General features: G+C 66.3%; 121 protein-coding genes (2 of these 121 only partly in view). 66 read left to right on the top strand and 55 right to left on the bottom strand.

Going from position 1 to position 107,881, the window contains the following annotated elements; translation table 11 throughout:
• From msrP to J2Y55_RS05055, 5 genes are all read right to left on the bottom strand, one after another.
• Positions 1-531, bottom strand: the 5' portion of a protein-coding gene (gene msrP, locus J2Y55_RS05075) for a protein-methionine-sulfoxide reductase catalytic subunit MsrP (RefSeq protein WP_310148453.1). The gene continues 426 nt to the left of window position 1, outside the view; the window shows 531 of its 957 coding nt (coding positions 1-531); the start codon lies at positions 529-531; its stop codon lies off the left edge, out of view.
• Between the two features lie 137 nt (positions 532-668).
• Positions 669-1,778 carry a 3-isopropylmalate dehydrogenase gene (gene leuB, locus J2Y55_RS05070; protein WP_310148450.1) on the bottom strand — a complete coding sequence of 370 codons (1,110 nt, stop codon included), beginning with the start codon at positions 1,776-1,778 and terminating at the stop codon, positions 669-671.
• A gap of 222 nt (positions 1,779-2,000) precedes the next feature.
• The gene (locus J2Y55_RS05065; protein WP_310148447.1) at positions 2,001-3,590 is read right to left on the bottom strand and encodes an ABC transporter substrate-binding protein; all 1,590 of its coding nucleotides are present in this window, start codon (positions 3,588-3,590) and stop codon (positions 2,001-2,003) included.
• A gap of 121 nt (positions 3,591-3,711) precedes the next feature.
• Positions 3,712-4,098 (bottom strand): RidA family protein, encoded by a 387-nt coding sequence (locus J2Y55_RS05060; RefSeq protein ID WP_310148446.1) that lies wholly within the window; start codon positions 4,096-4,098, stop codon positions 3,712-3,714.
• Positions 4,099-4,197: 99 nt separating this feature from the next.
• Positions 4,198-5,376, bottom strand: a complete 1,179-nt coding sequence (locus J2Y55_RS05055) for a lytic murein transglycosylase (RefSeq protein WP_310148443.1) — start codon at positions 5,374-5,376, stop codon at positions 4,198-4,200.
• A 188-nt stretch (positions 5,377-5,564) separates the two neighbouring features.
• On the opposite strand from J2Y55_RS05055, the gene J2Y55_RS05050 reads away from it, so the two are divergent.
• The 4 genes from J2Y55_RS05050 to J2Y55_RS05035 all read left to right on the top strand — a co-directional run bounded on the left by J2Y55_RS05050 (position 5,565) and on the right by J2Y55_RS05035 (position 6,819).
• A complete protein-coding gene (locus tag J2Y55_RS05050) occupies positions 5,565-5,750 on the top strand; it encodes a hypothetical protein (protein WP_310148440.1) in 186 nt (61 codons plus the stop codon).
• A gap of 10 nt (positions 5,751-5,760) precedes the next feature.
• Positions 5,761-5,994 (top strand): hypothetical protein, encoded by a 234-nt coding sequence (locus tag J2Y55_RS05045; RefSeq protein ID WP_069692689.1) that lies wholly within the window; start codon positions 5,761-5,763, stop codon positions 5,992-5,994.
• A 502-nt stretch (positions 5,995-6,496) separates the two neighbouring features.
• On the top strand, positions 6,497-6,628 hold the full coding sequence (locus J2Y55_RS05040; RefSeq protein ID WP_280141730.1) for a hypothetical protein: 132 nt from the start codon (positions 6,497-6,499) through the stop codon (positions 6,626-6,628).
• Positions 6,625-6,819: a hypothetical protein gene (locus J2Y55_RS05035; RefSeq protein WP_310148430.1), complete on the top strand. Its 195-nt coding sequence runs from the start codon at positions 6,625-6,627 to the stop codon at positions 6,817-6,819. Before J2Y55_RS05040 ends, J2Y55_RS05035 begins: the two co-directional genes overlap by 4 nt.
• 15 nt (positions 6,820-6,834) lie before the next feature.
• Here J2Y55_RS05035 and J2Y55_RS05030 read toward each other — a convergent pair whose 3' ends face one another.
• Positions 6,835-7,650: a transglutaminase-like domain-containing protein gene (locus J2Y55_RS05030; protein ID WP_310148428.1), complete on the bottom strand. Its 816-nt coding sequence runs from the start codon at positions 7,648-7,650 to the stop codon at positions 6,835-6,837.
• 236 nt (positions 7,651-7,886) lie between these two features.
• Between J2Y55_RS05030 and J2Y55_RS05025 the strand changes: the two genes are divergently transcribed.
• Both J2Y55_RS05025 and J2Y55_RS05020 read left to right on the top strand, forming a co-directional pair.
• A complete protein-coding gene (locus J2Y55_RS05025) occupies positions 7,887-9,089 on the top strand; it encodes a pyridoxal phosphate-dependent aminotransferase (RefSeq protein WP_310148425.1) in 1,203 nt (400 codons plus the stop codon).
• A gap of 5 nt (positions 9,090-9,094) precedes the next feature.
• On the top strand, positions 9,095-9,541 hold the full coding sequence (locus tag J2Y55_RS05020; RefSeq protein ID WP_310148422.1) for a rhodanese-like domain-containing protein: 447 nt from the start codon (positions 9,095-9,097) through the stop codon (positions 9,539-9,541).
• A gap of 22 nt (positions 9,542-9,563) precedes the next feature.
• On the opposite strand, the gene J2Y55_RS05015 is transcribed toward J2Y55_RS05020, so the two are convergent.
• Both J2Y55_RS05015 and J2Y55_RS05010 read right to left on the bottom strand, forming a co-directional pair.
• The gene (locus tag J2Y55_RS05015; protein ID WP_310148417.1) at positions 9,564-10,325 is read right to left on the bottom strand and encodes a class I SAM-dependent methyltransferase; all 762 of its coding nucleotides are present in this window, start codon (positions 10,323-10,325) and stop codon (positions 9,564-9,566) included.
• Entirely contained in the window at positions 10,322-10,681 is a 360-nt protein-coding gene (locus J2Y55_RS05010; RefSeq protein WP_310148415.1) for a DMT family protein, read from the bottom strand. The genes J2Y55_RS05015 and J2Y55_RS05010 overlap by 4 nt, the downstream gene beginning before the upstream one ends.
• 160 nt (positions 10,682-10,841) lie before the next feature.
• Here J2Y55_RS05010 and J2Y55_RS05005 point away from each other — a divergent pair, with 160 nt between their 5' ends.
• Entirely contained in the window at positions 10,842-11,321 is a 480-nt protein-coding gene (locus J2Y55_RS05005) for a YaiI/YqxD family protein (RefSeq protein ID WP_310148412.1), read from the top strand.
• A 105-nt stretch (positions 11,322-11,426) separates the two neighbouring features.
• Here the strand turns inward: J2Y55_RS05005 and J2Y55_RS05000 are convergent, their stop codons facing one another.
• Positions 11,427-12,239, bottom strand: coding sequence for a crotonase/enoyl-CoA hydratase family protein (locus J2Y55_RS05000; protein WP_310148409.1), 813 nt, complete (start codon positions 12,237-12,239; stop codon positions 11,427-11,429).
• Between the two features lie 161 nt (positions 12,240-12,400).
• Between J2Y55_RS05000 and J2Y55_RS04995 the strand changes: the two genes are divergently transcribed.
• Together J2Y55_RS04995 and J2Y55_RS04990 are read left to right on the top strand one after the other, a co-directional pair.
• The gene (locus J2Y55_RS04995) at positions 12,401-13,390 is read left to right on the top strand and encodes a Bug family tripartite tricarboxylate transporter substrate binding protein (protein ID WP_310148407.1); all 990 of its coding nucleotides are present in this window, start codon (positions 12,401-12,403) and stop codon (positions 13,388-13,390) included.
• Between the two features lie 98 nt (positions 13,391-13,488).
• Positions 13,489-14,610 carry a PQQ-dependent sugar dehydrogenase gene (locus tag J2Y55_RS04990; protein WP_310148405.1) on the top strand — a complete coding sequence of 374 codons (1,122 nt, stop codon included), beginning with the start codon at positions 13,489-13,491 and terminating at the stop codon, positions 14,608-14,610.
• A gap of 44 nt (positions 14,611-14,654) precedes the next feature.
• Here the strand turns inward: J2Y55_RS04990 and J2Y55_RS04985 are convergent, their stop codons facing one another.
• Both J2Y55_RS04985 and J2Y55_RS04980 read right to left on the bottom strand, forming a co-directional pair.
• A complete protein-coding gene (locus tag J2Y55_RS04985) occupies positions 14,655-15,845 on the bottom strand; it encodes a hypothetical protein (RefSeq protein WP_310148402.1) in 1,191 nt (396 codons plus the stop codon).
• A complete protein-coding gene (locus tag J2Y55_RS04980; RefSeq protein ID WP_310148399.1) occupies positions 15,842-16,681 on the bottom strand; it encodes a DUF6502 family protein in 840 nt (279 codons plus the stop codon). Before J2Y55_RS04980 ends, J2Y55_RS04985 begins: the two co-directional genes overlap by 4 nt.
• A gap of 129 nt (positions 16,682-16,810) precedes the next feature.
• On the opposite strand from J2Y55_RS04980, the gene J2Y55_RS04975 reads away from it, so the two are divergent.
• Together J2Y55_RS04975 and J2Y55_RS04970 are read left to right on the top strand one after the other, a co-directional pair.
• The gene (locus tag J2Y55_RS04975; RefSeq protein ID WP_310148396.1) at positions 16,811-16,975 is read left to right on the top strand and encodes a hypothetical protein; all 165 of its coding nucleotides are present in this window, start codon (positions 16,811-16,813) and stop codon (positions 16,973-16,975) included.
• Positions 16,976-17,006: 31 nt separating this feature from the next.
• A complete protein-coding gene (locus J2Y55_RS04970) occupies positions 17,007-17,183 on the top strand; it encodes a hypothetical protein (RefSeq protein WP_310148393.1) in 177 nt (58 codons plus the stop codon).
• A 64-nt stretch (positions 17,184-17,247) separates the two neighbouring features.
• On the opposite strand, the gene trmD is transcribed toward J2Y55_RS04970, so the two are convergent.
• The 6 genes from trmD to ffh all read right to left on the bottom strand — a co-directional run bounded on the left by trmD (position 17,248) and on the right by ffh (position 21,504).
• Entirely contained in the window at positions 17,248-17,949 is a 702-nt protein-coding gene (gene trmD, locus J2Y55_RS04965) for a tRNA (guanosine(37)-N1)-methyltransferase TrmD (protein WP_310148389.1), read from the bottom strand.
• Positions 17,950-17,952: 3 nt separating this feature from the next.
• Positions 17,953-18,624: an HAD family hydrolase gene (locus J2Y55_RS04960; RefSeq protein ID WP_310148386.1), complete on the bottom strand. Its 672-nt coding sequence runs from the start codon at positions 18,622-18,624 to the stop codon at positions 17,953-17,955.
• Positions 18,614-19,141, bottom strand: a complete 528-nt coding sequence (gene rimM, locus J2Y55_RS04955; protein WP_310148383.1) for a ribosome maturation factor RimM — start codon at positions 19,139-19,141, stop codon at positions 18,614-18,616. The genes J2Y55_RS04960 and rimM overlap by 11 nt, the downstream gene beginning before the upstream one ends.
• 99 nt (positions 19,142-19,240) lie before the next feature.
• On the bottom strand, positions 19,241-19,600 hold the full coding sequence (rpsP, locus tag J2Y55_RS04950; protein ID WP_310148378.1) for a 30S ribosomal protein S16: 360 nt from the start codon (positions 19,598-19,600) through the stop codon (positions 19,241-19,243).
• Positions 19,601-19,642: 42 nt separating this feature from the next.
• Positions 19,643-19,906, bottom strand: a complete 264-nt coding sequence (locus tag J2Y55_RS04945) for a hypothetical protein (protein ID WP_069692704.1) — start codon at positions 19,904-19,906, stop codon at positions 19,643-19,645.
• Positions 19,903-21,504, bottom strand: a complete 1,602-nt coding sequence (ffh, locus tag J2Y55_RS04940) for a signal recognition particle protein (protein ID WP_310148371.1) — start codon at positions 21,502-21,504, stop codon at positions 19,903-19,905. The genes J2Y55_RS04945 and ffh overlap by 4 nt, the downstream gene beginning before the upstream one ends.
• A 308-nt stretch (positions 21,505-21,812) precedes the next feature.
• On the opposite strand from ffh, the gene J2Y55_RS04935 reads away from it, so the two are divergent.
• The 5 genes from J2Y55_RS04935 (at position 21,813) to J2Y55_RS04915 (ending at position 25,406) form a co-directional block, all read left to right on the top strand.
• A complete protein-coding gene (locus J2Y55_RS04935; RefSeq protein WP_310148367.1) occupies positions 21,813-22,244 on the top strand; it encodes a hypothetical protein in 432 nt (143 codons plus the stop codon).
• Positions 22,245-22,313: 69 nt separating this feature from the next.
• A complete protein-coding gene (locus J2Y55_RS04930; RefSeq protein WP_310148364.1) occupies positions 22,314-22,823 on the top strand; it encodes a CAP domain-containing protein in 510 nt (169 codons plus the stop codon).
• A gap of 135 nt (positions 22,824-22,958) precedes the next feature.
• A complete protein-coding gene (locus tag J2Y55_RS04925) occupies positions 22,959-23,585 on the top strand; it encodes a LysE family translocator (RefSeq protein WP_310148361.1) in 627 nt (208 codons plus the stop codon).
• 39 nt (positions 23,586-23,624) lie between these two features.
• Positions 23,625-24,257, top strand: a complete 633-nt coding sequence (locus tag J2Y55_RS04920; protein ID WP_310148358.1) for a class I SAM-dependent methyltransferase — start codon at positions 23,625-23,627, stop codon at positions 24,255-24,257.
• A 90-nt stretch (positions 24,258-24,347) separates the two neighbouring features.
• Positions 24,348-25,406 carry an MBL fold metallo-hydrolase gene (locus tag J2Y55_RS04915; protein ID WP_310148355.1) on the top strand — a complete coding sequence of 353 codons (1,059 nt, stop codon included), beginning with the start codon at positions 24,348-24,350 and terminating at the stop codon, positions 25,404-25,406.
• 192 nt (positions 25,407-25,598) lie between these two features.
• Here the strand turns inward: J2Y55_RS04915 and J2Y55_RS04910 are convergent, their stop codons facing one another.
• Positions 25,599-26,459, bottom strand: coding sequence for a GyrI-like domain-containing protein (locus J2Y55_RS04910; RefSeq protein WP_310148352.1), 861 nt, complete (start codon positions 26,457-26,459; stop codon positions 25,599-25,601).
• Positions 26,460-26,600: 141 nt separating this feature from the next.
• Here J2Y55_RS04910 and dapF point away from each other — a divergent pair, with 141 nt between their 5' ends.
• The gene (gene dapF / locus J2Y55_RS04905) at positions 26,601-27,485 is read left to right on the top strand and encodes a diaminopimelate epimerase (protein ID WP_310148349.1); all 885 of its coding nucleotides are present in this window, start codon (positions 26,601-26,603) and stop codon (positions 27,483-27,485) included.
• The gene (gene mtaB / locus J2Y55_RS04900; protein ID WP_310148346.1) at positions 27,485-28,759 is read left to right on the top strand and encodes a tRNA (N(6)-L-threonylcarbamoyladenosine(37)-C(2))-methylthiotransferase MtaB; all 1,275 of its coding nucleotides are present in this window, start codon (positions 27,485-27,487) and stop codon (positions 28,757-28,759) included. The genes dapF and mtaB overlap by 1 nt, the downstream gene beginning before the upstream one ends.
• Here the strand turns inward: mtaB and J2Y55_RS04895 are convergent.
• The 4 genes from J2Y55_RS04895 to J2Y55_RS04880 form a co-directional block, all read right to left on the bottom strand.
• Positions 28,756-29,874 (bottom strand): sulfite oxidase, encoded by a 1,119-nt coding sequence (locus tag J2Y55_RS04895; protein WP_310148343.1) that lies wholly within the window; start codon positions 29,872-29,874, stop codon positions 28,756-28,758. The genes mtaB and J2Y55_RS04895 overlap by 4 nt on opposite strands.
• 110 nt (positions 29,875-29,984) lie before the next feature.
• On the bottom strand, positions 29,985-31,700 hold the full coding sequence (locus tag J2Y55_RS04890) for an AMP-binding protein (protein ID WP_404978813.1): 1,716 nt from the start codon (positions 31,698-31,700) through the stop codon (positions 29,985-29,987).
• A gap of 158 nt (positions 31,701-31,858) precedes the next feature.
• Complete coding sequence (locus J2Y55_RS04885; RefSeq protein WP_310148334.1) at positions 31,859-33,937, bottom strand: elongation factor G; 2,079 nt, start codon at positions 33,935-33,937, stop codon at positions 31,859-31,861.
• Positions 33,938-34,225: 288 nt separating this feature from the next.
• A complete protein-coding gene (locus J2Y55_RS04880; protein WP_310148331.1) occupies positions 34,226-34,945 on the bottom strand; it encodes an SDR family oxidoreductase in 720 nt (239 codons plus the stop codon).
• A 95-nt stretch (positions 34,946-35,040) separates the two neighbouring features.
• Here J2Y55_RS04880 and J2Y55_RS04875 point away from each other — a divergent pair, with 95 nt between their 5' ends.
• Positions 35,041-35,943 carry a LysR family transcriptional regulator gene (locus J2Y55_RS04875; RefSeq protein WP_310148328.1) on the top strand — a complete coding sequence of 301 codons (903 nt, stop codon included), beginning with the start codon at positions 35,041-35,043 and terminating at the stop codon, positions 35,941-35,943.
• 71 nt (positions 35,944-36,014) lie between these two features.
• On the opposite strand, the gene J2Y55_RS04870 is transcribed toward J2Y55_RS04875, so the two are convergent.
• Positions 36,015-36,803: an SDR family NAD(P)-dependent oxidoreductase gene (locus tag J2Y55_RS04870; protein WP_310148325.1), complete on the bottom strand. Its 789-nt coding sequence runs from the start codon at positions 36,801-36,803 to the stop codon at positions 36,015-36,017.
• Positions 36,804-37,014: 211 nt separating this feature from the next.
• On the opposite strand from J2Y55_RS04870, the gene rplS reads away from it, so the two are divergent.
• Positions 37,015-37,410 carry a 50S ribosomal protein L19 gene (gene rplS / locus J2Y55_RS04865; RefSeq protein WP_310148323.1) on the top strand — a complete coding sequence of 132 codons (396 nt, stop codon included), beginning with the start codon at positions 37,015-37,017 and terminating at the stop codon, positions 37,408-37,410.
• 141 nt (positions 37,411-37,551) lie between these two features.
• On the top strand, positions 37,552-38,025 hold the full coding sequence (locus J2Y55_RS04860; RefSeq protein ID WP_310148321.1) for a GNAT family N-acetyltransferase: 474 nt from the start codon (positions 37,552-37,554) through the stop codon (positions 38,023-38,025).
• Positions 38,026-38,474: 449 nt separating this feature from the next.
• Here J2Y55_RS04860 and J2Y55_RS04855 read toward each other — a convergent pair whose 3' ends face one another.
• Positions 38,475-38,873, bottom strand: coding sequence for a hypothetical protein (locus J2Y55_RS04855; protein WP_310148319.1), 399 nt, complete (start codon positions 38,871-38,873; stop codon positions 38,475-38,477).
• A gap of 173 nt (positions 38,874-39,046) precedes the next feature.
• Here J2Y55_RS04855 and J2Y55_RS04850 point away from each other — a divergent pair, with 173 nt between their 5' ends.
• The 6 genes from J2Y55_RS04850 to leuD all read left to right on the top strand — a co-directional run bounded on the left by J2Y55_RS04850 (position 39,047) and on the right by leuD (position 42,784).
• Positions 39,047-39,223: a hypothetical protein gene (locus J2Y55_RS04850; protein ID WP_158516284.1), complete on the top strand. Its 177-nt coding sequence runs from the start codon at positions 39,047-39,049 to the stop codon at positions 39,221-39,223.
• A 120-nt stretch (positions 39,224-39,343) separates the two neighbouring features.
• On the top strand, positions 39,344-40,762 hold the full coding sequence (leuC, locus tag J2Y55_RS04845) for a 3-isopropylmalate dehydratase large subunit (protein WP_310148314.1): 1,419 nt from the start codon (positions 39,344-39,346) through the stop codon (positions 40,760-40,762).
• 25 nt (positions 40,763-40,787) lie between these two features.
• A complete protein-coding gene (locus tag J2Y55_RS04840; RefSeq protein ID WP_310148310.1) occupies positions 40,788-41,033 on the top strand; it encodes a hypothetical protein in 246 nt (81 codons plus the stop codon).
• A gap of 8 nt (positions 41,034-41,041) precedes the next feature.
• On the top strand, positions 41,042-41,512 hold the full coding sequence (locus J2Y55_RS04835; protein ID WP_404978812.1) for a metallopeptidase family protein: 471 nt from the start codon (positions 41,042-41,044) through the stop codon (positions 41,510-41,512).
• Positions 41,513-41,515: 3 nt separating this feature from the next.
• Entirely contained in the window at positions 41,516-42,148 is a 633-nt protein-coding gene (locus J2Y55_RS04830) for a LysE family translocator (protein ID WP_310148307.1), read from the top strand.
• Positions 42,149-42,181: 33 nt separating this feature from the next.
• Entirely contained in the window at positions 42,182-42,784 is a 603-nt protein-coding gene (leuD, locus tag J2Y55_RS04825) for a 3-isopropylmalate dehydratase small subunit (protein ID WP_103716335.1), read from the top strand.
• Positions 42,785-43,004: 220 nt separating this feature from the next.
• Here the strand turns inward: leuD and J2Y55_RS04820 are convergent, their stop codons facing one another.
• From J2Y55_RS04820 to J2Y55_RS04810, 3 genes are all read right to left on the bottom strand, one after another.
• Entirely contained in the window at positions 43,005-44,267 is a 1,263-nt protein-coding gene (locus J2Y55_RS04820; RefSeq protein WP_310148297.1) for a DUF1501 domain-containing protein, read from the bottom strand.
• Between the two features lie 5 nt (positions 44,268-44,272).
• A complete protein-coding gene (locus J2Y55_RS04815) occupies positions 44,273-45,769 on the bottom strand; it encodes a DUF1800 domain-containing protein (protein WP_310148293.1) in 1,497 nt (498 codons plus the stop codon).
• A 207-nt stretch (positions 45,770-45,976) separates the two neighbouring features.
• Positions 45,977-46,771 (bottom strand): DUF4394 domain-containing protein, encoded by a 795-nt coding sequence (locus tag J2Y55_RS04810; RefSeq protein ID WP_310148291.1) that lies wholly within the window; start codon positions 46,769-46,771, stop codon positions 45,977-45,979.
• A 196-nt stretch (positions 46,772-46,967) separates the two neighbouring features.
• On the opposite strand from J2Y55_RS04810, the gene J2Y55_RS04805 reads away from it, so the two are divergent.
• The 3 genes from J2Y55_RS04805 to J2Y55_RS04795 all read left to right on the top strand — a co-directional run bounded on the left by J2Y55_RS04805 (position 46,968) and on the right by J2Y55_RS04795 (position 48,691).
• Positions 46,968-47,531: a sigma-70 family RNA polymerase sigma factor gene (locus tag J2Y55_RS04805; protein ID WP_310148288.1), complete on the top strand. Its 564-nt coding sequence runs from the start codon at positions 46,968-46,970 to the stop codon at positions 47,529-47,531.
• Positions 47,528-48,298, top strand: a complete 771-nt coding sequence (locus tag J2Y55_RS04800; protein WP_310148285.1) for an anti-sigma factor — start codon at positions 47,528-47,530, stop codon at positions 48,296-48,298. Before J2Y55_RS04805 ends, J2Y55_RS04800 begins: the two co-directional genes overlap by 4 nt.
• 105 nt (positions 48,299-48,403) lie before the next feature.
• Positions 48,404-48,691, top strand: a complete 288-nt coding sequence (locus J2Y55_RS04795; protein WP_310148282.1) for a hypothetical protein — start codon at positions 48,404-48,406, stop codon at positions 48,689-48,691.
• 46 nt (positions 48,692-48,737) lie between these two features.
• Here the strand turns inward: J2Y55_RS04795 and J2Y55_RS04790 are convergent, their stop codons facing one another.
• The 3 genes from J2Y55_RS04790 to dapB all read right to left on the bottom strand — a co-directional run bounded on the left by J2Y55_RS04790 (position 48,738) and on the right by dapB (position 52,528).
• A complete protein-coding gene (locus tag J2Y55_RS04790; protein ID WP_092167206.1) occupies positions 48,738-49,829 on the bottom strand; it encodes an ATP-dependent DNA helicase in 1,092 nt (363 codons plus the stop codon).
• A 72-nt stretch (positions 49,830-49,901) separates the two neighbouring features.
• Positions 49,902-51,563 (bottom strand): methyl-accepting chemotaxis protein, encoded by a 1,662-nt coding sequence (locus tag J2Y55_RS04785; protein WP_310148279.1) that lies wholly within the window; start codon positions 51,561-51,563, stop codon positions 49,902-49,904.
• Positions 51,564-51,724: 161 nt separating this feature from the next.
• Positions 51,725-52,528 (bottom strand): 4-hydroxy-tetrahydrodipicolinate reductase, encoded by an 804-nt coding sequence (dapB, locus tag J2Y55_RS04780; RefSeq protein WP_310148276.1) that lies wholly within the window; start codon positions 52,526-52,528, stop codon positions 51,725-51,727.
• Between the two features lie 112 nt (positions 52,529-52,640).
• On the opposite strand from dapB, the gene J2Y55_RS04775 reads away from it, so the two are divergent.
• On the top strand, positions 52,641-53,498 hold the full coding sequence (locus J2Y55_RS04775) for an alpha/beta fold hydrolase (protein ID WP_310148273.1): 858 nt from the start codon (positions 52,641-52,643) through the stop codon (positions 53,496-53,498).
• Between the two features lie 7 nt (positions 53,499-53,505).
• Here the strand turns inward: J2Y55_RS04775 and J2Y55_RS04770 are convergent, their stop codons facing one another.
• Positions 53,506-54,090: a GNAT family N-acetyltransferase gene (locus J2Y55_RS04770; protein WP_310148270.1), complete on the bottom strand. Its 585-nt coding sequence runs from the start codon at positions 54,088-54,090 to the stop codon at positions 53,506-53,508.
• A 91-nt stretch (positions 54,091-54,181) separates the two neighbouring features.
• Here J2Y55_RS04770 and J2Y55_RS04765 point away from each other — a divergent pair, with 91 nt between their 5' ends.
• On the top strand, positions 54,182-54,799 hold the full coding sequence (locus J2Y55_RS04765) for a LysE family translocator (protein WP_310148266.1): 618 nt from the start codon (positions 54,182-54,184) through the stop codon (positions 54,797-54,799).
• Between the two features lie 18 nt (positions 54,800-54,817).
• Here J2Y55_RS04765 and J2Y55_RS04760 read toward each other — a convergent pair whose 3' ends face one another.
• Positions 54,818-55,513 carry an SDR family oxidoreductase gene (locus J2Y55_RS04760; RefSeq protein WP_310148263.1) on the bottom strand — a complete coding sequence of 232 codons (696 nt, stop codon included), beginning with the start codon at positions 55,511-55,513 and terminating at the stop codon, positions 54,818-54,820.
• Positions 55,514-55,624: 111 nt separating this feature from the next.
• Here J2Y55_RS04760 and J2Y55_RS04755 point away from each other — a divergent pair, with 111 nt between their 5' ends.
• A complete protein-coding gene (locus tag J2Y55_RS04755) occupies positions 55,625-56,419 on the top strand; it encodes a class I SAM-dependent methyltransferase (protein ID WP_310148260.1) in 795 nt (264 codons plus the stop codon).
• 13 nt (positions 56,420-56,432) lie between these two features.
• On the opposite strand, the gene J2Y55_RS04750 is transcribed toward J2Y55_RS04755, so the two are convergent.
• Positions 56,433-60,032: a hydantoinase B/oxoprolinase family protein gene (locus J2Y55_RS04750; RefSeq protein ID WP_310148257.1), complete on the bottom strand. Its 3,600-nt coding sequence runs from the start codon at positions 60,030-60,032 to the stop codon at positions 56,433-56,435.
• A 244-nt stretch (positions 60,033-60,276) separates the two neighbouring features.
• Here J2Y55_RS04750 and J2Y55_RS04745 point away from each other — a divergent pair, with 244 nt between their 5' ends.
• From J2Y55_RS04745 to J2Y55_RS04730, 4 genes are all read left to right on the top strand, one after another.
• Positions 60,277-60,825, top strand: coding sequence for a TRAP transporter small permease (locus tag J2Y55_RS04745; protein WP_310148254.1), 549 nt, complete (start codon positions 60,277-60,279; stop codon positions 60,823-60,825).
• 4 nt (positions 60,826-60,829) lie between these two features.
• Positions 60,830-62,140 carry a TRAP transporter large permease gene (locus tag J2Y55_RS04740; RefSeq protein ID WP_310148252.1) on the top strand — a complete coding sequence of 437 codons (1,311 nt, stop codon included), beginning with the start codon at positions 60,830-60,832 and terminating at the stop codon, positions 62,138-62,140.
• Positions 62,141-62,175: 35 nt separating this feature from the next.
• Positions 62,176-63,171 carry a TRAP transporter substrate-binding protein gene (locus J2Y55_RS04735; RefSeq protein ID WP_310148249.1) on the top strand — a complete coding sequence of 332 codons (996 nt, stop codon included), beginning with the start codon at positions 62,176-62,178 and terminating at the stop codon, positions 63,169-63,171.
• 262 nt (positions 63,172-63,433) lie between these two features.
• Positions 63,434-63,958, top strand: a complete 525-nt coding sequence (locus J2Y55_RS04730) for a winged helix DNA-binding protein (RefSeq protein ID WP_310148246.1) — start codon at positions 63,434-63,436, stop codon at positions 63,956-63,958.
• Positions 63,959-64,127: 169 nt separating this feature from the next.
• Here J2Y55_RS04730 and J2Y55_RS04725 read toward each other — a convergent pair whose 3' ends face one another.
• Positions 64,128-64,784, bottom strand: coding sequence for a glutathione S-transferase (locus tag J2Y55_RS04725; protein ID WP_310148729.1), 657 nt, complete (start codon positions 64,782-64,784; stop codon positions 64,128-64,130).
• Positions 64,785-64,903: 119 nt separating this feature from the next.
• Here J2Y55_RS04725 and J2Y55_RS04720 point away from each other — a divergent pair, with 119 nt between their 5' ends.
• Complete coding sequence (locus tag J2Y55_RS04720; protein WP_310148244.1) at positions 64,904-65,467, top strand: TetR/AcrR family transcriptional regulator; 564 nt, start codon at positions 64,904-64,906, stop codon at positions 65,465-65,467.
• Between the two features lie 240 nt (positions 65,468-65,707).
• Here J2Y55_RS04720 and J2Y55_RS04715 read toward each other — a convergent pair whose 3' ends face one another.
• Entirely contained in the window at positions 65,708-66,262 is a 555-nt protein-coding gene (locus tag J2Y55_RS04715; RefSeq protein WP_310148241.1) for an SRPBCC family protein, read from the bottom strand.
• Positions 66,243-66,581 (bottom strand): ArsR/SmtB family transcription factor, encoded by a 339-nt coding sequence (locus tag J2Y55_RS04710; RefSeq protein WP_310148237.1) that lies wholly within the window; start codon positions 66,579-66,581, stop codon positions 66,243-66,245. Before J2Y55_RS04710 ends, J2Y55_RS04715 begins: the two co-directional genes overlap by 20 nt.
• Positions 66,582-66,727: 146 nt before the next feature.
• Here J2Y55_RS04710 and J2Y55_RS04705 point away from each other — a divergent pair, with 146 nt between their 5' ends.
• Together J2Y55_RS04705 and J2Y55_RS04700 are read left to right on the top strand one after the other, a co-directional pair.
• Positions 66,728-67,615, top strand: coding sequence for a DMT family transporter (locus J2Y55_RS04705; protein WP_310148234.1), 888 nt, complete (start codon positions 66,728-66,730; stop codon positions 67,613-67,615).
• 40 nt (positions 67,616-67,655) lie between these two features.
• The gene (locus J2Y55_RS04700) at positions 67,656-68,786 is read left to right on the top strand and encodes an iron-containing alcohol dehydrogenase (RefSeq protein ID WP_310148232.1); all 1,131 of its coding nucleotides are present in this window, start codon (positions 67,656-67,658) and stop codon (positions 68,784-68,786) included.
• Positions 68,787-68,800: 14 nt separating this feature from the next.
• Here the strand turns inward: J2Y55_RS04700 and J2Y55_RS04695 are convergent, their stop codons facing one another.
• Entirely contained in the window at positions 68,801-69,436 is a 636-nt protein-coding gene (locus J2Y55_RS04695) for a pyridoxamine 5'-phosphate oxidase family protein (RefSeq protein WP_310148229.1), read from the bottom strand.
• Between the two features lie 178 nt (positions 69,437-69,614).
• On the opposite strand from J2Y55_RS04695, the gene J2Y55_RS04690 reads away from it, so the two are divergent.
• Genes J2Y55_RS04690 through J2Y55_RS04675 form a run of 4 tightly spaced genes read left to right on the top strand, consistent with a single transcriptional unit; the run spans position 69,615 to position 72,298 of the window.
• On the top strand, positions 69,615-70,076 hold the full coding sequence (locus J2Y55_RS04690) for a hypothetical protein (protein ID WP_310148226.1): 462 nt from the start codon (positions 69,615-69,617) through the stop codon (positions 70,074-70,076).
• 17 nt (positions 70,077-70,093) lie between these two features.
• Positions 70,094-70,765, top strand: coding sequence for a ribonuclease T2 family protein (locus tag J2Y55_RS04685; RefSeq protein WP_310148224.1), 672 nt, complete (start codon positions 70,094-70,096; stop codon positions 70,763-70,765).
• Between the two features lie 31 nt (positions 70,766-70,796).
• Positions 70,797-71,648, top strand: a complete 852-nt coding sequence (locus J2Y55_RS04680) for a 23S rRNA (adenine(2030)-N(6))-methyltransferase RlmJ (protein ID WP_310148221.1) — start codon at positions 70,797-70,799, stop codon at positions 71,646-71,648.
• A 44-nt stretch (positions 71,649-71,692) separates the two neighbouring features.
• Complete coding sequence (locus J2Y55_RS04675) at positions 71,693-72,298, top strand: glutathione S-transferase family protein (RefSeq protein ID WP_310148218.1); 606 nt, start codon at positions 71,693-71,695, stop codon at positions 72,296-72,298.
• Positions 72,299-72,506: 208 nt separating this feature from the next.
• Here J2Y55_RS04675 and J2Y55_RS04670 read toward each other — a convergent pair whose 3' ends face one another.
• Entirely contained in the window at positions 72,507-73,181 is a 675-nt protein-coding gene (locus tag J2Y55_RS04670) for an outer membrane protein (protein ID WP_310148215.1), read from the bottom strand.
• A 375-nt stretch (positions 73,182-73,556) separates the two neighbouring features.
• Between J2Y55_RS04670 and J2Y55_RS04665 the strand changes: the two genes are divergently transcribed.
• The gene (locus tag J2Y55_RS04665) at positions 73,557-74,354 is read left to right on the top strand and encodes a glycosyltransferase family 2 protein (RefSeq protein ID WP_310148212.1); all 798 of its coding nucleotides are present in this window, start codon (positions 73,557-73,559) and stop codon (positions 74,352-74,354) included.
• On the top strand, positions 74,347-75,093 hold the full coding sequence (locus tag J2Y55_RS04660; RefSeq protein ID WP_310148209.1) for an SDR family oxidoreductase: 747 nt from the start codon (positions 74,347-74,349) through the stop codon (positions 75,091-75,093). Before J2Y55_RS04665 ends, J2Y55_RS04660 begins: the two co-directional genes overlap by 8 nt.
• A gap of 31 nt (positions 75,094-75,124) precedes the next feature.
• Here J2Y55_RS04660 and J2Y55_RS04655 read toward each other — a convergent pair whose 3' ends face one another.
• From J2Y55_RS04655 to J2Y55_RS04630, 6 genes are all read right to left on the bottom strand, one after another.
• Positions 75,125-75,754, bottom strand: coding sequence for a 2-hydroxychromene-2-carboxylate isomerase (locus J2Y55_RS04655; RefSeq protein ID WP_310148206.1), 630 nt, complete (start codon positions 75,752-75,754; stop codon positions 75,125-75,127).
• A 302-nt stretch (positions 75,755-76,056) separates the two neighbouring features.
• Positions 76,057-76,326 (bottom strand): hypothetical protein, encoded by a 270-nt coding sequence (locus J2Y55_RS04650; protein ID WP_310148202.1) that lies wholly within the window; start codon positions 76,324-76,326, stop codon positions 76,057-76,059.
• A 117-nt stretch (positions 76,327-76,443) separates the two neighbouring features.
• A complete protein-coding gene (gene pgeF / locus J2Y55_RS04645) occupies positions 76,444-77,208 on the bottom strand; it encodes a peptidoglycan editing factor PgeF (RefSeq protein WP_310148199.1) in 765 nt (254 codons plus the stop codon).
• 30 nt (positions 77,209-77,238) lie between these two features.
• Positions 77,239-78,330, bottom strand: coding sequence for a class I SAM-dependent methyltransferase (locus J2Y55_RS04640; protein WP_310148196.1), 1,092 nt, complete (start codon positions 78,328-78,330; stop codon positions 77,239-77,241).
• Entirely contained in the window at positions 78,327-79,187 is an 861-nt protein-coding gene (gene lgt, locus J2Y55_RS04635; RefSeq protein ID WP_404978811.1) for a prolipoprotein diacylglyceryl transferase, read from the bottom strand. The genes J2Y55_RS04640 and lgt overlap by 4 nt, the downstream gene beginning before the upstream one ends.
• Before the next feature lie 96 nt (positions 79,188-79,283).
• The gene (locus J2Y55_RS04630) at positions 79,284-80,300 is read right to left on the bottom strand and encodes an NADP-dependent oxidoreductase (RefSeq protein ID WP_310148190.1); all 1,017 of its coding nucleotides are present in this window, start codon (positions 80,298-80,300) and stop codon (positions 79,284-79,286) included.
• A 144-nt stretch (positions 80,301-80,444) separates the two neighbouring features.
• Here J2Y55_RS04630 and J2Y55_RS04625 point away from each other — a divergent pair, with 144 nt between their 5' ends.
• Complete coding sequence (locus J2Y55_RS04625; protein ID WP_310148186.1) at positions 80,445-80,837, top strand: RidA family protein; 393 nt, start codon at positions 80,445-80,447, stop codon at positions 80,835-80,837.
• Between the two features lie 104 nt (positions 80,838-80,941).
• Here J2Y55_RS04625 and J2Y55_RS04620 read toward each other — a convergent pair whose 3' ends face one another.
• Positions 80,942-81,271, bottom strand: coding sequence for a hypothetical protein (locus J2Y55_RS04620; protein ID WP_310148181.1), 330 nt, complete (start codon positions 81,269-81,271; stop codon positions 80,942-80,944).
• 228 nt (positions 81,272-81,499) lie between these two features.
• Here J2Y55_RS04620 and uvrC point away from each other — a divergent pair, with 228 nt between their 5' ends.
• The 5 genes from uvrC (at position 81,500) to J2Y55_RS04595 (ending at position 86,210) form a co-directional block, all read left to right on the top strand.
• Positions 81,500-83,548, top strand: coding sequence for an excinuclease ABC subunit UvrC (gene uvrC / locus J2Y55_RS04615; RefSeq protein ID WP_404978810.1), 2,049 nt, complete (start codon positions 81,500-81,502; stop codon positions 83,546-83,548).
• A 60-nt stretch (positions 83,549-83,608) separates the two neighbouring features.
• Positions 83,609-84,226, top strand: a complete 618-nt coding sequence (gene pgsA / locus J2Y55_RS04610; RefSeq protein ID WP_069692765.1) for a CDP-diacylglycerol--glycerol-3-phosphate 3-phosphatidyltransferase — start codon at positions 83,609-83,611, stop codon at positions 84,224-84,226.
• Positions 84,227-84,252: 26 nt separating this feature from the next.
• Positions 84,253-84,504, top strand: a complete 252-nt coding sequence (gene moaD / locus J2Y55_RS04605; protein ID WP_310148726.1) for a molybdopterin converting factor subunit 1 — start codon at positions 84,253-84,255, stop codon at positions 84,502-84,504.
• Positions 84,505-84,679: 175 nt separating this feature from the next.
• Complete coding sequence (locus J2Y55_RS04600) at positions 84,680-85,135, top strand: molybdenum cofactor biosynthesis protein MoaE (RefSeq protein WP_310148174.1); 456 nt, start codon at positions 84,680-84,682, stop codon at positions 85,133-85,135.
• Positions 85,136-85,139: 4 nt separating this feature from the next.
• A complete protein-coding gene (locus J2Y55_RS04595) occupies positions 85,140-86,210 on the top strand; it encodes a DUF1176 domain-containing protein (protein WP_310148171.1) in 1,071 nt (356 codons plus the stop codon).
• Positions 86,211-86,455: 245 nt separating this feature from the next.
• Here J2Y55_RS04595 and J2Y55_RS04590 read toward each other — a convergent pair whose 3' ends face one another.
• On the bottom strand, positions 86,456-87,343 hold the full coding sequence (locus J2Y55_RS04590) for a branched-chain amino acid aminotransferase (RefSeq protein ID WP_310148169.1): 888 nt from the start codon (positions 87,341-87,343) through the stop codon (positions 86,456-86,458).
• A gap of 190 nt (positions 87,344-87,533) precedes the next feature.
• Here J2Y55_RS04590 and J2Y55_RS04585 point away from each other — a divergent pair, with 190 nt between their 5' ends.
• The 3 genes from J2Y55_RS04585 (at position 87,534) to J2Y55_RS04575 (ending at position 90,341) form a co-directional block, all read left to right on the top strand.
• On the top strand, positions 87,534-88,052 hold the full coding sequence (locus J2Y55_RS04585) for a MarR family winged helix-turn-helix transcriptional regulator (protein WP_404978809.1): 519 nt from the start codon (positions 87,534-87,536) through the stop codon (positions 88,050-88,052).
• Positions 88,053-88,158: 106 nt separating this feature from the next.
• The gene (locus J2Y55_RS04580; RefSeq protein ID WP_069692771.1) at positions 88,159-88,887 is read left to right on the top strand and encodes a response regulator; all 729 of its coding nucleotides are present in this window, start codon (positions 88,159-88,161) and stop codon (positions 88,885-88,887) included.
• Between the two features lie 119 nt (positions 88,888-89,006).
• The gene (locus J2Y55_RS04575; protein ID WP_310148720.1) at positions 89,007-90,341 is read left to right on the top strand and encodes an ATP-binding protein; all 1,335 of its coding nucleotides are present in this window, start codon (positions 89,007-89,009) and stop codon (positions 90,339-90,341) included.
• Positions 90,342-90,464: 123 nt separating this feature from the next.
• Here J2Y55_RS04575 and J2Y55_RS04570 read toward each other — a convergent pair whose 3' ends face one another.
• Positions 90,465-90,689: a DUF1127 domain-containing protein gene (locus tag J2Y55_RS04570; RefSeq protein ID WP_310148165.1), complete on the bottom strand. Its 225-nt coding sequence runs from the start codon at positions 90,687-90,689 to the stop codon at positions 90,465-90,467.
• A gap of 104 nt (positions 90,690-90,793) precedes the next feature.
• Here J2Y55_RS04570 and J2Y55_RS04565 point away from each other — a divergent pair, with 104 nt between their 5' ends.
• Complete coding sequence (locus J2Y55_RS04565; RefSeq protein WP_310148162.1) at positions 90,794-91,717, top strand: transcriptional regulator GcvA; 924 nt, start codon at positions 90,794-90,796, stop codon at positions 91,715-91,717.
• A gap of 138 nt (positions 91,718-91,855) precedes the next feature.
• Positions 91,856-92,536 carry an alpha/beta hydrolase gene (locus tag J2Y55_RS04560; RefSeq protein ID WP_310148159.1) on the top strand — a complete coding sequence of 227 codons (681 nt, stop codon included), beginning with the start codon at positions 91,856-91,858 and terminating at the stop codon, positions 92,534-92,536.
• 20 nt (positions 92,537-92,556) lie between these two features.
• Here J2Y55_RS04560 and J2Y55_RS04555 read toward each other — a convergent pair whose 3' ends face one another.
• Positions 92,557-93,465, bottom strand: a complete 909-nt coding sequence (locus J2Y55_RS04555; RefSeq protein ID WP_310148156.1) for a LysR family transcriptional regulator — start codon at positions 93,463-93,465, stop codon at positions 92,557-92,559.
• 117 nt (positions 93,466-93,582) lie between these two features.
• Between J2Y55_RS04555 and J2Y55_RS04550 the strand changes: the two genes are divergently transcribed.
• A complete protein-coding gene (locus tag J2Y55_RS04550) occupies positions 93,583-94,206 on the top strand; it encodes a glutathione S-transferase (protein ID WP_310148153.1) in 624 nt (207 codons plus the stop codon).
• A gap of 5 nt (positions 94,207-94,211) precedes the next feature.
• On the top strand, positions 94,212-95,123 hold the full coding sequence (locus J2Y55_RS04545) for a pyridoxamine 5'-phosphate oxidase family protein (RefSeq protein WP_310148150.1): 912 nt from the start codon (positions 94,212-94,214) through the stop codon (positions 95,121-95,123).
• A 115-nt stretch (positions 95,124-95,238) separates the two neighbouring features.
• Here J2Y55_RS04545 and J2Y55_RS04540 read toward each other — a convergent pair whose 3' ends face one another.
• The 7 genes from J2Y55_RS04540 to J2Y55_RS04510 all read right to left on the bottom strand — a co-directional run bounded on the left by J2Y55_RS04540 (position 95,239) and on the right by J2Y55_RS04510 (position 101,147).
• Complete coding sequence (locus tag J2Y55_RS04540; protein ID WP_310148146.1) at positions 95,239-95,772, bottom strand: GNAT family N-acetyltransferase; 534 nt, start codon at positions 95,770-95,772, stop codon at positions 95,239-95,241.
• A 30-nt stretch (positions 95,773-95,802) separates the two neighbouring features.
• Positions 95,803-96,156, bottom strand: coding sequence for a tRNA-binding protein (locus J2Y55_RS04535; protein ID WP_310148717.1), 354 nt, complete (start codon positions 96,154-96,156; stop codon positions 95,803-95,805).
• A 2-nt stretch (positions 96,157-96,158) separates the two neighbouring features.
• Positions 96,159-98,108 carry a methyl-accepting chemotaxis protein gene (locus J2Y55_RS04530; RefSeq protein WP_310148143.1) on the bottom strand — a complete coding sequence of 650 codons (1,950 nt, stop codon included), beginning with the start codon at positions 98,106-98,108 and terminating at the stop codon, positions 96,159-96,161.
• 119 nt (positions 98,109-98,227) lie between these two features.
• Positions 98,228-98,971 (bottom strand): TetR/AcrR family transcriptional regulator, encoded by a 744-nt coding sequence (locus tag J2Y55_RS04525; RefSeq protein ID WP_310148141.1) that lies wholly within the window; start codon positions 98,969-98,971, stop codon positions 98,228-98,230.
• Between the two features lie 66 nt (positions 98,972-99,037).
• Positions 99,038-99,859 (bottom strand): pyrroline-5-carboxylate reductase, encoded by an 822-nt coding sequence (gene proC, locus J2Y55_RS04520; RefSeq protein WP_310148138.1) that lies wholly within the window; start codon positions 99,857-99,859, stop codon positions 99,038-99,040.
• A 139-nt stretch (positions 99,860-99,998) separates the two neighbouring features.
• The gene (locus J2Y55_RS04515; protein WP_310148135.1) at positions 99,999-100,505 is read right to left on the bottom strand and encodes a type III secretion system chaperone family protein; all 507 of its coding nucleotides are present in this window, start codon (positions 100,503-100,505) and stop codon (positions 99,999-100,001) included.
• Between the two features lie 372 nt (positions 100,506-100,877).
• Positions 100,878-101,147: an accessory factor UbiK family protein gene (locus J2Y55_RS04510; protein ID WP_069692782.1), complete on the bottom strand. Its 270-nt coding sequence runs from the start codon at positions 101,145-101,147 to the stop codon at positions 100,878-100,880.
• 338 nt (positions 101,148-101,485) lie between these two features.
• Between J2Y55_RS04510 and J2Y55_RS04505 the strand changes: the two genes are divergently transcribed.
• From J2Y55_RS04505 to pth, 7 genes are all read left to right on the top strand, one after another.
• Complete coding sequence (locus J2Y55_RS04505; RefSeq protein ID WP_310148130.1) at positions 101,486-102,046, top strand: hypothetical protein; 561 nt, start codon at positions 101,486-101,488, stop codon at positions 102,044-102,046.
• Between the two features lie 278 nt (positions 102,047-102,324).
• Positions 102,325-103,269: a ribose-phosphate pyrophosphokinase gene (locus J2Y55_RS04500; RefSeq protein WP_310148126.1), complete on the top strand. Its 945-nt coding sequence runs from the start codon at positions 102,325-102,327 to the stop codon at positions 103,267-103,269.
• A 17-nt stretch (positions 103,270-103,286) separates the two neighbouring features.
• Positions 103,287-104,033: a 7-cyano-7-deazaguanine synthase QueC gene (queC, locus tag J2Y55_RS04495; RefSeq protein ID WP_310148123.1), complete on the top strand. Its 747-nt coding sequence runs from the start codon at positions 103,287-103,289 to the stop codon at positions 104,031-104,033.
• Positions 104,023-104,586, top strand: coding sequence for a VUT family protein (locus J2Y55_RS04490; RefSeq protein ID WP_310148120.1), 564 nt, complete (start codon positions 104,023-104,025; stop codon positions 104,584-104,586). Before queC ends, J2Y55_RS04490 begins: the two co-directional genes overlap by 11 nt.
• A 106-nt stretch (positions 104,587-104,692) precedes the next feature.
• A complete protein-coding gene (locus J2Y55_RS04485; RefSeq protein ID WP_310148116.1) occupies positions 104,693-106,549 on the top strand; it encodes a putative bifunctional diguanylate cyclase/phosphodiesterase in 1,857 nt (618 codons plus the stop codon).
• Positions 106,550-106,699: 150 nt separating this feature from the next.
• Positions 106,700-107,320 (top strand): 50S ribosomal protein L25/general stress protein Ctc, encoded by a 621-nt coding sequence (locus J2Y55_RS04480; protein ID WP_310148113.1) that lies wholly within the window; start codon positions 106,700-106,702, stop codon positions 107,318-107,320.
• A gap of 120 nt (positions 107,321-107,440) precedes the next feature.
• Positions 107,441-107,881, top strand: partial view of an aminoacyl-tRNA hydrolase gene (pth, locus tag J2Y55_RS04475; RefSeq protein WP_310148110.1) — the 5' portion only. The gene runs 174 nt beyond the window's last position; the window shows 441 of its 615 coding nt (coding positions 1-441); it begins with the start codon at positions 107,441-107,443; its stop codon lies beyond the right edge, outside the window.

Genomic DNA, 107,881 nt, shown 5'->3' with positions numbered 1-107,881 from the left:
CGGGTTCATGAAGGTCTCGAACTTCACATATTTCGCTGATGAGAGCGGCTTGGCGAATTCGACCAGCGACTTCACCGTGAAGCCGGTCCAGGGCACCGCCATCGACCAGGTCTCGACGCAGCGGAAGCGATAGAGCCGCTCTTCCAGCGTCATTTTGCGGACCAGATCGTCGATGCCGATCTCCATCGGCTTCTCGACCATGCCGTCGATCGCAATCAGCCAGGGCCGCGTCACCAGCCGCTTGGAGGCGCTGGCGACATCCTTGGACGTGCCGAACTCGTAGAAATTATTGTAGTTCGCCGCCAGATCCTCCTCCGTCACCGGCCGGTCGAGCGTGTAGGCAGCGTTCTTCTTCGCTGGGTAGAGATCGAGCGTCGGGTCGCCGCCTTGCGCGGCGGCGAGCTTCGGCAGGGCCGCGCTCGCGATCAGCCCCGCGCCCGCACTGAGCAGGCCGCGGCGGTTCATGAACACGGCCTCGGGCGTGGCCTGGCTTTCGGGCATCTCCCAGCCGGCGCGGCGTTTGATCAACATCGGACGGACATGCTCCGTTTCAGATGCGATCAGTCTAGCGCACGTTGCAGCGTCGCGCGCAATTCACGAGGGGGAGAGGTGGCAGTCGGCAGTCGGCAGTCGGATCGTTCCTACTGCCTCCTGCCCACGCAACAGCCTCAGCCCCTCGCCTCCAGCGCCTTGACGATCGCAGCCCCCATTTCGCTGGTCGAGACGGCGTTCGTGCCGGGCGCGGCGATGTCCTTGGTGCGCGTGCCGGAGCCGAGCACGTCGGCGATCGCGCCCTCCAACCGGTCGGCGGCCTCGATCGCCCCGAAGGAATAACGCAGCGCCATGGCAAAGGAGCCGATCATCGCGATCGGATTGGCCAGGCCCTTGCCGGCGATGTCCGGGGCCGAGCCGTGGACGGGCTCGTAAAGCGCCTTGCGCTTGCCGGTGACGGCATCTTCCGCCCCAAGCGAGGCCGAGGGCAGCATGCCGAGCGAGCCGGTCAGCATCGCCGCCACATCCGACAGGATATCGCCGAAGAGGTTGTCGGTGACGATGACGTCGTACTGCTTGGGCCAGCGTACAAGCTGCATGGCGCAGTTGTCGGCGAGCACATGCTCGAGCTCGACGTCCGAATAGTCCTTGGCATGCAGGGCCGTGACCGTCTGCTTCCAGAGCACGCCGGTCTTCATGACATTGTTCTTCTCGGCCGAGGAGACCTTGTTGCGGCGCGTGCGCGCCAGCTCGAAGGCGACGCGGCAGATCCGGTCGATCTCGGGGGTGGTGTAGACCTGCGTGTCGACACCGCGCTTGGAGCCGTCCTCCAGCGTGACGATCTCCTTGGGTTCGCCGAAATAGACGCCGCCGGTAAGCTCGCGCACGATCAGGATGTCGAGGCCTTCGACGACCTCGGGCTTGAGCGAGGAGGCCGAGGCCAGCGCCGGATAGCAGATGGCAGGGCGCAGATTGGCGAAGAGCCCGAGATCCTTGCGCAGGCGCAGCAGGCCGGCCTCGGGGCGGTGCTGATAGGGCACATCGGCCCATTTCGGCCCGCCGACCGCGCCGAACAGCACGGCATCCGCATCCTGGGCGAGCTTCATGTCGCCTTCGGAGATCGCCTGCTTATGCGCGTCATAGGCGCAGCCGCCGACGAGCCCCTTCTCGATCGCGAAGCCGGCAAGGCCCCGCTTCTCGAACCAGGAGACCACGGTCTCGACCTGGGCCATCACCTCGGGGCCAATGCCGTCGCCGGGCAGGAGCAGGAGCTTATGGGTCGCCATGGGTCGCCTCGCGCGTGGTTCTTCGTCTCGCTCCGGCCTGAAGGCCCAGCGGGGCGTGATTACGAGCGGAAGCGTGCGGAGGCAAGCGCATCACGTTGCGGGCAGCCTCGCGGCGCACGCAGACCCGTCACGGCGAGGAGCGCCGCGACGAAGCAATCCAGGGGCGTGGGCAAAACCTCCTGGACTGCTTCGCTGCGCTCGCAAGGGCGACGAGAAGCCCCCTCAGACCTTCTTCTCCATGTTCCAGAAGAACTGCGCCGGCGAGAGCACCATGCCGGTCAGGCTCTTGCGGAAGGCCATGGGCTGTTGCACCAGCCCGGCTGGCACATAGGGCACGAACTCGAAGGCGCGCCGCTCCAGCGAAGCCGCGATCTCCTTCTGCTTTCCGGCATCCGGCTCGGCGATCCACTGATCGCGCAGGCCTTCCATCGTCGGGTCGTCCGGCCAGCCGAACCAGGCGGCGCCCCCATTGGCGCGCATCAGCGGATGCAGCGCGGGGTTGAGCGTATCGGCGCAGGACCAGAGCGTGTGGAAAGCCGACCAGCCGCCCTGCTCGGGCGCGCCGCGATTGGCGCGCCGGCCGATGAAGCTTGCCCAGTCGGTGGCGACGAGCTCCGCATTGATGCCGAGCTTCTTGAACAGATCCTCGGTCACCAGGCATTGCTGGTAGGCGATCGGCTGGTCGGCCGGCGCGAGCAGCACGACCTTCTCACCCTTGTAACCGGCCTCCTTGAGCATGATCTTGGCCTTCTCGAGATTGGCCTGCATCGCTTCCGTGCCGCCCGCCCCGGTCGACATCGGAGATCCCGGCGTGAGGAAGGTCTTGGCTTCCTTGTAGTAGTCGGGATTGCCGACGACGGCCTCCATGTAGTCGGTCTGGTTGACCGCCATCATCACGGCGCGGCGGATGCCGGGATTGTTGAAGGGCGGCTGCATCTGGTTGAAGCGCATCAGCAGGAACAGGCCGAGCGGCACGTTCTCGATCGCGATGTCCTTGTTGCCCTTCAGCACGGGCAGCAGATCCACCGGCGGCTGCTCATACCAGTCGACCTCGCCCTGCATCAGCGCGCCGACCGCCGCGGAGGCTTCCGTCAGCGCCACCCACTCGATGCGGTCGATCCTGGCGACCTTGCCGCCAGCGGCCCAGGAGGGCGCCTCCTCGCGCGGCTTGTACTTGCTGAAGCGCTCATAGATCGCGTTCTGGCCGGGCACCCATTGCTTGTCCATGAAGCGCCAGGGGCCGGAGCCGACGGCCTCGGTGATGTTCTTCATGTGGTCGGTCGTCGCGACCCGCTCGGGCATGATGAACGGCACGTTCGACGACAGCTTGCCGAGCGCCGCCGGCAGCATCGGGAACGGCTTCTTCAGCCGGATCGCGAAGGTCCGCTGGTCGACGACGTCATAACCTTCAACGAAAGTCGCGAAGGTCTGGCCGAAAGCGTCGCGCTTCGACCAGCGCGCGATAGAGGCGATGCAATCCTGCGCGCGCACGGGCTCGTCGTCGTGAAAGGTCAGGCCGTCGCGCAGACGGAAGCTCCACTTCAGACCGTCGGAACTCGTCTCCCAGGCCTCGACCATCTGCGGTTTGATGCCGAACTGGGCGTCCGTCGCAAACAGGGTATCATATATCAGGTAGCCATGATTGCGGATGACATAGCTGGTGGCCGTGATCGGATCGAGCGACGGCAGCGGCGTCGATGGGATAAAGCGCAGGACATTGGCGCGGCTTTGCGAAAAAGCCCGGTTCGGCATGAAACCGGAAGCGGCGAGCGCAGCCGCTCCCTTCAAGGCATTGCGGCGGTCAATCGACATGGCATCTCCTCCTGCTGTCCGGGTCAGCGCGATGATCTGCCCAACTCAAGCAAGAGATATACCAGACGTCAATCACTCATCGGCCATCGCCTTACGGTCTCTGCCGCAGCGGCAGGCGAGATCACGGCACGAGCCGCGCGGTGACCTCGATCTCGACCTTCATCTCGGGCTTGAGCAGCCCGGCGACGACATAGATGCCGGCAGCCGGGCGGATCTGCCCGAAGATCTCGCCGCAGACGCCCAGCACCGGTTCGCAATAGGCACGATCCGTGACGAAATACTGCGCCCGCACCACTTGGCCGAGCGACGATCCAGCCTCCGCCAGCACGGTCTCGATGGTGCGGAAAATGTTGCGCGCCTGTTCGGCTGCATCCTCCGGCAGAGTCATGCTGGCATAGTCATAGCCGGTCGTGCCGGAGACGAAGACGAGATCGCCGTCGATCACGGCGCGGGAGTAGCCGAATGCGGTCTCGAAAGGTGAACCGGTGGAGATGAGGCGGCGGGTCATGCGATAGGCTCCGATGAGGTCACCCGCGCTGTCTGAAACCGGGCGGCGCGTCATGCCACCCGATTTCTGCGCGCGGTGAAAAGCGCTGGAGCCGACCCCTCACACCCGCCCGCTCTTCAGCGCCCGCAGCACCTTCTCGCCCGGCCGACCGGTCTGCGCCATGCCGATCTTGGCCTCGATTTGCTTGATCGCCGCCCGCGTCAGCGCGCCGACGGCGCCATCCGGCTCGCCGACATCATAGCCGCGCGAGATCAGCAGGCGCTGGAGTTCGCGGCGCTGCTCGCGCGAGAGCGGCAGATCGTCGGTCGGCCACTGTCCCTGCACGCCGGGCCGGCCGCGAATACGGTCGGACAGGAGGGAGATGGCCAGGGCATAGGAGTCCGCGCCGTTGTAGCTGTAGGCCGCATCATAGTTCTTGAAGACAAGGAAGGCCGGCCCCTCGCGCCCCGCCGGCATCAAAAGTCCGGCATTGCCGGAGCCTGTCAGCGCCGAGCCGTCGAATTTGACGATGCCGCGCGCCGCCCAGGACGAAACCGGCTGCTTGGGGTTGCGCCCGGTCGAACCGGAATAGCCTGATGGCACCTTGACCTCATAGCCCCAGGGCGCGCCGGTGACCCAACCCGCCTTGGCCATGAAGTTGGCGGTCGAATGCAGCGCGTCGGGAATCGAATCGACCAGATCGCGCCGGCCATCGCCATCGCCATCGACAGCCAGGCGCAGATAGGTCGAGGGGATGAACTGGGTATGGCCGAACGCGCCCGCCCAGGACCCGAACAGCCGATCCGCCGAAACGTCGCCGCGCTGGATGATCTGCAGCGTCGCGATCAGCTCGCCCTTGAAGAAGGCGTTGCGACGCGGCGCGAGACAGGCCCCCGTCGAGAGCGCCTGGACGAGCGGCATCTTGCCCCGCGCCTTGCCGAAATCGCTCTCGACGCCCCAGACCGCGACGATGGTGTGGCGATCGACGCCGAAGCGGCTTTCGGCAGCAGCAAGCGTCGCGGCATGCTGGCGCAGCATGGCGCGGCCTTCCGCGACCTTCTCGTCATCGACCAGCGTGCCGAGATAGTCCCAGATCGGCGTCTTGAACTCCGGCTGGTTGTTCATCGCCTCGATCACCTTCATGTCGGGCTGAACGCCCGCCATGGCTCGGTCGAAGGTGGTGCCGGAGACGCCCTTGGAAGCTGCCTCCGAACGCAGCCCCGCAAGGCAGGACTGGAAATCCGCCTGCGCTGCCGAGGCGGCGAGGATCAAAGGCAGGGCCAAGGTCAATGCGCGCATCATCTCACCGAAAACTGGGTCCACCGAATCACAAGCGTGACGTGAAACTAGAGCCCGCCGGTTAACGGGGGTTAACCCTGGCGGAAGCCGGTCGTTCCGTCTTTATGTCCGCTTTATGCGCGGCCGCGTCTTCCACATCGCAAGCTTACCGGCATGGACCTACATCTCCGGCATCGATGGAGATCGAGATGACCACGCATTCGCACTACCCCCACACCAACCAGCAGCGCCGCGCGAAAGCCGTCTACGGCACGTTGCGCAGCAAGCGGCCGATGGTCGGCCTGTTTGCCGCCGAGCTCTGCATGCTGGGCTTGATCACCCTTGCCGCCGCCGGCTTCATCGGCTTGCGCGCCTGGCTCACCGTGGCAAATTGAGAGCATCACGATGGGCCAAGCCAAGCCGTTCCAACCCGAACTCGACACCACCAGCCATCTCTTCCTGGTCGGCCGCTCGACAGCCGGTTTCTGGGTCGCACGCGATCTCGAAGGCCGCTCGGAAGGGATTTTCCGCGACAAGAAGGACGCAGTCCGCTTCGCCTTGTTCGAGGGCGGTCACGCCAATGCCGTGATGCTCTCGCCCAACGCGGTCGAGCCCAGCTTCGGCATGGGTGTCCGCTGACCGACGCCGAACGGGCGGCCAGGCAGGCGCGCCGCCTGGACCGCGACCTCGCCGCCATCCTGCTCCGCGCAGCCGGGGAGATCATCGACCAGCTCGTCGCGGTCGGCATCACCGACCCGGCCGATATCGCCCGCCGGCTCAACCGGCGCGGCTTCCCCTGCCATGGCCGCGCCCGCTGGACCGCGGGTGCGGTGAAGTCCGTGCTGCGGCGCAGGCTGCGCTGCGATGAGGCTGCGTGAAGACAAGCGACCTGAAGAAACAGCGTGCGCTGTCGGCGCCGCTGTCCTAGACTCATCATCTGCTTCGACATGACGAGGCTTGGCGTTCCGCCAGGCTCGGCCGCGGCAGGCGAAAGCCGGCCAGCCATGATGTGGCGATCCCAGGATATAGCGATCCCCCCTCGCCGCCCGGCGCGCCGGCCGAGTCGTCTCGACTCGGTTGCGCCTTGGCGCGCGCATCCCAAGGTTCGCAGCCCGCGAACCTTCAGCCCAGGAGCCTGACGATGTCCAAAGAACAGCGCGGCAACCGCGAAGCCAAAAAGCCCAAGCAGGACAAGCCCAAGGTCGCGGCCGCAGCGCCATCGACCTTCGCGGCCGTCGTCGCCAAAGCGGCAGGCGGACCGAAGAAGAAATGATCCGCTTCAAGACGATCGAGCCCGAGAAGGCCGAAAAGCCAGCGGAGAAGCCTGTCGCACCGGCGCCAGCGGTCATAGCGCCGGAGCCGGCAACCGACGACGAAGAGCCGGCGGCCAAGCCCAAGGGCATGACCCGCAAGACGCCGCTACGGGCAAAGAAGCCGGAAGCGGCGCCGCTTTTCGACAAATAGCGGCGGCGGCGGGCCTTACGCCGCCTCCACCACCTCATCGGTCCAGACCTTGAAGCTCGTCAGCACATTGGGGCCGAAGGTGGTTGCGATGGCAACGTCGGCGGCGTCGCGGCCGCGCGCGATCAGCACCCGGCCGATGCGCGCGACATTGTTGCGCGGATCGAACATCTGCCAGCCGCCCTCGAGATAAGCCTCGAAGGACGCCGCGAAATCGCCCGGCGGCCAGGGCGGCGGCGTGCCGACATCACCGAGATAGCAGGTGCAATAGCGCGCCGGTATGTTCATCGCCCGGCAGAAGGCGATGGCGAGATGGGCATAGTCGCGGCAGACTCCACGCCCCTCGCGATAGGCGTCCGACGCGGTGCGAGTGACGCTGGCGTCGTTGTAGTTGAAGGCGATGCGCTGGTTGACGAAATCGCAGATCGCCTGAACGCGTGGCGCGCCGGGCTGGGTGTGGCCGAAGAGCTGCCAGGCGAGATCGAGCAAGCGGTCGGAGTCGCAAAACCGGCTCGCGATCAGGAAGGTGATACATTCCTCCGGCAATTGCTCGACCGGAACCTGTCCCGCATTGCGATTGAAGGATTCGGGCAAGCCCGTATCGGAGATCACGGCATCGGCCGTGATCCGCATATGGCCCTGCGGAGCGAGCAGTCGGCTGCACCAATTGCCGAACACGTCGCGATAGGCGCTGACGGGGACGGAGGGACTGATCCGCATATGGTCGGGCGCGGCGAGATCCGAAACCCGGCTGAAATGCACATGCAGCATCAGGATGACCGGAGTCGGTTGGGGAAAGTCGTAGTCGAGCTCGTAGCCGATCCTGAGTTTCACGCGATGCCTTCCGCGCGACAGTGCGCGCTGGTGATGAGTGGCCCCTCAGCCGGTCCAGCCACCATGCACGTTTCCGGCCAACGCGATATGGCCGCCACCAGCCAAGACACTCGGCGAATTCATATTGCTTCTGGCAATGATCAAGCACTCTTGCTTGCGGTGCCGGCGCTTGAGTCCTAAACCACGCGCGCGCCAGCATCGGCGCTACCTTGTCCGCCCCTCCGGAGATCAGTCCCATGGCCTTTCTTGCCGACGCCCTGAAGCGCGTGAAGCCGTCTGCGACCATCACCATCACGCAGAAGGCCCGCGACCTGAAAGCGCAGGGCAAGGACGTGATCTCGCTTTCCGTCGGCGAGCCCGATTTCGATACGCCGGACAATATCAAGGAAGCCGCCATCGCCGCCATCCGCCGCGGCGAAACGAAGTACACGCCGGTCTCCGGCATCCCGCAGTTGCGCGAGGCGATCACCCGCAAGCTCAAGCGTGAGAACGGCCTCGATTACAAGCCGAGCCAGACCATCGTCTCCACCGGCGGCAAGCACGTCATCTACAACGCCCTGCTCGCCACGCTGAACCCGGGCGACGAGGTCGTCTGCGTCTCGCCCTATTGGGTCAGCTATCCCGAGATGGTGGCGCTCTGCGGGGGAACGGCGACCTTCGCCGAGACCAAGATCGAGAACGAGTTCAAGCTCCAGCCGGAGGAACTCGAGCGCGCGATCACGCCCAAGACCAAGTGGGTCATCCTCAACTCGCCTTCGAACCCCTCCGGCGCGGCCTACAGCCACGCCGAGATGAAGAAGCTGACCGACGTGCTGATGCGCCATCCCCATGTCTGGGTGCTGACGGACGACATGTACGAGCACCTGGTCTATGGCGACTTCAAATTCGTCACACCCGCCCAGGTCGAGCCCGGCCTTTACGAGCGCACGCTGACCATGAACGGCGTCTCGAAGTCCTACGCCATGACCGGCTGGCGTATCGGCTACGCGGCGGGCCCGCAGCATCTGATGAACGCCATGGACCTCGTCCAGGGCCAGCAGACCTCGGGCACCTCGGCGATCTCGCAATGGGCCGCGGTCGAGGCGCTGGACGGCACGCAGGAGCATATCCCGGTGTTCCGCAAGGCCTTCGAGCGCCGGCGCGACCTCGTCGTCTCCATGCTGAACCAGACACGCGGACTGGTCTGCCCCAAGCCCGAAGGCGCCTTCTACGTCTATCCCGACTGCTCGGCATTGATCGGCAAGAAGCTGCCCAACGGCAAGACGATCGAGACCGACGAGGATCTGGTGATGGGTCTGCTGGAAGATCAGGCCGTCGCCGCCGTGCACGGCTCGTCCTTCGGGCTCGGCCCCAACTTCCGCATCTCCTACGCGACCTCGGACGAGAAGCTGGAAGAGGCCTGCCGCCGCATCCAGCGCTTCTGCGCCGAACTGCGCTGAGACACATGACAGAGGGCGAGAGCCGGCCGCAGGCTGCCGCTCGCCCTTTGTCCCGCCGCCATCTGCTGGCAGCGCTTGCTTCCATGGCGCTGGCGCAAACCGCCCGCGCGCAAAGCTCGGGCACGCTGTCGGCTCGCGAGACCCATGATGGCGTCACGGCCGGCGCCCTGCTCGTCATCGATATCCGCACGCCCGACGAATGGACCGACACCGGCGTCCCGCAGGGCGCGCTCCGGCTCGACGCCGAGACGCCCGGTTTCGAGGTACGGCTCGCGGGAATACGGCTCGACCACCCCGGCAAGCGCATCGCCTTGATCGACCGCAGCGGCGGGCTGGCAGCCAGTCTTCAGGCGAAACTGGCCGGCCGCGGCTGGCGCGATCTCGTCATGGTCCGCGGCGGCATGCTGGGGCCAGGCGGATGGCTGGCGGAGAAGCTGCCGGTAGCGCCCTGAGCGCCCTGCAGCGCCCCCCAGATCAGGTGATCTCCGCCAGCCGCGTGTCCTGCGACAGCACCAGGCACCAATGCGGCTCGAAATCGGCGCCCAGCGGCCAGATGAAAGCCTCGAAGATCGCAAGCAGCCGCGCCTGGTAACGCTCGAACCAGGCCCTCTCGCAGAGCACGAACTTGGTCGCGCCGACGATGGTCTCGCGGTCGATCACGCAGAGCGGCACCATCTCCGGATTGGCCTCAAGATAGGCCTGCACCGTCACCATCAAGGTCGGATAGCCAGGATGCAGCATGTCGTCGAGCACGATCAGCCCACCCTCGCTGAGGCAGGCCGTGGCGAGCGCGAGATCCTTGGCCAGCGCCGCGCGCGAATGCTCGCCGTCGATATGGATGAAGCGGAAGCGTGAGCCGCCGGCACGACCCATCAGCTCGGCCGGTGTCATCGCGCCGCTGTCGCCCTTTACGGTAACGCGCCGCTCGGGCCCGATGCCATGCTTCAGGCAGTTGGCCTCGAAGCGGTCCTTCACCCCATCATCGGGCCAGGAGAAGATGTCGAGCGCGACCGCAAGCTCGCCGGGCTCCATTGCATGCGCCAGCGCGATGAAGAAACGGCCCTCGAAGGCGCCGATCTCGGCAAGCGGCCCGCCCACGCCTTCTTCCGTCTGGAGCCGCAGCAGCCGCGCGCAGATCGCGGCGGCAAAGCGCGAGGACATGCCGACGACGCTGTCATAGCCCTGCGCGAGATAGGCGGAGACAGCGGAATGCCCGGGCGAGGGAATGTTCGTCATGCGGCCTTGCCCTGGAAGATGAAGAAGGCTCCCGCCGCAATCAGCGCGAAGCCGATGGCGTGGTTCCAGCTCAGATCCTCCTTCAGCCAGAAGATCGAGAACAGCGCGAAGACGCTGAGCGTGATCACCTCCTGCATCGTCTTGAGCTGGGCAGCGGAATAAACCGCAGAGCCGATGCGGTTGGCCGGCACGGCCAGCAGGTATTCCGGCAGCGCGATCATCCAGCTCGCCAGGATCGCAAGCCAGATCGCCGTGCTCTTGTAGCTGAGATGCCCGTACCAGGCGAAGGTCATGAAAACATTGGAGCCGATCAGCATGACGATCGGCAGGACATGCGCGGTGGAGATTGCGGGCATGGAGGAGACGGTTCCGTTGGCGGGACGCTGGACAACTCTAGGGCGGCTGCACTGTTCCCGACAGGGTCGGGTTCAGCCGAAGCGTGAGAATGCGATGGCACCAGCATGAGCCGAGCGCAATCGCCCTTCACCAACGGACAAGGCCTGCTATAGCGGGCCGATGACGGATCATCCCAAAACGATCGCCATCTATGTCGATGCCGACGCCTGCCCGGTGAAGCCGGAAATCTACCGCGTCGCCGAGCGCCATCGCCTGAAAGTCTTCGTCGTCGCCAACAGCTTCATGGCTGTGCCGCGCGAGCCCTGGATCGAGCGCGTGATCGTCTCGGACGGTTTCGACGCCGCCGACAACTGGATCGCCGAGCGCGTATCGCGCGGGTCGATCGTCGTCACCTCCGACATCCCGCTTGCCGATCGCTGCATCAAGGCCGGCGCCGACGTCATTGGCTCGACCGGAAAACCCTTCACCGAGGCCTCAATCGGGATGGCGCTGGCGACGCGCGACATGATGGAGGATCTGCGGGCGATGGGCGCGGCAAGCGGCGGACCAAAGCCCTTCTCGCCGAAGGATCGCTCTGCCTTCCTGCAGGCGCTCGACCTGGCGATCCAGCGCTTGAAGCGGGCGGGGCTAGCAGGTTAGCAAATCAAGATCGCCATGGCCTTGAGCCGACCATCTTTAGCCGAAGAATGCGCCCAAGCGGCTCCCGGGGCGGCGCTTCGCCCCGCCCGAGAATGACGTTCAGTCTCAAATATCCGCGAAATCCCCGCCACGCCCCTTGCCGCTGGCGAACCGCTCCGCCCCGGCCGCGCCCTCCGTCGCTATCGTCTCGACACCGCCGCCCCACTCCCGCGCCAGCGCCTCGCGCACGGGCAAGCCATGGCCGGCAATCGCGCTGCGGCGGTCGGCGAGCATCGCGCCTTGCGGAAAGCGAGCGATCTGCTGCGCCATCGCTTCGGCGGCAGCACGCGCCTGCCCGTGCGGCACGGTCTGCTCGCACAGCCCGATCCGCAGCGCCTCCTGCGCTTCCACCTTGCGGCCGGTCATGATGATCTCCAGCGCACGGCCTTGCCCGACGAGGCGCGGCAGCCGCACCGTGCCGCCATCGATCAGCGGAATACCCCAGCGCCGGCAATAGACTCCGAAATAAGCATCCTCCGCCATCACGCGGACATCGCACCAGAGCGCGAGCTCCATGCCACCCGCCACCGCCGGTCCCTCGATGGCCGCGATCAACGGCTTGCTCATCTCCAGCCGCGACGGCCCCATCGGGCCGCGCGGTGGCGTGGCCCCGTCAGCGGGAAAGGCGAGCCCCTCGACGATCTCGGCCTTGAACCGTACCGGGTCGGTAAAGGCCTGCGCATATTTCAAATCCCACCCGGCGCAAAAAGCCCCGCCCTCGCCCCAGAACACGATCGCCGAGACGGAAGACTTCGCGTCAAGTTCAAGAAATGCCTCGGTCAAGGCCTCGGCGCTCTCTGGATCCATGGCATTGCGTGCCTCGGGCCGGCTGTGGATCACGGTCGCTACCTTGCCGTCACACTCGATGCGGATGGTCATTCGATCTCCTCCCTTGTCTTTTGTCGTTGGTGGCCCGCCATTTCGCAGCAGGCTACAGGCCTTGGGTGCGCACACAGCTGCCGCTGGACGCATGCCGCCTTTGTCCGTAAATCACCAGGCAACAAGGCCCGTCCCCAAAACGGGCGCTGGGGAGGAAATTCATGTCGTTGACCCGCCGTTCCGCGCTCGGCCTGATGGCCGGAGCCGCCTCCGTGCCGTCGCTCCTGGCGCCGTCGATCGTCCGGGCACAGAGCTTCCCGGCCAGGCCGATCAGCCTCGTCGTGCCCTATCCGGCAGGCGGCCCGACCGACGCCATCGCCCGCTTCGTGGCACAGGAGATGTCGAGCTCGATCGGCCAGAATGTGCTGGTCGACAACCGCGCCGGCGCCTCGGGCGCGGTCGGGACGCGCGCCGTCGCGCATGGCGCCGGCGACGGCTACACCATCATCTTCGGCAACAACCAGACGCATGGCAACAACATGTTCCTGCTGAAGGAGCCGGGCTATGACGCGGTCAAGGATTTCGCCCCGCTCTGCGGCGTCGGCGCCTTCGAGCACGCTTTCGTCGTGCGCAACGACCTGCCCGCGAAGACCATCGCGGAGCTGATCGCGCTGGCCAAGGCCGATCCGGGCAAGCTGAACTACGGCTCGACCGGCGTCGGCTCGGGCTCGCATCTTGCGATGGAGCTGTTCATGCAGCGCACCGGCATCAAGATGACGCATGTGCCCTTCCGGGGCGCGGCTCCCCTGGTGCAGGAGATCGTCGGCGGGCGCATCGACATCGCCAATTCGACGCTGCCGAGCGTGCTTGAACAGATCAACGCCGGCTCGATGCGCGCGCTTGCCTTGGCCAGCCCCGAGCGCAATCCGCGCGCCAAGGACATCCCGACCTTGCGCGAACAGGGCGTGAGCAATGCCGACGCCGATAGCTGGGCTGCGTTTTTCGCCCCAGCAGTGACGCCCGCCCCCATTCTCGACCAGCTCTCCAAGGCGGTGATGGCGGCAATCGCCAAGCCCGCGATCACCGAGGCGATCCTGAAGCTCGGCTTCACGCTAAAGGTCCGCGGCCCCGACGCCTTCAAGCCCTATCATCTCCAGGAGATCGCGACTTGGAAGCAGATCATCGCAGATGCCGGCGTGAAGCCGGAATGACCTGCGCCACCTCACGTCAGCGTGAGTTGGAAGCAACCGAGTGGTGATCAGCGCGGTTATCCCTATCTGACTGTCTGACGTCGGATCAGGAGCCCATGATGCATCGACCCGCCCTCGCCCTGGCGCTTGCGCTGTCCTTGCCTCTCGCGTCAGTCCAGGCCCAGCAGCGCTTTCCCTCGAGCGCGGGGGAACTCGTGGTCGAGACCGTAGCGAGCGGGCTGGAGCATCCCTGGGGCCTCGCCTTCCTGCCCGATGGCCGCATGCTGGTGACGGAGCGCCCGGGCCGGCTGCGGATCGTCGCCAGTGACGGCGCGCTCTCGCGGCCATTGACCGGCGTGCCCAATGTCGCGGGCCGAGGCCAGGGCGGCCTGCTCGACGTGGCGCTCGATCCGAAATTCCCCGAGAACCGGCTGGTCTATCTCTCCTTTTCCGAACCTCGAGTCGGCGGCAACGGCACGAGCGTGGCGCGCGGCCGGTTCAACGCCAACGGCACGGGGCTGGAGGACGTCGCTGTCATCTTCCGGCAGATGCCGGCGATCAACAGCACCTTGCATTTCGGCTCGCGGCTCGTCTTCGACCGCACGGGCGCGCTCTTCGTCACGGTCGGGGATCGCTACAGCGAGCGCGACCAGGCCCAGAATCTGGGGAACCATCTCGGCAAGATCATCCGGATTCGTCCCGAAGGCGGCGCGCCCGCCGATAACCCGAAGAAACCGGGCTGGCAGCCGGAGATCTGGTCGATCGGCCACCGCAATGTGCAAGGTGCAGCTCTCCACCCTGACACCGGCCAGCTCTGGACCGCCGAGCACGGCGCGCGCGGCGGCGACGAGGTCAACACGCCCAAGGCCGGGCTGAACTATGGCTGGCCGGTCATCACCTATGGCGTCGACTATTCCGGAGCCAAGATCGGCGAGGGCACGGCCAAGCCCGGCATGGAGCAGCCGCTGTTCTACTGGGACCCGTCGATCGCGCCCTCGGGGGCAGCCTTCTACACGGGCAGCATCTGGCCGGCCTGGAGGAATTCGCTCGTCGTCGGGACGCTCGCCGGCCAAATGCTGATCCGGCTCTCAACCAGCGGCGAGACGGTAAGCGGCGAGGAGCGGCTGCTGACCACGCTGGGCGAGCGCATCCGCGATGTCCGCCAGGGGCCAGACGGCTATCTCTATCTGCTCAGCGATGATGCTAATGGGAAGGTGCTGAGGGTGCGCCCGGCACGGTGATCGGCCCATTCGGCGGTTGCCCGCGACAGTCCTGTCCCGAAAGCTCAGCGCGGCCCCCCTCCTCCGCCGCCACCACCTCCACCGGCACCACCTCCGCCACCGGAACCGCCGCCACTTCCACCAGCACCACCGCCGCCGCCGGGGCCGCCACCGCCGCCCTCGCCCCCCGGGCCAGCGCCTCCAGGGCCTCCGCCCGCCCCGCCTCCCGGACCTCCGCCCGGTCCGCCTCCGGGACCTCCTGCTCCCGGGCCGCCACCCGGTCCAGCTGCGCCGCCGCCGGAGCCGCCACCGCCTTCCGAGCCGTTGCCACCGCCCTCGACCCGGATCGAGCTCAAGTTGAGCCCACCTCGCGTATCGACCATGAGTTCGACCACTGCACGTGCCGTCGTCAGATCGGGGATCGATGCCACGCCGGCAGTGTCCGCGAAGGCGAGGCCGCTGCCGAAGCGCAGATTCGCGCCCTCGCGACGCAGGAAAGCCTCAAGCGACAGGCGTGTCATGCCCGGTTCGAGCGGCAGCGCCTCGGGGGCCATATGCGCGACGACGAAGCCTGCAGCGGTCGGCCGGCCGCTCACGACAAGGCGTTGCCCGGCCCAGGCGCGGTCGGCCCCGGCGAGCTTCAGCCCATCGATCCAGAGTCCCTCATCATCGGCTTCGACCGTACCGGTGACACGGTCGCGCCCTGCCTTGGCAGGCTCGACCAGGCTCGCCACGATGACAGCGTCCGGCCGGCGCAGGCCACTGACCGCGACATCTGCCCCGGGGCGCCACCAGGGCGCGGGCTCCAGCCCGGACACATCGACGCGCTGGTTGAGCACATTCATCGTTCCATCCGCGATCTCGCGGATCCTGCCGACGACCTCGTGCACCACCGCGATCCGGGAGGTGACCGGCCCGGTCCTTCCCGGCCGGGTCGCCACGCGCACGACCTGGCCGAGGCGCAGATCCCGCGGCGATGCAGACCTGCCGTCGATCGTCACCGGAACGCGTGGCGGATAGGTGATGCGGACATCGTTGACGACGATGCTGCCGAAACGGCGAATGGTACCGACGAAACCGGTGCCGCCAATGCCGCGATCCCCGCTGGCCTCGGTGGAGGGTGCAGCTCCCGTGCCGCCAATGCCTCGATCTCCGGCCGTCTGCGCCTGCAGGCGCTGCACCGTTTCCGGCAAGACAAGGCCACCGGCGAGCAGGGCCAGCAAACGGCGGCGCGAGAGCAGGGAAGCGCGCCTCACCTCGGCTCGCCGGCATCTGGGCCGGTCGCCTCGCCATAGACATAGACGCCGAAATTCCAGCGCGCCGAGCCGCCCGGGTCGGTCAGGCAGGCAGCATGCGCCTCGCGATTGGCCGTCTGCAGAGCCTCCAGGGCAAGTACCCGGGCGCGCTGCTCGAGCTTGCGGGCGAGCTCGGGCGAGAGGCCGTCATAATGCACGGCGCGCTCCAGGAAGGGCGGTTCGGCGGCAAGCACGTTGGAGACCGCCGCGGCGACATGATCGTGCAGGTTCCGGCCGAAATAATACAGCTTCCGCTCATCGTCCCCACGCGGGATGAAGGCCGCCTCGGCGAGCACGACCCGCCCCTCGCCATCAAGGCTGACGAGGCCGCTGTCGAGCCATTCGTCGAGCACGGCGCGCGGCCGGACATCGCGCGTCACCGAAGCGACGAGAGCCTCGAAGGACGGCTCGGCATCGCCCGCCAGGCGCGCCAGCGGCAATGGCTTACCGTCGGGCGCGCTGAAAGCAGGATCGGCGAGCCAGCGCGAGACGATCGACGAGGTCCGCGAGACCGAGGCCGGCACGGTCGCGATCGGGGCCCCGGCGCCGCGCAACCGGCTGACCTCCTTGCGGTGAATGCCCGTCAACAGACTGACGCGGCTATCCGTCTGTTCCTTACCCGGCAGGCCGAAGTCGTGTTCGGCCACATTGACGTAAAGCTCGCGCAGGAGCTGGGCCAGCGCCGGAAAGGTCGTGCCGCTGCGGATGCACAAGCGCACCAATGGCCGCAGCAGGCGAGCCAGTGGCCCCTGCAGCGCGGCAGCTTCCGGAGCGGAACGCGGCGGCACGAATGTCATCGCTCTCCCTTACCCAATCGCGACGTGGGACACAATCCCACAAAAATTTTGCACCGCACTCTTGACGCAAGCGGCTGGCCCAGATCTATATGTGGGAAATATACCCACACGCAACGTTCCGAGACAAACATGGTCGCCGCCAGCTTCGCCGCAGAGCCTCCCCTCACGATCGACCGCCCAGCCTTCCAACCGAGCCACCTCGCCGGCCTTGCCCGGTTTGGCCGCGGCCTATGCCTCGGCTGCGCCTTCGCGACGCCCTATCTCGTCTTCCTGTGGCAGACCTATGCACGCTGAACCTGTCGCTTCCCCAAACCGGGCCTTCTCGATGAACGCGTTCGAACCGGCCAATCGCAAGGCTCAGCCTGCGCGCCAGCTGACGGCGGGCGCGCAGGAGGCAGCAACGTTCGACCTCAACACCGGGCTGATCATCTTCATGCTTGGGCTGATCATCGGCTTCGTCTTCGCCGTGCCCTATGCGGTCTTCATGCTCGGACTGGAATAGCGGCCTGGACAGAATGGGCGCGCAAGGAGCCGGCACGGCTTGCTTGCCGATCAAGCCTTGCCGATCAGACCTTGCCGATCAGACCTTGGCCGATCAGGTCCGGCCGCCGCTCGCGCGTGATTGTCTCCGCCTGTTCGCGCCGCCATTTGGCGATGCGGGCATGATCGCCCGAAAGCAGCGCCTCGGGCAGGCCCCTGCCCTCCCACTCGCGCGGGCGCGTATAATGTGGGTATTCGAGCAGGCCGTTCTCGAAGCTTTCGTCCTGACCCGACAATTCCTTGCCCATCACGCCGGGGATCAGGCGCACGCAGGCATCGAGCAGCAGCAGCGCCGCCATTTCGCCGCCCGACAGGATATAGTCGCCGACGGAGATCTCGGTCAGATCGCGCCCCTCGATGACGCGTTCGTCGACGCCCTCAAAACGACCGCAGACGATGACAACGCCTTCGCCCGCCACCCATTCCCGCACCAGCCCCTGATCGAGCCTGCGGCCGCGCGGCGACATCAGCAGGCGCGGCCGGCTGTCGTCGGCGGGAACCGCCGCATCGATCGCCGCAGCCAGCACGTCGCAGCGCAGCACCATGCCGGCCCCGCCACCGGCCGGATTGTCGTCGACATTGCGATGGCGGCCGATGCCATGGTCGCGGATCTGGTGCGTGTCCAGCGACCACAGGCCCTTGCGCAACCCCTCACCCGCCAGCGAGACGCCAAGCGGGCCCGGAAACATCTCGGGATAGAGCGTCAGGATAGAGGCGCGAAAAGCCATCGCTCAAGCAAAGCGCAGCGCGGGCAGCCCGTCCAGCGCCGCGAAATCCTTGGCGCTGGCGATGACATTGTCGAAGCCGGCAAAATCCTTGGCGCCGAGCATGCTCAGGATCGCGACCGCGCGCATGCCGGCGCGGCGTGCGGCCTCGACGCCGTTGGGCGCGTCCTCGAAGACGACGCAAGCTTCGGGCGCGACCTTCATGCGTTCGGCAGCCCCCAGGAACAGGTCCGGATTCGGCTTGCCGCGAAAACCCTGGGACGGCGCGATGATCGTGGCGAAGCGCGAGCGCAGGCCCAGCGTGTCGAGCACGATGTCGATATTCCCAGGCGGGGCCGCCGTGGCGACAGCCATCGGCACGCCGGCCGCATCGGCCCGCGCCATCAGCTCGAGAAGGCCGGGCATCGGCGCGACATGCGGGCCGTATTCGCGCCGGTAGAAAAGTTCCTTCTCCTTGCCCATCGCCTCGATCTCAGCGGGAGTAGCATTGGGAAAGAGTGGGCTGATGATCTCGCCGACCGCCATGCCGGCGGTGTGCGAAAAGAAGCTGTCGCGGTCGAAGGGCAATCCATGCGTCACATGCAGATGCTCCCAGGCATCCTCGTGGAAGCGCATATTGTCGACGATGGTGCCGTCCATGTCGAAGATCAGGGCGCGGACGGGACCGTTACTTGTCATCGTCGACCTCGAACAAGCCCTCGGGCGGCTCGGCCTCGATACGGCGGGCGGTGACGTCGATACGCGGCGCGAAAGCCTTGGTGAAGGGCATCAGCACCGAGCGGCCGTCGGGCGTCGCGATGTCGAGCAGATCGCCGGCGCCGTAATTGGCGACGGCCGTGACCGCGCCGAGGATGACGCCATCCGGCGCTAAAACCGTGCAGCCGATCAGATCGGCCTGCAGGAACTCGTCCTCATCCTCCGCCAGCGGGAGCTTGTCCCGGGCGACGAAGAGCTTCACCCCGGCCAGGCTCTCGGCTGCCTCGCGGCTGGTCACGCCCTTGAGCCGGGCGACGACCACTTCCTTGGCCGGGCGGATATCGGCGATCTCGAAACGCCGGCCCGCCTCGTCGCTGAGCGGGCCGTATTCGGCAATCGCCAGCGGATCACCGGTGAAGGCCTTGATCCGGACCTCCCCCTTGATGCCATGGGCTGCGCCGATGACGCCGAGCAGGACGAGATCGGTGTCAGCGGCCATCGGGCGTCATGGCCGGGCTTGACCCGGCCATCTCCTGCCAGAGGTTCTCGGGTCGAAGCTGAGCTTCGCCCGAGAATGACGCCTGGACCCGCATCAAGCTCACGCCTCGGCTTCAGCCGGGGCAGCGCTCTTGGCGGCGTTCTTCTCGGCGCGCTCCTTGGCCTTCTCGCCGGGAAGAGCCTTGGTCGGGTTGTTGCGAGCCGGACGCTTGGCGAGGCCTGCAGCGTCGAGGAAGCGCAGCACACGGTCGGTCGGCTGGGCGCCCTTGGCGAGCCAATCCTTGGCCTTCTCGAGATCGAGCACGACGCGCTCGGCCGAATCCTTGGCCTTCATCGGGTCATAGGAGCCGATCTTCTCGATGAAGCGGCCATCGCGCGGCGAGCGGGCGTCGGCGACGACGATGCGGTAGTACGGGCGCTTCTTGGCGCCGCCACGGGTCAGGCGGATCTTGAGGGACATTCGCGTCTTCCTTGGTTGGATATCGTTTGGGTTGGGTTGAACTCAGGCTTTGTTGTCGTCGACCAGTTGATCGATCATGGCCCAGGGATCGTCCTTCATGCCGGTCGACGTGAAGACTTCGAGATCGATGGAGCCGTCCTCGAGAACGTCGATCTCCCAGTATTCTCCGGGCGCATGCACGAAGAAGGAGAAGGCGTCGTCCCGGTAGGATGAGGTTTCGTAGGACAGGTTGGCGTCGTCGAGACGCGCCTTCACCTGCTTGAACACGTCGAACATGCCGACGCGCATATCGGTCGGTTTGGTCATTTCTTTTTCCCTCCGAAGGGATTGTTGCCCCCAAGCCCCGGCAAAGACCTGCCCGGGAGACCACTGCCCAGTCCCGGCAGCTTCGGCATCATGCCGGCAGGCGGGGTGACGCCCTTGGGCAGCCCCGGGAAACCGCCCGGCGGAAGGCCCGGCATGCCGCCGCCTGCCCCCATCTGCTTCTGCAATTCGGCGAGCTGGGCAGGGTCCATCTTTGACGGATCGAGCCCGCCGGGCAGGCCGCCCATGCCGCCGCCGCCAATCCCGAACATCTGGCCGAGCTTGCCGAGCATGCCGCCCTTCTGCTTGCTCATCGCCTTCATCATGTCGGCCATGCCGCGATGCATCTTGAGCAGCTTGTTGATCGCCTCCGGCGAGGTGCCAGAGCCCGCCGCGATGCGCTTCTTGCGGCTGTTCTTGAGCAGGTCCGGGTTCTTGCGCTCAGCCGCCGTCATGGAATCGATGATGGCGATCTGGCGCTTGATCATCTTGTCGTTCACGCCGGAATTGGCGAGCTGACCCTGCATCTGCTTCATGCCGGGCAGCATGCCCATCACGCCGCCAAGCCCGCCCATCTTCTCCATCTGCTGCAATTGCATGCGCATGTCGGAGAGGTCGAAATTGCCCTTGGCGAGACGCTGCGCCAGCGCCTGGGCCTTGTCGGCGTCGACCGTCTCGGCCGCGCGCTCGACCAGGCCGACGATGTCGCCCATGCCGAGGATGCGGTTGGCGACGCGCGAGGGATGGAAATCCTCGAGCGCATCGACCTTTTCACCGGTGCCGACGAGCTTGATCGGCTTGCCCGTGACGGCGCGCATCGAGAGCGCCGCGCCGCCGCGGCCGTCGCCATCCATACGGGTCAGGACGATGCCGGTGAGGCCGACGCGCGCATCGAAGGCGCGCGCCGTGTTGACGGCGTCCTGGCCGGTCAGCGCGTCGGCGACGAGCAGCACTTCATGCGGGTTCGTCGCAGCCTTCACCTCGGCGACTTCCGCCATCAGCGTATCGTCGAGCGTGACGCGGCCGGCGGTGTCGAGCATGACGACGTCGTAGCCGCCGAGCTTGCCGGCCTCGATCGCGCGACGCGCGATCTGCACGGCGCTTTGACCCGCCACGATCGGCAAGGTCTCGACGCCGACCTGCTTGCCCAGGATGGCGAGCTGCTCCATCGCGGCAGGTCGCCGCGTATCGAGCGAGGCCATCAGGACGCGCTTCTTGTTGCGGTCGGTCAGGCGCTTGGCGATCTTGGCCGTCGAGGTCGTCTTGCCCGAGCCCTGAAGACCGACCATCAGGATCGGCACCGGCGGCACCGCATCGAGCGTGATGCCTTCGCCCTCGCCGCCGAGCATGTCGATCAGCGCGTCATTGACGATCTTGATGACCTGCTGGCCGGGCGTGACCGATTTCAGCACTTCCGCGCCGACGGCCCGCTCGCGCACCTTCTCGGTGAAGGAGCGCACGACCTCGAGCGCGACGTCGGCCTCGAGCAACGCCTTGCGCACCTCGCGCAGCGCGGCGTTGACGTCCTCCTCGGTCAGCGAACCCCTGCGGGTGAGACCCGAGAGGATGCCCGATAGCCTGTCGCTCAAAGTGCCGAACATGCGGCGATTGTCCTGTCTGTCTGGTTTCGTCTGTCGTCAAAACCGACAATACCGCCAAACGGTTTCGCGCCCGAGGGCGCAGACGCGCTGTCGGGCGTTGACCTCCGGGCTCGAAATGCTCAGGGAGCGGCCCAGTCGGCTGATGCGGTCTCGTCGATGTCGGCGAAACGAATGCGCGGGTTAAAGCGGGAGAATGTGGCGAAAGTCAAGATTGGTACATCAGATGGGGCACATGGAGGCGCGAGCACTTGCCCGAGCCACAACCCTGAGGTTTAAAGGCACGCCTAGATTTTCATCAGGGAATTGCCATGGCCGTGCGTACAACGACCCTTTCAACCCTTGCCTTCGCCGCCTTGTTCCTCAACCTGTCGCAAGCCCGGGCCCAGCAGGCCTGCCACAATAATTTCAAGACCGATGGCGTTCCGATGGTGACCGGCCTAACCTATCGCAGCTGGGATCTCGTCACGAATCGCGCACCTGCGGCCGTGCTGAAGAACCTGGCGGCTGCCGTCGCCGCGGAGGGCTTCGCCGGTATCCGCGTCGATAATGCCACGAGTTCGGTCGTCGCGATCCAGGAAACCACCGGTTCGGGCCGGCCGCAGACCCTGCGCGTCACCGCCCGCAAGAGCGGGCCGGCCACACGCGTCGACGCCGCCTTCGTCGTCCAGCAGGGCCAGATCGCGCCGGAAGGCTATGTTCGCGACGCGCTCTGCCGCGTCATCGCCGGCGGCCGCGGCTGAGATCGTCGCATAACCGCTGGGATTACGTTACGGTACAAGGTGGTACACCCGACAAACCGAAAGCCGACGATGGATCAGCATCTCTTCCGCGTGGCGACGCTCGCCATGACCCTGCTCGCCGCCGGATGCGCCGGGGATTCGCGCAACGCCGCGCCTCTCAGCGCCACGGCCACCGAGCGCCTGGCGGCCGTGAAGCTCGACACGGCCGCCGCCACCCGCATTTTCAACGCCTACCGCGCCAGCAACGGCCTCAGCCCCGTCAAGCTCGACCCGACGCTGACCGCCATGGCCCAGCGCCAGGCCAATGCGATGGCCGCGGCGAACACGCTCTCCCATGATGCCGGCGGCAGCTTCGTCTCCCGCGTCCATGGCGCCGGGCTGAAAGGGGGGCGTACGGCGGAGAATGTCGGCGGCGGCTATTATTCGACCGAGGAGGCCTTCGCGGGCTGGAAGGCGTCCTCCGGACACGACGTCAACCTGCGCATGCCCGAGGCGACGCGCTTCGGCATCGCGTTGGCCAAGGCCCCCCAGACGCAATACGGGGCCTGGTGGGCGCTGGTGATCGCCGGCGAGCGTTGAAAGATAAAGCGCTGAGCTCGACATCGGGGGCCGGTGGGCTATTTCGGGGGAGCCCGAAGACGCCGCGCTGAGCCCCCTTTACAACCCGCTTCGCTTGGGGATTGCTCCGCCCTTCGACCACCGGAGCCTGTCGTCATGACCTTGGAAGCCTGGGCCGCTTTTGCCGCCGCCACTGCCGTCCTGCTGGTGATTCCCGGCCCGACGATCCTGCTGGTGATCTCCTATGCGCTTGGCCAGGGCTGGCGCACGGCCTTCCCCATGGCGGTGGGCGTCGCGCTCGGTGATTTCACCGCGATGACGCTCTCCATGCTCGGCGTCGGCGCGCTGCTGGCGGCCTCGGCCACCATCTTCACCGCGCTGAAATGGGTCGGCGCGGCCTATCTCATCTATCTCGGAATCAAGCTCTTCCGTGCCGGCGGCACGCTCGACGCCAAGCCGCGCCAGGACGCCGTCTCGCCCTGGAAGATGCTCGCCCATGCCTGGCTGGTGACGGCGCTGAACCCCAAGAGCATCACCTTCTTCGTCGCCTTCCTGCCCCAGTTCCTGGATGCAAAGGGCGATTTCTGGACGCAGATGCTGATCTTCGAGGCGACCTTCATCACCCTCGCCTTCGCCAATGCCATGAGCTACGCGCTGATCGCCTCGCGGGCGGGCTCGATGGTGAGCAATCCGCGGGCGATCGGGCTGTTCAACAAGACCGGCGGCACGCTGCTGGTCGGGGCCGGCATCGCGACGGTCGCCATGCGTTCGGGCAGCAACTGAGGCGCAACCGGCTCTCATCGAGGAGTTAGAGCAGGATCAATGCGAAAAGCCGGTTCCCACTTTTTCGTATCCTGCTCTGGCAAAGACACCACCACTCTCGACTTCTACGGAGCCGAAGCCGGGACTTATGCCGGGCGGGCGCGCAAGGTCAGATATGACCGCCTCGATGCATTCGCCGCCGCGCTCCCGGCCGGCGGCAGCGTTCTCGAACTCGGCTGCGGCGGCGGGCAGGACAGCGAGGCCCTGCTGGCGCGCGGCTTCGCGGTGACACCCACCGACGGCTCGCCGGAACTGGCTTGCCAGGCCGCGCTGCGGCTTGGGCGGTCGGTCGAGGTGCTGCTGTTCGAAGATCTGGTCGAGACCGATGCCTTCGACGGCATCTGGGCCAATGCCTGCCTGCTGCATGTGCCGCGCGAAGCCCTGCCGGCGATCATTGGCAAGGTGCAAGCTGCGCTGAAACCGGGCGGCGTGTTCTATGCCAGCTTCAAGGCCGGCACGTCTGAGGGTCGCGATCGCTTCGGACGCTATTACAACTACCCGTCGCCGGACTGGCTGCGCGGCGCCTATGGCGACGATCGCTGGCGCGAGCTCGACATCGACGAAGACTTGGGCGGAGGCTATGATGCAGAACCGACCCGGTGGCTGCATGTGCTCGCATTCAAGATGCCGTGACGAGGAGCCATCCTCCTCTGGGCGTCGGCATCGGCATGCATCAGGATCGCCGGCCTTGATCCAGCGCCCTCACGCCCCACTTCTGACACCATGAATCGTCGCAAGCTCCTCTCCTTCCTCGGCCTCACCGCTCTGCTCGGCTCGACAGGTGCCGCCTGGGCGACGCTCACGCGCTCGCGCAATCCCTATTACCAGGGCCCCGTCACCGCTCATTTCGACGGCCTGAGCTTCAGCGACGGACGTCCCGTCACCAAAGGACTGCTCGACATCTGGAGATGGCAGACCTCCAAGCGCGAGCGCGAGGCCTTTCCCGAGCACTACCCCGCCCCACCACAGGACAAGCCGCCGGCGCGCGTCGAGGGCATTCGCATCGTCCATCTCGGCCACGCCTCGTTCCTGTACCAGGTCGCGGGACTGAACCTGCTAATCGACCCGGTCTATGCGCAGCGTGCCAGCCCGTTTTCCTTTGTCGGCCCCAAGCGCGTCAACGAGCCCGGCGTCGCCTTCGACGATCTGCCGAAGATCGACATCGTGCTGATCACGCATAACCATTACGACCATCTCGATCTCGCGACGCTGGCCCGCATCCATGCCCGTGACATGCCGCGCATGATCATGCCGCTCGGCAACGACACCATCGTCAAGGCACGCATTCCCGACGCGCTGACACAGGTCCATGACTGGGGCGACCGCGTCGCGCTGTCGGATGCGGTCTCGGCGACGCTGGTTCCGACCTATCACTGGTCGGCACGCGGCGCGCTCGACCGGCGCATGGCACTGTGGTGCTCCTTCGTCATCGAGACCGGCGCAACGAAGGTCTTCCATATCGGCGACACCGGCTATCATGACGGCTCGCTCTATGAGCGGCTCGGCCAGGAGCATGGTCCGTTCGATCTCGCCGTACTGCCGATCGGCGCCTATGAGCCGCGCTGGTTCATGTCGGACAACCACATGAACCCGGAAGAGGCCGTGAAGGTGATGGCCTCGCTCAGGGCTCGCCAGGCGATCGGCCATCACTGGGGCACGTTCCAGCTCACCGACGAGGGCATCGAGCGCCCGCCCGAGGCGCTGAAAGTGGCCCTGGCGCAGGCCGGCCTGCCGGAGGAGCGCTTCAGGCCGATGCGGCCGGGGCTGAGCTGGACGGCCTGAAGCCCGGAACGCTTTCCAGGAAAAACACGCCGTCATTCCGGGCGAAGCGCAACGAAGACCCGGAATCCATCCCAGAGCACAGAGCCCTCCGATGGCTCCCGGATCTGCGTCGCGGAGCCCGTCCTTGGGCCGGCCGAAGGCCAGACCCGAGGGCGACTTGTCCGGGATGACATGGCGCGTGTGTAGGGCCTCTCACTTCGGCTGGACGTAGACGTTGATCTCAAGGTTCGGATCGCCCGGATCATTGAGGTCGCTGACGTACTCCTCGAGGAATGCATCCTTCACCACGATGCTCTTGGCCTCGAGATAGGCCGTGATCGTCTCATAGGTCGAGTCGATGTCGTCATAGGGCGCGACATGGACGAAGCGCAGCGAGGGGCCAGCCGGCGACAGGCCGACCTTGACGCCGCGTGCGAATTCCGATGTCCGCGAGCCCTCCGGCGCCTGGCCGACCGGCAGCATCGCCTCGAAGCGGAAGCCGTTGTCGTCGGTTTCGACGAAGAGCGTCAGCGGCCGACCGGCGATCGGCAGCCCAGCCTTGGCCGCCTCATCGCGCAGGATCTTGAAACTCTCGCTCAGGCGCTGAAAACCTTGATCCCAGCTCGACTGGCCGGAGAGCGACAGCACCGGCTTGGAGACGAGCAGGACGGCATCGACATCGCTCGCATCGCCCCGCTTGCCGGCGAGCGTCGCGTTCGGATCAGGCACGCCCGTCTGCTGCGGCACAGGCGGCACCGGCAGCGCCGGACCGGGAGCCGGCAAGGTCGGAGGCGGCTGGACCGGCTGCGGCTCGGGCGGGAGCGGCGACGCCGGCGGGGGCTGGACGGGCTGGGGTGCTGCAGGCCCCTGCAGCACCGGGGGCGGCTGAACCGGCTGCGGCTCGGCCACCGGGGGGGCGGCTTGCGCCTGCGCGGGAGCGGCCGCACCCGGCGGCGGCGCGAGCGGCGCGGACTCGACAGCCGTCGGAGGCGCGACGCGCGTCTGCGCGAAGGCAGGCATGGAGGCACCGAGCAGCGCTGCGAGCGCCAGAACACCAATCCGGGAATGCCGCATCATCATGGTCCTGACCAAAAAGAACGATTCGCGCCCTTGCAGCGCAACATAGAATGTCCACCTTCACGCAGGAACGGGCGAAGGGTGGCTTTTTCGCGTCGGTTCCCTCATAGACGCCGTAGTTTATGGACCTGTGACCGAATGAACGCTCTGGCAACCCGCCGGTTCCTGAAAATGAACGGTCTGGGCAACCAGATCACCGTGCTCGACCTGCGCGGATCGCAGCTGCGCGTCAGCGAATCCGACGCCCGCGCCATCGCGGCGCAACCCGGCGCCCGCTTCGACCAGCTCATGGTGCTGCACGACGCCGCGACGCCCGGCACCGACGCCTATGTCCGAATCTACAACACCGACGGCTCCGAAGCCGGCGCCTGCGGCAACGGCACGCGCTGCGTTGCCTGGGCGATGCTGGCCGACCCCGCAATGGGCGATCCGTCCAAGACCAGGCTGACGCTCCAGACCAAGGCGGGCCTCCTGCCGGCTATGCGCGAGAGCGAGCTCGTCTTCACCGTCGACATGGGCGCGCCCCGCCTCGCCTGGGACGAGATCCCGCTCGCCGAACCGTTCCACGACACCGCCCATTTCGAATTGCAGATCGGCCCGATCGACGATCCGATCCTGCACACGCCCTGCGCGGTCAATATGGGCAATCCGCATGCGATCTTCTTCGTCGATGATCCCTATCGCTTCAATCTGGAGCAGATCGGGCCGCTGCTGGAGAACCACCCGATCTTCCCCGACCGCGCCAATATCGAGCTCGCGGCGGTAACCGCGCCCGATCATATCGTGCTGCGCGTCTGGGAGCGTGGCGCCGGCATCACCCAGGCCTGCGGCTCGGGCGCTTGCGCGGCCCTGGTCGCAGCGGTGCGGCGCGAATTGTCGGCCCGCAAGGCGGTCGTCAGCCTGCCCGGCGGCGATCTCACCATCGAATGGCGCGAGCGCGACGACCATGTGCTGATGACCGGCCCGGTCGCCTTCGAATGGGAGGGCGTGCTGGAGCCGGATTGGTTCGAGAGGGCGGCCTGATGGCGCTGGAGGTTGTCACCTTCGGCTGCCGCCTCAACATCGTCGAGAGCGAGGCGATCCGCGAGCGGGCGCAAGCCGCAGGCCTCGACGACCTCGCCATCGTCAACAGCTGCGCCGTCACCAATGAGGCGACGCGCCAGGCCAGGCAGGCGATCCGCCGGTTGAAGCGCGAGCAGCCCGGCCGGCCGGTGGTGGTCACAGGCTGCGCCGCGCAGATCGAGCCCGCCCGCTTCGCTGCCATGCCGGAAGCCGCGCGCGTTCTCGGCAATGCCGAGAAGATGAGGCCCGAAACCTGGGAGGCGCTCGCCCGCTCCAACAGCCTGCTCGGCGACGCAGAGGCTGCTGCCGACGACAAGATCGCCGTCTCCGACATCATGGCGCAGACGACCCTGTCCGATGCCCGAACCGGCCGCTTCGCCGCCCATACGCGCGGCTTCGTCCAGGTCCAGAACGGCTGCGACCATCGTTGCACCTTCTGCGTCATCCCGTTCGGACGCGGCAATTCACGTTCGCTCGCGCTGAGCGAGGCGGTCGCGCAATGCCGCAGGCTGAGCGAGGCCGGCGCGCGCGAGATCGTGCTGACCGGCGTCGACCTGACGAGCTATGGCCGCGACCTGCAGGATGCGCCGAGCTTGGGCCGGCTGGTGCAGGCGATCCTGCGCGCCCTGCCCGAATTGCCGCGCCTGCGCCTGTCCTCGATCGATGCGGTCGAGGTCGATGACGAACTCCGCCAGGCGATCGCAACCGAACCGCGCCTGATGCCGCATTTGCATCTCTCGCTGCAGGCTGGAGACGATCTGATCCTGAAGCGGATGAAGCGCCGGCACGGCCGCGAGGATGCGATCCGCTTCTGCGCGGAGATGCGGGCTCTGCGGCCCGACATCGTCTTCGGCGCCGATTTGATCGCCGGCTTCCCGACCGAGGACGAGGCGATGTTCTCACGCTCGCTCGCCCTGGTCGAGGAATGCGGCCTGAGCTTCGTCCACGTCTTCCCCTATTCGCCGCGCCCGGGCACGCCGGCCGCGCGCATGCCGCAATTGCCCGGGGGCATCGTCTCGGACCGGGCGAGCCGCCTGCGCGAGGCCGCTCGTGACGCCCACCGGCAGCACCTCAACGCCCGCCTTGGCCGGCCGCTCTCGGTCTTGACCGAACGCGGCAACACCGGGCGCGCCGAAGATTTCACGCTGGTGCGCTTCCAGCGCGACGTGACGCCGGGCGAGATCGTGGCGGTAACGACGGAAGCGGCGGATGAGAAGGCGCTGATCGCAGCTTAACAGGCTCCTTGTCGCGCCACGCCGCTCACCCGCTGCACCTGATTGTTGCAGTAGCCGCGCGGATTCCAAGGCGCCTCGAAAGGCTGGACATTCCCCTCGATATCGCGCGCCTGCGCCATGACCGAAAGCGGGCCCGCCCGCTCGATCGGGAAACCCAATCGGAAGCGCCGCCAGGCGAAAGGTCCCTCGCCGTCTTCGAGCTCCGCCTCAAGCCAGCTTGCCCCGCCATCGCAGGATGCACGCAGGCCCGCCAGCGGGATCGCCCCGCTCCAGGCAAAACCCTCGACGACGAGGACCGACCCCACTGCGATGTCGAACCCGTGCGCCGGCGCCGTGATCAGCGATTTCACCGGCATGTCGGTGATCACCGCGAACCGAGCGGGATCGATCGCCTCGCCCGGCTTCACCAGCGTCAGGGGCATGCGGTAATCCGTGCCGCGCATTTTCTCGCCGTCATGTTCGACATCGCGCAGCGAAATCCGGTCGAGCCATTTCTGCCAGGCCGAACCCGGAAAACCGGGCGCAACGATGCGCAGCGGTCCACCATGCAACGGCGGCAGAGGCTCGCCATTCATCGCGAAGGCGATCAGCGTCTCCGCCGCCAGCGCCTTTTCGATCGGCAAACCGCGCGACAAGGCCGGCCGCAACGGATCCGACAGGTTCCGGTCGGGCGCGTAATGCGCAGTATAGACGGCGCCGGCCTTCACGCCGGACGCTTCCAGCACATCCTTCAGCCTGACGCCGGTCCAGCGCGCGCAGCCGACGGCGCCGAGCCGCCAGGGCAAGCCGTCGGTTGCGGGTGAGAATTGCGAGCGGCCATTGCCGGCGCATTCGAGCACGGCGGTGACGGTGACGGTCTCGAAGCGCTGGCGCAGTTCGGCGATCGACCAGACCAGCGGCCGCTCGACCTCGCCATCGATCCTCAGCCGCCAGGCCTCGGCCGGTCCGGTCTCGGGCAGATCGCCATTGTTGCGGATGAAGAAGGCGTCGATCGGCGTGATCGGCTCAGCCAGCAAATCGAGCGCCGGCTCCGCGTTCAGCGCCTCCTCGTCATGGACATAGAGCCCGGGCTTCAGCCGGCGCAGCAGCGGGAGTTCGAGAAGGCGACGGGGCAATCAGCAACCTTTTCGTCGGCGCGCGGATGCGTGCGGCGGATGGCGCAGGCCTTCGGCCTCGGCGAGGCAAACTAGCCATCGCCCTCCGCGCGATCAAGCTGCCGGCCATCTCATTTGTGGGAGGCGACCTCCTCGCGCAGCGCGCGCCGCAGCACCTTGCCAACATTGGTCTTGGGCAGGCTGTCGCGGAAGACGATCTGCTTGGGCACCTTGTAGCCGGTCAGGCTGTCCTTGCAGAAGGCGCGCAGGGCCTCGGCCGTCAGCGTCTCATCCTTCTTGACCACGAAGGCGGTGACGGCCTCGCCGGAATGCTCATCGGGCAAGCCGATCACGGCCGCCTCCAGCACGCCGGGATGGCTGGCGAGCACATCCTCGACCTCGTTGGGATAGACGTTGAAGCCCGAGACCAGGACCATGTCCTTCATCCGGTCGACGATCTTGATCTGGCCGTCGGGTAACAGCACGCCGACATCGCCCGAGCGGAAATAGCCGTCGGCGGTCATCACCTTCTGCGTCTCGTCGGGGCGGTTCCAGTAGCCGACCATGACCTGCGGCCCGCGGATGCAGATCTCGCCTGGCTCGCCAGGCGCCATGTCGTGCCCCTCGGCATCGCGGATGGCGAAATCGGTTGAGGGCAGCGGATAGCCGATCGTGCCGGTGAACTCGGAAATGTCGGGCCGGTTCGCCGAAGCCACCGGCGAGGTCTCCGACAGGCCATAGCCCTCGACGATCGGCCGACCCGTGACGTCCTTCCACTGCCGGGCGACGGCAGCTTGCGTCGCCATGCCGCCGGCAACCGCGAAGCGCAGCTCCTCGAAATTCACCTGGCGGATCTCCGGGTGGTTCGCCAACGCGTTGTAGAGCGTGTTGACGCCGGAGAAGAGCGTGATCCGGCTCGATTTCAGCAATTTGACGAAGCCGGCGATGTCGCGCGGATTGGCGATCAGCAGCCCCTTGGCGCCGATGCGCAGCATGAACATGCAGCAGCAGGTCAGCGCGAAGATGTGGTAGAGCGGCAGGGCCGTGACCATGACGTGCTGGTAGTCGCTGCGGCCCAGCGGCGGCTCCAGCGCCCAGCCCAGCCACAAGGCGCATTGCTCGACATTGGAGGCCACGTTGCGATGCGTCAGCGTCGCACCCTTGGCGACGCCGGTCGTGCCGCCGGTATATTGCAGGAAGGCGACGTCGTCGGGAGTAACCGTGACTGGCGCCATCACGCTTGAGCCCGCCAGGATGCCCTTGAGCGCGATCGAGCCCGGCAGATTGAAGGATTTGACCACCTTCTTGATCTTGCGGGCGACGAAATTGACGATCGTGCCCTTGAAGCCCATCAGGTCGCCGGCGGTGGCGATGACGACGGCGTCGAGCTTGAGGTTGGGCTTCGCCTCCTCGACGACATGGGCGAAGTTCTCGATCACCACCAGCACGCGCGCGCCGGAATCGTTGAGTTGGTGGGTCAGCTCGCGCGCCGTGTAGAGCGGGTTGATGTTGACGACGGTGAAGCCGCCGATGAGCGCCCCGAAGATCGTCGCCGGATAGGCCAGGATGTTGGGCATCATCAGCGCGATGCGGTCGCCCTTCTTGCAGCCCTGCGCTTGCAGCCAGGCGGCGAAGGCCTGTGCGGCACGGCCGGTCTCGGCGAAGCTGATCGTCTTGCCGAAACTCTCGAAGGCCGGGCGCGCGGCATAGGTCGTACAGGCGGTGTGGACGAGATCGGCCAATGTGCCGACCTTGGCGGCGTCGAGCTCCGGCGGCACGGCGGCGGGATATTGCGCCAGCCAGGGACGCGCGTCAGGCTTCGCCGCGGCGCCGCTCATCGCATTCATGGTCATCCTCCCATTTCGCCGGCTTTGCGACCGCAGGAACGGCCGTGCCAGTGCTTTTTCATGACCATACAGTGCGGAACTGAACGGGCGGGCGCAAGCGCCCGCCCCCAAGAATACACCAAAAGGTTTAGATATGAACCTTTCAGATCACGCGCCCTTCATCGCGCCTGCGCCAGGGCATGCGAGGCAACGATCGCCTCGGCCGGCTTGCCGGCGAGTTCGGCGAGATGGTCGAAGCGGGCGCTGAACGAACCGACCCCGGCCGTCGCCGAGCGCAGCTCGACGATCAGGCCCGGCATCTCCGCCTCGGGGATCAGCGCGTTGATCTGGTCCCAGCCGCGCCATCCCGGCCGCGAATCATAGCCGAGGATCTGCCCGCGCCGGCTCGAGACGATGGCCGAGGCCCGCGACATCGCCTCGGAGGGGATCACCACCTCGACAGCCAGGATCGGCTCCAGCAGCACGGGCTTCGCCTGCGGCACGGCCTCGCTCATGGCGATACGCGCCGCCTGCCTGAACGCCATGTCGGAGGAATCGACCGTGTGATAGGAGCCGTCGGTCAGCGTCACCTCGATATCGACCAGCGGAAAGCCGAGCGGCCCGTTCTGGCAGAAATCGCGCATGCCGGCCTCGACAGAGGCGATATATTGCCGGGGCACCACGCCGCCGGTGATGCGATCGACGAAGCGGATGCCCTCGCCACGCGGCAGCGATGCGACCTCCAGCACCACATCGCCATATTGCCCATGCCCGCCGCTCTGCTTGCGGTGCCGGCCGCGCGCGCCGGCCTTGCCCCGGATCGTCTCGCGATGGCCGATCTGCGGCGGCCTGCTCTCGACGGACACGCCATAGCGCCCGGCGAGCCGCTCCAACGTAACGCGCAGATGCATCTCGCCCTGGCCGGACAGGCGCATCTCGCCGAACTCCGGCAGATGCGTGATCGTCAGCGCGGTATCCTCTTCAGCCAGTCGCGCCAGCGCCGCCGCCAGCCTGACATCGTCCTTGCGGTCCTTCACCGAGACAGCCAGCGCATGCACGGGTTCGGGCGGCGCGACCGAGCTCACCACGCTCGCGCGCAGCTTGCCGAGTGTCAGCGCATCCCCGGTCACCACGCCCTCGAGCCGCGCGAAGGCTGCCATCTCGCCCTCTTCCGCCGCCGGCTTGCGCGTCTGCTCCACGCCCTTGACCGCAAGCACGCCGGCGATCCGCGCCTCGACGCCGCCAGACGAGGTCACGACATCGCCCTCCGCCAGCCTGCCGCGCAGCATGCGGGCGAGCGAGACCTTGCCGCCCTGGCCGGAATGCCAGGTCTTCATCACCTGCGCGAGCGGCGCGCCCTCGGCCACGACGCCGATGCGTCCACGCGTCTCGCCAAGCCCGGGAGCCTCGTGCCGCAGCGCCTTGAGCAGCCGCGTCACGCCATTGCCGCGCTCGGCCGAGCCGATCAGCACGGGCACGACATGGCGGTGCTGCAATTCCCGCGCGAGATCGTCGAAGATGCGGTCGCGCGGCGGCTCCATGTCGCCGAGCAGATCCTCCATCAGCGCGTCGTCGTAATCGGCAAGCTTCTCCAGCATCGAGAAGCGCGCTTCCTTCTCGCGCCCGGTCTCCTCGGAGCCGAGCGGCACGATCTCGCTGGGCGCATGCTCGCGGTAGATGAAGGCGCGCTCCAGCGCGAGATCGATGAAGCCGACAGCGATGCCCTTCTGCCAGATCGGGATCTGGCGCAGCAGCAACGGCGTGCGCGAGGCGCGCTGCAGGATGCCGAGCGTCTCGCGCACCCGGCGCGAGGCGGTGTCGATCTTGTTCAGGAACAGGAAGCGCGGAATATCCGCTTCCTCGAGCTCGCGCAGCACGAGTTCGAGCGCCGGCGCCTTGCGATCATCCGCCTCGCAGACCACCACAGCTGCGTCGATCACCGGCAGGACATGGCGCATCTCGTGCAGGAATTCGACGGAGCCGGGACAATCGACGAACTGGAAGCGCTCGCCGAGAAATTCGACGGAGGCAACGTTGAGCTCCGTGCTCATCTGATGCGAGCGGGCCTCCGCACTCGCATCGCCGACGCTGTTGCCGGTCTTGACCGAGCCGGCGCGGGAAACGCCGCCGCAGCGCTCCAGGATGCTTTCGAGCAGCGTCGTCTTGCCGCTCTGGAAGGGGCCGACGATGGCGATGCATCGCGGGCCCCCGCCTCTGACTCCGTTTGCGTTTCCTTCGTTCCGGGATGTCGCAGCCATGGCTTCCTCCTGCGGTCATTGGCCGCGAAGGGGCGAGAAGCCGTTGGGCTCAGGGCTCCGACGCGGCAGGAACCGGCGAGGGAAGACAAGTGAAGCGCCCACACCGGAAAGGCGGCGGTCGCTCAGGCCCGACTAGGGTCGGGCGGCCGTCGAAGAGGGATTTCGAAGGGCAGGTTCGCGCCGTTCGACAGGCGGCGCAAGCAAATTGTCTGCTGCGCCGCGGCGTGCGTTAGACGCCGCGGCCGGATCGCGGCTGGCTTGCCCGGGCGGGTAGCCGCAGCACAGCGATTAAGCGAGGAGGCCGCCGCCGTCGACGTAGAGCACTTGGCCCGTCACATAGGTCTGGCGGATGAGATAGAGGTAACTTTCCGCAATCTCCTCCACTTCGCCGGCGTGGCCGACAGGCAGGCGTGCGGCCTCGGAGGCGTAGAAGGCGTCGCGTTGCGTCTCGCCCATGCCGGCCCAAAGGTCGGTCTTCACGACACCGGGCGCCACACAGTTCACTCGCAGGGGCTTCAATTCCACGGCGAGCGCCCGGGTGAGCCCGTCCATCGCACTGCAGATGCTCGATGCCGCCGCCCAGCCGGGGCCAAGCGGCCGAGCTCCCGCGGTGCCGGAGGTGAACACCAGGGAGCCGCCTTCCCGGATCATCTTGCGCCCGTACTTCGCCGCGGCGAGCGCCCCCCAGTAGCGAAGCTCGAAGAAGCGGCGGGCCTCGGCGAGATCGGCCTCCAATCCGAGAAGCTGCAATGGCTCTCCCGCCGTGTAGACGAGATGATCGAACTCGCCCACCTCCTCGAAAAACGCTCGCGTTGCCGTCTCGTCCGAGAGGTTGACCGCCCGCCCTTCGGCGTCGGCGCCCAGGGCGGCGACCGCCGCCGCCACCCGCGTCTGGGAGCTTGAGCCGACCACGACCTGGGCTCCCGCTTCAGAGGCGGCCTTCGCGACCGCGAAGCCTATGCCGGACGTGCCACCGAGCACGACAATACGTTGTTCATTCAAGGTCATGGCGAACTCCTGAGGATGGGGAGCCGCAAGATCCACTTTGTCCGACCCGGAATCCAACGCATCTTTGTCACAGCAATGTTGACGGAGACTCACTCATGGCCTTTGACGCGCGTTTGCTCTCAGGCGTCGGTGTGATGACCGCCGTCGTCGAAAACGGCGGCTTCGCCCGCGCGGCGGAAGCTGTGGGATTGACGCCATCGGGGGTCAGCCGGGCCGTGGCGCGGCTGGAGGCGCAGGTCGGGGCTCGGCTGTTTGACCGGCATCCTCGTATGATGGCTCTCACTGAGGCCGGTGCGCGCTTCCATGCCGAGGTGGCGCCGCTCCTTGCCGCCATCACTGAGGCTGCCGAGACAGCCGCCGCCGACTCCACCCAGGTTCGCGGCCGACTGAAACTGAGCGTTGATCCATGGTTCGCGCGCATCGTGCTCGCGCCGCGACTGCCGGCGCTACTGGCTCGCTATCCCGAGCTTTCGCTGGAGCTTCGGGTCACCAACGCCTTTGAGGAGATGCTCGCTGGCGGCGTCGACCTTGCCATACGCTTCGGTCCTCCGCCGATTTCAGGCCTGATCGCCCGCAAGCTCCTGGACACGCGGGTCCTTACGGTCGCCACGCCGGCTTACCTGGCCGGCCGTCCTGCTCTTCGCGCGCCCGCCGATATCGCCCGGCATGACGCGATCCTGTTTCGGGATCCGCAGTCCGGGCGGCCGTTCACCTGGGAGTTCCATCGTGGCGGCAAGGCGATCGAAGTCCCGGTCGCCGGCCGCCTGGTGCTGGACGATCCTTCCGCGGCGCTGGCCGCCTGCGAGGCGGGACTAGGCCTGTTCCAGAGCTTCGAACTGGGGCTCGAGCCCTGGCTGAGCAGTGGGCGTCTGGTCACCGTGCTCGACGAATGGGCGGAGGAGCGCTTCCCGCTCCATGCCTATTATGCGTCGCGCCGCCAATTGCCGGGCAAGGTGCGCGCTTTCCTGGATTTCATCGCGCTCAGCCTCGCGGCTTGACGGTGAGGTCTTGTGGACAGCGCGCAACGCCAAACGTCCGCCAAGGCTTGAAACCGACCCGAACCGTCCCGTCAGAGATTCCGCCGCTCCCCACGCAGCGTCGCCAGCCCGATCCCGACCGCGTCGAACCCGCCATCGACCGCCAGAACCTGGCCGGTGATGTAGCTCGCCCTGTCGCTGCACAGGAAGAAGATCGCCTCGGCCAGTTCCTCCTCCAGCCCATAGCGCGCGAGCGGAATCGCGTCGCGGTAGTCGGCCCGGATTTCGGCCGAGTGCACCGCCTTGGCCATGGCGGTGTCGACCGGCCCGGGCGCGACCGCGTTGACGCGAATGCCCAAGCCCGCGAGCTCCGCCGCCTGCTGCTTGGTGAGATGGGCGAGCCCGGCCTTGCTGGTGCCGTAGGCAACCCGCAGCGTCGAGGCGCGCAGGCCTGAGATCGAGGTGATGTTGACGATCGCGCCGCCGCCGGTATCGGCCATCAGCGGCGCGGCGAGCTGCGTTGTCAGGAACGGCCCGGTGAGGTTGACCGCCAGGACCCGCTGCCATTCCTCGTAAGTGGTCTCCAGCAGCGGCTTGAACACGGCCGTGCCGGCATTGTTGACCAGCGCATCGAGTCGGCCGAAGCGGATTGTCAGTGCCGCGAAGGCAACTGCTACCGCGGCAGGATCGGAGACATCGCAGGCCAGCGCCAGCGTCGCCTCTGGCTGCGCCAGCTCGGCCATCGCCTTGTCCAGTGTCTCTGCGTCGATATCGAGCAGCGCGACCCGCCAGCCCTCGGAGAGGAAGCGCCTGGTGGTGGCGAGCCCGATGCCGCGGGCGGCGCCGGTGACGAGGGCGATCTTGTGGAGGTTTTCAGGCATGGTTTCCGACCCGGGATACTGTCATTGTTGTTGCGTACCGCTATGCACGTCGGCAAGGGCCTCGCCAAGCCTCGGTTTGCCGGCCAAGCCGCTCTGCGACAGACCCGCGCTCGACAAGCGCCCGACTCTGCTGTATGGCCCGCTCACAACTGAAAACAGCGTGCCGAACGCCCGCGCAGCTCAAGCGCGACAACGGCTATTGGAGAGACCCGTGAACATCATCGAACAGCTCGACAAAGAGCAGATCGCCAAGCTCAGCGAAGGTCGTGAGATCCCGCATTTCCAGCCCGGCGACACCGTGCAGGTCAACGTCAAGGTCAAGGAAGGCGAGCGTAGCCGTGTCCAGGCCTATGAAGGCGTCTGCATCGCGCGCAATGGCGGCGGCCTGAACGAGGCCTTCACCGTCCGCAAGATTTCCTATGGCGAGGGCGTCGAGCGCGTCTTCCCGCTCTACTCGCCGAACATCGACTCCATCAAGGTCGTCCGCAAGGGCAAGGTGCGCCGCGCCAAGCTGTATTACCTGCGCGATCGCCGCGGCAAGTCGGCCCGTATCGCCGAGCGCGTCGAGCCCCGCGCGCCGAAGGCCGCCAAGGGCGCCGCGAAGTAAGCTTACAACTTCAATCGCACGAGATTTGGAAAACGCGGTCCCTCGGGGCCGCGTTTTTGTTTTGAGCGGTGCTATCTTGCCGGGCGAAACCGCATCCTGTTCGATGCGCCAGCGGCAGACGGACGTGAGACGAGACGTGGGATGACGGCTGACCAAGACATCGCATTGCGGCCGGCACAGGCAAGCGACGCGCAAGCCGTGTTCGAGATCACGCATCTGTCCATCGCGACGCTCGGCAAGGAGCACTATTCGGTGGATCAGCTGGCGGGATGGATGGGCGCCCGCACGCCCGCCTATTACGAAGCACTGATCGCGAACGGGCGGATGATCGTCGCCGAGCGGCAGGGCGCGGTCATCGGCTTCGTCGACGCCGAACCCGGCGAGGTCACGCGCCTGTTTCTCCACCCCGCCGCCGCAGGCTCGGGACTGGGGAAACGCTTGCTCGGCCTCGGCATCGAACAGGCCCGCGAAGGCCACGCCGGCCCCGTCAAGGTCGAGGCGACGATCAATGCCGAGAGCTTCTATAGCCGGCATGGCTTCCGAACCACCGGCAAGGGCTTCTTCTCCCATGGGCTGGGCGGAGACCCCATCGAGATCGTCCATATGGAGCTGTGAATCGGCTTCGGCATGCGCGCCACGCGCGGCTGTATCTCGCAAGGTCGCATCTCGATTGTCGCGCTACCTTAGAACTGCTGGATACTCCCCATGTCACTGCGTTCCAATCGTTCGATGCTGCGCGTCTGCGCCGTCCAGGGTGAAGGCCATCTGCCTGCCCTGGCGCTTCTTCGGACGTTTCACGGCGTCGATCGCCTCAGGCCTTACGCGCGCCTGAGGCCGGCCGTTTTAGGCCGGCGACAAGCCGTTGCGCTGTGCCCTCCGGCATGAGCCGGACCCGGTCAAAACATCCGCGCCGTCATCCCGGACGCAGCCCCCGGGTCCGATCTTCGATCGGCCCAAGGATAAACTCCGCGAAGACCCGGGATCCATCGTAGAGCGACAGCGCCCTTCGATGGATCCCGGGTCAAGCCCGGGATGACGGCGCCGCGGAGGCAGGCTGGCGAAGTCTATTCCTGCGATCCGAAGGTCATGTCGCGCCGGGCCGTCAGGATGCTGATCGAATAGCCGGCGATGACATCGACCAGGCACATCAGCGTGATGATCAGGAACGTTCCGGTACCGAATGCCGGCAGCAGCAGGAAGGCAATGAAACTGGCGAGGAAGACCAGCATCGACAGGCCGTGATTGAGGATCGAGTTCGTCTTGGCGCTGGCCGCGTTCATGACCTCGAAGAACAGGACGATCGTCGCGACGAAGAGCAGGAGCTCGCTCACCGTCAGCGAAAAGCGCACGCCCGACGGCAGGCCGAAGCCGAGGACTTCGCGCCCCAGCGGCTGCCCCATGACGGCGATGACGACGGCGTATACCAGCACCGCCAGCACCATGAAGGGAAAAGACCTGAGCATCACCACACCTCGCTTCGTCGCCTGAGCCCCGGCTCGGGCGCACCGATCCCTGCTTATCAGCATGGCGGTCGCGAGGCACCCATCCCATCGCGGCATGCGCGCCACGCGCGGCTGTATCTCGCGGGCTCGCATCTCGATTGTCGCGCCACCTTAGAACTGCTAGACACTCCCTCATGTCACTGCGTTCCGATCGATCGATGCTGCGCGTCTGCGCCGTCCAGGGTGAAGGCCATCTGCCTGCCCTGCCGACGACGCAGGACTTTGTCGCGCTCGACGATCACGCCCGCCTGCCCTGGCGCTTCTTCGGACGTTTCACGGCGTCGATCGCCGCAGGCCTTACGCGCGCCTGAGACCGGCCGTTTTTGGCCGGCGACAGGCCGTTGCGCTGCGCCCTCCGGCATGAGCCGGACCCGTTCAAGACATCCCGATACCTGCCAAAACATTCTCGGTATCCGACAGAGGCCCACGTCATGACGTCCAACGCCACCCCCCGCACGCTGTACGACAAGATCTTCGACGACCACATCATCGACCAGCAGGAGGACGGCACCTGCCTGCTCTATATCGACCGCCACCTCGTCCATGAGGTCACGAGCCCGCAAGCCTTCGAGGGCCTGCGCATGACCGGTCGCAAGGTCCATGCCCCGCACAAGACGCTGGCCGTCGTCGACCACAACATCCAGACGACGGACCGGTCAAAGGGCATCGTCGAGGAAGAAAGCCGCATCCAGGTCGAGGCTCTCGCGAAGAACGCCAAGGAGTTCGGCGTCGAGTATTTCGACGAGCTCGATATCCGCCAGGGCATCGTCCACATCATCGGACCCGAACAGGGCTTCACCCTGCCCGGCACCACCATCGTCTGCGGCGACAGCCACACCTCGACCCATGGCGCCTTCGGAGCGCTGGCGCATGGCATCGGCACCTCGGAGGTCGAGCATGTGCTCGCCACCCAGACGCTGATTCAGAAGAAGGCAAAGAACATGCTCGTCCAGGTGGACGGCACGCTCGCCAAGGGCGTCACCGCCAAGGACATCACGCTGGCCATCATCGGCGAGACCGGCACGGCCGGCGGCACCGGCTCGGTCATCGAATATGCCGGCGACGCCATCCGCGCCCTCTCGATGGAGGGCCGCATGACGCTGTGCAACATGTCGATCGAGGGCGGCGCGCGCGCCGGCATGGTCGCGCCTGACGAGAAGGCCTTCGCCTATCTGAACGGCCGTCCCAAGGCGCCCAAGGGCGCGGCCTGGGAGGCGGCGCTGCGCTATTGGGAGACGCTCTACAGCGACGAGGGCGCGCATTTCGACCGCATCGTCCGGCTCGATGCCAACAACCTGCCGCCGATCGTCTCCTGGGGCACGAGCCCGGAGGACGTCATCTCGGTCGCGGGCGCGGTGCCCGATCCTGCCCTGATCGAGGACGAGACCAAGCGCACATCCAAGCAGCGCGCGCTCGACTATATGGGCCTGACCGCCGGCACCAAGATCATCGACATCCCGCTCGACGTGATCTGGATCGGCTCCTGCACCAATGGCCGCATCGAGGATCTGCGCGCCGTCGCCAAGATCGTCGAGGGCAAGAAGATCGCGGGCTCGCTCGACTACGCCATGATCGTGCCGGGCTCGGGCCTGGTGAAGCAGCAGGCCGAGCAGGAAGGGCTGGACAAGATCTTCCTCGCCGCCGGCTTCGAATGGCGCGAGCCGGGCTGCTCGATGTGCCTGGCGATGAACCCCGACCAGCTCAAGCCGGGCCAGCGTGCCGCCTCGACCTCGAACCGCAATTTCGAGGGCCGCCAGGGCTACAAGGGCAGGACGCATCTGGTCTCGCCGCAGATGGCCGCCGCCGCCGCTCTGGCCGGCCACTTCGTCGATGTCAGGCAGTTGGGATGAAGCCCGGCAAGCGGGGGTAACGAGCATGTCCAACGACCCCCGCGAAACCGCCCGCGCCGCCGAGGCACAGGCCGCGCTCGACCGCGTCAAGCGTGACAGCGAGAGCCTGCTCGGCTCCTCTATGGGCCGCGCCGCCGAGCATTTTTCCGGCGGTGATGCGCCCGATGGCGACAAGATCGAGCTCTGGGGCCGGCGCATCGGCCGGTCCCTGTCGCTGCTCGGCGTGATCGCGCTGGCCTATTGGCTCGGCCATCAATTGAAGATCTGGTGATGGGAAGCGTGCCTTCAGTCTCGGCCACGGCCAGCGCGAGCGCTCATGCCCAGGCCAACTCCAGCTCCGACATCGGCTGGGATGGCGCGAAAGCGCCGTCCATCGCCGAGTTCGAGATCTTGGCGCAGGCGGCGTTCGACCATTTGCCGGACGAATTCCGTGCGCTCTGCAGCGACGTCGTCTTCAACGTCACCGAGTTCCCCGAGGACGAGGTGCTGAAGGAGCTCGAGGCCGAGAGCCCCTTCGACATCCTTGGCCTGTTCAGCGGCATCGGCCTGCCGCAGCAGGGCTATGCTCCGCAGACCGGCCAGATGCCCAACACGATCCATCTCTACCGCCGCCCAATCCTCGACTACTGGGCCGAGCATGACGAGACATTGGGCGGCATCGTCACCCATGTGCTGGTCCATGAGATCGGCCATCATTTCGGCTTTTCCGATGAAGACATGGACGCCATCGAGGCCGAGGCGGAGCGCTAGACGATGCTCAACGATCTGATCCGTCACCTGCCTGATCTGGCGCTGGTCTACTTGGCCTTCTTCCTGGCCGTCGCCAGCCCCGGCCCGAGCAACCTCGTCGTCATGGCGACATCGATGGAACGCGGCCGCGACGCTGGCGCCATACTGGCGCTCGGCGTCACCGCCGGCTCGCTGACCTGGGGCATCCTGGCCGCGATCGGCGTCACCGGCCTGGTTGTGGCCCATCCCGAAGCGCTCTACGCCATCAAGATCGTCGGCGGGGTCTATCTGCTGTTCCTGGCCTGGCGTTCGGCGCGCTCGGCCATGCGGGTCGAGATGCCGCCGCCGAAAGCCGCCATCTCGGGACGCCGCAGCTTCCTGCGCGGCTACCTCATGCACCTGACCAATCCCAAGGCGATCCTGAGCTGGACGGCGATCATCGCGCTGGGATTGCGCCCCGATACGCCGCCGGTCGTGCTCTACGCCATCATTGCCGGCTGCATGCTGATCTCGCTGGGGATCAACCAGTTCTACGCGGTGCTGTTTTCGACCGCCTCGATGATCTCCGGCTATCGCCGGATCCGCCGGCGCGCGGAGGCCTGTCTCGCCGCCTTCTTCACCTTCGCCAGCTTCAAGCTGCTGACCTCGCAGCTCTAGTCACCGCCAGAAAGACTTATCGGAGTTCCCGCCATGCAGCCCTTCACCACGCTGACCTCCACGCCTGCCCCGCTGAAGGTGATCAATGTCGACACCGACATGATCATCCCCAAGCAGTACCTCAAGACGATCAAGCGCACCGGGCTCGGCACCGCGCTGTTCGCCGAGATGCGCTACAAGGAGGACGGCTCGGAGAACCCCGATTTCGTGCTGAACCAGCCGGCCTATCGCAAATCGGAGATCCTGGTCGCCGGCGACAATTTCGGCTGCGGCTCGTCGCGCGAGCACGCGCCCTGGGCCCTGCTCGATTTCGGCATCCGCTGCGTGATTTCGACCTCTTTCGCCGACATCTTCTACAATAACTGCTTCAAGAACGGCATTCTGCCGATCGTCGTCAGCCCGGAGGATCTGGAGAAGCTGTTCGACGACGCCGATCGCGGCTCGAACGCGACGCTGACGGTCGATCTCGAAAAGCAGGAGATCAAGGGCCCCGACGGCGGCACGGTGAAGTTCGACCTCGACCCGTTCCGCAAGCACTGCCTGATCAACGGCCTCGACGATATCGGCCTGACCATGGAGAAGGCCCCGAAGATCCAGGCCTACGAGGAAAAGCTCGCCAAGCGCGAGTGGGCTTGAGCCCTTCTCCCCTCGGGGGAGAAGGTGGCACGGCGAAGCCGTGACGGATGAGGGAAGTTCCTCATTCTAAACAAGAAAAGGGCCGCTGACGCGACCCTTCCCTCATCCGTCTGCTGCGCAGACACCTTCTCCCCAGTCATCTCGGGCTCGCCCGAGATGAGCAACCCAAAGTGTCAAAGTCGGCAACAGCCGACTTTGATGGGGGAGAAGGAAAGCGGCCCTACCCCACCAGCCCTCGCATCGGCGCAAGCTCGCCGGTGCCCGGGAACACCCGCTCCGCCAGCACCGGCCCCGAGAGCCCGAACAGCTCCGACACCACGCCCTTGGCCACGCCGCGGATGTCCGTCGTCGGTTTGAGATCGCGCTTCTCATAGAGCTGCTCGGGCTTCAGGCCCGGCCAGTCCACGACCATCCGCCCACCCTTGACCGCGCCGCCGACGAGGAAGGCGATCGTACCGGTTCCGTGGTCGGTGCCGACCGTGCCGTTGACCTTCGCGGTGCGGCCGAACTCGGTCACGACCATCACCACCGTATCCTTCCAGACCGGCTTGAGACCCTGCTCGAAGGCAGCCAGCGCGCCGTCGAGCCCTCCCAATAGTTGCGCCAGACGCCCCTTGGCGCCGCCCTCATTGGCATGCGTATCCCAACCCTCGAAGGCAAGCGCGGCGATGCGCGGCCCGTCATCGGCGCCAACAAGCCCTGCCGCGCCCTCGGCGATGCGCTTCATGCCGTCGACGCTGTCGGGCCCGCCACCGCCGCGCATGTCGCCATTCATGCTGCTGCGCAGGGCGATGCCCTCGGTCTCGATCGCCTGGGTGAGCGCGCGCGCCAGCCCGGGATCACGCTGGCCGTAGAGATCGGACAGGCGCTGCATCAGATCGGGCCCCGCGCGCGCCATGCGCGGCGGCGACCAGCCCAGGATCGGCGCCGAACCGCGCACCACCAAAGGCGGCACCACGCCAACGCCGAGCACGCCGCGGCGCGACACCGTCTCGCCGGGCGGCAGGCTCGCGATCAGGCGATTGAGCCAGCCGCTATCGGTACGGCCGGGACCGGCCTGCCCGCTTTCGAGCACGTCCTGCCCGTCGAAATGCGAGCGCTCGCGATAGCCCGTCGCCGCCGCGTGCACGATCGAGGCCTGGCCGGCACCATAGAGCCGCGCCAGATTCGGCATGGCGGGATGCAGGTAGAAGAAGCCGTCGAGCGGCAAGGCGGCATCGGGACCATCCTTGGTCAGGGCAATGCCCTCGCGCAGACCGGCATAGTCGGGATCGCCGATCGGCGGCACCGCCGAGAGGCCATCGAGCGCGCCGCGCAGCACCACGAGCAGGAAGCGCGGATCGCGGCTGCCCGCCGCCGCATAGGCGAATTTCGGCACGAAGGACCAGGCGAAGAGCGCCCCCGCCGCGCCCAGAACCGCCCGCCGTGAGGGCGTCATCGCTTCGCAATCGTCGTCGAGATCCGCCTTGGAGTGATCAGTCATGGGGCTCACCTCCGCTGGAACTCGGGCGACATCAGCAGCAGCGCCAGCGCCTGCGGCTTGCTTTCCGCCCGCGCCACGGTCTGGCGGGTCTCGGGCGAAGCGAGCGGGCCGAGGATGTCCTCGGTCAGCGCGCGCGGATCGGGCACGCTGCCGGCCGCCTGCCGGCCCCAGCCGGCGGCGACGTCGATGCGGGTCTTGATGCCTTCGGCCGAGGCCCAGGCGGCGTTGGTGTCGGGATAGCCATTGGGTCCCGACGGCTGCCAGAAGGGCTGTCCCATCACGCCGAGAGGTCCGAGAATCTGGCCGGGATCGGCCTTGCGGCCAAGCGCGCGATAGCTTGCGATCAGAAACTCCTGCGGCGAGCGTATTTTAGTCGGCTCGGCATTCCAGGCCACGTTCGATTCGAGCAGCGCGCGCGAGACGGCGGCGAGATCGCCTTGCGTCCGGCGGAACACCTCCGACAGCGAAGCGACCAGGGCGGGCGGCGGCTCGTCGGCCACGAAATGCCGCGCCAGCTTCAGAGCGATGAAATCGGCGGTGGCGGGATGATGCGCGAGGTCGGTCAAGGCCGCCAGCCCCTGGGCCTTGCCGGGTTGCGCATAGTCCTTGCCGAGCAAGGGCTGCGCCCCGGGCTCGTGCAAACCAGCATTGAAGGCGAAGGAGCCGGGAAAACCCAGCACCGCCTCGCGCCCGACCATGGTCCAGCCCGTGATGATGCGCGCGAGATTGGTGACATCGGCCTGGGAATAGCCGCCATGGACGCCAAGCGTGTGCAGTTCGAGGATCTCGCGCGCCTGGTTCTCGTTCAGGCCTCGCCCGCGCCGTCTGCCGGCCGGCGAGCCCGGCCCGATCGAGAGCCGGTTATCCAGGAAATCGAGCATGGCCGGATGGCTCTCGGCCGCGACCAGCATCTCTTCGAAACGGCCGAAAACATGGGGCCGAATAGCTTCGCGCTCATAGGCGCCTGCCATGCTGCGCCCGATATTGCTCTTGGTCGCAGCGATGCAGAAATGATTCGACCAGAACTGCACCAAGCGCTCGGCAAAGCCGCTCTCGGCATCGAGCGCGAGTTGGACACGGGCGACGACCTCGTCGCGATAGGTCCTGAAGGGCAGCGGCGGCTCATTGGCAGACTTGGCCGGCTGCGCCATCTGGTTTTGCGGAGCAGCCGGTGCCTGCGGGGCAACCGGGACTTGCGGGTTTGGCGCGGTTTGCGGATTGGGTGGCGCGGCCGCGAGCTGCATGGCCTGCACCTGCCCGGCGATGCGCTTCGCCTCGCGCTCCATGCGCTCCTTGTCCTCGAAGGCGAAAAGCGCACCGCCAATCTCGGCTGCGCCTGAGAAAGGTGGGTTCAACGGCTGGGCGACGATGCCGCGCGCGACCTCGGCCAGCATGCTCTCGCGCGCCGCGTCACGCTGATCGCGCGGCTGCCCCGGCCTTGCGCCGAGGCCGAAACGCTGGAGCCCGATGCCACTGATGCGGCTGTCGTCCGGGGTCGCCATATCTGCATCTCCGATCGGGATTCGACCGAAACATCATGGTACAAGGTCGATGCAAATAATGGCGAAAAGCTGGGGGACATCGCGCCATTTGATGGCGATGGCGACGTCCTTATCTCACGTCCGGGCCAGCGACCAGAACATGAGAAGGACCGCCGCCCCTTGCGAGGCGGCAGCCCTCCCGAATGGCCGGGTCAGGTCGTCCCGGACTTACGACGCCGGAAGCGCCGCGATATCACGCACAGGTGCGGTCAGCCCGGTAAGCTGTCCAACCATAGCAGCCTTGCCCGTGGCGAGATCGACCTTGTGCAGGGCGCCATCCGCCAGCAACCAGCCGGTATTGGTTCCATCCGCTGCCGTCTCGATATCAAAGGCGATGGATTTCGGCATCACACCGAGCTTGCCGACCGCTCCGAGCACGCCATCATTCGGGGGCGCCTGCTTGATCAGGCCGCCGATCTTGGCGTCGATGTCATAGAGCGTCGTCTCCTTGGCGCCCTTCACCGCGTTGATATAGGCGCCTGCGACGATCATCGGCGCCTCGCCCTTATGCATATCGGCCTCGGCGAATTTCAGCTTGCCGTCGACCGTGGTCTTGCCGTCATCGACATTGACGCGAAGATTGGTGCCGTCCGAGCCGATCACGCGCATACGGTCGGCGACCGGGTTGAAATCGACGGTGGCCATGGCACCGGCCGAAAGCACGGTGTCCATCTTGGATTTCATCGTCGCCTTGCCGGCAGCATCGACCGTGTAGATCGTGCCGTCTGCCGTCAGCGCGTAGAGCATGCCGTCGGCAGGCCGCACGTCGATGCCGGCGATTTTGCCGGTGATGCCGCTGACCTTCATCGATTTGCCGGCCTTCAGCGTCGTGGTGTCGATCATCGTCAGGGTGTCGTCGCCGGTGAGCGCGGCCAGCATGCCGGCCTGGGCAGCCAGCGGCGCGACAAGGGATGCACCAAGAATCGTCGAAGCTATCAGCGCAAGGCGGGTGTTGCGGTTCATGCCGTTATCCTCCGGTTGTCTTTTCCGGTGCCCCCGGCCTCTGTCCGGCCGCAGCACTCGGATGCGTCAACGCGGCGTTCTCGCTTGCGGATGCGGCAGGAAAAATAAAGAATCCTGGCGCATCCGCAGCGGCCCCAGATGTGTAACAAGAGGCTGGCCACGGCCGGCAGGGCGTTGCGCCAGCAAGGAGACCGGAATGGCGAGCGACGCCACGCTGACGGCGAAGGCTGCAGAGATCGAATCCGCGCTGCGCGCCTGTGCTTCCGGCGATAAATCTGCGCTCCGGCGCATCTACGACGCCGAGTCCGCGCGTATGCTGGGTGTGGCGCTGCGTTTGCTGAAGCGTCGCGCATTGGCCGAGGAGGCGGTGCAGGACGCCTTTGTCCTGATCTGGCGGCATGCCGCGCGGTTCGACCCCGAGCGCGGCGGCGGCCTGACCTGGATCTACGCGATCCTGCGCAACCGCTCGCTCTCGATCCTGCGCGACGAGAAGCGCACGGAAACGCGTGAAGAACCTGTCGCCGAGGAGATGGCGAGCGAAGAGGACGACCCCGAGACGGTCATGTCGAAGCTTTCGGACGCCAAAGCACTGCGCACCTGCCTCGAGACGCTGCCGCCGCAGCGGCGCGGCATCGTGCTGCTCGCCTTCGTCCAGGGCCTGACTCATGGCGAGATCGCCGGCAGGCTGAACATGCCGATCGGCACGGTGAAATCCTGGATCAGGCGCTCGCTGATCTCGCTGAAGGAGTGCCTCGGATGAGCCCCTCCACCGACATCAACCTGCCGCGAGGCGAGCGCGACGCGCTGGCCGGCGAATATGTCCTCGGCTTGATCGAGGGGGCCGACCGCAGCGCCTTCGAGCAGCAGCTCGAAAGCGATCCCGAGCTCGCCGCTGCCGTCGAGAGCTGGCGCCGCCATTTCGCCGGCATCGACGCAACGGCGACACCGCTTGCCCCCTCGCCAGCCCTATGGAGCCGGATCGAGGCCGAACTGGCGACGCTGGCGCAGAACGCAGCCCCGGCGCGAGCGGCGACGACGACGATCCAGCGCAGGACCGCTCCTTCTGCCGGCAGTCGCCTATCGGCGTGGTGGAATAGCCTCTTCGTCTGGCGCGGCGCGGCCTTTGCCGGTGCGCTCGCAGCGATCCTGCTCGCCATCGGGCTCAATGGGGCGCTCGACCGCGCCAGGCGCCAGCCGGTCATGGTGGCCGTGCTGCTGACCGAAGCCAGCGTCGCGGCGGCCGTGGTCAACACCTTCGCCGATGGCCGCGTCGAGATGGTGCCATTGCAGGCGATCCATGTGCCCGATGGCAAGGCGCTCGAAATCTGGACGCTCTGGGACCGCGCGGTCGGCCCGCGTTCGGTCGGGCTGATCGAGCGCGCCCGCTCGACGAAGCTGAGGCTCGACCAGCTCCCGCTCGGCAAGGACCAGCTCTTCGAGATCACGCTGGAGCCGGCGACAGGCTCGCCGACCGGCCGCCCGACCGGGCCAATCGTGGCGAAGGGGACGACGGCGCAGGCTTTGTGAGACACGAGGCCACATTCAGAATGGCTCGACCGTTGCGAAGGTCAGACTTCGACCCCCATCAGACTTCTGGTTGCACCTCCGCCGCCAGCGCTTTAATCTTGGCCCATGTCGCCCACACTGCTCAGCTTGAACGCATTCCTCGAAGATCAGCAGGCCGACATCGATGCATCCAAGGTAACCGAAATGCTCTTTTGCTACCTTGGGCTGTTATCTCCAGTGAGCGAGAAGGCACTATCGGTTTCCGATGTGCGCTTGCTGTTGTCACATGAGCTCGAGCGGCAGAATCGTTACTTGTTTCGCCTGTCACAATCAGGGTGGGCCGTTACAGATCGTGAGTTTCCGCAGTCAGCGTTTGTGGACGAGATTATCGCCATAAACGCGGTCCGACCATGACCGCAAACCACCAAAAGCTGACCTCACCTGTCACGCGCAAGCTGCTTCACACCACCACCGTGATCGTCTCCGCCGCGCGCGTCAGTCCGGTATAGAGCCACCTTGCCCTGTGCTCGCGGAAGGCGAAGCTTTCGTCGAACAGGACGATGTCGTCCCATTGCGAGCCCTGCGCCTTATGGACGGTCAGCGCGTAGCCGAAGGTGAATTCGTCGGTGTGCTTGCGCAGCTCCCAGGGCACCTCGTCCTCGGTGCCGTCGAAGAAATTCGGCAGAACCGAGACCTTGACGGGCTTGCCGCCGGTGTCGTCCTCGGGCGTCACCCGCATGGTGACGAGCCCCTTCTTCGAGGTCTTCAGCTCCTGCACGATCCATGAGCCGCCATTGAGCAGGCCCTTGCTCTTGTCGTTGCGCAGGCAGACCAGCTTCTCGCCGGCGACGGGAACCGTTTCGGTGCGGCCCATCAACTGGCGCATGCGGGCATTGTAGTTGCGCCGCGTCTTGTTCATGCCGACCAGCACCTGGTCGGCCCCGAGCACGATCTCAGGCGTCACCTCATCGCGCCGGATGACGCGGCTCTGGCCGTAATCGCCGACATCGAGCCGCCCGCCCTCGCGGATGATCATCGACATCCGCACGATCGGATTGTCGGCCGCCTGGCGGTGCACCTCGGTCAGCATCACGTCGGGCTCGACCTCGGTGAAGAAGCCGCCGCCCTTGACCGGTGGGAGCTGCGCCGGATCGCCCAGCACCAGCACCGGCGTGCCGAAGGAGAGCAGGTCCTTGCCGAGATCCTCGTCGACCATCGAGCACTCGTCGATGATGATCAGCTTGGCTTTGGCTGCGACGCTCTCGCGGTTGAGCACGAAGGTCGGGCTTTCCTCCTCGACGCCGCGCGAGCGGTAGATCAGCGAATGGATCGTCTGCGCCCCGACGCAACCCTTGTTGCGCAGGACGAGCGCGGCCTTGCCGGTGAAGGCAGCGAAGACGACATCGCCGTCGACGGCCTCGGCGATATGGCGCGCCAAGGTGGTCTTGCCCGTGCCGGCATAGCCGAACATCCGGAAAAGCTGCGGCTCGCCGGCCTGGAGCCAGCGTGCGACCGCGGTGAGCGCGGCATCCTGCTGCGGCGACCAGTTCATCGGCGGGAAAAAGAGCGGGTCCGGATCATGCCGCACAACGCCGCGAGTCGCACCGGAATGGCAAGCGCGACCTCAAGCCGCGCGCAGGCGGCGGACGAACTCCTCGGCCTCGCCCTGCAGCGCCGCGATGCGGGCGTCGAGGTCGCGGGCGCCGGCCGCGCCCATATCGGCCTGGGCGACCGATTGCGCATTGGCCATGGCGATCTCGGCCATGGCGCCGGCGGCAGCACCGGTGACGGAGGAGATCCGCGCGACCGTATCGCCGAGTGAGCCGAGCAGTTCGGCATGCGAACCGACCATGGTTGAAATCTCGGTGCTTGTCTGCTCGACCGCGCCGACGCTGGCGACGATGCCCGAGACCGCCTGGGCCGCGTCCGACAAGGCGCTGTTGACCATGCCGATGCGGCGCACGATCCGCGCCGTCGCGTCGGCGGTCTGGCCGGCAAGCGCCTTGACCTCGCTGGCAACCACGGCAAAGCCGCGCCCATGCACGCCGGCGCGCGCCGCCTCGATCGTCGCGTTCAGCGCGAGCAGATTGGTCTGCCGCGCGATCGCCTCGATGAGGCCGACGACATCGCGGATCTGGGCGGCATTCTCGGTCAGGCGGCCAACCAGATGGACGGCGCCTTCCGCATCCCGGTTCGCCACTGAGGCCGTCTGCGAGACTCGGCCGACCTCGCTGTTGATCTGCCCGACGACATGTTCGAGCCGCAAGGCCGCCTCGGTGATGCCGCGCGCATCCGCACCGGCTCCCTCGACCGCGGTCGCCGCCGTGCCCGAGGCCGCCGAGACCTGCTGGGCGCGCACAGCCGCTTCCTGCAATGCGCCGTGCAGCACCTCGCTGAGCCCGGCGATATCGGCCAGCAGGACGCCGATCCTGCCCTCGAAGGCCTCGGCGATCCGGCCGAGTTCCTGCGTCCGCACGCCCGCATGCGAATGTGCGAGATCGGCCTCCGCCTCGCGCGTCACCAGCGTGGCGCGGACCTCGCTCAATGTCCGCACCGTGCGGGCAAGCTGGCCGATCTCGTCGCGTCGCTGCGTATGCGGCACCTCGATGACCTCAGACGAGGAGGTCGCGACGCCGATCGCCGCCATCAGTTCGCGCAAGGGCCGCGTCAGATGGGTGCGCAGCAGATAGACCGCCAGCAATGCCCCGCCGAGCGGCAGGCACAGCGCGATCACGATCGCGCGCAGGCGCAACGCCTGGGCCAATGCGCCTGCCTGCGCGGCACTGATTTGCGCGCGCTTGTCGAGGTCATCGGTGAGCTTGGAGGTGACGGAGATGATCTGGCGGACGTTTTCGCGGGCCGCATCGGCGCTCGCTTCGAGCAAGGCGGCCTTTGGCGAGATACGCCGGCCGATATCGACGATGTCCTTCTTGAAGGCGATGAAGGTGTGGATGTTCGGGTCGAGCGTCGCGTTGGCCTGGCGGATCGTGTCCGGCAAGGCCGAGAGCAGGCTCGCCCGCGCCGCATCCACAAGCTCGACGGCGCCGTCCAGCGTATCGAGTGCCGCCTCAATGGCGCGCGGGCTTGCCGTCTCGTCGAACTGGCTGAGCAAGGACGCATTCGCCACCCGGTTCGAGAGCAAGGCGGCCTTGTTTGCCAGCGCCAGGCTGGTGAAAGCCTGCCGGTCGATCTCGCGCACCTCGTCGAGGCCCTTCACCGCGCTGAACAGGCCAAGCCCAGCAGCGACGCCGAGCAGCGCGAACAGCAGCGTGATCTTCGCCGTCAAACCCACTCGCCGCATCGCCAAAGCCACTCTCGCCGGATTGGCGCGAGGTTTCGCAGAGGCGGACGAACGAGCGGTTAACAGAGCGCAGCTAAATCAAATAATATCAATTATTTAGCCAGTTATCGACCTTTGCGAGGCGCCGCCTCGTCGCAGCAAGGTCGTCAGCCCATCAGGCTGTCGAGCCCGCGCCTCAGGCCGGTCTGATCGGAGACGCGACGCGCCGCCAGCAAGGTCCCGCCGACATAAGGCGCAGCCGAGGTGCCGGCATCGTGGCGGATCACCAGGCGCTCGTCGGGCAGCCCGAACACAGCCTCGCAGGAGAGCACGAAGCCAGGCATCCGCACCGAATGGACCTGCACCGGATGGGGCGCACCAATCGCGCCGCCGCGCGTCTCGCGGACCCCGCCGAGCTCGGACACCGGCTTGGAGGTCGCGGCCATGCGCTCGGCCCCGAGCGTCTCGGCCAGCTCGCGCCCGGTGCCGGACGGCGTGTCGGGCTTGGAGGGCGAGGCGTAATCGATGATCTCGACATCGGGAACGTATTTGACCGCCTCGCGGGCGAAGCGGCGCAGCAAAGTCGCCGTGATCGAGAAATTGCCGGCGGCGAGCACGCCGACGCTTTTAGCCTTCGCTGCCGCATCGATCTCGGCATAGTCCTCAGCCGTCATGCCGGATGCACCGACGACGACATGGCGTCCGGCCGCGACCGCGGCGAGCACATTGCCCTTCACGCTGTCGGGCTTGGTGTAGTCGATCACCACATCGCAAGGCACGCGCAGCGCTTCAGTCATGCTGGCGAACACCGGCAGCCCATTGGCGGGGAGCCCCGCCGCCTCGCCGAGATCGCGGCCCGCCGCCTTGCGCGAAACGCCTGCGACCAGTTCAAGATCGGGCGCGGCCATGATCGCCGCGACGAGCGCCTTGCCGACCCAGCCGGTGCAGCCGGCGAGCGTGATGCGGATCATGTGTGGGGTCCTTATGAGGGCGGAACCGCGGGCTTGAGCGAATCCGGAGCGTGACTATCGTCGCTCCGTCGCCTGAGGCAAGGGAATGCGGCTGAGGCAAGGGAGCGCGGCCATGTTCGTCAAGGTCAATGGCATCAGGCTCTATGTCGACGTCGAGGGCGCCGGCCTGGTGCCCGACGGCCCACATATGCGGCAAAAGCCGACGCTGATCCTGCTGCATGGCGGCCCCGGTGCCGACCACAGCATCTACAAACCCGCCTTCTCCGCGCTGAGCGACATCGCGCAGATCGTCTATTACGACCATCGCGGTTGCGGACGCAGTGAGGACGGTCCATGCGAAAGCTGGACGCTGGCGCAATGGGGCGACGATGTAAAAGGCCTCTGCGATACGCTCGGCATCGAAAAGCCCATCGTGCTCGGCACCTCGTTCGGCGGCTTCGTGGCCCAGTCCTACGCCACGCGGCATCCGGAGCACCCCGCCAAGCTGATCCTGATCAGCACGGCGGCGAAAGTCGATTTTCCCGCCATCTATGCGGCATTCCAGCAGTTCGGCGGCCCGGAGGCCGGCCGCGTCGCCGAAGCCTACTGGTCGAATCCTTCGCCGGAAACACGCGCGCCCTATCTCGAACGCTGCGCCCCGCTCTACCGGACCAAACGGCGCGGGCCGCCCGATTGGGTCCAGCGCGCCATCCTGCGCAACGAGACCGGCCAATGGTTCAACGGCCCAGCCAACGAGCATGGCCGCATGGATTTCCGCGAGGCGCTAGGCCGCATCGCATGCCCGGTGCTGGTCATGGCCGGCGAATCCGACCCGATCACCCCAATCGCCTTCAATGAGGAGATTATGCAGCATTGTCCCGCCGGCCTCGCCCGGTTCGAGCGCTTCGCCGATTGCGGCCATGGCATCGTGGAAGATGAGCCGGAGCGCTACTATCGGGCGATCCGAGACTTCATTCTCGCCGGCGCCTGAGAAGGCGTCACAGGACCAGGCGCATCAGCGGCCGGCCTTCCTTCTGCCGCGCGACCTCGCTGAAGCCGGCTCGCAGGAAGACACGTTCGGCTCCGACATAGAGCCCCTCGCTGCTGCGTTTGAATTCGTGATCCATCGGTGCGGCCTCGAGCAGGCGCGCGCCGCTGTCACGCGCGAAGCTGATCGCTCCGTCGAGCAGATCGGCGGTCACGCCCTTGCCGCGAAAGCCCTTGCGCACGAAAAAGCAGGAGGCGGCCCAGTTGCGCTCATCTTCGACGGGCGCGTCCGCCAGCGGCGTCGAGGCCCGGCGCGGGTTGTTCCATTCGGGAATATGGGCGCGCGGACCGACCTGCAGCCAGCCGACAGGCATGTCGCCCTCGAAAGCGAGGAGGCCGGGTGGCGGCCCCTTTCGCACCCTCTCCTCGAACAGCAGGCGCGCGCCTTCACCCAGCAGGGGCATGCGCTGCTTCTGCGGCATGCGGAAATGATTGCACCAGCAGCCATAGCAGGGCCCTTTGGGGCCGAAGAGATCTTCGAGGTCGGGCCAGCGCTCCGGCGTCAGCGGAACGACTTTGAAACCGGGTTCACCCATTCCAACCTCCCTTCCCTGCAATGGATCGCAAGGCTAGACTTGCATGACGGAGCGGCGGAGCAAGAGCCGGTCCTATCGGAGACCAACCGCCATGTCGCTCGAACTCTACGCCGCCTATCTCGTTGCCTGCCTCGTCATCATCATCGTGCCCGGCCCGACCGTGACGCTGATCATCGCCAACAGCCTCAAGCACGGTACCCGCGCCGGACTCCAGAATGTGGCGGGAACGCAGGCCGGCCTCGCGATCATGATCGGCATCGTCGGTATCGGCCTGAGCTCGGTCATTGCGGCAATGGGCCATTGGTTCGATTGGCTGCGCCTTGCCGGCGCGGCCTATCTGATCTGGTTGGGCTGGAAGATGTTCCGCGCGGCCGGCGGCAGTGAGGACGGCGCAGCACCAGCCAAGGCGCCGCGCGGCGGCTTTTTCCTGCAAGGCGTGCTGGTCGCGCTCAGCAACCCGAAGACGCTGCTCTTCTTCGGCGCCTTCTTTCCGCAGTTCCTCGACCCAGGCCGCGACCATCTCACCCAGATCGCGATCATGGGCGCAACCGCGATGCTCTTCGCCGCGGTCAGCGACAGCGCCTACGCCCTGCTCTCCAGCCGGGCCGGACGCCTGCTCTCGCAGAAGCGTGTCCGGCTGCTGTCCAAGGTCAGCGGCGGCTTCCTGATCGGCGGCGGCCTCTGGCTCGCCTCGGCGCGCGCGAGCTGAGCGCGGGCGGGCGGCGCCTCACCAGGGAATCGCCTCGCCCGTCCAGCTCCGGAAGCTGTTGGTCTGAGCCATGCCCGAGGCATCGATCGTGCGGATCAGGCTGGAGGCGCTTTCAGCCGGCGTGATGTCGGCCGCGCCGCCGCCCATATCGGTCTGGACCCAGCCGGGGTGGAACAGAAGCACACTGACGTCGCGCTCGCGGATGGCGTTGCCGAACACGACCATGGCCATGTTCACCGCCGTCTTTGAGGAGCGATAGATCAGCGAACCCGATGGATTGCTGCCGAGCGAGCCCATGCGGCTGGAGATGGTCGCGATCTTGCGGCCGCCGCCGGCCTCGACATTGGGCAGGAAGGCCTGCGCCACCCGCACGGGCGCGTAGACATTGACCTCGAAGACCTCGCGCCAGGCGTTAAAATCGACGCTCAGCCCGGTCTGCTTGTCACGCGGGCCATAGAGGCCGGCATTGTTCACCAGCACGTCGAGCGGCTGATCGCCGAGCGCAGCCCTTGCCGCTGCGACGCTGTCATCGGAGGTGACGTCGAGCTCGAGCGGGATCAGCGCCGATGTGTGCTCGGCCGCGAGTTCCGCCAGCGCCCCGCCCCAGGGGTTGCGCGCCGCCGCCACGACATGGTCGCCACGGCGCAGCAATTCCATGGTCAGCGCCAGCCCAATGCCGCGATTGGCGCCGGTGATCATCCAGGTCTGGGGCATGGGGTGTCTCCGTGGGGTCTCTGGAGTTAGAGGCTGTCAGGGACTGTAGCCTTGCTGCCGCTTCTTTCCAGTCCGATGGTTCGCTGCCATCGCAGGTGAGAGGATGTCCCAATGGCCCAGCAGCAGATTCGCTTCGATGACGGAGCTGCCTATGAGCAGATGATGGGCAAATGGAGCCGCCTTGCCGGCGACGTCTTCCTCGATTGGCTCAGCCCGGCCCAGGGCCTGCGCTGGGTCGATGTGGGTTGTGGCAACGGCGCTTCGACCCAGCTGATCTTCGATCGCTGCGCACCCGCTATGCTGAAAGGCATCGATCCATCGCCCGGGCAGCTGGCTTTCGCGCGTACGCGGCCTGTCGCCGCGCTGGCGGAGTTCGCCCTTGGCGACGCCATGGCGCTGCCGTTTCCAGCCGGGGATTTCGATGCCGCCATCATGGCGCTGGTGATCTTCTTCGTTCCCGACCCAGCCAAAGGCGTTGCGGAAATGGTCAGGGTCCTGCGCCCCGGCGGGCTCGTCGCGGCTTATGCCTGGGACATTCCCGGCGGCGGCTTCCCGCTCGAGCCGATCCAGGCGGAGATGCGGGCCTTCGGGATCGAGCCGCTGCGTCCGCCGCAAGCCGACATCGCGCGGATCGACGCCCTGGCGCGGCTCTGGACGGAAGCCGGCCTGATCAATGTCGAGACGCGCGAGATCGTGGTGCAACGCGACTTTGCCGGTTTCGACGAGTTCTGGAGGATCTGCCTGCTCAGCTCGACGATCAGTGGCGCGGTCGCCGCCATGGCGCCCGACGATGTCGCGCTCCTGAAGGAGAGGGTCAAGGCGCGCCTGACCGCCGGGCGCGATGGTCAGGTCTCCTATGTCGCGCGCGCCAACGCCGTGAAAGGCACGACGCCGGCGCGCATCTGACGACGGGAAGACATTATCCCTTCGGCTTGCCATATCCTCCCGCCGTCGGCGTGATCACCGTCACCGCCTCGCCGGCCTGCAGCAGCGTCTGGTCGGAGGGCTTCAGCTCCTCGACCGCGCCGGACAGCCTGCGCACCGTCGTCTTGCCCAATTGCCCGGCCTCGCCGCCTTTCACGCCGAAGGGGCGGACCTTGCGATGCGAGGCGAGGATGGCGCAGTCCATGGTCTTGCGGAAACGGATGGTGCGGCTGGTGCCGTCGCCTGCGCTCCACTGCCCTTTGCCGCCCGAACCGGCCCGGATGTGGAAATCCTCCAGCACGACCGGGAAACGCGTCTCCAGGATTTCCGGATCGGTCAGGCGCGAGTTCGTCATATGGACATGCACGCCCGAGGTGCCGTTGAAGCCCGGCCCCGCCGGCGAGCCCGAGCAGATCGTCTCGTAATACTGGTACTCGTCATTGCCGAAGGTGAGGTTGTTCATCGTGCCCTGCGAGGCCGACATCGCCTCCAGCGCCCCGAACAATGTGTTCGTCACCGCCTGGCTGACTTCGACATTGCCCGCCACCACGGCGGCCGGATAACGCGGCGAGAGCATCGAACCCTCCGGGATGATGATCCTGATCGGCCTGAGACAGCCGGCATTCATCGGGATCGCATCATCGACCATGACGCGGAAGACATAGAGCACGGCGGCGCGCGTCACCGGCGCCGGCGCATTGAAATTGTCGCCGCGCTGCTCCGAAGTGCCGGTGAAGTCGACCGTCGCCTCGCGCTTTTCGCGATCGATCGTGACCTTGACCTTGATCGCGCAGCCCTGGTCCATCGGATAGGTGAACTCGGCGTCGTGCAGCTTGGTCAAAAGCCGCGCCACGCTCTCGGCCGCATTGTCCTGGACATGGCCCATATAGGCCTGGACCACGTCGAGCCCGAAGGCGGCGATCATCTTCCTGAGCTCGGCCACGCCCTTCTCATTGGCCGCGATCTGGGCCTTCAGGTCATTGACGTTCTGGACGACGTTGCGGACGGGGTAGCGCGCGCTGGTCAGGAGCTTGACGAGGTCCTCCTCGCAGAAGCGGCCCTGATCGACGATCTTGAAATTGTCGATATAGACGCCCTCCTCCTCGATATGCGTCGCCAGCGGCGACATCGAGCCAGGCGCCACGCCGCCGACATCGGCATGGTGGCCGCGGCTCGCCACCCAGAACAGGATCTCCTTCTCCGCCTCGTCGAAGACCGGGGTGCAGACGGTGATGTCGGGCAGATGCGTGCCGCCGTTGTAGGGCGCGTTCAGGCAGTAGACATCGCCCGGCTTGATCACCGGATTGTTCTTGATGACGGTCTCGACCGACTTGTCCATCGAGCCCAGATGCACCGGCATGTGAGGCGCGTTGGCGACGAGAGAGGCGGTGGTGTCGAAGACGGCGCAGGAGAAGTCGAGCCGCTCCTTGATGTTCACGGAATAGGCCGTGTTCTGCAGCGTCACGCCCATCTGCTCGGCGATCGACATGAACAGGTTGTTGAAGATCTCCAGCATCACCGGATCGGCCTTGGTGCCGATCGCGGCGTTCTGGACCAGCGCTTTCGAGCGCACCAGCACGAGATGGTCCTTGGCCGTGAGCTTGGCCGACCAGCCCTCCTCGACCACGACGGTCTGGTTGGGCTCGATGATGATGGCCGGCCCCGCAATCTGCTGACCCGGCGACATCGCCTCGCGGCGCACGATCGCCGCCTCATGCCACTGCCCCTTCGAGAAGAGGCGGGTGCGCTCTGCTGTCGCCGGCTCGCCGGCGCTCTCGGCCGACGACGCCTCCTCGAACTTCGCCCCACCGCCGACGGCCTCGACTTCAACAGCCTCGACGACCAGCGCCTTGCTCTCGTCCATGAAGCCGAAGCGCGCCTTATGCGCGAACTGGAAGGCCTGCCTCATCTCGGCGCGGCTGCCGGCCGCGACGGCGATGGCCGTATCGGTGCCGGCATAGCGGATATGGGCTCTGGTATGGATGGCGATCGCCTCAGTCGGCACGCCCTGCCCCGTCAGCTCGGAGCGGGTCTCGGCCGCGAGCTTGTCGGCAACCCCTGCGATGGCAGCCTTCGCTCCATCGTCGAGCGGCACGTCGAGCGCCGCCGTCCGGGTCGAGCGGATTTCGGCGAGCCCCATGCCATAGGCCGAGAGCAGGCCGGAGAACGGATGCAGCAGCACGGTCTTGATGCCGAGCGCATCGGCCACGAGGCAGGCATGCTGCCCGCCGGCACCACCGAAGGAGTTTAGCGCATAGCGGGTGATGTCGTAGCCGCGCTGGACCGAGATCTTCTTGATCGCCTCTGCCATGTTGGCGACCGCGATCTGGATGAAGCCGTCGGCGACCTCCTCAGGACTGCGTCCATCGCCGACCTCGGCCGCGAGCGCCGCGAACTTCTCCTTGACGGTCTCGACATCGAGCGGCTGATCGCGCTTCTCGCCGAAGATCGGCGGAAAATAGGCCGGGATCAGCTTGCCGACCATGACATTCGCGTCGGTCACGGCGAGCGGCCCGCCACGGCGATAGGCGGCCGGGCCCGGATTGGCGCCGGCGGAATCGGGCCCGACGCGGAAACGCGCGCCGTCATAATGCAGGATCGAGCCGCCGCCGGCCGCAACCGTATGGATCAGCATCATCGGCGCGCGCATGCGCACGCCGGCGACCTCGGTCTCGAAGGCGCGCTCATACTCGCCGTCGAAATGGGCGACGTCGGTCGAGGTGCCGCCCATGTCGAAGCCGATGACCTTGTCGAAGCCGGCCGAGCGGCCGGTCTCGGCAAGGCCGACGACGCCGCCGGCCGGGCCGGACAGGATCGCGTCCTTGCCCTGGAACAGCTCCGCGGCAGTGAGGCCGCCCGAGGACATCATGAACATCAATCGCGCGCCGGTGCGGGCGATGTCGAGTTCCTCCGAGACCTGCGCGACATAGCGGCCCAGGATCGGCGAGAGATAGGCGTCGACCACGGCCGTATCGCCGCGCCCGACCAGCTTGATCAGCGGCGAGACCTCATGGCTCACCGAAACCTGCGGGAAGCCGATCTCGCGGGCGATGCGCGCCGCGACCTGCTCATGGGCGGGATAGCGATAGGCGTGCATGAAGACGATCGCGACGGCGCGGAAGCCGGCATCGAACTGTGCCTGAAGCGCAGCCCGGATTGCGGCCTCATCGGGTGCGCGCTCGACCTCACCATCGGCCAATACGCGCTCGTCGATCTCGGCGACGGCGTCATAGAGCTGCTCGGGCTTGATGATCTCCTTGGCGAAGATGTCGGGCCGTGCCTGGTAGCCGATCCGCAGCGCATCGCGGAAACCCTTGGTGATGACCAGCAGCGTGCGGTCGCCCTTGCGCTCGAGCAGCGCATTGGTGGCGACCGTGGTGCCCATCCGCACCTCGTCGATCAGCCCGGCGGGAATCGGCTCCCCCGTCTTCAACCCGAGATGGTCACGGATGCCCTGCACGGCCGCATCGCGATAGGCGCCCGGATTCTCCGAGAGCAGCTTCCTGGCGTGAAGCTTGCCTGAGGGATCGCGGCCGATCACATCGGTGAAGGTGCCGCCACGGTCGATCCAGAAGTCCCAACGACCCGTCGTCATGTGAAGCCTCCGCGCGAACAAGCGGGCGAGAGGCCCGATGACGTTTCATCGATAAATCGTCGATGAAACGTTGACAAGCAGGATTCGACGGCTACGATCCCGATTGTGACCGGAACATGGCTGAGGGGCCAGGCCGATCTGGAGCCTGACGATCTCTGGCTCTCACATAGCAGGAGGATGCGATGACAGGATCGGCCCTGGCAATCGGCGACGCATGGCGCGCCTATCAGGGAGCGAGCGCCCGATGATGCGCCGCTCGCTCGACTCCCTCTATCTCTGGTCCGGCTATGCCGCCGGCGGCTTCCTCATCCTGATCTTCATCCTGATGATGGGCCTCTCGCTCGGCCGCGAGATCGGGCTCAACATTCCCGCCGGCGACGATTTTACCTCCTGGTGCATGGCCGCGATGGCCTTCCTGGGTCTCGCCCACACCTTCAAATCCGGCGACATGATCCGGGTTGGCCTGCTGATCGACCGGTTCGAGGGCCGCACGCGCTGGTGCTTCGAGACCTTCTCGCTCGTGCTCGGCCTCGGTTTCGCCGGCTTCTTCGCCTGGCACGCAGCGGTGATGACCTGGCAGTCCTACGAGTTCACCGACATCGCCGGCGGCGTCGTGCCGATGCCGATGTGGATCCCGCAGCTCGGCTATTCCGGCGGCCTCGTGATCCTGTTCATCGCCATGCTCGACGAGTTCGTCCATGTCGTGCTGCGCGGACAGCCGCCCCGCTACGAGAAGCCTCCGGCGCAATCCGACGAGGAAATCGTCGAGCGCGCCATGGCGAGCGGAGTGTGACGCGATGGCGATGATCGAAATTTCCGGCCTGCTCCTGATCCTGCTGACGATCTTCCTCGCCGGCGGCGTCTGGATCGCGATTTCGCTGATGGCCTGCGGCTGGGTGGCGATGCAGTTCGTCGGCGGCGGCATCCCGGCCGGCGCGGTGCTCGCGACCACGATCTGGGGCAACAGCGCCTCCTGGACGCTGGCCGCGCTGCCGCTCTTCATCTGGATGGGCGAAATCCTCTACCGCACCAAGCTGTCGGAGGAGATGTTCCGGGGCCTGGCGCCCTGGCTCAACTGGCTGCCTGGCCGATTGATGCATGTGAACGTGCTCGCCTGCGGCATCTTCGGCTCGGTTTCGGGCTCCTCGGCCGCAACCTGCGCCACGGTCGCGAAGATCGCGCTGCCGGAGCTCAAGAAGCGCGGCTATGACGAGACCGTCGCGCTCGGCTCGCTCGCCGGCGCCGGCACGCTCGGCATCCTGATCCCGCCCTCGATCACCATGGTGGTCTATGCGGTCGCGGCCAATGTCTCGATCATCCAGATCTTCCTCGCCGGCTTCCTGCCCGGCCTGCTCGTGATGGTGCTCTATTCCGGCTACATCGTCGTCTGGCACATGCTCAACCCGGACAAGTCGCCGCCGCCGGAGCCGGCGATGCCATTCCGCGAGAAGCTGAAGGAATCGGCACAGCTCATCCCCTGCATGCTGCTGATCGCGCTGGTCTTCCTCTCGCTGTTGCTGGGTTGGGCGACGGCAACCGAATGCGCCGCCTGGGGCGTGCTCGGCTCCTTCGGCATCGCCTGGTGGTCAGGCACGCTGACGAAAGACGCGTTCTGGCAAAGCGTGATGGGCACGACGCGGATCACCTGCATGATCATGCTGATCCTGGCCGGCGCCTCCTTCATGTCGACCTCGATGGCCTATACCGGCATCCCGCTGGCGCTGGCCGCCTGGGTCGATTCCCTGCACCTCTCGCCCTACGCGCTGATCGCCGCGCTGACGGTGATGTATATCGTGCTCGGCACGGCGCTCGACGGCATCTCGATGATCGTGCTGACGACCGCGATCGTCATTCCGATGATCAAGACCGCCGGTTTCGACCTGGTCTGGTTCGGCATTTTCCTGGTGCTCATCGTCGAGATGGCCGAGGTCTCGCCGCCGGTCGGTTTCAACCTGTTCGTGCTTCAGACCATGTCGGGCAAGGACTCCAATACGGTCGCGCTCGCCGCCCTACCCTTCTTTTTTCTGCTGGTCGCCGCCGTCGCGATCATTACGATCTTCCCCCAGATCGTGATGATCCTGCCGGAAATGGCCTTTCCGCCGCAATGACACCGCATCAACAACAAGGGAACGGAGACACCGCAATGACACGCAACGACCTCATCAAGGGCCTGCTCGCGATCGGCGTCGCCACTGGTGCGCTGGCGCTCGCCACGACGGGCGCGCTGGCGCAAGCCAAATGGAACCTGCCGGCGGCCTACCCGGCCGACAATCCCCATAGCGAGAACCTCGCCATCTTCGCCAAGGATGTCGAGGCCGCGACGTCAGGCAAGCTCTCGATCACGCTCCACGCCAACGCCTCGCTGTTCAAGGCCCCGGAGATCAAGCGCGCGGTCCAGACCGGCCAGGCCCAGATGGGCGAAGTGCTGATGTCGATCCACGAGAACGAGGACCCGGTCTACGGCATCGACGTCGTGCCGTTCCTCGCCGCGTCCTTCGCCGAATCGAAGAAGCTCTATGCCGCCTCGAAGCCCGCGGTCGAGAAGAAGCTCGACAGCCAGGGCATCAAGCTCCTGTTCATGGTCCCCTGGGCGCCGCAGGGCGTCTACGCCAAGAAGGACATCAACACGGTCGAGGACATGAAGGGGCTGAAATGGCGCTCCTACAATGTCGGCACGACGCGGCTGGGCGAGCTGCTCGGCATGCAGTCGGTGACGATCCAGGCGGCGGAACTGCCGCAGGCGCTGGCGACCGGAGTGGTCAACTCGTTCATGTCCTCGGGCGGCACCGGCTACGACTCCAAGGTCTGGGAATCGCTGACGCATTTCTATGACACCAAGGCCTGGATCCCGAAGAACGCGACCTTCGTCAACAAGGCCGCCTTCGCCGCCTTGGACAAGCCGACCCAGGATGCGATCCTCAAGGCTTCCGCCGACGCCGAAGCCCGTGGCTGGAAGATGTGGGAAGAGAAGGCCGGTTGGTATCTCGACCAGCTCAAGGCCAAGGGCATGAAGGTGCAGCAGCCCTCGCCGGAACTCGCGGCCGGCTTCAAAAAGGCTGGCGACACGCTAACCGCCGACTGGCTGAAGAAGGCCGGCACCGACGGCCAGGCGATCGTCGACGCTTACAAGAAGATGTGAGGCTCAAGCTTCTCCAAAAAAGCGCGGGGAACCCCTCTCCCGTAGGGAGAGGGGCAGGGGTGAGGGGTCCGGCCCCTGGACCAGCAAAGCGCCAATCTCAACGCAGCGGTCGGTCACAGCCAACGCGTCCAACGGCCTACACCTCACCCTGCCCTCTCACTGAACTCGGGCCTGCCCGAGTTCAGCTCTCAAAGTGTCAAAGTCGGGTAGACCCGACTTTGATGCAGGAGAGGGTTCCCCGCGCCTCATTCGGGTTGCGAGCATGTCTTCCATTCCCCCCAACGATCTCGGACCCATCGTCTCCTCCGGCCACCTCGCCTCGGGCGCGATGCCGGCGCTGTCGGAGTTCGAGTTCGCCATGAATATGACGGCGCATGCCTTCCAGCGCTGGATCGTGCGCGCCATGGCGGCGGCCGGCCTCGCCGACCTGTCACAGCTCGACGTGCTGGTGCTGCACAACGTGAACCATCGCGGCAAGCCCAAGCGCCTCGCCGACATCTGCCTCGTCCTCAACATCGAGGACACGCATCTGGTGAACTACTCGCTCAAGAAGCTCGAGCGCCTCAAGCTCCTGAAGGGCGGCCGCAAGGGCAAGGAGAAGACCGTCGCGGTCACCCAGGCCGGTGAGGACGCCTGCAAGCGCTACGCCCAGATCCGCGAGCAGCTCCTGGTCAAATCGGTGCTCGGCACCGGCCTGGACCCGGCGCGCCTTTCCGAGATCGCCGCCGCGATGCGCTCGCTCTCAGGCCATTACGACCAGGCGGCGCGGGCAGCGGCAAGCCTGTAGAGCAGCCTTTTCCCTTCTCCCCTGGCGGAAGAAGGTGGTGCGCAGCGAGAGCCCCGCGGGCCACCGGTCGCGTGGGTTCGGATCTGCCTTTGTGCGTATCCAAGATACGCGAGCCCGGGTAGCGTCGCAGGCGCGGCTGCGTGCCGATACGCCCCTTCAGACAAGGACCTCAAACAGACGCCTCGGCCGGTTCCGACATCGTCACCCGGTTCTTGACGCTGGGGCGCTCCTGCATCCTTGCATACCAGGCTTGAAGAGCCCCGCACTCCGCAGGCAGCGGCAGCTCCACGAGCCCGGCAAAGATCAGGCCGCCTATGACCGTGATGTCGGCCATCGAGAAGACCTCACCGGCGACGAACGGCTGTCTTTTCAGAATGCCATCGAAATAGCGCATGCCCTTCAGGGCTTTGTCGCGCTGACGGAAGCCCCACTCGGCGTTCTGATAAATCTCGACATCGGGTCCAAGCCCCGGTGTGGCGTGATGGAAGTAAACGCTGACAGCGTCGAGCAGCTCGAGCTCGGCGCGCTTGCTCATCATGTGGATCAAGCCCTTTTCGCGCGGTGTTCTGCCGGTGAGCGTGGGAGCGCCGTCAAGCGCGTCGAGATATTCGGTGATGGCCGTGCACTCGGCAATGAAGGTCCCGTCGTCGAGTTCGAGCACCGGCAGCGTGCCTGAGTAGTTCTTGGCGAGGAACTCGGGCGTCTTGTGCTGGCCTTTCCAGAGATCGATCGACACGAACTGGGCACGCGATTGCAGGCCTTTCTCGGCCAAAGCGATACGGACGCGGGCGGGATAAGGCCCGGTGGGCCAATCGTAAATCTTCATCGCCACTTCCTTTTGTCTACCTGCCACTTGGTAGACAAAACGTAGAGCTTCACACTTTCCCGGTCAACGCCTATCTGTCACTTGGTAGGTTGGTGGCCACGAAGCGGTGAGGCGGCGACATGAGTTCGAGCTCTCGGGAGGCCATCCTGGCAGCCGCCAGAAGGACTGCTCAGGCGCATGGCTATGGCGGCCTGAACTTCCGCGAACTCGCGGAAGATGTGGGCATCAAGGCCGCAAGCATCCATTATCATTTCCCGAGCAAGGCCGATCTCGGCGCGGCGGTAGCGAGGCGCTATTGGGAGGACACAGCGGCTGGCCTGGAGGCTATGCTGGCCGAAACTTCGGATCCGACCGACTGTCTGCGCCAATATCCCGGGATTTTCCGCAAGGCGCTCGAAAATGATAACCGCATCTGCCTCTGCAGCTTCATGGCCGCCGAATATGACGGCCTTCCGGAAGCCGTTAAAAACGAGGTCCAGACCTTTGCCGACGTCAATGTGGCATGGCTGAGCAGGGTCCTGTCGGCAGCGGCCGTGGTCAGTTCCGAGGAGAGCGAAGGGCGGGCTCGCGCCATCTTCGCGGCAATCATCGGCGCTCAGCTGATTGCGAGAAGCCGCTCGGATATTTCTCTCTATGACGCGGTAGTCGACAGCTATCGCGCGGCAGGGCTTCTGCCGGCGTAGACGGCACCATAGCCAACGTGCGGCATCAGAGAGGCCCCGCGAGCAGGCGCCTATTGCCTGAGAGCGTACTGGGTCCGCCCGTGGCCACTCCTGCCGACCAGCACGAATCTCTCGCATGGACCGAGCCGGCCGCTGCGACTGCTTCAGGCCGCAACGGCTCGAAACCAATCCCCCACGCGACGCGAAGCGGCCCGGCATCCCGCCGGACCGCTTCTAAATCGCCTCAAGCCGGCAATCGCGCTACGCCTGCGCGCCCTTCTGCCGCTCCGCATACTCCGCCTTCAGCGCCTCATGCAGCGACCAGAATCCGCTTGGCGGCCGCCCCGTGAGCTGGTCCTCGAGCAGGCCCAGATGCAGGTGCCAGCCGCTGGAGACCATCGCCATCCGGTCCTTCGTCGCGAGCCTGCGATGCGTCAGCACGAGGCGGACCTTGTCGCCGGCCTCCGACAGCACGAATTCGACGTCGGAATCGGGATCGCCCATGCCGACCCAGTTGAAGGCAAAGCGATGCGGTGGCTCCCAGGCGGTGATCGTGCCACCCATCAGCGAACCCTCGTCGTTCATCTTGCGAGCGCCTTCGGGCGGCGTCTCCTTGGTGATCTGCGAATGCTTAAAGAACAGCGCGACATGCCCGCCATCGCGCGGCTCGGCCTCGCCGCCGCAGAACCAGGTCGCGCGCTTGTCACTCTCGGTCAGATAGGCCCAGACCCGTTCGATCGGGCCCGGCAGCAGCCGCTCGAAGCGCACCGCGCCACTTTCCAGAACCACGCCATATTCATGTGCCGCTATTTGCATCGCTCTCTCCCTTCATTGTCTCGGCTTTCGCCAGTTCTTGCTCCAGATCGTCGAGTTTCGGTCCCCAGAAGCCGCGGACCTTGCGCACCCAGGCGTCGAACTCGTCGAGTCCTGCGGGATCGAGCCGGTAGATGCGGCGCTGGCCGCTGACCTCGACCCTGACCAGCCCGGCCTCCTTCAGCACCTTGAGATGCTGCGAGATCGCGGGTGCGCTGACCTTGAACCGCGCCCCGATCTCGCCAGCAGACAGCGCACCCTGCCCCAGCATCTCGACGATGCTGCGTCGCGTGGGCTCGGCGAGGGCGGCGAAACGATCCATGCCTCGATAATTCGTCATTCACTTAATTAAGTCAATAACAAAATATCGTCATCGAATGCGCGTGCGCCATGCTGCACCGCAGGATTGCGCTCGGCTCGTCTCTGCGCCAAAGCAGCGGCCCGCTCCGGAGCCGCCTGTCGCCCGCCATGCCTTCACGAAACGCGACCCTGAACGGCATCGTCATGATGCTCATCGGCATCCTGATGTTCTCGCTCAACGACGTGATGGGGAAATGGCTGGTCGCCACCTATTCGGTCGGCCAGGTGCTGCTGCTGCGCAGCGCTGCGGGCCTCGCATTGTTGCTGCCTTTCGTCTTCAAGCAGGGCGTGATGCGCACGCTCAGGCCCGAACGGCCGGGCCTTCAGGTCCTGCGCGTGGCCTTCGGCTCCGGCGAGGTCGCGCTGTTTTATCTTGCCGTTTCCTATCTGCCGCTGGCGGACACGATGACGATCTGGCTCGCGGCCCCGGTCTGGGTCGTCGTGCTGGCGGCGGTCCTGCTCGGCGAGCGCGTCGACGCCGCCCGCTGGCTTGCCGTCACGGCCGGCTTCATCGGCGTCGTGATCACACTCAATCCGACCAGCGCGAGCCTCTCGATGCCGGCGCTGATCGCGCTACTCGGCAGCGTCCTGTTCGCGGCGATGATGATCGCCGGGCGGCAATTGCGCGGCACACCCGACGTCACCCTCGTCGCCTGGCAGACGCTGGGCGCGCTGATCATGGGGCTTGTCCTGCTGCCCTTTGGCTGGGTCACGCCGACGCTGACCGATGCCGCGCTTCTCGGCCTGCTCGGCATCGTCGCAATGGTGGCGCATCTTTGCGTCACGCGCTCGCTCAAGCTCGCCGAAGCCTCGGTCGTCGTGCCCTATCAGTACACGCTGATCGTCTGGGCTCTGCTCTTCGGCTGGCTCGTCTTCGGCGACTGGCCGACGCCGGCAATGCTGTTCGGCTCGGCCCTGATCGTCGCGGCGGGGCTTGCCCTGCTCCTGCTCGAACGCCGCGCTGCCCCGGCAGCAGCGGCAGTTGATCTTCCCTGACACCCCGCGCGAAGCTTCCGCCGCCCGAGGAGGACACGACATGGCCCTGATCACCTATCTCACCACGATCAAGTTCGGTTTCGGCGAAATCGCCGGCATCGAGGCCGATCTCGCCGGGCTCGGGGTCAGAAAGCCGCTGATCATCGCCGATAAGGGCGTCGTCGCCGCCGGCCTGATCGCCGGCGTGCAGGGGCAGTCGGCGACCTTGCAGGCCGCCCCGGTTTTCGATGCGACGCCGACCAACCCGACCGAGGAGGCGGTCGAGGCCGCGCTCGCACTCTACCGCCAGCATGGTTGCGACGGGCTCGTCGCCATCGGCGGCGGCTCGCCGATCGACCTCGCCAAGGGTGTCGCCCTGCTCGCGAGCCATGACGGGCCGCTCGAGAACTATGCCGCGATCCTCGGCGGCATCCCGAAGATCACGGCAAGCGTGGCGCCTGTCATCGCCGTGCCGACGACCTCGGGCACTGGCAGCGAGGTCGGCCGCGCCGCGCTGATCACCTTGCGCGACGGCCGCAAACTCGGCTTCATCTCGCCGCATCTCATCCCCAAGCTTGCGATCTGCGATCCCGAATTGACGCTGGGCCTGCCGGCCTGGCTCACTGCCGCGACCGGCATGGACGCGGTGACGCATTGCATCGAGACCTATCTCAGCCCGCGCGAGAATCCGCCCGCCGAGGCAATCGCGCTCGATGGGCTGAAGCGCGCGATCGCCTTCATCGAGCCCGCCGTGAAGGACGGCTCCGATCGCGAGGCCCGCAAGGAGATGATGATGGCGGCCCTGCAGGGCGGCATGACCTTCCAGAAGGGGTTGGGGGCCGTGCATGCGCTCTCCCACCCGCTCGGCGGGCTGAAGGAGGTCTCGCTGCATCACGGCACGCTGAACGCCGTGCTGCTGCCGGCGGTGCTGCGCTTCAACGAGCCCGAGGCCAAGACGAAATACGCCCAGATCCGCCGCACGCTCGGCCTTGCCCCCGAGAGCGACCTCGCCGCCTGGATCGCGGGCCTGGTCAACCGGCTCGGCATGCCCGCCAGCCTGTCGCAGATGGGCCTGCCGCATGCGGTGATTCCCGCCATCGCCGAGGCCGCGGTGAAGGATCATTCCAGCGCCACCAATCCGCGCGCGGCAAGCGCCGCCGACTACGCGGCGATGCTGGAGGCGTCGTTCTGATAATCCTCGCCCGGTCAGTACAACCGGGTGCGGTAGCCCTCTTCCAGGGTCGCCTCCAACTCCGCGACTCCGATCACTTTCGTCTGCTCCGCGACGATGCGGCCAAGCGTCGGGAAGCTGCCGCGCTCGACCTGCGAGGCTGGATCCCAGAGCTTCGAACGGATCAGCGCCTTCCCGCAATGGAAGAACGCCTCCTCGACCGCGACCAGGAGGCCGATGGTCGGCGTCCGTTCCTGAACCGTCGAAGGCTCCAGCAGCGCCGGGTCGCGCGTCACCCGCGCCGGTCCATTCACGCGCAGGGTCTCGCTGATGCCTGGAACCATGAAGATCAGGCCGACACCGGCCGCGGAGAGAATGTTTGCGAGACTGTCGACCCGGTTGTTGCCGCGCCGGTCCGGGATCAGCAGGGTCTTGTCGTCCAGCACGCGGACGAAACCAGGCGCATCGCCGCGCGGGCTGGCATCGGCGCGCCCGGCCTCATCCGCGCTCGCCAGCACGAGAAAGGGCGAGAGCGCGATGAAGTCGCGGCAGAACTGGTCGAGATGATTCAAGACCTTGCGTTCGGCGAGCGGAGCGACCGCGCCCACATGGCTGCGCAATTCAGCCGGATCCTCGATCCGGCTTGCGGGATCATCGAAGGTCGCGGTCATTCTGCCCTCCAGCTGCATTTATGGACGTTTCCACGATCCGGCCAGCGGCACCAGACCGGATCGAAATACAACAGCGCATGCCCAGCAGCACTCGCGCGCATGCGAGCGCCTTGACCCCGACTCCGCCGCCAGCCATCGTGCGCCATAATCTCGCCCACCTGCACGAGGCTTTGCTCCCATGCGCCGCGCTTTGCTGCGAACCGCCCTGCTCTCTCTCGCTTGCCTGACGGCTGTACTGCCTGCCGAGGCATCGAGCCGCCGCCATGTCGCGCCGCCCGACATCGCCGAGAACCGAGTCATCCCGATGTACGGCAACCTGCCGGCTTGCGAGGATCCTGCTGTGCTGGGCGAGCTCAGCAGCTGGTTCAATTCGCGCGAAGCCAAATTCTGGGGGCCGCTCCAGGTCGTGACCTATGACCGCATCAAACCCATCGCCTTCAGGCCCTGGGGCGACGATTTCATTCCGCGCCGCTTCTGCACCGGCCGCGTCGCGCTGAACGATGGCAGCCTGCACCGCGTCGATTATTCCGTGCGCGAGAGCCTCGGCCTGTTCGGCTACACCTGGAACGTCAACTGGTGCGTCAGCGGGCTCGACCGGCACCGTTCCTATGCGCCGGACTGCAAGATGGCGCGGCCCTGAACGGCCGACCGCGCGCCATGACCATGCTGCGCCTCATCGCCATGCTTCTCGCTGGCCTGATTCTCTCAGGCCTGCCGGCGCTGGCGCAGGGCCGCAATAACCGCGGCGCCGAGCCTGGCGATTTCGATTTCTATGTGCTGGCGCTGTCCTGGTCGCCGGGCTTCTGCGAACTCGACGGCGGCAGCGACCGCAATCGCGAGCAATGTGCCAGCGGCGCCAATCTGCGCTTCGTCGTGCATGGCCTGTGGCCGCAATATGAGCGCGGTTATCCCAGCGATTGTGGCCCATCCGGCCGCACGCCGTCGCGAATCGCGCTCGACCAGGCGCAAGGCCTGTTCCCGAGCGAAAGCCTCGCCCGCTATGAATGGCGCAAACACGGCACCTGCTCGGGATCGAGCCCGAGCGACTATTTCGCCGATATCCGCCGCGCCCGCGACAAGGTCGCGATCCCGCCCTCCCTGGCGAAAGCCGACAGCGACCAAAGCTGGACAGCGCTCGACATCGAGCGCGCCTTTGTGGCCGCCAATCCCGGCTTGCGCACCGATATGATGTCGGTCGGCTGCAAGCGGGGCGTGCTGCAGGAAGTGCGCATCTGCTTCAGCAAGGATTTGCGCAATTTCCAGACCTGCCAGGAGGTCGACCGCTCCGGCTGCCGCACCCGCGACATCACTGTCGTCGCGCCACGCTGACACGCGCGTAAAAGCCGCGTAAGAGCGCGCGATGAACTATCGTCACGGCTTCCACGCCGGAAATTTCGCCGACGTCCTCAAGCACGTCATGCTGACGCGCATCCTGGCGCATCTGAACGCCAAGGACACGCCCTATCGCGTCGTCGACACCCATGCCGGAGCCGGCCGCTACGATCTCGGCTCGGACGAGGCATTGCGCACCCATGAATGGAAGGACGGCGTCGCCCGGATCGACCGTTCGCCGCTGTCGCCCGCCGTCGAAGAGCTGCTGAAGCCCTGGCGCGATGCGCTTGCCGGCGCGCGCGCGCTTTATGGCGCGGACGCCTATCCCGGTTCGCCCTGGCTTTGCCGCCACGCCATGCGCGCCGACGACAGATTGATCGCAGCCGAACTGCACGAGCACACGCATAAGAAGCTCGCCGCCGTGCTTGGGCGCGATTCGCGCTGCAAGGCGCTCGCGATCGACGGCTGGAACGTCCTGCGCGCCAATGTGCCGCCGAAGGAACGGCGCGGCCTCGTGCTAATCGACCCGCCCTTCGAGGAGAAGGACGAATTCGCGACGCTGGAGGCCGAGTTCATCGCCGCTCACCGCAAATGGCCAAATGGAATCTATGCGCTCTGGTATCCGGTCAAGGACCGCGTCGCCGTCGCCAATCTCACCAGCGCCATCCTGGCGGCGGGGATCGGGCGGCTGCTGCGCCTCGAGATCGATGTCGATCGCCCAGAAGCCGCCGGTGGCCTGAGCGCGACGGGCCTGCTTGTCGTCAATCCGCCCTGGAAGCTGGCGGAGGAGGCTGCGATTCTGTTGCCTGCCTTGACCGAACGCCTCGCGCAGGGGCCGAGCCCGCGCTACCTTTGCGAGCCGATCCGCCCGGATGGCTGACCATTCTCTTCGCCTGCCTTTCTCCCACGACCAGGATACGATCGATGCTGACCTTGCGCTCTTCGCCCGCCTCTCCCTTCGGCCGCAAGGTCAAGATCGCAGCGCTCGAACTCGGCCTGATGGACACGATCGAGATCGTCGCCGCCGACACCAACGACCCGGCCGACCCGCTGCGCCAGCAGAACCCGCTCGGCAAGATCCCGACGCTGGTGCTGGAGGACGGCACCACGCTGTTCGATTCGCGCGTCATCGTTGACTATCTCGACCACCTCGCCGGCGGCGGCAAAATCATCCCGGCCGGCGAGGCGCGATTCCCGCAACTGCGCCTGCAGGCGCTGGCCGACGGCATCTGTGACGCTGCGCTGCTGCAGGTCTATGAGACCCGCTTCCGTCCCGAGGAAGGCCGCAACGCGGCCTGGGTCTCCAATCAGGCGGGCAAGGTCTCGCGGGCGCTCATCGCCTTGGAAGTCGCGCCTCCCGCCTATCCCGACCGGCCGCGCATCGGCGAGATCGCGCTCGCCAGCGCGCTCGGCTATCTCGATCTGCGCTTCGCCGGGACATGGCGCGCCGAGTATCCGGCGCTTGTCGCCTGGCTCGATGCCTTCGCGGCAAAAGTACCGGCCTTCGAAGAGACCCGCTTCAAGGGTTGACCGACCACAACTCAGTGCCGCGAACGCGGCCTGTCTTCTGCTGGAAACGCGCTGTCATCCCGGATGACGGCGCGTTTCCGTCTTGAGCTCTCGCATTCCGATGCGGCGTCTCGGAATCACGCAAGCCCGAACACGACAGCGCTCCAGACAACAAAAAACCCGGTGGCCGAAGCCACCGGGTTCATCAAGCCCCGTGAGGGGATTGAGACTAGAACTTGTAGTTCAGGCCGGCGCGGACGACCGAGAAATCGTTGCCGATCTTCTGGTTGACGCCGAGGTTGGTGAAGTAGCGCTTCTCGCCGAGGTCCGTGTAGAGATACTCGATCTTGGCGGTCAGGTTGTTGGTGAAGGCGTATTCCAGACCAGCGCCGACGGTGTAGCCGTAGTGCGTGTTGTCGTCGGAAGCCGAGATGCCGAGGCCGCTGATCGTGACCTTGTTCTGGCCATAGGCGAAACCGCCGGTGACGTAGGGCAGGAACCGGTCCATGGCATAGCCGACGCGGCCGCGGACGGTGCCGAAGTACTCGAGCTCACCCTTGTTGGTGCCGCCGATCACGTTCACGCGGCTGGACTTCATGTCCGAGTACTGCAGGTCGGTCTCGAGGCCGAGAACGATCTGGCCGATCTGGTAGTTGTAGCCGATCTGACCACCGCCGACGAAGCCATCGGGATCGCCCAGCGTGTTGGTGGCGGCGCCCTTGACGTCATAGTTGCCGAAGCCGTAGCCGGCGTTCACACCGACGTAGAAGCCGGTCCAGGTGAAGATCGGGGCATAGATCGGGGCGACGACCGGGCCCTTGCGGGACGGCAGGTCAGCGGCGGAGGCGGCGCCGGCGGCAACGAGGCCCAGAGCCGCGACGCTCGAAAGCAGATATTTCTTCATGGTATACTCCTTAGTCGTCGCTAGTGCCGGCTTGAGGCGCGGCGGGTGAATTCGATGAACCGTATATAAGACGATGCCGCGCCTTTGTCTGTTGCGTTATAAGCACATCAGGCTTGCAGACCGCGGCAGAAATGCGGCACGAATGGGGATGACTACGGCAAAAGCATTAACCCAGATTAATCACTGTTAAAGCATGCTGAATAGTAAATTGAATACTAATACACTTTTGAAACGCCCCACCCTCCCGAACGCATAACGCCGGCCTTGTCGTAAGGTTCCACTGCTCCTGGCGCGGGGCTCTCATCGACCCGCTTGCCGGTATCGGCGACGCGTGCTTAAGCCGGAAACGACCAATCACAGAATGAGATACCGCGGGTGCCGCCTCTTTCGATTTTCATCATCACGCGCGACGAGGCCGATCGCATCGCCCGGACAATTGAGGCGGTCCGCGCGCTGAGCGATGACATCCTCGTGGTCGATTCCGGCTCGACGGACGGCACCCAGGCCATTGCCGAGAGCCTTGGCGCGCGGGTCGTTTTCAATCCCTGGCCGGGTTACGGCCCGCAGAAGCGCTTCGCCGAGGATCTCTGCCGCCATGATTGGCTGCTCAATCTCGATGCCGACGAAGTCGTCCCAGTCGATCTCGCGACCGAGATCGCAGCGCTCTTCGGCCGGGGCCAGCCGGCCGCCGACGCCTATAAGCTGCGCATCGCGGAGATCTTCCCCGGCGAGCCGGCGCCACATCGCTTCGCTTACGCTCTCTCGCCGGTGCGGCTCTATCGCAAGGCGAAGGGCCGCTATTCGCCCTCCCCGGTCCATGACCGCGTCGATCTTGAGCCCGATGCCCGCGTCGCGCGGCTGAAGGGCACGGTGCATCACTATTCCGTCCGCTCGCTCGGCGAGCAGATGGACAAGCTCAACGGCTATAGCGACGCGCAGGCCGACGATCTCGACCGGCGCAACGCGACCTTGTCCGTGTTCCGGCTCGTCGCCGAATTCCCCGCCAACTTCATCAAGGCCTATATCGGCCGTCGCCATGCGCTGCGCGGCGTCTACGGCTTCATGACGGCGATGAACTACGCCTTCTATCGCTATCTCCGCGTCGCCAAGCATTGGGAGCGGCGGCTGCAGCGTCGCGCCTCAGCCAAACCTGCGGATGGCCGCGATGGCTGAGGTCGCACTGGTCACCGGGGGCGCAAAGCGGATCGGCCGCGCCATCGTCGAGCGCTTGGCGGAGGCTGGCTATGTCGTCGCGATCCATTGCAGCAGCGCGCGCGAGGAGGCTGACGCGCTTGCCGCCAACCTGGTGGCGCAAGGTGTCCAGGCCTGTGTGATTCCCGCCGATCTCGCCGATCCCGTAGCCGTCGAAGCGATCCTGCCGGCGGTAGAGGCGGTGCTCGGCCCGGTCACCCTGCTCGTCAACAACGCATCGAGCTTCCTGCTCGACGATGTCCGCACGATCGACGTGCCGACCTGGAACCGGCAGTTCTCGATCAATCTGCGCGCGCCTTCGGTGCTCGCCGGCGCAATGGCCAACCGCCTGCCCCCCGGAACCGATGGCGCGATCATCAACATCATCGACCAGCGTGTCTGGAAACTGACGCCGCAATATTACTCCTACACCCTGAGCAAGGCCGCCCTGCTGACGGCGACGCAGACCATGGCGCAGGCATTGGCGCCGCATATCCGCGTCAACGCCGTAGGCCCCGGCCCGACCCTGCCCAATTCGCATGATGGCGCCGCGCTGATGGAAGCGGAGATCGCCGGAACCCTGCTCCGGCACAAGGTCGACGCGGCAGAGATCGCCGAGGCCGTGCTCTACCTCGCCCGGGCGCGCTCGGTGACCGGACAGATGATCGCGGTCGACGCCGGCCAGCATCTCGGCTGGCGTACGCCCGATATCGTCGGCTGATCGGGTATCGAGGCCGGGCCTCGCTCCGGCGTCAGACTTGTACGTCGTCGCGATAGGCCGCGCGCTGGCTGCTCAAGGCATCGTCCAGCAATTCGAGCCGGTCCTGCCCCCAGAACACCTCGCCATCCAGCACATAGCTCGGCGCGCCGAACACGCCGGCCGTGATGGCGCTGTTGATCGTCGCTGCGTAGAGCTGAAGCACGGCCTCGCTGTCGGCGGTTTCAAGCAGAGCGGCACCGTTGAAGCCCGCAGCATCGGCGATCCCGGCGATCAGATCCCGCCGCGACAAATCCTCGTCCCGCGCCCAGACGCCGGCGAGCACCTCTCCCACGAAAACGGAAGGATCGCCCCCCGCCTCCCGAATCGCGATCACAACCCGGTCCGCCAGCGAGACGTCGAATGGAAAATGCTGCGGGTAGAGCACCAGCGGCAAGCCGCGCTTCTCGCGCCAGCGCTGGAGTTCGAGGATGCGATAGCGTTGGCGCACCGGATGACGCTTCGGCAAAGGCAGGCCGCCGGTCTCGTCGAAGACCATGCGCAGCGGTGTCGGCCTGTACACGATCTCGCAGCCATGCCGCCGCGCCATCGCGACGAAAGCGGAATGACCGAGATAGGTCCAGGGCGAGAGCAGCGTGAAATAATAGTCGATGGAGCGGGCCATGCTTGTTTCAACTCGTTGGAGGCAAACGAAGCTACGACCCTTCGGCACGACGAAACAAGGGCGCACCTAGTCTGGAGGCTGTTATGGACTCAGGGAGCGTGCCCTTGTTGCGTCAGAGCGTTTTCGAGCGAAGTCGATACCGGTCCCCCGCGACAACCGCGAAGCGTTTGCATGGAGAAAACGCGTTAAAATAAAGATCGAGAGCAACTTCCGATCCAATCGGATCGGAAGTTGCTCTCGTGTCGGATAAAATCAGCCTCGGATCTTTCCAGCGGCAACCGGCCAAGCCAGCCGCCGCAGGCTCAGGCCGCCTTGTTCTTCACCGCACCGATAATGGCGGTCAGGATGGCGCCGCCGGCGCCGCCGCTGATCAGGTTTGTCAGGATGCTGCCTACGCTGAAGTTGCCGCCTTGCATCGCCGTGGAGAGAGCCGGCAGGACGAGCGGGATGAGCTGACCGAGAACGCCGCCGCCGACAAGGCCGGAGATGGTATTGCCCAATGTGCCGAGATCGAAGGTCGGAGTGGCCTTGCCCGCCGCGTTTCCGCCGATGGCGCCGGCGACGAGGTTCATCAAGATCTGTTCCATAGTCCCCCCAAGAGCCACCCCATGTGGCACAGGAACGATGACTCCGTCTGCGAATCGATGCAACTCCAGATCGAATAAAGTAGAGGAACTCGCCTTTACCGCTCAATCCAGCGTGATCGCCGAGATCAACCGGCCATAATCCTGCTCGGCGCGGTGAGTTGTGCGGCGATAGCTGAAGAAGCGCTGCTCATCGCCATAGGTGCAAAGACCCAGATCGACGAATCGGCCGATGCCGGCCTCCTGCGCCCGAAGCCCGATGAAGGCGGGCAGATCGAACATGGCGTGGGCCGGCCGCTCGGAGGCTGCGAAGAAGCGCGCATAGGTCGGATTCGCGGCCTTGAAGCGCTCGACGAATTCGGGACCGACCTCATAGGCCTGGGCACTGATCGTAGGGCCGAGCACGGCCAGGATGCGCTCGCGCCTTGCTCCGAGCTTCTCCATTGCCGTCACCGTCGCGGCGACGACGCCGGTGAAGGCGCCCTTCCAGCCGGAATGCGCCGCGCCGATGACACCAGCCTCGCTGTCGGCGAAGAGGATCGGCCCGCAATCGGCGCTCGACACCCCGAGTGCAACGCCATGGGCCGCGCTCACCATCGCGTCCGCCTTGGGCCTCTCGCCCGGCCAGGGGCCGGTGACCACCTCCACATCGGCCGAATGCACCTGGTAGAGGCTGATCAGATGATCGGGCGCGACCTTGAGATGAGCCGCCATGCGCGCCCGATTCTCGGCGATCGCCGCGGGTTCGTCGGACGAGCCCATGCCGCCATTGAGCGACGCGAAGATCCCGGTCGAAACGCCGCCCTCGCGAGTGAAGAAGGCGTGGCGGATGCCGGTTTCATTGGCGAGGTCGGGGGAGGTGATGAACATCGCTTGTCCGGTTTCATCTGGTAGCAGGCTTCAGACCTGCTCTGGCAGCCGATGAAGGTCAAATCCGGGCAGCGGCAGCAGGTTCCGATGCGATAGCGCCAAAACCTTGAACAATTCGCCCATCCCGGTCGCCCCCTGTTCGGTCAGACGGTCGAAAGCGGCCTCAATTGTAATCGCCTGTTCGCGACTGGCCTTGTGCGACAAGGCTTGCGCGCGCCCCGCCAAGCCCAGCGTCAGCAGGAAATCACGCTGGGTTGCAGGACCATGCGCTGCCGCGCCGGACGACAGGCCGGCCTGCGCCACACGCGCGAAATCGACATGAACAGTGAGATCGGCCTCGCCCGGCTCGCTGAGCGGCGACGTGAAGGCGTGGCTCTTCATCGCCTGGAGCGTGTCGCCAAAGCCGGACCGGGCCGAGCCATAATCGATCAGCAGCGCCACCCCGCCTGCCTCGGCAAGGTGACGGGCGAGCACTGCGACGATATCGAGCGCCGCAAGCGGCTGCTCGAGAAGCGCCCCCTCCGGCGCGGCCAGCGACAGCCCGGCATCGACTGCGGACAGGCCAAAGCTCAGCTCACCCGCGGCATCGAGCCCGACCAAGCGCTCGCGCCAGCCCTGCGGCGTCATCACGAATTGGTCGAGCGGCAGCGCATCGAGGAATTCATTGGCGAGGACGAGCACCGGACCGTCCAGCGCAGTCGCGATGCCATCATGCCAGACCGGCGCGGCCAATCCTGCCAGTGTCCGCGCCTGCATCTCGCGTAGCGCCGGGCTGGTCTCGACGAGATGGACGGAGACAGCGTCGCGGAAGCCCGGAACGATTTTCGTCGCACGCAGGACATCGGCCATCAGCGTGCCGCGCCCCGGCCCGAGCTCAATCAATCGCAGCGAGGCTGGCGCATCCATCGCCTGCCAGACATGCGCGGCCCAGAGCCCGATCAATTCGCCGAACATCTGGCTGATCTCGGGCGCGGTGATGAAATCGCCCTGCGCACCGAAGGGATCGCGCTTCATATAGTAGCCATGGCGCGGGTGACCGAGGCAGAGCGCCATGTAGCGCGAGACGCTGATCGGCCCCTCCTCGCGGATCAGGCCGGCAAGCTCGGCCTTGAGCGCACTCACGCGCTGGAGCCGGATGGCATCGGATGGGCGCGCCTTGCCCGCAGCACCAGCACGAGTCCGGCGAGGAAGAGTGGCAACGAGAGCAGCATGCCCATGGTGACGCCACCGCTCAGCGCGTCGACATTGCCGCCGAACAGGAAGCCGAGCTGCGGATCGGGCTCGCGGAAGAACTCGCAGACGATGCGCGCAACCCCATATCCCATGCCGAAGATGCCCGCGACCAGCCCCGGCCGCTTGAGGCCGCCGAGGCGCACGACGAGCGCGAGCAGGGCAAACAGCAGCAAGCCCTCCCCAAGCGCCTCGTAGAGCTGGCTCGGATGACGCGGCAAAGGCCCGGCATTGGGGAAGACCATGCCCCAGGGCAGCCCGGGCGCCGGCCGGCCCCAGAGCTCGGCATTGATGAAATTGGCGATGCGGCCGAGGAACAACCCGATCGGCACGACGGCAGAGGCGAGGTCGAACATCGCCAGCACCGGATAGCCGCGGCGCTTCGCGAACAGCCACAGGCCAACCGCCGCTCCAAGCAGCCCACCATGGAAGGACATGCCGCCCTGCCAGATCGCAATGATGTCCTGCGGACGAGCGAGGTAGCGCTGCAGATCGTAGAACAGCACGAAACCGAGCCGCCCGCCGAGCACGACGCCCAGCGCCACGAACAAGATCATGTCGTCGAGCTCTTCCGCCTTCGGCCGCGACCGCCCGGCCCAGAGCGGATCAGCCGAGACCAGCCGGCGCGAATACCACCAGCCGCCGAGCAGGCCCGCGACATAGGCAAGCCCGTACCATTTCACCGAAAGCGGCCCGATCGACAGCGCAACCGGGTCGATCACCGGGAAGGGAATGGCGAAGACGGGCATGGGCAAAGGGTCCGGTGGACGGGCGCAAGGTGATGGCCACCCGCCCGCCGCGCGGTCAAGCAAAAAGGCGCATGGGAGGCGCCCTGCCCGCCCTATTCAGAGCTTGACGATGAGCTTGCCGAAATTCTTGCCCTCGAGCAGGCCGATGAAAGCCTCGGGCGCATTGGCCAGCCCCTCGACGATGTCCTCCTTGTATTTCAATGCGCCTTCCGCAATCCAGCGCGACATCTCCTGCTCGAAGGCTGGGCGCTGCGCCACGAATTCACGTTGGATGAAGCCGCGGATCGTCAGGCTCTTGGACAGCACCTGGCGCATGACGACAGGCAGCCGGTCGGGTCCCTCGAAATCGCCCTCGCTGTTGTATTGGGCGACAAGGCCGCAGACCGGGATTCGGGCAAAGGTATTCAGAAGCGGGAAGACGGCGTCCCAAACCTTCCCGCCGACATTCTCGAAATAGACGTCGATGCCGTCGGGACAGGCCGCCGCCAGTTGCGCCGCGAAATCGGGAGCGCTGTGATCGATGACGGCGTCGAAGCCGAAGGTCTCGCGGATGAAGGCGCATTTCCTCGCGCCGCCGGCGATGCCCACGGCGCGCGCACCCTTGATCCGGGCGATCTGGCCGACGGCCGAGCCGACCGGTCCGCTCGCCACCGCCACGACCACGGTCTCGCCCGGCTTGGGCTGGCCTATCGTCAACAGGCCGGCATAAGCGGTGAAACCGGGCATGCCGAGCACGCCCAGCGCCGTGGTGACAGGCGCCACAGTGGGATCGAGCTTGCGCAGCTGCCCTGCATTGGCCACCGCATAGGACTGCCAGCCGGAATGGGAGAGCACGATGTCGCCCGGCTTGAAGCCGGGATGGCGGCTCTCCAGCACCTCTGCGACCGTGCCGCCTTCCATCAGCTGGTCGATCTCGACCGACGCGGCATAGGATTTCGCGGCGCTCATCCGCCCGCGCATATAGGGGTCGAGCGAGAGATAGAGGATCTTCAGCAGCACCTGCCCCTCGGCCGGGCTCGGGCAAGCGACGGTCTCAAGCCTGAAATTTCCGAGCGTCGGCCGGCCGGTAGGGCGGGAGGCGAGAACGATGCGCCGGTTGTCCCTAGCGGTCATGATCGATCTCCCATCCTTCGGCGCGGGCCGTAGCGTTCGGCGTCGCAGCGACGCCGGTTTCCACTAAGCTCGGCACAACACAGCCGGAACGCAAGACACTCCGGAAGATAAGACACCCCGGAGCACAACGCTCGGAGCCGCCCCATGAAACGAGAAGTCATCCGCGTCGAACCGTTCTCGAGCTGGGGCGAGCGCCTGAAGGTGCCGGTCTCGACACTGGTCCGCCATGGCGACACGCTCTACCTCTCCGGCATTCCGCCCTTCGATCCAGCAACCGGCGAGATCGTCCAGGCCTCGATCGAACGCCAGACCGAGATCGTGCTGGAGCAGATGAAACTCTGTCTCGAAACCGCCGGCTCGTCGCTGGAAAATGTCCTGAAATGCAATGTCTATTGCACCTCCGTCGAACAATTCGCGACCGTGAATGCGGTCTATGCGCGCTACTTCCCCAAGGACCCGCCGGCCCGCATCTTTCTCTGCGTGCCAGCCTGGTTCGGGCCGTTCGACATCGAGATCGACTGCGTCGCCGCGGTTTGAGCACGTCGTCGCCGGACCGTCGACCTTCGAGACCGACCGGCCCGGCATAGGGTTGCGGCACTTGCACTCGGGACTTGCACTCGCGACTTGCACTCGGGCTGGGCTCAGCGATAGCCGAGCGCCGCGAACTGCTCCTTGAACCACCAGAAGCCGGCGGCTGTCGCCACTGCGACGAGCACGAACATGAGCCAGCCGGTCGCGGTCAGGTTCTGACGAGAGGCGTCGGCATATCTGAGCCTCTCGCCGAACAGGACGAAACCCAGTCCGCAAATGACGCAGAGCGGTACGATCGCAAAAACCTTGAGGAAATAACGCACTTCCGGCGCGCCCTGCCGGGCTTCCTGAAGCGGCCCCAGCACGAAGTACCAGCCCAGGCCGAGCCCGAGCGCGATGAGGACCAGGCCACCCAGCCGCGCCTTGAGATCCTGCCGCATGGATTGAGCTTTCCGTTCTTTCTCGAAGCTGACGAATCGGCCGGCCTTATATCGGCCAATGACGGCGGTAAGGGTCCTCCCGTGCCTCTTTGGCACTCCCAGCCTGGGAACCAGTCCGGAATCGACTTTTCGGACAGCCGATGCCTCAATGCAATCTCTCGAAGGGTTGCTCGCCGAAATCGAGGATCGCAACGCTCCTGACATGACGAAACCCGCATCACGTCCTACATGCAGGCGATGAATCGCGAACGTCCAGACGACCTGCCGGATGCCGAGATGGAGGATGAGGAGGAAAGCCTCCCGCTTCCCACGCCCGCGGCTGATCTCACAGAGGCAACTCCCGGCGCGCTGAAGCACGGCATCGAGGTGATCGCCGGCTTCGCCAGGCATCTGCCGGGCAAGCCCGGCGTCTATCGCATGTTCGATCGTGCGGGCGAGGTGCTCTATGTCGGCAAGGCCAAGAACCTGAAGAACCGGGTCACGGCCTATGCCCGCGGCATGGCCCATACCAACGCCGTCGCGCGCATGATCGCCGAGACGGCGAATATGGAGTTCGTCACCACCGGCACCGAAGCCGAGGCGCTGCTGCTCGAATCCAACCTGATCAAGCAGCTGCGGCCGCGCTACAATGTGTTGCTGCGCGACGACAAGTCATTCCCCTATATCCTGCTCAGTGGCGACCATGAGGCGCCGCAGATCGCCAAGCATCGCGGCTCGCGCCAGCGCAAGGGCGATTATTTCGGCCCCTTCGCCTCGGTCTGGGCGGTGACGCGCACCATCGACGCGCTACAGAAGGCCTTCCTGCTGCGCTCCTGCACTGACAGCTTCTACGAGAATCGCACCCGGCCCTGCCTGCTGTTCCAGATCAAGCGCTGTTCCGGACCCTGCACCGGAGAGATCTCGATCCCCGACTATCAAGGCCTCGCCAGCCAGGCCCGCGATTTCCTGTCGGGGCGCTCATCGACCGTGAAGCAGACCTTGTCCGCCCGCATGCAGGAGGCGGCCGAGGAGCTCGAATTCGAGAAGGCGGCGCGCTATCGCGACCGGCTCGCGGCGCTCTCGGCCGTGCAGGCCGGGCAGGACATCAACACGCAAGATGTCGAGGAGGCGGATGTCTTCGCCATCGACGAGCAGGCCGGGCAGTTCTGCGTCGAGATCTTCTTCTTCCGCAACCACCAGAACTGGGGCAACCGGGCGCTGTTCCCGCGCGCCGACAAGAGCTTGACCCCGGCGGAGGTCCTGGCTTCGGTGGTCAGCCAGTTCTACGACGACAAGCCGCCACCGCGCCTGGTGCTGCTCTCCCATCCCGTCGAGGAGATCGAGCTGATCGCCCAGGCGCTCTCGACCCGCGCCAACCGCAGGGTCGAGGTCGCGGCACCCAAGCGCGGCGAGAAATACGATCTCGTCGCCCATGCCCAGAAGAACGCTCGCGAGGCGCTCTCCCGCAAGCTGGCCGACAATGCCGGCCAGCAATCGCTGCTGGCGGCGCTGGGCGCCGCCTTCGGCATGGAGAAGCCGCCGCGCCGCGTCGAGGTTTACGACAACTCGCACATCATGGGCACCAATGCGGTCGGCGGCATGATCGTCGCCGGCAAGGACGGCTTCATGAAGAGCCATTACCGCACCTTCAACATCTCGACGGACACCATCGCGGGCGACGATTTCGGCATGATGCGGGAGGTGCTGCAGCGACGCTTCGCGCGGTTGGCGAAGGAGAGCGGGGGAGCAAGCCCAGTCCCCGAAGAGGGAGATGTCGGGGGTTCGAGTCCCTCTCCCGCTACCATCCCTGAGACCAGCCCGAAGCCTGAAGACGACGCCGCCTTCCCCTCCCGGCCCGACCTCGTCATCGTCGACGGCGGCAAGGGGCAGTTCGAGGCGGCGCGGAAAATCATGGCCGAGCTCGGCGGCAGCGATGTTCCCCTCGTCGCCATCGCCAAGGGTGCCGACCGCAACGCCATGCGCGAGACCTTCTTCATGGCCGGCCGCGAGCCTTTCAAATTGCCGCCGCGCGATCCGGCGCTCTATTTCATCCAGCGGCTGCGCGACGAGGCGCACCGTTTCGCCATCGGCACCCACAGGGCCAAGCGCAAGCGCGACACGATGAAGAACCCACTCGACGAAATCCCCGGCATCGGCCCCTCGCGCAAACGCGCGCTTCTGCTGCATTTCGGCACGGTGAAGGCGATCCAGCGCGCCAAGCTCGACGACCTGATGCGCACGCCCGGCGTCAACGCCGCCACCGCCAAGGCCGTGCACGAATTCTTTCATGATGCTTGAACGTATTTGCGACCTCGCGTCCTTGCGTGTTGACGCTGTCGCAAACGCGCTGCTTTGGTGATGACCGTGACGATTCTTCCAGAAGCCATAAGGCGGCGGGGCCCCTGGTCGCTGCCAAACCTCCTGACCTACGGCCGGATCCTGGCGATCCCGGCGCTGGTCGGCCTGCTGTTCTGGCCCAAGGACGACTGGGTCCGCTGGATCGCGCTCGCCGTCTATGTGCTGGCGGCCGTCACCGACTATCTCGACGGCTGGATCGCGCGGGCCTGGAGCCAGCAATCGGCGATCGGCCGCATGCTCGATCCCATCGCCGACAAGCTGCTCGTCTGCGCGCTGCTCCTGATGCTGGTCCATACCGAAACGATCAAGGGCTGGGCGATCTGGGCCGCGATCGTTATTCTCTGCCGCGAGATCCTGGTCTCAGGGCTTCGCGAATTCCTGGCCGAGCTGAAGGTCAGCGTCCCCGTCAGCAAGATCGCGAAGTGGAAGACCACGGCGCAATTGCTGGCGCTCGGCTTCCTCGTCGCCGGCCCCGCGGGCGACACGGTGCTGCCTCACAATACGCAGATCGGCATCGTCATGCTCTGGGTCGCGGCAGGGCTGACGATCTATACCGGCTGGGACTATTTCAACGCCGGCATCCGCCATCTCGTCGAGGAGGACACCCGCACGCCATGACGCAAGCGCTGACCCAGGCTCGCACTGTGAAGCTGGTCTATTTCGCCTGGGTTCGCGAGCGCATCGGCGTGTCCGAGGAGACCGTCGCGCCGCCGGCCGGCACGGAGACGATCGCCGATCTGGTGCGCTGGCTGAAGACGCGCGACGAGGGCTATGAGGCCGCATTCGAGAACGAGGCGATCGTGCGCGCCGCGATCGACCACCATCACGTCAAGCCGAATGCGGCGATCGCGGATGCCCGCGAAATCGCCTTCTTCCCCCCGATGACCGGCGGCTAGAGGCCGCCATGTATCTCGGCAAAAAACGCGTGTCATCCCGGGCGACCGAAGGGAGACCCGGGATCCATTCCGGAACCGCTCAGGAATGGATCCCGGGTCTACGCTTCGCTCCGCCCGGGATGACGGCGCGGGTGTTGTCTGAGCAGGCCAGTGCGCGCGCAGGGTTGAACACCCTATGACGCCCATCATCCGCATCCAGCGCGAGGATTTCGATCTCTCTGCCGAGATTGCGGCGCTCATGGCCGGCCGCAGCGATATCGGCGCCGTCGTCAGCTTCGCCGGGCTCTGCCGCGACGAGGGCGGGCGACTGAAGGCGCTCGAACTGGAGCATTATCCCGGCATGGCCGAGGCCGAGATCGCCCGCGTCGCTGAGGAAGCGGCGCAGCGCTGGCCGCTCTTGGGCCTCGTTGCGATCCATCGCCACGGGCTGGTCGCGCCGGGCGAGCAGATCGTGCTGGTCGTGGCGGCTTCCGCCCATCGCCGGGCTGCGTTCGAGGCCGCCGAATTCCTGATGGACTACCTCAAGACCCGCGCGCCGTTCTGGAAGCGCGAGCATCTGCTCGACGGCACGATTGGCGGCTGGGTCGAGGCGAAGGATGCCGACGACGCGGCAGCCCAACGCTGGGAGTGAAACGATGAGCCGCTGGCTGGGCCTGCTGATCGGAGTGCAGCTTCTGGCGAACACCTCCGCCAGCGCGGCCGAGCTTCGCAGCAAGGTGTTTCGCGACTGGATCGCCGGCTGCGACAACCTCAACCAGTGCGTGGCGCTGTCTCTTCCGGGAGAGAATGCTTCGCCCGGCATCGCCTATCTCAAGCTGGAGCGAACCGGTGGCGCGCTGGCTGCGCCGACGCTCACGCTCAATCTGCGCGACGAGAAGCTGAAGGAGAGCTTCTCTGCCGAGCTGACGCTGGACGACGCAGCTTTCCCGATTGCAGGGCGCACGTTCAAAGGCTCCTCGATGGACGGAGAGGTCGGCGAGGTCGGACTACCCGAGGCGGAGATCGCGGCGCTGCTCGCGGCCGCGCGCAAGGCAACGAAGCTTGCAGTGCGCTTCGAGGCCAAGAGTTTCGCCGTCTCGCTCGCGGGCGCGGTCGCGGCGATGATCTGGATCGATGAGCAGCAGGGAAGGCTTGGGACGGTCGATGCGCTGATCCGCAAGGGCGACGCGCCGGCCACACGCGTGCCGCCGGCGCGGACCATGCCGGTGATCACCGCGCGGGCGACGGCAAAGCTGCCGAAACCCGATGCGAAGACGGCGCGGGCGATCGCCGGCGCGGTACGCGACCAGGTCAAGGCCGGCGGCGCGACTGATTGCGACAATAGCGGCCCTGTCCGCGAGCCCGACCGCATCTGGCCGCTCGACGCCAATCGCAGTCTCGTCGCGCTGCATTGTGGCACCGGCGCCTATAATTCCGCGACCGGCTACTGGATCGTGACCGGCAATTCAGGCGCGAATGCGAAACCTGTCGCCTTCCCGGGCGAGAAGGGCAACATCCTCGTCAACGCCGAATACGACCCGGAGAGGGGACAGCTCAGCTATTATGGCAAGGGCCGTGGCGTCGGCGACTGCGGCAGCGCCGCCAACTACGCCTGGACCGGATCTGCCTTCGTGCTGACCTCGCTGACCCGGATGGAGGTCTGCCGGGGCCTGCCGCCCGACGACTGGCTCTCGCTGTTCCACAGCGAGGTGAAGGTGGTGAAATAGTCCCCGCCGTCATGGCCGGGGCTATCTCTCAAGAACAAACCCTTGTCCCGACCATCCGCGCCTTCCCGGCTCACGGCCCGTAGTCCAGGGGTGCATGCTCGCCACAGGGGCGAGCATGACGGCAGAGGAGTGCGGCTGGAGCGGTCTTCGATCCGATTGGATCGCTCAACCGCTTCAGCTCTTTGTTTCAACGCGTTTTCGTTACGCGAACCGGGGTCCACTTCGCGCCAAAACGCTCTGGCAGCTCACGCCGCCTTGGACTGCGGCCGCACCGCAGCCGAGTAATCCTCCATGATCACCTTGCCCATATTGCCGGTGATGAAGGAGTAGGGCCCGATCTCGGAGACCAGCGTCACCTCGGCGGCCGAACCGGTGATGAAGCACTCGTTGAAGCTCTCCAGCTCCTCGGGGCGGATGCGGCGTTCGACCACCTCGAAGCCACGCTTCTTGCACTGCTCGATCACCGACTGGCGGGTCAGACCGTTCAGGAAGCGGTCGGCGAGTGGGGTATGGACCACGCCGTCCTTGATGAAGAAGATGTTGGCGCCGGTGCATTCGGCGACATTGCCTTCCCAATCCAGCATCATCGCATCGGCATAGCCGGCGCGCTCGGCCTTGTGCTTCGACAGCGAGCAGATCATGTAGAGGCCCGCCGCCTTGGCATGGACCGGGGCGCAGGCCGGATCGGGCCGGCGATAGGTTGCGACGTCAAGGCGCACGCCCTTCAGCTTCTGCGCCATGTCGAACATGCTCGGCCACTCCCAGACCGCGATCGCGGTATGGATGGTGTTGTTCATGCCCGACACCGCCATCATCTCCGAGCCGCGCCAGGCGACCGGGCGGATATAGGCGTCCTTCAGCCCGTTTTCCTTGAGGCAGAGTTCCTTGGCGGCATCGAGTTCGGCAACCGAATAGGGGATCGTGAAATCCATGATCTCGGCCGACTTGTGGAAGCGCTTGGAATGCTCGGTGCCCTTGTAGATGACGCCGTCATAGGAGCGCTCGCCCTCGAAAATGCAGGAGCCGTAATGCAGCCCATGGGTCAGTACGTGCACCTTGGCGTCCTTCCATGGCACGAGCTTGCCGTCGAACCAGATGACGCCGTCGCGCTGGTCGAAGGGAATGACTGACATGGGGTGCTCCTCTTGCACATCCGGTTTTGAACATCCGGCTCGGCCAAACACCGCCACAACGGCGTAAAGCGCGCAAGTCCAGATCAAAAAATGCGCGGCAGCGGCCTATTGCGACATATTCCGTCGCCGTGCACGCTTGACCGGTAATCTTACGTCTGAGATATGTCAACATCACTGACGTATAGCGGAGATGCTCCTGGTGACGGACACGCACGCTCGACCGATCGACCTGGCCAAAGCCCCGGCAATGACCGAAGAGGTTCCCTTCGATCTGATCGAATTGCTGTTCTTTGCCTATCGCGATTTCGTCGGCGATCCCGACCGCATCCTGTCTGAATACGGCTTCGGACGGGCCCATCATCGCGTACTGCATTTCGTCCTGCGCCGCCCGGGCCTCACAATCGCCGAGCTGCTCGACATCCTCCAGATCACCAAGCAGAGCCTGAACCGTGTCCTCAAGGAGCTGGTCGAGACCGGCTATGTGGAGCAGCGTACCGGCGTCCAGGACAAGCGTCAGCGCCATCTCCACAGCACGCCGGCGGGGGAAAAACTCGCCCTCAGCCTGGTGCAATTGCAGGCCAGGCGCATCAACGCCGCTCTCGACGGCATCGGGCCCGAGGCGGCCCCAATCGTCGCACGCTATCTCGCGGGGTTGATCGACGCATCGGAACGCCACAAAGTGCAGAGCTTCCTCGCCAAGCCTCGATGAGCGAGGCGGCAAGCAACACGCCAGCGTCACCATGGCGTGCCAGAAGGATGGCTTGGCCGGCATGCCGGGTGCCGCCCCGGCCCGAAAACAAGGATGTGAACAGCCGATGGCCGCCGCCAGCGCGCGACAACCGCTCCCCGACGAAGCGCCCCATATCCTTGTGGTCGATGACGACCGCCGCCTGCGCGATCTGCTGGGCCGCTTCCTCGGCGACAATGGCTACCGCATCACCACCGCCGCCAGTGCCGCGGAAGCCGATACGCGGCTGACGAGCTTCGTCTTCGACGCCATCGTGCTCGACATCATGATGCCGGGCGAGAACGGTTTCGATTTCGCCAAGCGCTTCCGCTCCGATTCCGCCATCCCGATCCTGATGCTGACCGCTCGCGCCGACAGCAAGGACCGCATCAACGGCCTCGAACTCGGCGTCGACGACTACCTCGCCAAGCCCTTCGAGCCGCGCGAATTGCTGCTGCGGCTCGGCAACATCCTTAAGCGCACCATCGTCGTCGATACAGCGCAATCCGCGACGCGCCCGGATTTCGTCCGCTTCGGCCCCTTCGTCTACGGGTTGGCGCGCGGCGATCTCCACAAGGGCGAGGAGATGATCCGCTTGACCGAACGCGAGCGCGAAATCCTGACCGCACTGGCCGAACGCGCCGGCGAGGTCGTACCACGCGAACAGCTCGCCGCCCAAGGCAGCGCCGCCAATGACCGCACCGTCGACGTGCAGATGAACCGTCTGCGCCGTAAGGTCGAGCGCGACCCCGCCGATCCGCTTTATCTGCAGACCGTGCGCGGCGTCGGCTATCGTCTCGTGACGGATCGCGCGTGACACCCGTCCAGCCCGCCGATCGCCGGTCGCGCCTGGCCCGGGCGGCAGGGCTGGGCGTGAACCGGGTGCTGGCGGCGAGCGCACGCTGGCGCGCCAGCCTGAACAACACGCTGAAACCGATGCTGAAGGCCGCCGGCCGGCCGCTGCACGGCATCGCGCGCTACATGCCCAAGGGGCTCTATCCGCGCGCGCTCGTCATCGTCATCGCGCCGGTCGTGCTGCTGCAATCCGTCATCGCTTATGTCTTCATGGAGCGGCATTGGCAGACCGTGACGCAGCGCTTGTCCTCGGCCGTCTCGGCCGACATCGCCATGTTGATCGACGTCTATGAGAGCTATCCGCAGGACGCCGACACCACGATCCTGTCGCGTATCGCGGCCGACAGGCTCGGCATGGATGTCGATATCCTGCCCGATTCCGATCTGCCGGCGCCGGGCCCGCGGCCCTTCTTCTCGCTGCTCGACAACGCGCTCTCGACCGAGCTGAGCCAGCAGGTCGCGCGGCCGTTCTGGCTCGACACGGTCGGCCGCTCCAGCCTGATCGAGATCAGGATAAAGCTCGGCAAGAACGTGATGCGCGTGCTGACGCGGCGCAACTCGGCCTATGCCTCGAACAGCCACATCTTCCTGCTCTGGATGCTCGGCACCTCGCTGATCCTGCTGACGATCGCGGTGCTGTTCCTGCGCAACCAGATCCGGCCGATCCTCAAGCTGGCCGATGCGGCGGAGGCCTTCGGCAAGGGCCGCGACGCCGAGTTCCGTCCACGCGGCGCACGCGAGGTCCGCCGCGCCGGCAACGCCTTCATCGAGATGAAGCGCCGCGTCGAACGCTCCATCGGCGAGCGCACGACGATGCTGAACGGCGTCAGCCACGACCTGCGCACCATCCTGACCCGCTTCAAGCTCTCGCTCGCGCTTCTTGAGCGCTCCACCGAGATCGACGCGCTTGAAAAAGACGTCGACGAGATGAGCCGCATGCTCGAGGACTATCTCGCCTTCGCCCGCGGCGACGCCGGCGAAGCGGCGGTCGAAACCGACATCCGCGCTCTGCTCGAGGAATTGAAATTCGACGCGGAAAGGCAGGGCCACCAGACCGAGCTCGAGGTCGTTGGCGACCCGCTCGTCGTGATCCGGCCTGACGCCTTTCGCCGCCTGCTGACCAACCTCGTCTCCAACGCCGCCCGCTTCGGCGACCGCATCGCCATCCGCGCGATGCATGACGCACGCTATCTGATCGTGATGGTCGAGGATGACGGCCCTGGCATCCCGCCCGAGCAGCGCGAGGAGGTCTTCCGCCCCTTCTTCCGGCTGGACGAAGCCCGCAATGTCGACAGCGGCGGCACAGGGCTCGGCCTCGCCATCGCCCGCGACATCGCCCGCGCCCATGGCGGCGACATCATCCTGGCGGATTCGAGCCTGGGCGGATTGCGGGCAACGGTGCGGCTGCCCGTCTGACCAGAGGCTGTTAGGGACTTTGGGGCCCGGTAGATCATCTCCGGAAGCCTGTCGGCAAACGCAAATCGTCCCGGCGGCAGCCGGGACGATTTGCTGTTCCTAGCGAATGAATCTGGCCCGCTGTTACCGGCGGCGCCAGAACGCCCAGCGGGCCGTCTCGTTCACCCGCTCCACATCGCTGCGCGACAGTGCGATGTCCGAGAGCGCGGAGTCGTCCATGCGGTAGAGCGCTCGCGCGCTGGCTCGCGCCGTGAGCCAATCCTCCAGGCGCAGGAACAGGCCGTTAAGCCCATGCGCGCTGCGATGTGCGGTGAAGGCAAGATTTTCTGTGGCGATCATGGCCGGCATGGCGGCCTCCTGTGATAGATGTCCTGCCTATAATTTGGGGGTTGTGGTGCCCCTAAGCAAATGAGAAGTTCTTTGCTTCAGCCCAAGCAAAACTTGGCCACACCATGACCCGCCGCCAGCTCCCGCCCCTCACCTCCCTGCGCGCCTTCGAGGCTGCGGCGCGGCACCTCAACTATGAGCGGGCGGGTGACGAACTCGCCGTCACCGCCAGCGCAGTCGGCCAGCAGGTGAAGACGCTTGAAGCCTGGCTCCGGCGGCCTCTCTTCCTCAGGCTGCCGAGCAAGGGCATCGCGCTGACGGGCATCGGACAGCGCTATGCCGCCTCGATCTCGCAATTGCTCGACCAGCTCGACGAGGCCACGGCGCGGGCGCTGCGGCCCGATGCGTCGAACGTCCTGACGGTCAGCACCATGCCGAGCTTCGCCCTGAGCTGGCTGATCCCGCGTCTCGGCACGCTCAAGCAGCACCACCCCGAGCTCGAGGTTCGCATCTCGGTTTCGCTGCACCTGACCGACTTCGCGCGCGAGGACGTCGATGTGGCGGTCCGCTACGGGCCCGGCGGCTACGAGGGCCTGCACTCCGAGCTGCTGATGGCGGAGAGTTTCTTTCCCGTCTGCAACGCGGCGCTGCTCAACGATCCGGCCCGCCCATTGCGCCAGCCCTCGGATTTGCGACACCATACCTTGCTGCACGAGCATGCGGAGGGCATCCCGGACTACGTCACCTGGCCAAAATGGCTCGCCTTCGCTGGTGTCGACGACATCGACGCGACGCACGGACCGCGCTTCTCGCACACCTTCCTCGCCTTGCAGGCGGCGGCCTCCGGCCAGGGCATCGCGCTGGCGACGAGCGCCCTGATCGGCGACTATCTCGACGCCGGGCGCCTCGTGCGCCCGTTTCCGCAACAGTTGCAGAGCTCCTTCCAGTATTACGTGGTCTGCCCCGAGGCCTCCGCAGAGCGGCCCGCAATCGCCGCGTTCCGCAGCTGGATCCGCGAAGAGGCCGCCAAGCACGCCGATCTGCGCTGATCACGGCGGGCGGCCAGTACGCCACGGCCGCCGCTCCGAATGGCAGTAGCGTCCGGCCTCACCTCATCGCATCATGGCGCCCAGTGAGCGAAGCACGGCTTCCCGACCGGGGGACAGGGGGAACAGATGGCGGTGGCGATGAGAATGCTCCTGCTCGCGGCTCTGCTGGCGCTGCCCTGCGCCGCTTCGGCTGAAGAGGTCGTCGAACTCGGCGGCGGCCTGTTCGGCGGCGGGCGGGCCTTGCTCAACAAGCCCGCCGGCAAGGCCAGGGCCGGGCTCGTCCTGCTGACCGGCGGCGACGGCTATGTCGGCATAAGCAGCGGCGGCGATGTCGCCCGGCAAGGCAACTGGATCGTGCGCATGCGCGGCGCCTATGCCCGCAGCGGCATCGCCAGCATCCTCGTCGATGGCGATGCCGACCCGAGCAAGGCGATCGATCTCATGCGCAGCATCGCGCCGCGCGTCATCGTCGTCGCGATGAGCCGGGGTTCGCTCAAGGTCCCAGGCCTGCTCGCGTCGCGGCCCGACGGCGTCGTCTTCGTCTCGTCGATGCTCGACGACGTCCGCGCCACGCTGGGCGATCCCTCGCGCCTGCCGCCGACGCTGGTCGTGCATCATCGCCAGGATAGCTGCCGCGTGACGCTGGCTGACTCGGTCGCGCCCTTCCAGGCCTGGGCCGGCAATCGCGCCAGGACGGTCTGGATCGATGGCGGCACCTCGACCGGCAATCCCTGTCAGGCGCAAGCCTATCACGGCTTCATCGGCCGCGAAGGCGCCGTCGTCTCCGCGATCACGGGCTTTGCAGGATCGCTGCGCTGATGCGTTTAGGAGGTCGCGGGTCAATGGCCGTGCTCCGGCCGGATGACGTTCAGGTGCAGCAGGCGGGAAGCCGCGAAATCGATGAAGGCGCGCACCTTCGGCGCCAGGCGCTGGCCGCTGGGCACTACGAGCTGGACCGGTGACGGCGGCGGCTCGAACTCCGGCAGCAGACGGACCAGCGTCCCCGCCGCCAGGTCGTCTACCGCCTGATAGGACAGCAACCGCGCCAGACCGCGCCCGGACCGAACCGCGATCAGCACCGCCTCGACCTCGTTGATGATGAGACGCGGCGTGATCGCAATGCGCGAAGACCGCCCCCCTCCCCGGAAGCGCCAGACCAGGTCGCTGCCGGCGCCGACGCTGGCGATGACGTCATGCCCCGCGATGTCGGCAAGGCGCTTGGGCGCAGGCCGGCGCTGCAGATAGGCCGGAGAGGCCACCAGCACGCGCCTGACCTCGCCGACCTTGCGCACGACCAACCGCGAATTGGGCAGCGCCCCGATCCGCAGCGCGACATGCAGATCCTCCTCGATCAGATCGAGATTGCGATCGGCCAGCACAAGCTCGACCTGCAGCTCGGGATGAAGATCGAGGAACTCAGCGACCAGCGGCGTGACATGCCGCCGCCCGAAGGCGAGCGGCGCGGTTAACCGCAACAGGCCGCGGACCGGCGCTGCCGCCACGCCGCCCAGCGATTCCTCGTAATCCGCCAGCATACGCCGCGCCGCGACCGCCAGTTCCTGCCCGGCTTCGGTCGGCGTGAGCTGGCGGGTGGTGCGGGCGATCAGCCTTGCGCCGACACGCTCCTCGAGTCCGGCGAGCGCGCGCGTCACTGCCGGGCGCGAGCGACGCAGGCGCCGCGCCGCCCCCGCAAGGCTGCCGGCATCGATGATGGCGACGAAGATCGCGAGCTCGTCGAGACGATCCACGGACTGTTCCAGGTAGTGAAATTCTGAAGTCAACGGATAGCAGATTTTCTTCGATGACTGGAACGATCATCTTGCGGGCGTCCTTCAGCGAGGTTCCCGTTCTTCAGCGAGATTCCAATGACACAGCCCCGGATCGTTCTTCATGGCACGCCGCTCTCCGGCCATGCCCACCGCGTCGAATTGCTGCTGCTGGCGCTCGGCCTGCCCTATGAGCTTGCCGCAGCGCCCGCCGACATCCGCCGCAGCGACGCCTTCCGCAAGCTGAACCCACTGCAGCAGATCCCGGTGCTGCAAGATGGCGAGCTCACGCTCTGCGACAGCAACGCGATCATGGTCTATCTCGCCAGGCGCTATGGCGCCGGCAGCCAATGGCTGCCGGAGGAACCGGTCGCGGCGGCGCAAGTGCAGCGCTGGCTCTCGATCGCCGCGGGCGAGGTCATGCACGGGCCGGGCAGCGCCCGCCTGATCGCGCAGTTCGGCGTGGTCGATGACCCCGCACGCGCCGGCCGGATCGCCAGCAAGCTGCTCGGCTTCATGGAGGAGCATCTGACCGGGCGCGACTTTCTCGCCGCCGACCACCCGACGCTCGCCGACCTCGCTTGCTTCTCCTATGTCGCACATGCGCCGGAGGGCGGCATATCGCTGGTGCCTTATCCCGCCCTGCGGGCCTGGATCGCCCGGATCGAGGCGCTGCCCTTCTTCAAGGCGATGCCCGCATCGCCCTTGCCCAAGGCGAGTTGAACGCCATGGACGGCACGCCCTTCCACCCAGGCGAGCTGGAGGCGCAGGCCCTGGCCGGCACGGGCTCGCGCGGCGCCGGCATCCGCGAGATCATGCCGGAGCAGCACCGCATCTTCTTCGGGCAGCTGCCGCTGCTCTTCGCCGCTGTCGGCGACGAGACCGGCCACCCGATCGCAACCGTGCTGAGCGGCGACCCCGGTTTCGTCCGCAGCCCGGCGCCGACGACGCTCTCGATCCGCGCCCTGCCCGCTTCGGACGATCCCGCCGCCCTTCACCTCAGGCCGGGCCAGCCGGTCGGCCTGCTCGGCCTCGAATTCCCGACGCGCCGGCGCAACCGCGCCAACGGCCTGATCACGGCGCGCGACACTGGCGGTTTCTCGCTCGCGGTAACGCAGAGCTTCGGCAACTGCGCGAAATACATTCAAGCCCGGACACCGCAGCCAATCGCGCCTGCCGGTAACGGCTCGTTCGAGCCCATCGCGCGGCTCGACGACGCGGCGCGCGCCTTGATCAGCCGTTCAGACACCTTCTTCGTCGCCAGCACGAGCGAGGCGCGCAAGCTTGGCGGGCTCGACATCTCGCATCGCGGCGGCAGGCCTGGCTTTGTCGGCATCGATGGCGAAGTGCTGAGCGTGCCGGATTTCGCCGGCAACAACTATTTCAACACGCTCGGCAATCTGCTGCGCGATCCTCGCGCCTGCCTGCTCTTCATCGATTTCGAGAACAGCGCGATGCTGCAGCTTCAGGGCCGCGTCGAGATCGTCTGGTCGGGGCCCGAGGTCGCACGGTTGACCGGCGCCAAGCGGATCTGGCGCCTGCATGTCACCGGCGGCTGGCGCCGCCACGCTGCGCTGCCGCTGCAATGGTCGCCGCCCGAACCGGCCGCGACCACGCTTGCGACTGGCGTCTGGGCTTAGAACGCGATGGTTGACCGGAACCGCCACCGTCATTCCGGAGCAGGCTGAAGGCTTGCCCCGGAATGACAGAGTGGTTCAAGCGAGAATCATCGGACTAGACGACACTGCCCGCGCCTCAATCCGCCTGCGGATACCGCACCAATTGCTGCGTCGCTGCGCCTTCGAGCATGATCTCGCGCTCGAAGACGAAGCCGGATTTCTCGAGCACGCGGCGCGAGGCCGGATTGGCCGGACGCACCAGCCCGATGACACAGCCTGCCCGCAGCGGGCCGAACGCGACCGCCAGAGCCTCCGCCACGAACTCGGATGCAAAACCCTGCCCCCAGGAGGTGGGGTCGAGATGATAGGACAGGTTGAGGCCCTCGACGCCGGGCTTCACCGTCAGGCCGCCAAAGCCGATCAAAGACCCTGACTGCTCGATCGCCCAGCGCCCGAAGCCGTGCTGCCGCCAATGCGCGATGTCACGAGCCAGGCGCTCGGCGCTCGCCGTGGGCGTGTCGGGAATCGGATGCGGGCGATGCGCCACGAGTTCGGGCCGCTGGAACAGCGCGACCACGAAGCCGAGATCGTCGGGCCGCGGGATACGCAGCACGAGGCGGCTGGACCGGCGAGAGGCCACCGCCTCATGCTGCTGCGAATGCTCCGACATGGGTCGTTCAAGCAGAACCGCGCGGCAGGCTCAATAGAGCCGCCCGCCATCCGGCACGGCCAGGGTCGGTGCGAGCAGCACGACCTCGCCATCGGCGTCCGGCACGCCCAGCGTCAGGACCTCGGACATGAACTTGCCGATCTGACGCGGCGGGAAATTTACCACCGCCAGGACCTGCCTGCCGGGCAGATCCTCCGGCCGATAATGCTTGGTGATCTGGGCCGAAGACTTCTTCAGCCCGATTGTGCCGCCGAAATCGATCACGAGCTTGATCGCGGGCTTGCGCGCCTCGGGATAGGGCGCGGCCTCGACGATCGTGCCGACGCGGATGTCGACCTTGAGGAAATCGTCGAAGCCGATCGTGGCGGCGGGTTCCGAAGAGATGCTCAAAATTCCTCCCAAGCCTTGTCATGGTCGCGTTTTGACATGGTCGCCGCCCCAGCGGTGCCCGTGGCCCGCGCGGGCCGGGGAACAGCCGCGCGCGGTGCGGCGGCCACCGCCGCCTGCATCGTCTTGGCCATGGCCTTGAGCCCGCCGATATCGCCGCCGAGCTGGAAGCGCGCCACGAGTCCGCCGAGCCTGTCGGCCTCCTGCGAGAGCGAATGCGCGGCAGCGGTCGATTGCTCGGCCATGGCGGCGTTCTGCTGCGTCCCCTGATCCATCTCGTTGACGGCGCTGTTGACCTCCTGGAGGCCGGCCGCCTGTTCCTGCGCCGCGCTGGCGATCTCGGCAACCAGCGAGGTCACGCGCGTGATCTCCTCGGCCATGCGCTGCAGCGCACCGCCGGTCTGCCCGACCAGCGTGACGCCCTTCTCGACCTCGATGTTCGAGGCCGAGATCAGGCCCTTGATCTCCTTGGCCGCCTCAGCCGAGCGCTGCGCGAGCGCACGCACCTCGGAAGCGACGACGGCGAAGCCCTTGCCGGCATCGCCGGCGCGAGCCGCCTCGACGCTGGCGTTCAGCGCCAGCAGATTGGTCTGGAAGGCGATCTCGTCGATGACGCCGACGATCTGCGAGATCTCGTCGGCCGATTTCTCGATGCCGCCCATGGCCGCCACCGCGTCGCGCACGATCGAGGTCGACTGCTCGGCCTCCGTCTTGACCTGGCTTGTCGCCTGGCTGGCGAGGCGAGCGCTCTCGGCGGTTTGGCGCACGGTCGCGGTCAATTCGTCCAGCGCTGTCGCGGTTTCTTCGACGGAGGAGGCCTGCTGCTCGGTGCGCCCGGCGAGATCATCCGCCGCCTGGCTGATCTCGACCGAGCCCGCCTTCATGCTTTCGGTATTGGTCGCGATCTGCCGCATCGTCTCCTGCAGCTTAGCGATGGCGGCGTTGAAATCGTCCTTCAGCTTGGCGTAGTCGGTGCTGAAGGCCTCGTTGATCCGGTAGGTCAGGTCACCCTCGGCAAGCCGTTCGAGGCCGGCGCCGAGCGCCTGGACGACGCCCTCCTGCGTCCTGGACGCCTCGGCCCGCTCGGCTTCGTTGTGCCTCCGCTCGCTGTCGGCCGTGTCTCGCTCGGCATTGGCCTGCGCCTCGACGCGGATCTTGTCGGCCTCCATCTCGGCTTTGGCGAGGCCGGCATCACGGAACACGACGAGCGCGCGCGCCATCGACCCGACTTCGTCGGACCGCTCCTGATAAGCGATCTCGGTCTGCAGATCGCCGGCGGCAAGGCCGTTCATCGTCTTGGCGGTCGAGGCGAGCATGCCCGAGGCCCTGCGGCTGAGGAAGATCACGACGCCGAGCATGACGAGGCCGAGCGGCACCAGCACCTTGGCGACATCGCCGATCACGCTGGTGAACGCAGCATCGACATCGTGGACATGCAAGCCGGAGCCGATCGCCCACTGCCATTTCGGCACGGCGATGACATAGGAGATCTTGAGCGAAGGCTCCTTGTCGCCCGGCTTCGTCCAGCCATAGTCGATGAAGCCGGCGCCCTTCGTCTTGGCCAATTCGATCATGTCCTTGACGAAGAACTTGCCGGTCGCATCCTTGAGCGGCGACATGTCTGTCGTCTCGATCTTCTTATTGGCATGCGAGACGCTGATGTGGTCGAAATTGATCACGAAATAGTAGTTGCCGTTGTCGAAGCGGGCGTTGGAGATCGCCTCGATCGCCATCTTCTTGGCATCGGCCTCCTTCAAATCGCCTTTCTCGGCACGCGCGAGATAGCTGTTGACCGTAGAGGCCGCGGCTTCGACCGCATTCTTCATCTCGGCGCGCTTGAGCTCGATCATCTCCTTGCGCGCCTCGAATAGCGTGAAGCTCACGCCGCCGATGGCGATGACGGATGCGAGGATCGCGACCAGTCCGAAGGAGCGGCCGATCGACAACATGGCAAGTTTCTTCATCAGCGACACCGCGGCCCCCGCGCAAAGTGAGATTCCCCACATTTGCGTGAAATGGCTAAGGGTCGCTTAACGATGCCTCGTTTCCGCCATGTTGCTGGCAGGCCTCAGATCGCCGGCACATAGTCCTCGGCATCGCCGCCGCGCGGGCGCTCGTCACTGCGTTCTCGGCGGCGGATATGCGGCCGCTTGCCCGAACACAGCGCCCGCGCCATCCCGCGCAGCGGCGCGGTGAGCCTGTGAACGTCCTCGATGCGCGCCATGATCGCGCCGGCCGTCTTCAACTCGCGATCGAGCCGCGCCATCGTGCGCGAGAGCTCGGGCTCGTCGTCGCCGAGCCAGGTCTCGCCGACGCGCGCCATCAACAGCACCGCGCCCTGCACGCGCAGGCCGCCAAGCGCATCCTCGGTCGGGATTCCGGCCGAGGCGAGCATATAGCGCCAGGAATTCACCGCGCCGCGATTGAGGGCGGCAAGCGTCAGCGGATCGCGCCGGATGACAGGCATGATCCGGCGCAGACCCGCCTTATAGGGTGCGAGCGCGTCGAGCCGGCGCATCACGAGGTCGAAGAGCCGCTCGCGGATGGGCTCGCCCGCGAGATCGTCGGAAGAGCCCGCCAGCACGGCGTCATCGACGAGGCGCGTCAGCCCGCCGAGCATGGCGAGCTTGGAGGGGAAGAGGCTGCGCAGGCCGGAGAGCGGCAGGCCCGCCTCCGTGGCGATGTCGCCGAGCTCGATCTCGCTCCAGGCGCGGTCGGCGGAAAGACGCATCAGCGCCTCGATCGCTCGCTTGCGCGGATCGCTCGGCGGCGCGGCGGTTTCGGCTGTCGGGGAAACGGGTTTGCGGGCCATAGGAGATCTCCTCTCGCGACGCGATCGGATAAAACTAGGCCCCGATCGCGACCGTTGAAAGGCCGATCAGCCCGAAAGCTCCCCGGCGCGACGTTTAGCGGCAGCCACCGCCCGGCCCATCAGGGGCTTGAGCCCGTCATCGGCCATCAGGACCTCGAGGGCCGCGGCCGTCGTCCCGCCCGGCGAAGTCACGTTCTGGCGCAGGGTCGCAGGCGAAAGCGACGACTGGAACAGCATCTCGCCCGCTCCCTCGATCGTGGCGCGCGCCAGCCTCTCGGCGATCTCGGGCGGCAAGCCCGCCGCCGCGCCCGCCGCCGCCAGGCATTCGACGAGATGGAAAACATAGGCCGGCCCGGAACCGGAGACGGCTGTCACAGCATCGATCAGGTTCTCATTGTCGAGCCACTCGACCTTGCCGATGCTGCCGAGCAGCGCGTCGGCCGTCGCTCTCTGCGCCGCGCTGACACCGGGTCCGGGAGCCGCCGCCGTGGCACCGCGCTGCACCGAGGCCGGCAGGTTCGGCATGGCGCGGATCAGTGCGGTCGCGTTCGGCAGGCGCGCGGCGAGATCGCCCAGCGTCTTGCCGGCGAGGATCGAGATCAGCAGCGTCTTGGGATGGATGAAGGCCTGGACGGCGGGCGCCGCCGTGTCGAGCATCTGCGGCTTGGTCGCGAGCACCACGACCTCGGCCGGAGCGATGGCGCCGGGCGCGGGGTTGAGCACCATGCCTTTCTCGGTCGCGAGCGCCACCATCTCATCGGAGGGTTTGGGGTCGATCAGGCTGATGCCGGCCGGGTTCATGCCGATGCGCAGCCAGCCCTCCAGCATCGCCCCCCCCATCTTGCCTGCGCCGATGAGGACGAGGGTTTTCGGCAAGGGGCTGGACATGGCGGTCTCTCGCAAGGCGGCAACGGGCGTCATGCTCGGGTTTGACCCAAGCATCTCTCTTCGGCAAGCATCTCGCTTCGGGAAGCCTTCTCGTCATGAGATGCCCGGGTCAAGCCCGGGCATGACGAAGACCGAAAGCTCAGGCCTCGCCGACCGTGTCCAGCATAGCGCCTTCGAGGCCTTCCTTGGCCGTCTTTCCCGCCCAGACCACGAATTGGAAGGCCTGGAAATAGCGCTCGCAGGCGTCGATCGCCGCCTTGATCAGCGCGGCGGCCTGCTCGTCGGTCGGTTCCGCCCCGCCCGAGAGCAGGAGGGCGTGGCGATACATCACCACGTTTTCCGAGCTCCAGAGGTCGAAATGGCCGAGCCAGAGCTGCTCGTTGACGAGGCTGACGAGCTGCAGCACCTCAGCCCGGCGGCGATCGGGCACCTTCAGGTCGAAGGCGCAGGCGATATGGATCGCCTCGACCTCGGCGAGCCAGGTGATGGCGACATGATAATCGGACCAGCCGCCCGTGACCGCGACGGAGAGTTCGTCGTCGCTGTCTCGGTCGAAGGTCCAGTTGTTGAGAGCGGCTAAGCGTTCGATCAGGTCGAGGGGGTTGGAAGGCCGGTCGATTTCAGCGTCCAGGTCAAGATCCATCATGCCCTAAGGTCCAACTGCCGACATCCGCACAAGCGGTCCGACACGTTCGAGAACGGGAACACGGCGACTGGAAAGCGCAACGGACACAACCCGACTGCCAGAGCGCGCTGGCCTGCGCCCCGTTTCCGGCGGCAGGTCCCGAGGCGCGAGACCGACCGTCGAATCAACTCTCTTCCTCGACGATAGCGCAGGCGCTGTGACGCTCCCAACACGGCGTGAAGCTCCCCGGATTCGGGGGCGCGGCTCAAGACCCGGCCGCACCTGTCCACAGCACATGGTTGTGGATGGCGCAACTAAGGGCACGCAGGGCGCGAAACGCTCAAGGCGAGACCTCGGAGCCTGGTTTCGGGGACCTGGCCTCAGGACCTGGCTTCAGGACTTGGCTTCAGGACTTTTGGCCTTCTTGCCTTCCAGCGCGGCGAGGCGCTGCGCCAGCTTGTCGTTTTCCTCGCGCGCCAGCAGCGCCATCTCGCGCACAGCCTCGAACTCTTCACGGGTGACGACGTCCATGTCGCGCAGCAGACGCTCGATCTGCGTCTTCACGACGGTCTCGACCTCGCGGCGCACGCCCTGGGCCGCGCCGGCGGCATCCGTGGCGAGACGGGCGATGTCATCGAGGAAGCGGTTGCTGGTGGTGACCATGGGGCTCTCCGAAAAGGGGCCTCGTCAGCCCGCTCTGGCCCACATATGGGCGACACCGGCAAAACCCGCAATCTTTCACACACCGACCCGTGCCGACCGCTGTGCTGCATCCGCTCGGGCGCTCGACGACAAAATAAACCCGCCCCGGGGGCCGCCTCATGGGTCTCCAATCGATTCGACGACCGGGCCGGCGACACGCCCGGGACGGGTCTATTTCGTGGGAGAAAACCGCATCGAGGCGCTGAATCTCCCCGAACTGGACCTCGCCATCCGTTGAGCTTACAACCTGCGGCGCAGGGTACAGCAATCCAAGCTCGAACCAACCGAGCGGAGGCGTCATGATCCAACGTTTGAGCGGCCTCGTCCTGGGGTCGGTGGCGGCGCTTGCACTCGCGGGCTGCCAGGAAACCACGACGGCGGCACGGCAGCGGGTCAATGCACCCGGCGTGCCCGTCTCGGTTCAGAGCATTACCGGCGCGCCCGATTCGGTGACGACGCGCTTTGCCGGCCTGCTCGGCGAAGCGGCGGCCGAGCGCAGCATGGAGATCGTGCCCGGCGACAAGCCCGCCCGCTTCCGGGTGCGCGGCTATCTCACGGCGCAGCCGACAGAGGACGGTCAGACCTCGCTCGCCTTCGTCTGGGACGTTTATGATGCGGGCAAGAAGCGCGCCCAGCGCGTCCAGGGCGAGAGCCTCGGCAGGCGCGGCGGCGGCGACGATCCCTGGTCTGGCCTCGACCAGACCATCGTTGCCAAGGCGGCCTCCGAGTCGATGGATGCGATCGCGAGCTTCCTGGTGACGGCGCCCGCCGTGGAAGCGTTGAACCCAAGCGACAAAACCAAGGGCAAGACGGCCGCGGGAGCCAAGACTGCTGCGGCAACGGGCAACAAGAAGCTTTAGGATTAGGGCTCCTCTCTGGGCGGGCTCAACGCTTTCCGCCTCAGCCGGCGGGATCCTGACATTGCGCTGACGGTCAGACTGCGACCGCGCCTGGACCAGAGGCGCGAGCGGCCTTGGCGCGGCGCAATCGCGATGAAGCGCCCCGGGATAGGCGGTTTTACACGCTTCTGTTGCAGTGCAGCGGTCGACTCGCTGTCATCTCGCTGTTATGAGCCCTGCGAAATGAGCCAGCTTCTTGCTGGCCCAGCCCAGCCAAGTCTCAAACGGTGCGCCCCGGCATGCCCTCTTCGATCAAAGTCGTCGCCGGCAATTCCAACCGGCCGCTCGCGGAGGCGATCTGCGCGCATCTCGGCATCCCGCTCGCCAAGGCTTCCGTCAGGCGCTTCGCCGACATGGAGGTCTTCGTCGAGATCCAGGAGAATGTGCGCGGCCAGGATGTCTTCATCATCCAGTCGACCTCGTTCCCGACCAACGACCATCTGATGGAGTTGCTGATCATCACCGATGCGCTGCGCCGCTCCTCGGCCAGGCGCATCACCGCGGTGATCCCCTATTTCGGCTATGCGCGGCAGGACCGCCGCGCCTCCGGCCGCACGCCGATCTCGGCCAAGCTCGTCGCCAACCTGATCACCCATGCCGGTGTCGACCGCGTGCTGACGCTCGATCTCCACGCCGGCCAGATCCAGGGCTTCTTCGACATCCCGACCGACAATCTGTTCGGCGCCCCCTTGATGTCGCGCGACATCAAGGAGCGGCTCGACTGGAAGAACGCGATGGTGGTCTCGCCCGATGTCGGCGGCGTGGTCCGGGCCCGTGCTCTCGCCAAACGCATCGACGCGCCGCTGGCCATCGTCGACAAGCGCCGCGACCGCCCCGGCGAATCCGAGGTGATGAACATCATTGGCTCGGTCGAGGGGCGCTCCTGCATCCTGCTCGACGACATCGTCGATTCCGGCGGCACGCTCTGCAACGCCGCCGAAGCGCTGCTCGACCAGGGCGCGAAGGAAGTCTACGCCTACATCACCCATGGCGTGCTCTCGGGTGGCGCAGTGGCGCGCATCGCCAACTCCAAGCTCAAGGAGCTGGTGATCACCGATTCCATCCTGCCGACCGAGGCTGTGAAGGTGGCGCGCAATATCCGCGTCATCTCGATCGCCTCGCTGATGGGCGAGGCGATCGAGCGCACGGCGAGCGAATCGAGCGTCTCCAGCCTGTTCGACTGAGGCGAGGAACGGGTCTGATGGCGGCAGCGGCCTCAGCCAGTGAAAGCCGGGCACTCGTGCTGTTCTCCGGCGGCCAGGATTCGACCGTCGCTCTCGCTTGGGCGCTGGAGCGCTTCGCCAGCGTCGAGACCGTCGGCTTCGACTATGGCCAACGCCATCGCATCGAGTTGGAATGCCGCCAGACCATTCGCGACAAGCTGCCCGCCTTGTCCACGCTCCATGCGGAACGGCTCGGCCCTGATCATCTCGTCGACCTCAAGGCGCTGGGCGCGATCTCCGACACGGCGCTGACGCGCGAGACCGAGATCGCCTTCGCGGAGACCGGCCTTCCCACCACATTCGTGCCGGGCCGCAACCTGATCTTCCTCTCCTTCGCCGCGGCGCTGGCCTATCGCCGCGATTGCAGGCACATCGTGCTCGGCGTCTGCGAGACCGACTATTCCGGCTATCCCGACTGCCGCGACGACACGATCAAGGCGATGCAGGTCGCGCTTGGCCTCGGCCTCGACCGCAGGCTCGTGCTGCACACGCCGCTGATGTGGCGCGACAAGGCGCAGACCTTCGCTCTGGCCAAGGCGCTCGGCGGGCAGCCCTTGCTCGATCTGGTGGTCGAGGACAGCCATAGCTGCTATCTCGGCGACCGGGCGACGCGGCACGCCTGGGGCCATGGCTGCGGCCATTGCCCGGCCTGCGAATTGCGCGCCAACGGCTACGCTGCCTATCTGATTTCTCCAGACGACACCGGACCAAGCCATGACACTTGACCAGCAGCGCCGCACCGAGGGGCTCGTTGCCTTCGCCCTCTTCGCCCTCACCATCCCCGCCGCGAATTGGCTGATCGGCAATGTCGGCACGGTCTGCGTGCCCAATGGCCCCTGCCTCGTGCCGGTCGCGCCCGGCATCGTCGCGCCGAGCGGCGTGCTGATGATCGGCCTCGCGCTCGTGCTGCGCGACATCGTCCAGCGCCGGCTCGGCCCCGTAGCCGGCCTTGGTGCGATCGCTGTCGGCGCCGCGATCTCGGCCTTCCTCGCCCCGTCCGCCATCGTCCTCGCCTCTGTCGCCGCCTTCCTCCTCTCCGAGCTGGCGGATTTTGCGGTCTATACGCCGCTTCAGCGCCGCCGCTTCGTCACGGCCGTCGTCGCCTCGAGCATTGTCGGCCTCATCGTCGACAGCATCGTCTTCCTCTGGCTCGCGTTCGGCAGCCTGGATTTCGTCGCCGGCCAGATCATCGGCAAAGCCTGGATGGTGCTGTTCGCACTGCCATTGATGCATCTGCTGCGCCGCCGCGATGAGCGGCTGGGGCTGATACCGGCCTGAAGCCGTTCGCTCGAAGCAGACAATTCGACACAACCTTGCAACCCGGGTTTCACGCCCCGGTCTCATAGTCGCTTCCTCATGGGAAATGAGTGCCGCGATGCGGGTGATGGATTCGGCAGAACGCCTGCAGTCCTTGCAGAACGAGACACTCGAGGCGATTGCGCGCGGGGAACCGCTCGCCGCGATCATGGACAGCCTCTGCCGGCAGGTCGAGGTGATCGCACCCGGCGTGATCTGCTCCGTGATCGCGGCGGACGCCGAATACAGGCTCAAAACGCTGGCCGCCCCGAGCCTGCCACAGGATTACTCGGCCGCGATCACCGGAACACCGATCGGTCCGACGGTCGGCTCATGTGGCACGGCGATCCATCGCGGTGAAGCGGTAGAAGTCACGGACATCGAGAACGATCCGCTCTGGGCCGACTACAAGACCCTGGCCTTGCCGCTCGGGCTGCGCGCCTGCTGGTCGAGCCCGATCACGGCACGGGACGGCCGCGTGATCGGCAGCTTCGCCTTCTATTACATGCAGCGACGCGCCCCTGACGATCTCGAGCGCCAGATCGTGACGACCTGTCTTCATCTCTGCGCGATCGCGATCGAGCATGAGGAGGTCAGCTCCCGCAATCACAGGCTCGCTTATTACGACACGCTGACCGGCCTGCCGAACCGCGTCCATTTCAATGACGCCATCGCCCGCATGACCGCCGCATCGCCCCTGGCTTTCGGCCTGATGCTGATCGACATCGATCACCTCAAGACGATCAACGACACAATGGGCCATGTCGTCGGCGACGCACTGATCGAGACGGTGGGAGCGCGGCTCGCGCGGGTCGCCGTCAACGGCATGGCTTGCCGGATCGGAGGCGACGAGTTCGCCGTGCTGCTGCCCGGTTGCTCCCAGACGACGCAGCTTCGCTCGGTGGCCTGTGGCATTCTCGCCGCCATGCTGACGCCATTCGAGCATGACGGGCACAGCATTATCCCGAGCGTCACCATCGGTGGAGTCCTCGCTGGCGAGGACGGTACGGACAGCACGACCCTTCGGCAAAATGCAGATTTCGCGCTCTACCATGCCAAGGAGACGCGGCGCGGCGGTTATGTCCACTTCAAGGACGGCCTGCGTACCTCGATGACGCGGCGCATCCAGACGATCCGCAGCGTTGCGGACGCCCTGACCGAAGGACGCATCGTCCCCTACTACCAGCCGATCATCCGTCTCGACACCAGCGAGATCGTCGGCGTCGAGGCGCTGGCCCGGATGCGCCTCGACGATGGCAGGATCGTCGCGGCCAGCGAGTTCCACGAGGCCATGCTCGATCCCAAGATCGCCTACCGGATCTCCGGGCAGATGCTGGCCGCCGTCGCGACCGACATGGCCGCCTGGAAGCGGGCCGGCATCCACGTCCAGCATGTCGGCCTGAACGTCACCTCCGCAGACTTCCAAAAGGGCGACCTCGTCCAGCGCATCAGCAAGACCTTCGAGCGCTTCCATCTCCCCCTGGAACATCTCGTCGTCGAGATCACGGAGCAGGTCTTCATGGGAGACCGCAAGGACAGCGTCGCCCGCACCATGGCAGCGCTGCGCGAACGGGGCATTCTCGTGGCGCTGGACGATTTCGGCACCGGCTTCGCGTCGCTGACACACCTGCTGGATTTCCCGGTCGACATCATCAAGATCGACCGCTCCTTCGTCGGCGGCATCGAAGGCGGCGCCAGGAGCAGCGTGATCGTGGAGGCGCTGGCCGGGATCGCCAACCGCCTCGGCATGAAGGTCATCGCCGAGGGGATCGAAACGCAAGGGCAGTCCGAGCGATTGCAGGTGATCGGCTGCCGCCTTGGCCAAGGCTATCTCTACTCGCGCGCGGTTCCCGCTGGCATCGTCACCGAATTGCTGCAGCATCTCGGCGAGAAACCCCGGGCGCAGACACAGCAGCCCGCCGCCGTCACGGCCTCCGCCGCCTGAGCGCGCGGATCTGCCGTCAACGGACTTGAGATTGCCGGCCAATTCCCTTATGAGCCTGCCAGCGCCCGACTGACACCCTTGGAGGCACGGGCGCGAACCGAAAGAGGCCGCCAACTGGCGGCCTTGTCATTTGAAGCAAGGACTAAAATCATGACCGCCGTGAAGCAAATCGAGGCTTCGGCGCGCGCACAGGTCGGCAAGGGGGCCGCCCGTGCAGTTCGTCGTCAAGGCCTTACACCTGCCGTGATCTATGGTGGGGGCGCAGCTCCCGAAGCCATCGCTCTCGACGCCAACAAGACCCGCCTCCTGATCTATGGCGGACATTTCCTGACCACGCTGTTCGAAGTCAACGTCGGCGGCAAGAAGACGCGCGTCATTCCGCGCGACTATCAGCTCGACCCGGTCAAGGATTTCCCGATCCATGTCGATTTCCTCCGCGTCGCGGCGGGCCAGACCATCAAGGTCGAAGTGCCGGTCCACGTCGTCGGCCAGGACAGCTGCCCCGGCCTCAAGGCTGGCGGCGCGATGCAGCTCGTCGAGCACGCCGTCGAGATCGACGTCTCGCCCGAGAGCATCCCCGAATTCCTCGAGATCTCGGTGGCCGGGCTCAATATCGGCGATTCGATCCATGTCGATGCCCTCAAGCTGCCGGCCGGCGTTTCGCTGACCTCGCGCGAGAACCTGACGCTGGTCTCGATCGTTCCGCCGTCAGTCGATAGCGAAGCTGTTGCGGACGAGCCGGCGGAAGCCGCCGCCAAGCCGGCGGCCTGAGTGTCCATCCCTTGCCGTGAGGCATGCATGGCGGCCGGGCTTGCCCGGCCGTTTTGCGTTCGACGCCCCAGATCACGTCGCCTTCGGCTCGGCATCACGCTCTGACGCTGGAAATGCCCCATGCTGATCTTCGCCGGTCTCGGCAATCCCGGCACCCGCTATGCCCGCAACCGCCACAATATCGGCTTCATGGCGGTCGAGACGATCGCGCGCGCGCATCGCGCATCACCCTGGCGCGGGCGCTTCCAGGCCGAGGCCTGCGAGGCGACGATCGGCTCTGAGAAGGTCATCCTGCTCAAGCCGCAGACCTATATGAACGAATCCGGCCGCGCGATCGGCGAGGCGGCGCGCTTCTTCAAGATCGCGCCTGAGGACGTCATCGTCTTCCATGACGAGCTCGACCTCGCCCCCGCCAAGCTGCGCATGAAGCTCGGCGGCGGCAATGCCGGCCATAACGGCCTGCGCTCGACCACGGCCGCGATCGGCAACGAGTATCGCCGCGTGCGGATGGGCATCGGCCACCCCGGCCTCAAGGAGCTCGTCCACGCTTATGTGCTGAAC

It is taken from the genome of Allobosea sp. BE125, assembly GCF_031456075.1.
Classification (GTDB): Bacteria; Pseudomonadota; Alphaproteobacteria; order Rhizobiales; family Beijerinckiaceae; genus Allobosea.
The sequence above is the reverse complement of the archived record's forward strand: the minus strand, read 5'-3'. Positions and strand labels throughout refer to the sequence as shown.

Bases quoted from the DNA above. Each gene is read 5' to 3' on its own strand.
- J2Y55_RS04575 (WP_310148720.1), top strand. From the start codon at position 89,007: ATGCTGAAGGCCGCCGGCCGGCCGCTGCACGGCATCGCGCGCTACATG.
- J2Y55_RS04690 (WP_310148226.1), top strand. From the start codon at position 69,615: ATGCGCCGCGCTTTGCTGCGAACCGCCCTGCTCTCTCTCGCTTGCCTG.
- J2Y55_RS05020 (WP_310148422.1), top strand. From the start codon at position 9,095: ATGACAGAGGGCGAGAGCCGGCCGCAGGCTGCCGCTCGCCCTTTGTCC.
- J2Y55_RS04775 (WP_310148273.1), top strand. From the start codon at position 52,641: ATGTTCGTCAAGGTCAATGGCATCAGGCTCTATGTCGACGTCGAGGGC.
- J2Y55_RS04925 (WP_310148361.1), top strand. From the start codon at position 22,959: ATGACCTTGGAAGCCTGGGCCGCTTTTGCCGCCGCCACTGCCGTCCTG.
- J2Y55_RS04560 (WP_310148159.1), top strand. From the start codon at position 91,856: ATGAGAATGCTCCTGCTCGCGGCTCTGCTGGCGCTGCCCTGCGCCGCT.
- J2Y55_RS04680 (WP_310148221.1), top strand. From the start codon at position 70,797: ATGAACTATCGTCACGGCTTCCACGCCGGAAATTTCGCCGACGTCCTC.
- proC (WP_310148138.1), bottom strand. From the start codon at position 99,859: ATGTCCAGCCCCTTGCCGAAAACCCTCGTCCTCATCGGCGCAGGCAAG.
- dapB (WP_310148276.1), bottom strand. From the start codon at position 52,528: ATGATCCGCATCACGCTCGCCGGCTGCACCGGCTGGGTCGGCAAGGCG.
- J2Y55_RS04565 (WP_310148162.1), top strand. From the start codon at position 90,794: ATGACCCGCCGCCAGCTCCCGCCCCTCACCTCCCTGCGCGCCTTCGAG.
- pgeF (WP_310148199.1), bottom strand. From the start codon at position 77,208: ATGTTCATCACCTCCCCCGACCTCGCCAATGAAACCGGCATCCGCCAC.
- J2Y55_RS04745 (WP_310148254.1), top strand. From the start codon at position 60,277: ATGATGCGCCGCTCGCTCGACTCCCTCTATCTCTGGTCCGGCTATGCC.
- J2Y55_RS04515 (WP_310148135.1), bottom strand. From the start codon at position 100,505: ATGATGGATCTTGACCTGGACGCTGAAATCGACCGGCCTTCCAACCCC.
- J2Y55_RS04855 (WP_310148319.1), bottom strand. From the start codon at position 38,873: ATGCTCAGGTCTTTTCCCTTCATGGTGCTGGCGGTGCTGGTATACGCC.
- J2Y55_RS04490 (WP_310148120.1), top strand. From the start codon at position 104,023: ATGACACTTGACCAGCAGCGCCGCACCGAGGGGCTCGTTGCCTTCGCC.
- J2Y55_RS05005 (WP_310148412.1), top strand. From the start codon at position 10,842: ATGACGGATCATCCCAAAACGATCGCCATCTATGTCGATGCCGACGCC.
- J2Y55_RS05055 (WP_310148443.1), bottom strand. From the start codon at position 5,376: ATGCGCGCATTGACCTTGGCCCTGCCTTTGATCCTCGCCGCCTCGGCA.
- J2Y55_RS04860 (WP_310148321.1), top strand. From the start codon at position 37,552: ATGACGGCTGACCAAGACATCGCATTGCGGCCGGCACAGGCAAGCGAC.
- J2Y55_RS04960 (WP_310148386.1), bottom strand. From the start codon at position 18,624: ATGACAAGTAACGGTCCCGTCCGCGCCCTGATCTTCGACATGGACGGC.
- J2Y55_RS04525 (WP_310148141.1), bottom strand. From the start codon at position 98,971: ATGGCCCGCAAACCCGTTTCCCCGACAGCCGAAACCGCCGCGCCGCCG.
- J2Y55_RS04875 (WP_310148328.1), top strand. From the start codon at position 35,041: ATGGCCTTTGACGCGCGTTTGCTCTCAGGCGTCGGTGTGATGACCGCC.
- lgt (WP_404978811.1), bottom strand. From the start codon at position 79,187: ATGCCCGTCTTCGCCATTCCCTTCCCGGTGATCGACCCGGTTGCGCTG.
- J2Y55_RS04945 (WP_069692704.1), bottom strand. From the start codon at position 19,906: ATGACCAAACCGACCGATATGCGCGTCGGCATGTTCGACGTGTTCAAG.
- trmD (WP_310148389.1), bottom strand. From the start codon at position 17,949: ATGGCTTTTCGCGCCTCTATCCTGACGCTCTATCCCGAGATGTTTCCG.
- pgsA (WP_069692765.1), top strand. From the start codon at position 83,609: ATGACCGTGACGATTCTTCCAGAAGCCATAAGGCGGCGGGGCCCCTGG.
- J2Y55_RS04715 (WP_310148241.1), bottom strand. From the start codon at position 66,262: ATGCAAATAGCGGCACATGAATATGGCGTGGTTCTGGAAAGTGGCGCG.
- J2Y55_RS04820 (WP_310148297.1), bottom strand. From the start codon at position 44,267: ATGACTGATCACTCCAAGGCGGATCTCGACGACGATTGCGAAGCGATG.
- J2Y55_RS04915 (WP_310148355.1), top strand. From the start codon at position 24,348: ATGAATCGTCGCAAGCTCCTCTCCTTCCTCGGCCTCACCGCTCTGCTC.
- J2Y55_RS04705 (WP_310148234.1), top strand. From the start codon at position 66,728: ATGCCTTCACGAAACGCGACCCTGAACGGCATCGTCATGATGCTCATC.
- J2Y55_RS05025 (WP_310148425.1), top strand. From the start codon at position 7,887: ATGGCCTTTCTTGCCGACGCCCTGAAGCGCGTGAAGCCGTCTGCGACC.
- J2Y55_RS04885 (WP_310148334.1), bottom strand. From the start codon at position 33,937: ATGGCTGCGACATCCCGGAACGAAGGAAACGCAAACGGAGTCAGAGGC.
- J2Y55_RS04890 (WP_404978813.1), bottom strand. From the start codon at position 31,700: ATGAATGCGATGAGCGGCGCCGCGGCGAAGCCTGACGCGCGTCCCTGG.
- J2Y55_RS05040 (WP_280141730.1), top strand. From the start codon at position 6,497: ATGTCCAAAGAACAGCGCGGCAACCGCGAAGCCAAAAAGCCCAAGCAG.
- J2Y55_RS05010 (WP_310148415.1), bottom strand. From the start codon at position 10,681: ATGCCCGCAATCTCCACCGCGCATGTCCTGCCGATCGTCATGCTGATC.
- J2Y55_RS04620 (WP_310148181.1), bottom strand. From the start codon at position 81,271: ATGCGGCAGGATCTCAAGGCGCGGCTGGGTGGCCTGGTCCTCATCGCG.
- J2Y55_RS04735 (WP_310148249.1), top strand. From the start codon at position 62,176: ATGACACGCAACGACCTCATCAAGGGCCTGCTCGCGATCGGCGTCGCC.
- J2Y55_RS04530 (WP_310148143.1), bottom strand. From the start codon at position 98,108: ATGTTGTCGATCGGCCGCTCCTTCGGACTGGTCGCGATCCTCGCATCC.
- J2Y55_RS04760 (WP_310148263.1), bottom strand. From the start codon at position 55,513: ATGCCCCAGACCTGGATGATCACCGGCGCCAATCGCGGCATTGGGCTG.
- J2Y55_RS04505 (WP_310148130.1), top strand. From the start codon at position 101,486: ATGATCCAACGTTTGAGCGGCCTCGTCCTGGGGTCGGTGGCGGCGCTT.
- J2Y55_RS04805 (WP_310148288.1), top strand. From the start codon at position 46,968: ATGGCGAGCGACGCCACGCTGACGGCGAAGGCTGCAGAGATCGAATCC.
- J2Y55_RS04990 (WP_310148405.1), top strand. From the start codon at position 13,489: ATGCATCGACCCGCCCTCGCCCTGGCGCTTGCGCTGTCCTTGCCTCTC.
- J2Y55_RS04755 (WP_310148260.1), top strand. From the start codon at position 55,625: ATGGCCCAGCAGCAGATTCGCTTCGATGACGGAGCTGCCTATGAGCAG.
- J2Y55_RS04995 (WP_310148407.1), top strand. From the start codon at position 12,401: ATGTCGTTGACCCGCCGTTCCGCGCTCGGCCTGATGGCCGGAGCCGCC.
- J2Y55_RS04580 (WP_069692771.1), top strand. From the start codon at position 88,159: ATGGCCGCCGCCAGCGCGCGACAACCGCTCCCCGACGAAGCGCCCCAT.
- J2Y55_RS05045 (WP_069692689.1), top strand. From the start codon at position 5,761: ATGGGCCAAGCCAAGCCGTTCCAACCCGAACTCGACACCACCAGCCAT.
- J2Y55_RS04710 (WP_310148237.1), bottom strand. From the start codon at position 66,581: ATGGATCGTTTCGCCGCCCTCGCCGAGCCCACGCGACGCAGCATCGTC.
- J2Y55_RS04930 (WP_310148364.1), top strand. From the start codon at position 22,314: ATGGATCAGCATCTCTTCCGCGTGGCGACGCTCGCCATGACCCTGCTC.
- J2Y55_RS04935 (WP_310148367.1), top strand. From the start codon at position 21,813: ATGGCCGTGCGTACAACGACCCTTTCAACCCTTGCCTTCGCCGCCTTG.
- rpsP (WP_310148378.1), bottom strand. From the start codon at position 19,600: ATGTCCCTCAAGATCCGCCTGACCCGTGGCGGCGCCAAGAAGCGCCCG.
- J2Y55_RS04540 (WP_310148146.1), bottom strand. From the start codon at position 95,772: ATGTCGGAGCATTCGCAGCAGCATGAGGCGGTGGCCTCTCGCCGGTCC.
- J2Y55_RS05065 (WP_310148447.1), bottom strand. From the start codon at position 3,590: ATGTCGATTGACCGCCGCAATGCCTTGAAGGGAGCGGCTGCGCTCGCC.
- J2Y55_RS04725 (WP_310148729.1), bottom strand. From the start codon at position 64,784: ATGAAGATTTACGATTGGCCCACCGGGCCTTATCCCGCCCGCGTCCGT.
- J2Y55_RS04980 (WP_310148399.1), bottom strand. From the start codon at position 16,681: ATGACATTCGTGCCGCCGCGTTCCGCTCCGGAAGCTGCCGCGCTGCAG.
- leuD (WP_103716335.1), top strand. From the start codon at position 42,182: ATGCAGCCCTTCACCACGCTGACCTCCACGCCTGCCCCGCTGAAGGTG.
- J2Y55_RS04975 (WP_310148396.1), top strand. From the start codon at position 16,811: ATGGTCGCCGCCAGCTTCGCCGCAGAGCCTCCCCTCACGATCGACCGC.
- J2Y55_RS04545 (WP_310148150.1), top strand. From the start codon at position 94,212: ATGGACGGCACGCCCTTCCACCCAGGCGAGCTGGAGGCGCAGGCCCTG.
- J2Y55_RS04650 (WP_310148202.1), bottom strand. From the start codon at position 76,326: ATGAACCTCGTCGCCGGCGCCATCGGCGGAAACGCGGCGGGCAAGGCC.
- J2Y55_RS04630 (WP_310148190.1), bottom strand. From the start codon at position 80,300: ATGACCGCTAGGGACAACCGGCGCATCGTTCTCGCCTCCCGCCCTACC.
- J2Y55_RS04480 (WP_310148113.1), top strand. From the start codon at position 106,700: ATGACCGCCGTGAAGCAAATCGAGGCTTCGGCGCGCGCACAGGTCGGC.
- J2Y55_RS04695 (WP_310148229.1), bottom strand. From the start codon at position 69,436: ATGACCGCGACCTTCGATGATCCCGCAAGCCGGATCGAGGATCCGGCT.
- J2Y55_RS04670 (WP_310148215.1), bottom strand. From the start codon at position 73,181: ATGAAGAAATATCTGCTTTCGAGCGTCGCGGCTCTGGGCCTCGTTGCC.
- ffh (WP_310148371.1), bottom strand. From the start codon at position 21,504: ATGTTCGGCACTTTGAGCGACAGGCTATCGGGCATCCTCTCGGGTCTC.
- J2Y55_RS04850 (WP_158516284.1), top strand. From the start codon at position 39,047: ATGTCACTGCGTTCCGATCGATCGATGCTGCGCGTCTGCGCCGTCCAG.
- J2Y55_RS04550 (WP_310148153.1), top strand. From the start codon at position 93,583: ATGACACAGCCCCGGATCGTTCTTCATGGCACGCCGCTCTCCGGCCAT.
- queC (WP_310148123.1), top strand. From the start codon at position 103,287: ATGGCGGCAGCGGCCTCAGCCAGTGAAAGCCGGGCACTCGTGCTGTTC.
- dapF (WP_310148349.1), top strand. From the start codon at position 26,601: ATGAACGCTCTGGCAACCCGCCGGTTCCTGAAAATGAACGGTCTGGGC.
- J2Y55_RS04585 (WP_404978809.1), top strand. From the start codon at position 87,534: ATGCTCCTGGTGACGGACACGCACGCTCGACCGATCGACCTGGCCAAA.
- J2Y55_RS04600 (WP_310148174.1), top strand. From the start codon at position 84,680: ATGACGCCCATCATCCGCATCCAGCGCGAGGATTTCGATCTCTCTGCC.
- J2Y55_RS04660 (WP_310148209.1), top strand. From the start codon at position 74,347: ATGGCTGAGGTCGCACTGGTCACCGGGGGCGCAAAGCGGATCGGCCGC.
- J2Y55_RS05000 (WP_310148409.1), bottom strand. From the start codon at position 12,239: ATGACCATCCGCATCGAGTGTGACGGCAAGGTAGCGACCGTGATCCAC.
- J2Y55_RS04765 (WP_310148266.1), top strand. From the start codon at position 54,182: ATGTCGCTCGAACTCTACGCCGCCTATCTCGTTGCCTGCCTCGTCATC.
- J2Y55_RS04730 (WP_310148246.1), top strand. From the start codon at position 63,434: ATGTCTTCCATTCCCCCCAACGATCTCGGACCCATCGTCTCCTCCGGC.
- J2Y55_RS04810 (WP_310148291.1), bottom strand. From the start codon at position 46,771: ATGAACCGCAACACCCGCCTTGCGCTGATAGCTTCGACGATTCTTGGT.
- J2Y55_RS04830 (WP_310148307.1), top strand. From the start codon at position 41,516: ATGCTCAACGATCTGATCCGTCACCTGCCTGATCTGGCGCTGGTCTAC.
- J2Y55_RS04590 (WP_310148169.1), bottom strand. From the start codon at position 87,343: ATGTCAGTCATTCCCTTCGACCAGCGCGACGGCGTCATCTGGTTCGAC.
- J2Y55_RS04970 (WP_310148393.1), top strand. From the start codon at position 17,007: ATGAACGCGTTCGAACCGGCCAATCGCAAGGCTCAGCCTGCGCGCCAG.
- J2Y55_RS04510 (WP_069692782.1), bottom strand. From the start codon at position 101,147: ATGGTCACCACCAGCAACCGCTTCCTCGATGACATCGCCCGTCTCGCC.
- J2Y55_RS04795 (WP_310148282.1), top strand. From the start codon at position 48,404: ATGTCGCCCACACTGCTCAGCTTGAACGCATTCCTCGAAGATCAGCAG.
- J2Y55_RS04570 (WP_310148165.1), bottom strand. From the start codon at position 90,689: ATGCCGGCCATGATCGCCACAGAAAATCTTGCCTTCACCGCACATCGC.
- J2Y55_RS04770 (WP_310148270.1), bottom strand. From the start codon at position 54,090: ATGGGTGAACCCGGTTTCAAAGTCGTTCCGCTGACGCCGGAGCGCTGG.
- J2Y55_RS05060 (WP_310148446.1), bottom strand. From the start codon at position 4,098: ATGACCCGCCGCCTCATCTCCACCGGTTCACCTTTCGAGACCGCATTC.
- J2Y55_RS04920 (WP_310148358.1), top strand. From the start codon at position 23,625: ATGCGAAAAGCCGGTTCCCACTTTTTCGTATCCTGCTCTGGCAAAGAC.
- J2Y55_RS04880 (WP_310148331.1), bottom strand. From the start codon at position 34,945: ATGACCTTGAATGAACAACGTATTGTCGTGCTCGGTGGCACGTCCGGC.
- J2Y55_RS04700 (WP_310148232.1), top strand. From the start codon at position 67,656: ATGGCCCTGATCACCTATCTCACCACGATCAAGTTCGGTTTCGGCGAA.
- J2Y55_RS04840 (WP_310148310.1), top strand. From the start codon at position 40,788: ATGTCCAACGACCCCCGCGAAACCGCCCGCGCCGCCGAGGCACAGGCC.
- J2Y55_RS04595 (WP_310148171.1), top strand. From the start codon at position 85,140: ATGAGCCGCTGGCTGGGCCTGCTGATCGGAGTGCAGCTTCTGGCGAAC.
- leuC (WP_310148314.1), top strand. From the start codon at position 39,344: ATGACGTCCAACGCCACCCCCCGCACGCTGTACGACAAGATCTTCGAC.
- J2Y55_RS05015 (WP_310148417.1), bottom strand. From the start codon at position 10,325: ATGACGAACATTCCCTCGCCCGGGCATTCCGCTGTCTCCGCCTATCTC.
- J2Y55_RS04685 (WP_310148224.1), top strand. From the start codon at position 70,094: ATGACCATGCTGCGCCTCATCGCCATGCTTCTCGCTGGCCTGATTCTC.
- J2Y55_RS04720 (WP_310148244.1), top strand. From the start codon at position 64,904: ATGAGTTCGAGCTCTCGGGAGGCCATCCTGGCAGCCGCCAGAAGGACT.
- J2Y55_RS04625 (WP_310148186.1), top strand. From the start codon at position 80,445: ATGAAACGAGAAGTCATCCGCGTCGAACCGTTCTCGAGCTGGGGCGAG.
- J2Y55_RS04500 (WP_310148126.1), top strand. From the start codon at position 102,325: ATGCCCTCTTCGATCAAAGTCGTCGCCGGCAATTCCAACCGGCCGCTC.
- J2Y55_RS05035 (WP_310148430.1), top strand. From the start codon at position 6,625: ATGATCCGCTTCAAGACGATCGAGCCCGAGAAGGCCGAAAAGCCAGCG.
- J2Y55_RS04750 (WP_310148257.1), bottom strand. From the start codon at position 60,032: ATGACGACGGGTCGTTGGGACTTCTGGATCGACCGTGGCGGCACCTTC.
- J2Y55_RS05050 (WP_310148440.1), top strand. From the start codon at position 5,565: ATGACCACGCATTCGCACTACCCCCACACCAACCAGCAGCGCCGCGCG.
- J2Y55_RS04800 (WP_310148285.1), top strand. From the start codon at position 47,528: ATGAGCCCCTCCACCGACATCAACCTGCCGCGAGGCGAGCGCGACGCG.
- rimM (WP_310148383.1), bottom strand. From the start codon at position 19,141: ATGGCCGCTGACACCGATCTCGTCCTGCTCGGCGTCATCGGCGCAGCC.
- J2Y55_RS04870 (WP_310148325.1), bottom strand. From the start codon at position 36,803: ATGCCTGAAAACCTCCACAAGATCGCCCTCGTCACCGGCGCCGCCCGC.
- uvrC (WP_404978810.1), top strand. From the start codon at position 81,500: ATGCAGGCGATGAATCGCGAACGTCCAGACGACCTGCCGGATGCCGAG.
- J2Y55_RS04790 (WP_092167206.1), bottom strand. From the start codon at position 49,829: ATGAACTGGTCGCCGCAGCAGGATGCCGCGCTCACCGCGGTCGCACGC.
- J2Y55_RS04655 (WP_310148206.1), bottom strand. From the start codon at position 75,754: ATGGCCCGCTCCATCGACTATTATTTCACGCTGCTCTCGCCCTGGACC.
- J2Y55_RS04485 (WP_310148116.1), top strand. From the start codon at position 104,693: ATGGATTCGGCAGAACGCCTGCAGTCCTTGCAGAACGAGACACTCGAG.
- mtaB (WP_310148346.1), top strand. From the start codon at position 27,485: ATGGCGCTGGAGGTTGTCACCTTCGGCTGCCGCCTCAACATCGTCGAG.
- J2Y55_RS04910 (WP_310148352.1), bottom strand. From the start codon at position 26,459: ATGCGGCATTCCCGGATTGGTGTTCTGGCGCTCGCAGCGCTGCTCGGT.
- J2Y55_RS04815 (WP_310148293.1), bottom strand. From the start codon at position 45,769: ATGGCGACCCCGGACGACAGCCGCATCAGTGGCATCGGGCTCCAGCGT.
- leuB (WP_310148450.1), bottom strand. From the start codon at position 1,778: ATGGCGACCCATAAGCTCCTGCTCCTGCCCGGCGACGGCATTGGCCCC.
- J2Y55_RS04675 (WP_310148218.1), top strand. From the start codon at position 71,693: ATGCTGACCTTGCGCTCTTCGCCCGCCTCTCCCTTCGGCCGCAAGGTC.
- J2Y55_RS04740 (WP_310148252.1), top strand. From the start codon at position 60,830: ATGGCGATGATCGAAATTTCCGGCCTGCTCCTGATCCTGCTGACGATC.